120 protein-coding genes, 3 tRNA genes and 1 other RNA gene (2 of these 124 running past the window's edge) are annotated in these 108,675 nt (G+C 71.5%); 49 read left to right on the top strand and 75 right to left on the bottom strand.

What is annotated here, in order from left to right; all coding sequences use genetic code 11:
- Window positions 1-57, top strand: the 3' end of a protein-coding gene (locus tag IE99_RS0103360) for a peptidylprolyl isomerase (RefSeq protein WP_037558687.1). The gene continues 627 nt to the left of window position 1, outside the view; 57 of the gene's 684 nt are visible here — the last part of the coding sequence; its start codon lies off the left edge, out of view; it ends in the stop codon at window positions 55-57.
- Here the strand turns inward: IE99_RS0103360 and IE99_RS0103355 are convergent.
- From IE99_RS0103355 to IE99_RS0103330, 6 genes are all read right to left on the bottom strand, one after another.
- Window positions 54-1,796, bottom strand: a complete 1,743-nt coding sequence (locus IE99_RS0103355) for an SDR family oxidoreductase (protein WP_037558685.1) — start codon at window positions 1,794-1,796, stop codon at window positions 54-56. The two genes, IE99_RS0103360 and IE99_RS0103355, sit on opposite strands and share 4 nt — an antisense overlap.
- A 64-nt stretch (window positions 1,797-1,860) precedes the next feature.
- Window positions 1,861-2,406 (bottom strand): GyrI-like domain-containing protein, encoded by a 546-nt coding sequence (locus tag IE99_RS0103350; protein ID WP_030163545.1) that lies wholly within the window; start codon window positions 2,404-2,406, stop codon window positions 1,861-1,863.
- Window positions 2,403-3,161, bottom strand: a complete 759-nt coding sequence (locus tag IE99_RS0103345) for a MerR family transcriptional regulator (protein WP_030163544.1) — start codon at window positions 3,159-3,161, stop codon at window positions 2,403-2,405. Before IE99_RS0103345 ends, IE99_RS0103350 begins: the two co-directional genes overlap by 4 nt.
- 42 nt (window positions 3,162-3,203) lie before the next feature.
- Entirely contained in the window at window positions 3,204-4,295 is a 1,092-nt protein-coding gene (locus IE99_RS0103340; RefSeq protein ID WP_030163542.1) for a CapA family protein, read from the bottom strand.
- Between the two features lie 58 nt (window positions 4,296-4,353).
- The gene (locus tag IE99_RS0103335; protein WP_030163540.1) at window positions 4,354-5,415 is read right to left on the bottom strand and encodes a CapA family protein; all 1,062 of its coding nucleotides are present in this window, start codon (window positions 5,413-5,415) and stop codon (window positions 4,354-4,356) included.
- A 67-nt stretch (window positions 5,416-5,482) separates the two neighbouring features.
- Window positions 5,483-6,529 (bottom strand): alpha/beta hydrolase, encoded by a 1,047-nt coding sequence (locus IE99_RS0103330; RefSeq protein ID WP_030163537.1) that lies wholly within the window; start codon window positions 6,527-6,529, stop codon window positions 5,483-5,485.
- Window positions 6,530-6,868: 339 nt separating this feature from the next.
- On the opposite strand from IE99_RS0103330, the gene IE99_RS0103325 reads away from it, so the two are divergent.
- Entirely contained in the window at window positions 6,869-9,100 is a 2,232-nt protein-coding gene (locus IE99_RS0103325; protein ID WP_030163535.1) for a molybdopterin-dependent oxidoreductase, read from the top strand.
- 27 nt (window positions 9,101-9,127) lie between these two features.
- On the opposite strand, the gene IE99_RS0103320 is transcribed toward IE99_RS0103325, so the two are convergent.
- Window positions 9,128-9,424, bottom strand: a complete 297-nt coding sequence (locus IE99_RS0103320) for a hypothetical protein (protein WP_030163533.1) — start codon at window positions 9,422-9,424, stop codon at window positions 9,128-9,130.
- Window positions 9,425-9,658: 234 nt separating this feature from the next.
- Here IE99_RS0103320 and IE99_RS0103315 point away from each other — a divergent pair, with 234 nt between their 5' ends.
- The gene (locus IE99_RS0103315) at window positions 9,659-10,582 is read left to right on the top strand and encodes a Rieske (2Fe-2S) protein (protein WP_030163532.1); all 924 of its coding nucleotides are present in this window, start codon (window positions 9,659-9,661) and stop codon (window positions 10,580-10,582) included.
- Between the two features lie 31 nt (window positions 10,583-10,613).
- On the opposite strand, the gene IE99_RS0103310 is transcribed toward IE99_RS0103315, so the two are convergent.
- The 3 genes from IE99_RS0103310 to IE99_RS0103300 all read right to left on the bottom strand — a co-directional run bounded on the left by IE99_RS0103310 (window position 10,614) and on the right by IE99_RS0103300 (window position 12,504).
- Window positions 10,614-10,856, bottom strand: coding sequence for a hypothetical protein (locus IE99_RS0103310; protein ID WP_030163529.1), 243 nt, complete (start codon window positions 10,854-10,856; stop codon window positions 10,614-10,616).
- A gap of 89 nt (window positions 10,857-10,945) precedes the next feature.
- Entirely contained in the window at window positions 10,946-11,716 is a 771-nt protein-coding gene (locus IE99_RS0103305; RefSeq protein WP_030163528.1) for a sulfite exporter TauE/SafE family protein, read from the bottom strand.
- Entirely contained in the window at window positions 11,713-12,504 is a 792-nt protein-coding gene (locus IE99_RS0103300) for an ABC transporter ATP-binding protein (protein ID WP_030163526.1), read from the bottom strand. Before IE99_RS0103300 ends, IE99_RS0103305 begins: the two co-directional genes overlap by 4 nt.
- Window positions 12,505-12,635: 131 nt before the next feature.
- Between IE99_RS0103300 and IE99_RS0103295 the strand changes: the two genes are divergently transcribed.
- Window positions 12,636-13,439 (top strand): hypothetical protein, encoded by an 804-nt coding sequence (locus IE99_RS0103295; protein WP_245623038.1) that lies wholly within the window; start codon window positions 12,636-12,638, stop codon window positions 13,437-13,439.
- Window positions 13,440-13,557: 118 nt separating this feature from the next.
- On the opposite strand, the gene IE99_RS0103290 is transcribed toward IE99_RS0103295, so the two are convergent.
- The 5 genes from IE99_RS0103290 to IE99_RS0103270 all read right to left on the bottom strand — a co-directional run bounded on the left by IE99_RS0103290 (window position 13,558) and on the right by IE99_RS0103270 (window position 17,601).
- On the bottom strand, window positions 13,558-14,256 hold the full coding sequence (locus IE99_RS0103290) for an RDD family protein (RefSeq protein WP_030163521.1): 699 nt from the start codon (window positions 14,254-14,256) through the stop codon (window positions 13,558-13,560).
- 86 nt (window positions 14,257-14,342) lie between these two features.
- Entirely contained in the window at window positions 14,343-14,687 is a 345-nt protein-coding gene (locus IE99_RS28775) for a DUF2752 domain-containing protein (RefSeq protein ID WP_084219282.1), read from the bottom strand.
- Window positions 14,688-14,976: 289 nt separating this feature from the next.
- The gene (locus IE99_RS0103280; RefSeq protein WP_030163517.1) at window positions 14,977-15,759 is read right to left on the bottom strand and encodes a PP2C family protein-serine/threonine phosphatase; all 783 of its coding nucleotides are present in this window, start codon (window positions 15,757-15,759) and stop codon (window positions 14,977-14,979) included.
- A 40-nt stretch (window positions 15,760-15,799) separates the two neighbouring features.
- Entirely contained in the window at window positions 15,800-16,465 is a 666-nt protein-coding gene (locus IE99_RS0103275) for a response regulator (protein WP_037558606.1), read from the bottom strand.
- Window positions 16,462-17,601 (bottom strand): GAF domain-containing sensor histidine kinase, encoded by a 1,140-nt coding sequence (locus IE99_RS0103270; protein WP_051711897.1) that lies wholly within the window; start codon window positions 17,599-17,601, stop codon window positions 16,462-16,464. The genes IE99_RS0103275 and IE99_RS0103270 overlap by 4 nt, the downstream gene beginning before the upstream one ends.
- Window positions 17,602-17,872: 271 nt before the next feature.
- Between IE99_RS0103270 and IE99_RS0103265 the strand changes: the two genes are divergently transcribed.
- The 3 genes from IE99_RS0103265 to serB all read left to right on the top strand — a co-directional run bounded on the left by IE99_RS0103265 (window position 17,873) and on the right by serB (window position 21,526).
- The gene (locus IE99_RS0103265; RefSeq protein WP_084219252.1) at window positions 17,873-19,240 is read left to right on the top strand and encodes an MFS transporter; all 1,368 of its coding nucleotides are present in this window, start codon (window positions 17,873-17,875) and stop codon (window positions 19,238-19,240) included.
- Window positions 19,237-20,262 carry an S-adenosylmethionine:tRNA ribosyltransferase-isomerase gene (locus tag IE99_RS0103260; protein ID WP_030163509.1) on the top strand — a complete coding sequence of 342 codons (1,026 nt, stop codon included), beginning with the start codon at window positions 19,237-19,239 and terminating at the stop codon, window positions 20,260-20,262. Before IE99_RS0103265 ends, IE99_RS0103260 begins: the two co-directional genes overlap by 4 nt.
- Before the next feature lie 64 nt (window positions 20,263-20,326).
- A complete protein-coding gene (gene serB / locus IE99_RS0103255) occupies window positions 20,327-21,526 on the top strand; it encodes a phosphoserine phosphatase SerB (RefSeq protein WP_030163507.1) in 1,200 nt (399 codons plus the stop codon).
- A 9-nt stretch (window positions 21,527-21,535) separates the two neighbouring features.
- On the opposite strand, the gene IE99_RS0103250 is transcribed toward serB, so the two are convergent.
- The 4 genes from IE99_RS0103250 to IE99_RS0103230 form a co-directional block, all read right to left on the bottom strand.
- Window positions 21,536-22,006: a SixA phosphatase family protein gene (locus tag IE99_RS0103250; protein WP_030163505.1), complete on the bottom strand. Its 471-nt coding sequence runs from the start codon at window positions 22,004-22,006 to the stop codon at window positions 21,536-21,538.
- 285 nt (window positions 22,007-22,291) lie between these two features.
- Window positions 22,292-24,751 carry a sodium-translocating pyrophosphatase gene (locus IE99_RS0103240; RefSeq protein WP_084219251.1) on the bottom strand — a complete coding sequence of 820 codons (2,460 nt, stop codon included), beginning with the start codon at window positions 24,749-24,751 and terminating at the stop codon, window positions 22,292-22,294.
- 609 nt (window positions 24,752-25,360) lie between these two features.
- Window positions 25,361-25,804, bottom strand: coding sequence for an ATP-binding protein (locus IE99_RS0103235; protein ID WP_030163501.1), 444 nt, complete (start codon window positions 25,802-25,804; stop codon window positions 25,361-25,363).
- Window positions 25,805-25,820: 16 nt separating this feature from the next.
- On the bottom strand, window positions 25,821-26,174 hold the full coding sequence (locus IE99_RS0103230) for an STAS domain-containing protein (RefSeq protein WP_030163499.1): 354 nt from the start codon (window positions 26,172-26,174) through the stop codon (window positions 25,821-25,823).
- A gap of 239 nt (window positions 26,175-26,413) precedes the next feature.
- Here IE99_RS0103230 and IE99_RS0103225 point away from each other — a divergent pair, with 239 nt between their 5' ends.
- Window positions 26,414-28,744 (top strand): DEAD/DEAH box helicase, encoded by a 2,331-nt coding sequence (locus tag IE99_RS0103225; RefSeq protein ID WP_030163497.1) that lies wholly within the window; start codon window positions 26,414-26,416, stop codon window positions 28,742-28,744.
- On the opposite strand, the gene IE99_RS0103220 is transcribed toward IE99_RS0103225, so the two are convergent.
- The 10 genes from IE99_RS0103220 to IE99_RS0103175 form a co-directional block, all read right to left on the bottom strand.
- Window positions 28,741-29,112 (bottom strand): hypothetical protein, encoded by a 372-nt coding sequence (locus IE99_RS0103220; protein WP_030163495.1) that lies wholly within the window; start codon window positions 29,110-29,112, stop codon window positions 28,741-28,743. The genes IE99_RS0103225 and IE99_RS0103220 overlap by 4 nt on opposite strands.
- A gap of 158 nt (window positions 29,113-29,270) precedes the next feature.
- Complete coding sequence (locus tag IE99_RS0103215; RefSeq protein ID WP_157610011.1) at window positions 29,271-30,593, bottom strand: hypothetical protein; 1,323 nt, start codon at window positions 30,591-30,593, stop codon at window positions 29,271-29,273.
- Between the two features lie 199 nt (window positions 30,594-30,792).
- On the bottom strand, window positions 30,793-31,203 hold the full coding sequence (locus IE99_RS28770; protein ID WP_157610009.1) for an Rv3654c family TadE-like protein: 411 nt from the start codon (window positions 31,201-31,203) through the stop codon (window positions 30,793-30,795).
- Between the two features lie 138 nt (window positions 31,204-31,341).
- Window positions 31,342-31,683, bottom strand: a complete 342-nt coding sequence (locus IE99_RS0103205) for a TadE family type IV pilus minor pilin (protein WP_037558603.1) — start codon at window positions 31,681-31,683, stop codon at window positions 31,342-31,344.
- A 26-nt stretch (window positions 31,684-31,709) separates the two neighbouring features.
- Window positions 31,710-31,904, bottom strand: coding sequence for a DUF4244 domain-containing protein (locus tag IE99_RS0103200; protein ID WP_030163487.1), 195 nt, complete (start codon window positions 31,902-31,904; stop codon window positions 31,710-31,712).
- 230 nt (window positions 31,905-32,134) lie between these two features.
- Window positions 32,135-32,953: a type II secretion system F family protein gene (locus IE99_RS0103195; RefSeq protein ID WP_211258709.1), complete on the bottom strand. Its 819-nt coding sequence runs from the start codon at window positions 32,951-32,953 to the stop codon at window positions 32,135-32,137.
- Between the two features lie 30 nt (window positions 32,954-32,983).
- Complete coding sequence (locus IE99_RS0103190; protein ID WP_030163483.1) at window positions 32,984-33,679, bottom strand: type II secretion system F family protein; 696 nt, start codon at window positions 33,677-33,679, stop codon at window positions 32,984-32,986.
- A 172-nt stretch (window positions 33,680-33,851) separates the two neighbouring features.
- A complete protein-coding gene (locus IE99_RS0103185) occupies window positions 33,852-35,009 on the bottom strand; it encodes a TadA family conjugal transfer-associated ATPase (RefSeq protein WP_037558598.1) in 1,158 nt (385 codons plus the stop codon).
- 37 nt (window positions 35,010-35,046) lie between these two features.
- Window positions 35,047-36,126, bottom strand: a complete 1,080-nt coding sequence (ssd, locus tag IE99_RS0103180) for a septum site-determining protein Ssd (protein WP_051711996.1) — start codon at window positions 36,124-36,126, stop codon at window positions 35,047-35,049.
- A 912-nt stretch (window positions 36,127-37,038) separates the two neighbouring features.
- The gene (locus IE99_RS0103175; protein ID WP_030163477.1) at window positions 37,039-37,830 is read right to left on the bottom strand and encodes a Fic family protein; all 792 of its coding nucleotides are present in this window, start codon (window positions 37,828-37,830) and stop codon (window positions 37,039-37,041) included.
- A 113-nt stretch (window positions 37,831-37,943) separates the two neighbouring features.
- Here IE99_RS0103175 and acs point away from each other — a divergent pair, with 113 nt between their 5' ends.
- The 5 genes from acs (at window position 37,944) to IE99_RS0103150 (ending at window position 43,280) form a co-directional block, all read left to right on the top strand.
- On the top strand, window positions 37,944-39,929 hold the full coding sequence (gene acs, locus IE99_RS0103170) for an acetate--CoA ligase (RefSeq protein ID WP_030163475.1): 1,986 nt from the start codon (window positions 37,944-37,946) through the stop codon (window positions 39,927-39,929).
- 251 nt (window positions 39,930-40,180) lie between these two features.
- Entirely contained in the window at window positions 40,181-41,437 is a 1,257-nt protein-coding gene (gene nhaA, locus IE99_RS0103165) for a Na+/H+ antiporter NhaA (protein WP_037558595.1), read from the top strand.
- Window positions 41,438-41,869 (top strand): phage holin family protein, encoded by a 432-nt coding sequence (locus IE99_RS0103160; RefSeq protein WP_030163471.1) that lies wholly within the window; start codon window positions 41,438-41,440, stop codon window positions 41,867-41,869. It abuts the gene before it with no gap.
- 7 nt (window positions 41,870-41,876) lie between these two features.
- A complete protein-coding gene (locus IE99_RS0103155; protein WP_030163469.1) occupies window positions 41,877-42,794 on the top strand; it encodes an alpha/beta fold hydrolase in 918 nt (305 codons plus the stop codon).
- 126 nt (window positions 42,795-42,920) lie between these two features.
- Window positions 42,921-43,280, top strand: a complete 360-nt coding sequence (locus tag IE99_RS0103150; protein ID WP_245623037.1) for a DUF309 domain-containing protein — start codon at window positions 42,921-42,923, stop codon at window positions 43,278-43,280.
- A 6-nt stretch (window positions 43,281-43,286) separates the two neighbouring features.
- Here the strand turns inward: IE99_RS0103150 and IE99_RS0103145 are convergent, their stop codons facing one another.
- The 3 genes from IE99_RS0103145 to nth form a co-directional block, all read right to left on the bottom strand.
- A complete protein-coding gene (locus IE99_RS0103145; RefSeq protein WP_030163465.1) occupies window positions 43,287-44,483 on the bottom strand; it encodes a MarP family serine protease in 1,197 nt (398 codons plus the stop codon).
- A 177-nt stretch (window positions 44,484-44,660) separates the two neighbouring features.
- Window positions 44,661-45,320 (bottom strand): NUDIX hydrolase, encoded by a 660-nt coding sequence (locus IE99_RS0103140; RefSeq protein ID WP_030163463.1) that lies wholly within the window; start codon window positions 45,318-45,320, stop codon window positions 44,661-44,663.
- Between the two features lie 43 nt (window positions 45,321-45,363).
- Window positions 45,364-46,104 carry an endonuclease III gene (gene nth / locus IE99_RS0103135; protein ID WP_030163462.1) on the bottom strand — a complete coding sequence of 247 codons (741 nt, stop codon included), beginning with the start codon at window positions 46,102-46,104 and terminating at the stop codon, window positions 45,364-45,366.
- 298 nt (window positions 46,105-46,402) lie between these two features.
- On the opposite strand from nth, the gene IE99_RS0103130 reads away from it, so the two are divergent.
- Window positions 46,403-47,089: a Crp/Fnr family transcriptional regulator gene (locus IE99_RS0103130; protein ID WP_030163459.1), complete on the top strand. Its 687-nt coding sequence runs from the start codon at window positions 46,403-46,405 to the stop codon at window positions 47,087-47,089.
- Window positions 47,090-47,092: 3 nt separating this feature from the next.
- Here the strand turns inward: IE99_RS0103130 and IE99_RS0103125 are convergent, their stop codons facing one another.
- From IE99_RS0103125 to IE99_RS33350, 5 genes are all read right to left on the bottom strand, one after another.
- Window positions 47,093-47,878, bottom strand: coding sequence for an MBL fold metallo-hydrolase (locus IE99_RS0103125; protein WP_245623035.1), 786 nt, complete (start codon window positions 47,876-47,878; stop codon window positions 47,093-47,095).
- Between the two features lie 132 nt (window positions 47,879-48,010).
- Window positions 48,011-48,859, bottom strand: a complete 849-nt coding sequence (locus IE99_RS0103120; protein ID WP_030163456.1) for an NUDIX hydrolase — start codon at window positions 48,857-48,859, stop codon at window positions 48,011-48,013.
- Between the two features lie 80 nt (window positions 48,860-48,939).
- Window positions 48,940-49,401 carry a RidA family protein gene (locus IE99_RS0103115; protein ID WP_030163454.1) on the bottom strand — a complete coding sequence of 154 codons (462 nt, stop codon included), beginning with the start codon at window positions 49,399-49,401 and terminating at the stop codon, window positions 48,940-48,942.
- A 10-nt stretch (window positions 49,402-49,411) separates the two neighbouring features.
- Entirely contained in the window at window positions 49,412-49,570 is a 159-nt protein-coding gene (sp36, locus tag IE99_RS31655) for a Sp36 family protein (RefSeq protein ID WP_157610007.1), read from the bottom strand.
- Window positions 49,571-49,580: 10 nt separating this feature from the next.
- A complete protein-coding gene (locus IE99_RS33350) occupies window positions 49,581-50,576 on the bottom strand; it encodes a slipin family protein (RefSeq protein ID WP_051711893.1) in 996 nt (331 codons plus the stop codon).
- 174 nt (window positions 50,577-50,750) lie between these two features.
- On the opposite strand from IE99_RS33350, the gene bagA reads away from it, so the two are divergent.
- Together bagA and bagB are read left to right on the top strand one after the other, a co-directional pair.
- Window positions 50,751-51,746: an ATPase BagA gene (gene bagA / locus IE99_RS0103100; protein WP_037558591.1), complete on the top strand. Its 996-nt coding sequence runs from the start codon at window positions 50,751-50,753 to the stop codon at window positions 51,744-51,746.
- Between the two features lie 40 nt (window positions 51,747-51,786).
- Window positions 51,787-52,935, top strand: coding sequence for an ATPase BagB (gene bagB, locus IE99_RS0103095; protein WP_030163448.1), 1,149 nt, complete (start codon window positions 51,787-51,789; stop codon window positions 52,933-52,935).
- A 166-nt stretch (window positions 52,936-53,101) separates the two neighbouring features.
- On the opposite strand, the gene IE99_RS0103090 is transcribed toward bagB, so the two are convergent.
- Window positions 53,102-53,413, bottom strand: a complete 312-nt coding sequence (locus tag IE99_RS0103090) for a WhiB family transcriptional regulator (RefSeq protein ID WP_030163446.1) — start codon at window positions 53,411-53,413, stop codon at window positions 53,102-53,104.
- A gap of 316 nt (window positions 53,414-53,729) precedes the next feature.
- On the opposite strand from IE99_RS0103090, the gene IE99_RS0103085 reads away from it, so the two are divergent.
- Entirely contained in the window at window positions 53,730-56,039 is a 2,310-nt protein-coding gene (locus tag IE99_RS0103085; RefSeq protein ID WP_169744384.1) for a penicillin-binding protein, read from the top strand.
- 52 nt (window positions 56,040-56,091) lie between these two features.
- On the opposite strand, the gene IE99_RS0103080 is transcribed toward IE99_RS0103085, so the two are convergent.
- Complete coding sequence (locus tag IE99_RS0103080; protein WP_030163443.1) at window positions 56,092-56,544, bottom strand: GatB/YqeY domain-containing protein; 453 nt, start codon at window positions 56,542-56,544, stop codon at window positions 56,092-56,094.
- A gap of 69 nt (window positions 56,545-56,613) precedes the next feature.
- Between IE99_RS0103080 and IE99_RS0103075 the strand changes: the two genes are divergently transcribed.
- From IE99_RS0103075 to IE99_RS0103045, 6 genes are all read left to right on the top strand, one after another.
- Window positions 56,614-57,531, top strand: a complete 918-nt coding sequence (locus IE99_RS0103075; RefSeq protein ID WP_030163441.1) for a metallophosphoesterase — start codon at window positions 56,614-56,616, stop codon at window positions 57,529-57,531.
- A 110-nt stretch (window positions 57,532-57,641) separates the two neighbouring features.
- Window positions 57,642-57,715: transfer RNA gene (locus IE99_RS0103070), tRNA-Pro, on the top strand.
- Window positions 57,716-58,035: 320 nt separating this feature from the next.
- A complete protein-coding gene (locus IE99_RS0103060) occupies window positions 58,036-58,239 on the top strand; it encodes a hypothetical protein (protein ID WP_030163439.1) in 204 nt (67 codons plus the stop codon).
- A gap of 37 nt (window positions 58,240-58,276) precedes the next feature.
- Window positions 58,277-58,855 (top strand): hypothetical protein, encoded by a 579-nt coding sequence (locus IE99_RS0103055; protein ID WP_157610005.1) that lies wholly within the window; start codon window positions 58,277-58,279, stop codon window positions 58,853-58,855.
- A 266-nt stretch (window positions 58,856-59,121) separates the two neighbouring features.
- Complete coding sequence (locus IE99_RS0103050) at window positions 59,122-59,529, top strand: VOC family protein (protein ID WP_030163435.1); 408 nt, start codon at window positions 59,122-59,124, stop codon at window positions 59,527-59,529.
- Between the two features lie 71 nt (window positions 59,530-59,600).
- Entirely contained in the window at window positions 59,601-60,443 is an 843-nt protein-coding gene (locus tag IE99_RS0103045) for a DUF6461 domain-containing protein (protein ID WP_051711889.1), read from the top strand.
- A gap of 139 nt (window positions 60,444-60,582) precedes the next feature.
- Here IE99_RS0103045 and IE99_RS0103040 read toward each other — a convergent pair whose 3' ends face one another.
- Window positions 60,583-60,927: a VOC family protein gene (locus IE99_RS0103040; RefSeq protein ID WP_030163431.1), complete on the bottom strand. Its 345-nt coding sequence runs from the start codon at window positions 60,925-60,927 to the stop codon at window positions 60,583-60,585.
- A gap of 155 nt (window positions 60,928-61,082) precedes the next feature.
- Here IE99_RS0103040 and IE99_RS0103035 point away from each other — a divergent pair, with 155 nt between their 5' ends.
- On the top strand, window positions 61,083-61,559 hold the full coding sequence (locus tag IE99_RS0103035; protein ID WP_030163429.1) for a winged helix-turn-helix transcriptional regulator: 477 nt from the start codon (window positions 61,083-61,085) through the stop codon (window positions 61,557-61,559).
- A 676-nt stretch (window positions 61,560-62,235) separates the two neighbouring features.
- Here the strand turns inward: IE99_RS0103035 and IE99_RS28765 are convergent.
- Entirely contained in the window at window positions 62,236-62,676 is a 441-nt protein-coding gene (locus IE99_RS28765) for an ATP-binding protein (RefSeq protein ID WP_037558589.1), read from the bottom strand.
- A 167-nt stretch (window positions 62,677-62,843) separates the two neighbouring features.
- Window positions 62,844-63,053, bottom strand: a complete 210-nt coding sequence (locus tag IE99_RS0103025; protein ID WP_030163424.1) for a hypothetical protein — start codon at window positions 63,051-63,053, stop codon at window positions 62,844-62,846.
- A 194-nt stretch (window positions 63,054-63,247) separates the two neighbouring features.
- Between IE99_RS0103025 and IE99_RS0103020 the strand changes: the two genes are divergently transcribed.
- Both IE99_RS0103020 and IE99_RS0103015 read left to right on the top strand, forming a co-directional pair.
- Window positions 63,248-64,474, top strand: coding sequence for a helix-turn-helix domain-containing protein (locus IE99_RS0103020; protein WP_030163422.1), 1,227 nt, complete (start codon window positions 63,248-63,250; stop codon window positions 64,472-64,474).
- Window positions 64,475-64,752: 278 nt separating this feature from the next.
- Window positions 64,753-65,811 carry an NHL repeat-containing protein gene (locus IE99_RS0103015; protein ID WP_030163420.1) on the top strand — a complete coding sequence of 353 codons (1,059 nt, stop codon included), beginning with the start codon at window positions 64,753-64,755 and terminating at the stop codon, window positions 65,809-65,811.
- On the opposite strand, the gene IE99_RS0103010 is transcribed toward IE99_RS0103015, so the two are convergent.
- On the bottom strand, window positions 65,798-66,658 hold the full coding sequence (locus IE99_RS0103010; protein WP_157610003.1) for a hypothetical protein: 861 nt from the start codon (window positions 66,656-66,658) through the stop codon (window positions 65,798-65,800). The two genes, IE99_RS0103015 and IE99_RS0103010, sit on opposite strands and share 14 nt — an antisense overlap.
- A gap of 302 nt (window positions 66,659-66,960) precedes the next feature.
- Window positions 66,961-68,142 (bottom strand): glycosyltransferase, encoded by a 1,182-nt coding sequence (locus IE99_RS0103005; RefSeq protein WP_030163418.1) that lies wholly within the window; start codon window positions 68,140-68,142, stop codon window positions 66,961-66,963.
- A gap of 18 nt (window positions 68,143-68,160) precedes the next feature.
- Between IE99_RS0103005 and IE99_RS28760 the strand changes: the two genes are divergently transcribed.
- The gene (locus IE99_RS28760) at window positions 68,161-68,616 is read left to right on the top strand and encodes a MarR family winged helix-turn-helix transcriptional regulator (RefSeq protein ID WP_084219245.1); all 456 of its coding nucleotides are present in this window, start codon (window positions 68,161-68,163) and stop codon (window positions 68,614-68,616) included.
- Window positions 68,617-68,629: 13 nt separating this feature from the next.
- Here IE99_RS28760 and IE99_RS0102995 read toward each other — a convergent pair whose 3' ends face one another.
- The gene (locus IE99_RS0102995; protein WP_157610001.1) at window positions 68,630-68,923 is read right to left on the bottom strand and encodes a hypothetical protein; all 294 of its coding nucleotides are present in this window, start codon (window positions 68,921-68,923) and stop codon (window positions 68,630-68,632) included.
- 79 nt (window positions 68,924-69,002) lie between these two features.
- Window positions 69,003-69,428: an SWIM zinc finger family protein gene (locus IE99_RS0102990; RefSeq protein WP_051711887.1), complete on the bottom strand. Its 426-nt coding sequence runs from the start codon at window positions 69,426-69,428 to the stop codon at window positions 69,003-69,005.
- 144 nt (window positions 69,429-69,572) lie between these two features.
- On the opposite strand from IE99_RS0102990, the gene IE99_RS0102985 reads away from it, so the two are divergent.
- Window positions 69,573-71,231 (top strand): catalase, encoded by a 1,659-nt coding sequence (locus tag IE99_RS0102985; protein ID WP_030163412.1) that lies wholly within the window; start codon window positions 69,573-69,575, stop codon window positions 71,229-71,231.
- Between the two features lie 3 nt (window positions 71,232-71,234).
- On the opposite strand, the gene IE99_RS0102980 is transcribed toward IE99_RS0102985, so the two are convergent.
- The 3 genes from IE99_RS0102980 to IE99_RS0102970 form a co-directional block, all read right to left on the bottom strand.
- Entirely contained in the window at window positions 71,235-71,678 is a 444-nt protein-coding gene (locus tag IE99_RS0102980; protein WP_030163410.1) for a hypothetical protein, read from the bottom strand.
- Window positions 71,675-72,541 (bottom strand): SDR family oxidoreductase, encoded by an 867-nt coding sequence (locus IE99_RS0102975; protein WP_030163408.1) that lies wholly within the window; start codon window positions 72,539-72,541, stop codon window positions 71,675-71,677. Before IE99_RS0102975 ends, IE99_RS0102980 begins: the two co-directional genes overlap by 4 nt.
- 160 nt (window positions 72,542-72,701) lie before the next feature.
- Window positions 72,702-73,790 carry a pyridoxal-phosphate dependent enzyme gene (locus IE99_RS0102970; protein ID WP_030163406.1) on the bottom strand — a complete coding sequence of 363 codons (1,089 nt, stop codon included), beginning with the start codon at window positions 73,788-73,790 and terminating at the stop codon, window positions 72,702-72,704.
- Between the two features lie 87 nt (window positions 73,791-73,877).
- On the opposite strand from IE99_RS0102970, the gene IE99_RS0102965 reads away from it, so the two are divergent.
- The 6 genes from IE99_RS0102965 to IE99_RS0102940 all read left to right on the top strand — a co-directional run bounded on the left by IE99_RS0102965 (window position 73,878) and on the right by IE99_RS0102940 (window position 78,858).
- Window positions 73,878-74,774, top strand: coding sequence for a LysR family transcriptional regulator (locus tag IE99_RS0102965; protein ID WP_030163404.1), 897 nt, complete (start codon window positions 73,878-73,880; stop codon window positions 74,772-74,774).
- 170 nt (window positions 74,775-74,944) lie between these two features.
- Entirely contained in the window at window positions 74,945-75,211 is a 267-nt protein-coding gene (locus tag IE99_RS0102960; protein ID WP_030163403.1) for a hypothetical protein, read from the top strand.
- 27 nt (window positions 75,212-75,238) lie between these two features.
- Complete coding sequence (locus tag IE99_RS31650) at window positions 75,239-75,382, top strand: hypothetical protein (protein ID WP_157609997.1); 144 nt, start codon at window positions 75,239-75,241, stop codon at window positions 75,380-75,382.
- Window positions 75,383-75,421: 39 nt separating this feature from the next.
- A complete protein-coding gene (locus IE99_RS0102950; RefSeq protein ID WP_245623034.1) occupies window positions 75,422-76,189 on the top strand; it encodes a MerR family transcriptional regulator in 768 nt (255 codons plus the stop codon).
- A gap of 55 nt (window positions 76,190-76,244) precedes the next feature.
- Window positions 76,245-77,072, top strand: a complete 828-nt coding sequence (locus IE99_RS0102945; protein WP_245623033.1) for a serine hydrolase — start codon at window positions 76,245-76,247, stop codon at window positions 77,070-77,072.
- Window positions 77,073-77,091: 19 nt separating this feature from the next.
- A complete protein-coding gene (locus tag IE99_RS0102940; RefSeq protein ID WP_030163399.1) occupies window positions 77,092-78,858 on the top strand; it encodes a S9 family peptidase in 1,767 nt (588 codons plus the stop codon).
- Window positions 78,859-78,860: 2 nt separating this feature from the next.
- Here IE99_RS0102940 and IE99_RS0102935 read toward each other — a convergent pair whose 3' ends face one another.
- The 7 genes from IE99_RS0102935 to ffs form a co-directional block, all read right to left on the bottom strand.
- Complete coding sequence (locus tag IE99_RS0102935) at window positions 78,861-79,529, bottom strand: TetR/AcrR family transcriptional regulator (RefSeq protein ID WP_030163398.1); 669 nt, start codon at window positions 79,527-79,529, stop codon at window positions 78,861-78,863.
- Between the two features lie 52 nt (window positions 79,530-79,581).
- Window positions 79,582-80,856, bottom strand: a complete 1,275-nt coding sequence (locus tag IE99_RS0102930) for an aspartate kinase (RefSeq protein WP_030163397.1) — start codon at window positions 80,854-80,856, stop codon at window positions 79,582-79,584.
- A gap of 113 nt (window positions 80,857-80,969) precedes the next feature.
- On the bottom strand, window positions 80,970-81,518 hold the full coding sequence (locus tag IE99_RS0102925; RefSeq protein ID WP_030163396.1) for a DUF5063 domain-containing protein: 549 nt from the start codon (window positions 81,516-81,518) through the stop codon (window positions 80,970-80,972).
- Entirely contained in the window at window positions 81,511-82,110 is a 600-nt protein-coding gene (gene recR, locus IE99_RS0102920) for a recombination mediator RecR (RefSeq protein WP_030163394.1), read from the bottom strand. The genes IE99_RS0102925 and recR overlap by 8 nt, the downstream gene beginning before the upstream one ends.
- Window positions 82,111-82,152: 42 nt before the next feature.
- A complete protein-coding gene (locus IE99_RS0102915; protein ID WP_030163391.1) occupies window positions 82,153-82,536 on the bottom strand; it encodes a YbaB/EbfC family nucleoid-associated protein in 384 nt (127 codons plus the stop codon).
- A 124-nt stretch (window positions 82,537-82,660) separates the two neighbouring features.
- Window positions 82,661-84,979: a DNA polymerase III subunit gamma and tau gene (locus IE99_RS0102910; RefSeq protein ID WP_030163389.1), complete on the bottom strand. Its 2,319-nt coding sequence runs from the start codon at window positions 84,977-84,979 to the stop codon at window positions 82,661-82,663.
- A gap of 54 nt (window positions 84,980-85,033) precedes the next feature.
- Window positions 85,034-85,129: signal recognition particle sRNA small type (ffs, locus tag IE99_RS30925), an RNA gene on the bottom strand.
- A gap of 60 nt (window positions 85,130-85,189) precedes the next feature.
- Here ffs and IE99_RS0102905 point away from each other — a divergent pair.
- From IE99_RS0102905 to IE99_RS0102895, 3 genes are all read left to right on the top strand, one after another.
- Window positions 85,190-85,528, top strand: coding sequence for a DUF952 domain-containing protein (locus IE99_RS0102905; RefSeq protein ID WP_030163387.1), 339 nt, complete (start codon window positions 85,190-85,192; stop codon window positions 85,526-85,528).
- Window positions 85,529-85,538: 10 nt separating this feature from the next.
- Window positions 85,539-85,626: transfer RNA gene (locus IE99_RS0102900), tRNA-Ser, on the top strand.
- A 771-nt stretch (window positions 85,627-86,397) separates the two neighbouring features.
- Entirely contained in the window at window positions 86,398-86,736 is a 339-nt protein-coding gene (locus IE99_RS0102895) for a type II toxin-antitoxin system VapB family antitoxin (protein WP_051711885.1), read from the top strand.
- A gap of 23 nt (window positions 86,737-86,759) precedes the next feature.
- Here the strand turns inward: IE99_RS0102895 and IE99_RS0102890 are convergent, their stop codons facing one another.
- The 7 genes from IE99_RS0102890 to upp form a co-directional block, all read right to left on the bottom strand.
- On the bottom strand, window positions 86,760-88,610 hold the full coding sequence (locus IE99_RS0102890; protein ID WP_245623032.1) for a CynX/NimT family MFS transporter: 1,851 nt from the start codon (window positions 88,608-88,610) through the stop codon (window positions 86,760-86,762).
- A 154-nt stretch (window positions 88,611-88,764) separates the two neighbouring features.
- A complete protein-coding gene (locus IE99_RS0102885) occupies window positions 88,765-89,454 on the bottom strand; it encodes a FadR/GntR family transcriptional regulator (RefSeq protein ID WP_030163381.1) in 690 nt (229 codons plus the stop codon).
- Window positions 89,455-89,540: 86 nt separating this feature from the next.
- On the bottom strand, window positions 89,541-90,959 hold the full coding sequence (locus IE99_RS0102880; RefSeq protein ID WP_030163379.1) for a helix-turn-helix domain-containing protein: 1,419 nt from the start codon (window positions 90,957-90,959) through the stop codon (window positions 89,541-89,543).
- Between the two features lie 252 nt (window positions 90,960-91,211).
- On the bottom strand, window positions 91,212-91,733 hold the full coding sequence (locus IE99_RS0102875; RefSeq protein ID WP_030163377.1) for a PH domain-containing protein: 522 nt from the start codon (window positions 91,731-91,733) through the stop codon (window positions 91,212-91,214).
- A 7-nt stretch (window positions 91,734-91,740) separates the two neighbouring features.
- Complete coding sequence (locus IE99_RS32335) at window positions 91,741-91,899, bottom strand: hypothetical protein (protein ID WP_169744383.1); 159 nt, start codon at window positions 91,897-91,899, stop codon at window positions 91,741-91,743.
- A 76-nt stretch (window positions 91,900-91,975) separates the two neighbouring features.
- Complete coding sequence (locus tag IE99_RS0102865; RefSeq protein ID WP_030163375.1) at window positions 91,976-92,236, bottom strand: hypothetical protein; 261 nt, start codon at window positions 92,234-92,236, stop codon at window positions 91,976-91,978.
- Window positions 92,237-92,382: 146 nt separating this feature from the next.
- Window positions 92,383-93,021 (bottom strand): uracil phosphoribosyltransferase, encoded by a 639-nt coding sequence (gene upp, locus IE99_RS0102860; protein ID WP_030163374.1) that lies wholly within the window; start codon window positions 93,019-93,021, stop codon window positions 92,383-92,385.
- A gap of 151 nt (window positions 93,022-93,172) precedes the next feature.
- On the opposite strand from upp, the gene IE99_RS28755 reads away from it, so the two are divergent.
- The 6 genes from IE99_RS28755 (at window position 93,173) to IE99_RS0102830 (ending at window position 95,627) form a co-directional block, all read left to right on the top strand.
- Entirely contained in the window at window positions 93,173-93,376 is a 204-nt protein-coding gene (locus IE99_RS28755) for a hypothetical protein (RefSeq protein ID WP_051711984.1), read from the top strand.
- Window positions 93,377-93,508: 132 nt separating this feature from the next.
- On the top strand, window positions 93,509-93,994 hold the full coding sequence (locus tag IE99_RS0102850; RefSeq protein ID WP_030163372.1) for a tRNA adenosine deaminase-associated protein: 486 nt from the start codon (window positions 93,509-93,511) through the stop codon (window positions 93,992-93,994).
- Between the two features lie 144 nt (window positions 93,995-94,138).
- Window positions 94,139-94,576, top strand: coding sequence for a tRNA adenosine deaminase-associated protein (locus tag IE99_RS0102845; protein ID WP_030163370.1), 438 nt, complete (start codon window positions 94,139-94,141; stop codon window positions 94,574-94,576).
- A 3-nt stretch (window positions 94,577-94,579) separates the two neighbouring features.
- Window positions 94,580-95,038: a tRNA adenosine(34) deaminase TadA gene (gene tadA, locus IE99_RS0102840; protein WP_030163368.1), complete on the top strand. Its 459-nt coding sequence runs from the start codon at window positions 94,580-94,582 to the stop codon at window positions 95,036-95,038.
- A 10-nt stretch (window positions 95,039-95,048) separates the two neighbouring features.
- A tRNA-Ser gene (locus tag IE99_RS0102835) sits at window positions 95,049-95,136 on the top strand.
- Between the two features lie 131 nt (window positions 95,137-95,267).
- Window positions 95,268-95,627, top strand: a complete 360-nt coding sequence (locus IE99_RS0102830) for a RidA family protein (protein WP_051711983.1) — start codon at window positions 95,268-95,270, stop codon at window positions 95,625-95,627.
- Window positions 95,628-95,687: 60 nt separating this feature from the next.
- On the opposite strand, the gene IE99_RS0102825 is transcribed toward IE99_RS0102830, so the two are convergent.
- Window positions 95,688-96,569, bottom strand: coding sequence for an EamA family transporter (locus tag IE99_RS0102825; RefSeq protein ID WP_030163364.1), 882 nt, complete (start codon window positions 96,567-96,569; stop codon window positions 95,688-95,690).
- Window positions 96,569-97,237: a B3/B4 domain-containing protein gene (locus IE99_RS0102820; protein ID WP_030163363.1), complete on the bottom strand. Its 669-nt coding sequence runs from the start codon at window positions 97,235-97,237 to the stop codon at window positions 96,569-96,571. The genes IE99_RS0102825 and IE99_RS0102820 overlap by 1 nt, the downstream gene beginning before the upstream one ends.
- Window positions 97,238-97,439: 202 nt before the next feature.
- Here IE99_RS0102820 and IE99_RS0102815 point away from each other — a divergent pair, with 202 nt between their 5' ends.
- On the top strand, window positions 97,440-98,003 hold the full coding sequence (locus IE99_RS0102815) for a helix-turn-helix domain-containing protein (RefSeq protein ID WP_030163360.1): 564 nt from the start codon (window positions 97,440-97,442) through the stop codon (window positions 98,001-98,003).
- Window positions 98,004-98,012: 9 nt separating this feature from the next.
- On the opposite strand, the gene dnaN is transcribed toward IE99_RS0102815, so the two are convergent.
- The 3 genes from dnaN to IE99_RS0102800 all read right to left on the bottom strand — a co-directional run bounded on the left by dnaN (window position 98,013) and on the right by IE99_RS0102800 (window position 101,199).
- Window positions 98,013-99,146: a DNA polymerase III subunit beta gene (gene dnaN, locus IE99_RS0102810; protein WP_030163358.1), complete on the bottom strand. Its 1,134-nt coding sequence runs from the start codon at window positions 99,144-99,146 to the stop codon at window positions 98,013-98,015.
- A 63-nt stretch (window positions 99,147-99,209) separates the two neighbouring features.
- The gene (locus IE99_RS0102805; RefSeq protein ID WP_030163356.1) at window positions 99,210-99,716 is read right to left on the bottom strand and encodes a methylated-DNA--[protein]-cysteine S-methyltransferase; all 507 of its coding nucleotides are present in this window, start codon (window positions 99,714-99,716) and stop codon (window positions 99,210-99,212) included.
- A 13-nt stretch (window positions 99,717-99,729) separates the two neighbouring features.
- On the bottom strand, window positions 99,730-101,199 hold the full coding sequence (locus IE99_RS0102800; protein ID WP_030163353.1) for an AlkA N-terminal domain-containing protein: 1,470 nt from the start codon (window positions 101,197-101,199) through the stop codon (window positions 99,730-99,732).
- Window positions 101,200-101,332: 133 nt separating this feature from the next.
- On the opposite strand from IE99_RS0102800, the gene IE99_RS0102795 reads away from it, so the two are divergent.
- Window positions 101,333-101,695, top strand: coding sequence for a nuclear transport factor 2 family protein (locus tag IE99_RS0102795; protein ID WP_030163351.1), 363 nt, complete (start codon window positions 101,333-101,335; stop codon window positions 101,693-101,695).
- Between the two features lie 61 nt (window positions 101,696-101,756).
- Here the strand turns inward: IE99_RS0102795 and IE99_RS0102790 are convergent, their stop codons facing one another.
- Window positions 101,757-102,146: a nuclear transport factor 2 family protein gene (locus IE99_RS0102790; protein WP_169744382.1), complete on the bottom strand. Its 390-nt coding sequence runs from the start codon at window positions 102,144-102,146 to the stop codon at window positions 101,757-101,759.
- A gap of 90 nt (window positions 102,147-102,236) precedes the next feature.
- On the opposite strand from IE99_RS0102790, the gene IE99_RS0102785 reads away from it, so the two are divergent.
- Complete coding sequence (locus IE99_RS0102785) at window positions 102,237-102,683, top strand: MarR family winged helix-turn-helix transcriptional regulator (protein WP_030163347.1); 447 nt, start codon at window positions 102,237-102,239, stop codon at window positions 102,681-102,683.
- A gap of 213 nt (window positions 102,684-102,896) precedes the next feature.
- Here IE99_RS0102785 and dnaB read toward each other — a convergent pair whose 3' ends face one another.
- Complete coding sequence (dnaB, locus tag IE99_RS0102780) at window positions 102,897-104,249, bottom strand: replicative DNA helicase (RefSeq protein WP_030163345.1); 1,353 nt, start codon at window positions 104,247-104,249, stop codon at window positions 102,897-102,899.
- Between the two features lie 315 nt (window positions 104,250-104,564).
- Here dnaB and IE99_RS0102775 point away from each other — a divergent pair, with 315 nt between their 5' ends.
- Window positions 104,565-105,893, top strand: coding sequence for an MATE family efflux transporter (locus IE99_RS0102775; RefSeq protein WP_030163343.1), 1,329 nt, complete (start codon window positions 104,565-104,567; stop codon window positions 105,891-105,893).
- Window positions 105,894-105,934: 41 nt separating this feature from the next.
- Window positions 105,935-106,123, top strand: coding sequence for a hypothetical protein (locus IE99_RS30005; protein ID WP_051711882.1), 189 nt, complete (start codon window positions 105,935-105,937; stop codon window positions 106,121-106,123).
- Window positions 106,124-106,187: 64 nt separating this feature from the next.
- Here IE99_RS30005 and rplI read toward each other — a convergent pair whose 3' ends face one another.
- From rplI to IE99_RS32330, 5 genes are all read right to left on the bottom strand, one after another.
- On the bottom strand, window positions 106,188-106,634 hold the full coding sequence (gene rplI / locus IE99_RS0102765; protein ID WP_030163341.1) for a 50S ribosomal protein L9: 447 nt from the start codon (window positions 106,632-106,634) through the stop codon (window positions 106,188-106,190).
- Window positions 106,635-106,650: 16 nt separating this feature from the next.
- Window positions 106,651-106,887, bottom strand: a complete 237-nt coding sequence (gene rpsR / locus IE99_RS0102760) for a 30S ribosomal protein S18 (protein WP_019631633.1) — start codon at window positions 106,885-106,887, stop codon at window positions 106,651-106,653.
- Window positions 106,888-106,952: 65 nt separating this feature from the next.
- A complete protein-coding gene (locus tag IE99_RS0102755; RefSeq protein ID WP_030163337.1) occupies window positions 106,953-107,516 on the bottom strand; it encodes a single-stranded DNA-binding protein in 564 nt (187 codons plus the stop codon).
- 37 nt (window positions 107,517-107,553) lie between these two features.
- On the bottom strand, window positions 107,554-107,844 hold the full coding sequence (rpsF, locus tag IE99_RS0102750) for a 30S ribosomal protein S6 (protein ID WP_030163334.1): 291 nt from the start codon (window positions 107,842-107,844) through the stop codon (window positions 107,554-107,556).
- A gap of 175 nt (window positions 107,845-108,019) precedes the next feature.
- Window positions 108,020-108,184, bottom strand: coding sequence for a hypothetical protein (locus IE99_RS32330; protein ID WP_169744381.1), 165 nt, complete (start codon window positions 108,182-108,184; stop codon window positions 108,020-108,022).
- A gap of 214 nt (window positions 108,185-108,398) precedes the next feature.
- On the opposite strand from IE99_RS32330, the gene IE99_RS0102740 reads away from it, so the two are divergent.
- Window positions 108,399-108,675 carry the 5' portion of a hypothetical protein gene (locus IE99_RS0102740; RefSeq protein ID WP_051711880.1) on the top strand. It continues 32 nt past the right edge of the window, so 277 of the gene's 309 nt are visible here — the first part of the coding sequence; the start codon lies at window positions 108,399-108,401; its stop codon lies off the right edge, out of view.

The following is a 108,675-nucleotide window of genomic DNA, read 5'->3' as shown; positions in this document are numbered from 1 at the left end:
CCCGGTGACGGCAGGCCCAAGCAGAAGATCACCATCACCGCGCTGCGGACCCGCTAGGAGCCGGATCCCAGCCGCGACCGCCACCGGTCGCCCGCGCGGCGGCCGAGGCGGGCGACCGCCCGGTTCGCGGCCGGCGACACCCGGGACAGCACCCGCCCGACGTGCGCTTCCAGCGCGACGGGGACCACCGCCCTGTCGTCCCGGACGGCCCGCAGGACCGCCCGCGCGACCTTCTCCGGCGGGTAGCCGCGCCGCCGGACGGCCTCGCCCGCCCGCGCCCGCAGATCGTCCGCGACGGACGCGGGCACGCCCACGAAGCGGGTGCGGCCCGCGATCGGCGTGTCGATCACCCCGGGGCAGATCGCGGTGACCCCGATCCCGTGCCGCTCCAGGTCGAGGCGCAGGCTCTCGCTGAGGTTCAGCACCGCCGCCTTCGTCGCCCCGTACGCGGCGAGGTCGGCGCTCGGGGCGAACGCCGCGACCGACGACACGTTCACCAGGTGCCCGCCCTCGCCGCGCTCGGCCATCATCCGGCCGAACAGCCGGCAGCCGCGGTAGACCCCGTCGAGGTTGATGGCGCGGATGCGCGTCCAGTCGTCCTCCGCCATATCCAGGAGGGAACCGGCGAGGGCGATGCCGGCGTTGTTGACGACGACGTCCGGCACGCCGAACGTGTCCCGGACGTATTCGGCGAACCGCTCCATCGCGTCGGCGTCGGCGACGTCGACCTGGTAGACGTGCGCCTCCCCGCCGCGCGCGCCGATCTCGTCGACGGTGCGCTTCGCGCCACCCTCGTCGATGTCGGCGACCACGACCCGCGCGCCCTCCGCGGCGAACGCGGCGGCCGTGGCGCGGCCGATCCCCGACCCCGCCCCGGTGACGACGACGAGGGCGCCGCCGAACTCCCGGCCCGGCTCCCCGGCGGCGCGGGCGCGCGCCAGCTCGGGCGTCTCCGGCCCGCCCTCGACATGCTCGACGAACTCGGACACCCACCGCGCGATCGCCTCCGGATGGGTGCGCGGCGCCCAGTGCCCGGCCATGATCCGCCGAACGTGCAGGCGGGACGCGTGCCCGCGCGCCGACAGCAGCAGCGGAGCCGTCCCGTACCTGTCCAGCAGCGGGACGATCAGCTGGACGGGCACGTCCGTCCGCGCGTCGCCGGGCGGGAGGCCCAGGTTCGCGCGGTACAGCCCGATCCCGTGGACGGCGTCGCGGGCGAGCGTCGGGGCGGGCTCGCCGTCCCCGATCGCGCGCCGGAACGTCATCGGGACGAGCCGCGCCACGACCTGCCCGGCCCTCGGAGCGGCCAGCAGCGGCATGTAGGCGCTGCGCCGCGCCTGCGCCAGGACGTCCCGGACGCCCCGCGGGGACCACAGCGACGCCCTCGCCCAGTCGGCGGCGTGCCGCCAGTCGGGCCCGGAGATCGAGGTGAAGGACGCGACGCGGCCGGCCAGGCGGTCGCCGGTGACGGCCGCCCAGCCCTGCACCGACCCCCAGTCGTGGCCCACGAGGTGGACCGGGGCGTCGGCGCCGATTCCGTCGAGGACGGCGGCCAGGTCGCCGAGCAGCGCGTCCATCCCGTAGTCGTCCGGGTCGTCCGGCTCCGTGGACGCTCCGGCGCCCCGCACGTCGTAGGCGACGACCCGGAACCGCCCGGCGAGCCGCTCCGCGACCTCGTCCCACATCGCGCTCGTGTCGGGGTATCCGTGGACGAGGACGACCGTCGGCCGGTTCTCCTCGCCCCGCACCCGGACGGCCAGCTCGATCCGCCCCGACGTCACCCGCTGGTCCCGCATCGCGTCCACCTCGCCCGCTCGACGGTGCTCCCGAACGAGAACCTACGCCCCTGAGGCCGCGTGTCTAGCCTGCCGCCCGCACAGGATGGCGGAGGATCGTCGCCTTCTTCTCCGGGTCGGTTTCCCTCGGATCCGACAGGTAGACCTCATGGTGCGGCCCGTTCATGGCAAGCCCCTCGGCCTCCATCAGGGCTCCCATCCGCGCGAGGCTCGCGGGCTCGTCCGCGTAGTCCCCGAAGTGCAGCATCTGCACGCAGCGCCCCTCATGGATCGTGACCTGCTGGACGCGCGAGGCCGCCGGAACACCGGCCCGCACCTTCTCCCGCGCCGCGCGGACGGCCTCCGGGGCCGTCCCGTCGGGAAGCGCGAGGAACAGATGCCACCACCATTCGCCGCGCGGCACCTCGAGCGGCGGGCGCTCGTCCTCCGTCCACCAGAAGCCCTCGAGCGGCACCATCGGCGCCTCCAGCGCGCCCATCACCGCGTAGAGCGCGCCGACGCTCGCGCCGTAGGCGGCGCCACCGGGCTCGCCCTGACCGGTCACCGCGAGCCCGGACACCGGGCCGCACTCCACCAGCTCCGGCTGCGCGGAAGCCTCGTACCTGTTCACGTCTCCTCCAGGGGGATCATCACCCGGGTCTCCAGGCGATCGGGTTCGGTGGTGCCGGGATCATCGAGGTAGACCTCCCGGACCGGCCCGGACGGCGTGTGCCCGTGGTCGCCGAACCACGCCAGCAGTCCGTGCACGGTGAGCGGGATCCGGTCGTAGGGCCCGACGTGCAGCGCGGCGGCGAACGCGCCGCCGGGCAGCAGATCGTCACCCGACGGTGTCTCGACGGTCACACGGACGTCGAACTCGTCCGTGATGTCCAGCGGGAACAGCCCGGTCAGCACTCCGGGCGGCGGGCCGCCGGCCAGCAGCCGCGCCACGCACGCCCCGGTCGCCGCCGGAATCGTGGCGGGCGTCGCGGGCTCCCGCGCCGTCGCCACCCGGCGGGCCGGTTCCCGGACGATCGAGACCGGCGTCTCCGGGAGCCCCTCGTCCAGCAGCCGGTCGAGGAGGACGAGGGCGCGGCGGCGCCGGTCCATCTCGGCCTCGGCGCGATCGCGCGCCTCTTTCAGCGCGTCCGTACCGCCGCCGGACGCCAGCACGCGCGCGATGAGCGGCAGCGGCACGTCCACCGACCGGAGCAGCCCGATCGTGAGGGCGTCCCGCGCCTGGCCGGACCGGTAGTACCGGTAGCCGGACGCGGGATCCGTCCACGCCGGGGCGAGAAGGCCCAGGTCGTCGTAGTGCCGCAGCTGCTTGACGCTCAGCCGGCAGAGCCGCGCGAAGCGCCCGATGGGCAGGAGGTCTTCACTCACAGAGCCCAGCCTGGCGTCTCCCACGGGGGGAGAGTCCAGGCGTCACGACGGACGTGCCGCCAGACCGGTGCAGCGGCGCAGGCCGTTGTAGCGCTTCAGCTCCGCGGCCGCGGCGGCGCCCCTCATGAGCTGCGGGATCCCGCCGGAGATGCGGGCGGGCTTCCACTTGTCGGCCGTGACCTTGCCGTTCTCGACGCGCAGGAGGAGGACGCCGGAGTTCGCCGTCTGGCCGCCGGCCGAGTAGAACACGAAGTTGCCCAGGCCGTAGTGGACGTACTTGCCGCCCATGTAGCCGCCGCCCAGGGGGATGTGGGCGTGGCCGCCGACGATGATGTCGGCGCCCGCGTCGGCGAGCTGCCGCGCGAGGGACTTCTGGCGGGGCAGCGGGCAGGGGTTCATCTCCTGGCCCCAGTGGAGGTGGACGATGACGACGTCGGAGTCCTTACGCGCGTCCTTCACCGCCTGGACCATCCGGGGGACGTTCTTCGCCGACGCGAGACCGCCCTGGGCGGCGGTCGCCGTCCACGGCCCGATGAGGTGGTCGTCGAGGACCTGGGTCGCGCCGACGATGGCGAGCCGGTTGCCCTTCACGGTGACGCGGTGCGCGCGGTACGCCTCGTCGGCGTTGCGGCCGATGCCGACGGTCGGGAAGCCGGTGCGCCTGATCGCGGCGAGGGAGTCGCGGAGGCCGCCCTGCATGTAGTCCATGCCGTGGTTGTTGGCCATGGACGTGACGTCGACCCCGGCGGCCTTGAGGGCCCGGAACGCGGACGGCGGCGCGCGGAACGTGAACGCCTTGGCGGGCGCGGGCGTGCCGCCCGTCGTGATCGCGGTCTCCAGGTTGACCATCGCGAGGTCGGCGGCGGTGAGCTGCCGGGCGATGGGGCCGAGCGCCGTCCTCGGGTTCGCGAGGCGGGCGCGCAGCTGGCCCTCGAAGTGCGTGTCGCCGCCGAACGCGATCGTGATCGGCTGCTTGGCGGCCGGCGCCTGCCGCTCACCGCCCTGCGCCGGCGTGGACGCCTTCGGCGGCGGCGTCGAGCCCTCCGCCTTCGCGCCGCCCCCGCCCCCGCACGCGGCGGCGGCGAGCGTCACCGCGCCGGCCATCGCCGTCAGTGCGACCGTACTCCCCCGCATCGGACCTCCCCTGGTCTGCTCGGCCAAGCATGCCATGGGCCTTCCCCCACATGCGGAGTCACACCTTCGCTCGCACATCCGCGCAGGTCCGGAGCCGTTCCCACCGCTCGCGCGCGTCCTGCGCGGCGGCGCCCGCGAGGGGCGTCGCGACACCGTCGGTGATGACGGCGGGAGCCCAGTGCGCCTGGACCACCTTCGACGGCGTCGTCTTCTGCGCCGGGTTGAAGGTGAGGGTCAGCACACCGCTCTGCGCCGTCCGTCCGGAGGAGTTGTAGAAGACGAAGTTCCCGAGGCCGTAGTGGACGTAGCTCTTCTTCAGGTAGCCCCCGGCCTGGAGGACGTGCGCGTGACCGCCGACGATGGCGTCCGCGCCCGCGTCGGCGAGCTGCGCGGCGAGCTGCCTCTGCGCCGGCGTCGCGCACTGGTTCAGCTCCTGGCCCCAGTGCAGGTTCACGATGACGATGTCGGCGTCCTCGCGCGCCCGCTTCACGGCCTGGACGAGCCGGGGCGCGTTCTTCGCGGACGCGAGGCCCGCCCTGGCGTCCGTCGCCGTCCACGCGTCGATCAGGTTGTCGTCCAGGACCTGGGTGGCGCCGATGACCGCGACCTTGTTGCCGTTCACCTCGAACCGGTGCGGCGTGTACGCCTCGGCGGCGTTCCGGCCGATGCCGACCACGGGGAATCCGGCCTGCTTCGCGGCGGCGAGCGAGTCGCGCAGGCCGGGCTCGCCGTAGTCCATGCCGTGGTTGTTGGCCATGGACGCGACGTCCGCGCCGGCGGCCTTCAGCGCCCGGAAGGCGGTCGAGGGGGCCCGGAACGTGAACTGCTTGGGGGCGGGGGTGCCGCCGTCGGTGACCGCGGTCTCCAGATTGACGACCGCGAGGTCGGCGCCCTTCAGCTCCTTGGCGACCGGCGCGAGAACAGTGTCCGGGTTCGCGTCGAGCCTTGCCCGCAGCATCCCCTCGAAGTGGATGTCGCCGCCGAACGCGACCGTGAACGACTCGCCGATCTGATCGTCGATCGCGGGGGCCAGCGGTCCGCAGGCCGCCGTGCCGGCCGCCAGGGCGGGCACTGCCAGCAGCGCGAGCACCCGCGCCGCCCTCGTCCGTGTACCGCCCATGCCGCCGCCTCCCGCGTCCCTGATGACTCTGACCTGCTTGGACGCCGGAGGCCGGCGGGAGGTTCGGTCAGGCGACCCGCTTGGCGCCGATCGCCTTCATCATCAGCGGGTAGGTGGTGTGCATCTCTTCCGTCCAGTAGCCCCACTGGTGCCAGCCGTCGCCGTAGATGTGGGTCGTGACGGGGATCCTCAGCTGCTTGAGGCGGGCGGCCAGCGACGCGTTCGTGGAGCCGGCGACGGCCTCGCTGAGCCCGCCGAGGAGGCGGTTCTTCACGAAGTCCCAGCCGACGTAGGGCGGGTCGAGCCGCCCGGGGTTCCCGGTCGTCCCCGACGACAGGTACAGGCCGGTGCCCCGCAGCCGGGACGCGAGCAGGTACGGGTCGTGCGCCCGCCAGTTCGCCGCGTGCTGGTCGAGGTTCCCCCAGATGAGGAACGGGTTCTGGCTCGGGTCGCTCGCGAAGCCCTGCGCCATCAGGATCGCGGGGATGCCGGGCTTGGTCAGGTGGACGATCCCGCTGAACGACGCGGCGTACTTGAAGAACCCGGGGAACCGGGCGGCGTAGGTGATGGCGCCCTGGCCGCCGGACGAGATCCCCATCGCGGCCCGCTGGTTCCCGGCCCGGTAGTTCCGCTCCATGAGCTGGACGACCTCGCGCAGGTGGAAGGTCTCCCACTTCGGAGTCCCGCCCCGGCCGTCGTTGTACCAGTCGGTGTACGAGCCGTTCGCCCCGCCCTCGGGCATGACGACCATCGCGTTGTAGCGCGCGGCGACCTGCTCGATGTCGGTGCTGCGCGTCCAGGAGACGTAGTTGTCCGCGCCGCCGTGGAACGTGTAGAGGACGGGCCAGCGCTGCTGCGACGTCGGCGACCAGCCCTTCGGGGTGATGACGCGGACCTTCGCGGTCTGGCCCAGCGACGGCGACCGCACCGCGATGTCGAAGGTGTTCGCGTCCAGCCGCTGGTATCCGGTGATCGCGGCCCCGGTGTCGGCCTTGCGCAGCCCGGCGGCGGCCTGCGCGGGCGGGACGGCCAGCGTCCCGGCTGCCAGCGTCGTCGCGGTCAGAATCGCGGTGATCCGGCGCGCGCCGCGCCGGCCACGTGGAACACGCGGCATTGTCACTCTCCGTATGTGCGCCGTGCGGGGGGCCACGGCGTCCTGCCCCGCTCCCACGCGGGGTGTGCGTGACGGTATCGGAGGAGGTGTGGTCTCGGACACTGCGATTTCCGCTATAAAACGGCAGCACGGATTGTTGGTCGGTTGACAAAAGTAGGCGGCGGCGCACTCTGCGTCATGACCGCGGGGGTCGTCCCCTCCACCCCGTCAACGCATGATCACTTCGAGCGATCGATGACGCATCGTAGCGAAACCCGAGACCGGCCATTCCACCCATGGCGCACACCGGACCGGACGGGCCATGATGAGAATCCGGTTCGGTTCACAAGGAGTGCTCACATGGGCGACCGCACGGCGTTTCGTACCTGTCCCCTCTGCGAGGCCCTCTGCGGTCTTGAGCTGACCCTTGACGGCGAGGGGACGGTGACGCGCGTCCGGGGCGACCGGAACGACCCGTTCAGCAAGGGCTTCATCTGCCCCAAGGGCGCCACCCTCGGCGCTCTCGACGGCGACCCCGACCGGCTGACCGGCGCGCTCGCCCGGGACGGCGCCGGGTTCGCCGAGACGTCCTGGGACGAGGCGTTCGCGACCGTCCGGGAACGGCTCGCCGACGTCATCGCGCGGCACGGGAAGGACTCCGTCGCCGTCTACCTCGGCAACCCGACCGCCCACTCGGTCGCGGGGCCGCTCTACATCTCCGCGATCGTCAAGGCGCTCGGCACCCGCAACGTCTACTCGGCCAGCACCGCCGACCAGATGCCGAAGCACGTCAGCTGCGGCGCCGTGTTCGGCGACCCGTTCGCGATCCCCGTCCCGGACCTGGACCGCACCGACCACCTGCTGATGCTCGGCGCGAACCCGCTCGAGTCCAACGGCAGCCTCGCGTCCGCGCCCGACTTCCCCGGACGCCTCAAGGCGATCCAGGCGCGCGGCGGGAAGGTCACCGTCATCGACCCCCGCCGCACCCGCACCGCCGAGCTCGCCGACGAGCACCTGTTCATCCGGCCCGGCGCCGACGCGTACCTGCTGATGGCGCTCGTCCATGTGCTGTTCGCCGAGAACCTCACGTCCGACCGGCTGTTCGACCGGGTCAACGGCCTGGACGAGCTGCGCGCCCTCGTGGCCGGCCACACGCCCGAGCGCGCCGCCGGGATGACGGGGATCCCCGCCGACACGATCCGCCGGACGGCCCGCGAGCTCGCCGCCGCCGAGCGCGCCGCCGTCTACGGCCGCATCGGCACCTGCACGCAGGCGTTCGGGACGCTGAACAGCTGGCTCGTGGACGTCCTGAACGTCCTCACCGGCAACCTCGACCGGCCCGGCGGCGCGATGTTCCCGCTCCGCGCGCACGTGCCCACCTACCGCAAGGGGCGGCCGTACACGACGGGCCGGTGGCGCAGCCGCGTCCGGAACCTGCCCGAGGTCAGCGGCGAGCTGCCGGTCGCGACCCTCGCCGACGAGATCGCGACGCCCGGTGAAGGCCAGATCAAGGCGCTGATCACCATCGGCGGCAACCCGGTGCTGTCCGCCCCGAACGGCGCCCGCCTCGACGAGCTGTTCGGCGGCCTCGAGTTCATGGTGAGCGTCGACCCTTACCTGAACGAGACCACCCGGCACGCGCACGTGATCCTGCCGCCGCCGCGGCCGGTGCAGACGCCGCACTTCGACTTCGCGCTGCTGGGCCTCGCCGTCCGCGACTACGTCCGCTACTCGCCGCCGCTGGTGCCGCTGCCGGACGGCCGCCCGAGCGAGGCGGAGCTGCTCGGCCGGCTCGCCGTCATCGCGTCCGGCATGGACGCCGGCACCGACGCCCTCGACGAGATGATCATCATGTCGACGCTGGCGAAGGCGACCGAGCCGGCGGAGTCCCCGGTGCACGGCCGCGACGCGGCCGAGCTCCGCAAGATGCTCGACGGGGAGACCACCACCGAGCAGCGCCTCGACATGATGCTGCGGCTCGGCCCCTACGGCGACGGCTTCGGCGCCGACCCGGACGGCCTCACCCTCACCCGGCTGCGCACCGAGCACCCCCACGGCCTCGACCTCGGCGCCCTCAAGCCGCGCCTGGACGACGTCCTGTGCACCGCGTCCGGAAGGATCGAGCTGTGCCCGCCGGCGTTCGCCGCCGACGTCGACCGGCTCCTCGCCGCGATGGCGGAGCCCGTCCCCGGCATGGTGCTGATCGGCCGCCGCCAGCTGCGCTCGAACAACAGCTGGCTGCACAACCTGCCCGTCCTGGTCACCGGGTCGAACCGCTGCACCCTCCAGCTCAACCCCGAGGACGCCGCGCGCCTCGGCATCGCGGACGGCGACACCGTCCGCGTCACGTCCCGGGCGGGCGAGATCGAGGCGATCGCGGAGCCCACCGACACCGTCATGGCGGGCGTCGTCAGCCTCCCGCACGGCTGGGGCCACGACCGCCCCGGCACCCGCACGGGCGTCGCCCGCGCCCACGCGGGCGTCAACGCCAACGCCGTCACCGACGAACAGGAGATCGACCCCCTGTCGGGCAACGCCGTCTTCAACGGCGTCCCGGTGACCGTGGCACCCGCCGCCGCGGCCGCCGTATGACCGATCAAGCGCAGGCGGCGTGACCGATCAGGCGTAGGCGGCCTCCGGGCGCACGGCCCGGCGGGCCGCCTCGATCTCGGCGGTGATCGCCGCGCACAGCTCCGCGTGGGTCTCGGCGTGCACCAGGAGGCGGCAGCCCGCGCGGAGCTGCCCGATCGTGAGCGGAGCGGCCGCCGTGCGGTAGGCCCACCAGCGGCGCGTATCGCTGTACCAGGCGCTCCAGCCGGGGAACCGCGACGCGATGTCGACGACGACCGGATCGGCTTCGTGCAAGGGATCGGCGACGACCGGATCGGCGACGGTGGTCTGCGGAGGCTCGTCCATGCTCGCTCCGGGCGCTCGCGGTCGCCCTCACTCTAAGCGCCGCTCCCGTTCCGCAGAAGGCAGGATCACCTTGCTCCGACGGTTGCGGCGACGGTTGCGCCGAGGGGCTCGGCGGGCCTCGCGGACGGGATCGCCGGCGGCGACGGCCCGGCAGTTTCCGTAATCGGGCGGGGGGTACGAACGTGACCCGGGAGGTCATGGTCCAATGACGGAGTAGCCAGTCCGAGGAGGGACATGGACCGCAAGTCGAGCAAAATCTTCCGGCGCGTGTCCCTTCGGCCGCAGGCGTCCCAGCGCCTCGCGGACGTGACCGAGAGCCTGGAGCACGCCCGCGGGCTCGACCGGGTGATCCGGGTGCTGTCCGGCGGGGCGCGGCGGGTCCTGCGCCCGGGGCCGGTCAAGGACATGCTGCACGGCGTGCCGATCGGGCATCCCGCGCACCCGCCGCTGACCGACCTGCCGATGGGCGCCTGGATGTCGGCGGCCGTCCTCGACCTGTTCCCCGGGACGTCCCGCGCCGCGCGGACCCTGGTCCTCACCGGCATCGCCGGGGCGGTCCCGACCGCGCTCACCGGGCTCGCCGACTGGTCGGCGCTGCACCGCGAGCAGCAGCGGGTCGGGCTCGTGCACGCGACCACGACGGCCACCGCCACGGCCCTCTACACCGCGTCGTTCGTGGCGCGGCGGCAGGGCCGCGACGGCCCGGGGCGCGCCCTTGGGTTCGCGGGGCTCGGCGCGCTGCTGATGGGGGGCTACCTCGGCGGGCACCTCGCGTTCCGGCAGGCGGCCGGGGCGAGCCACGCCGACCAGATCGCGCACCTCGTCCCGCTCGGCTGGCACGACCTGTGCGATGTGTCGGAGCTTCCGGACGGCTGGCCCGTGCACCGGCGGCTCGGCTACATCAGCCTGTTCGTGCTGCGCAACGGCGACGACGTGCACGTCCTCGCCGACCGCTGCACCCACCTCGCCGGCCCGCTCCACCAGGGCCGCGTCATCACCAACGACGAGGCCGAGCTCTGCGTCGTCTGCCCGTGGCACGGCAGCACGTTCCGGGTCGAGGACGGCTCGGTCGTCGCCGGCCCCGCCACCGGCCGCCAGCCCGCGTTCGAGTCGCGCATCACGGACGACGGGGTCGTCCAGGTCCGTCCCCTGAGCTGACCCGGCGGCGGGCGGCATCGCCCGGCCGCCGCTACCGCGGGGGCTCCTCCTCCCCGCCGACGGCGTTCGGGTACTCGACGAGCGCGAGCACGCGGCTCGCCATGAACCTGGCCGTCCGGACCGGGGTGCCGGTCCGGGTGACCTCGCTGACCTCCACCACCCCGCGCCGGGTGGCGACCTCGACCCGGCGTCCCGCCCGGGACGCGGTGACCTCGTACGTCCTCGCCGCCTCGCCCCCGGCGTCGATCACGATCTCGACCCTGTCGCCCTTCATCCGGCGCACCTTCCGGTAGTCGAACGTATATTCGACATGTACCCGGCGAAGCGCTCGCCGAACCCTGTTCGGCGACCGGAAGGCGCTGGTCAGACGAGCAGATGGACGATCGCGGCGACGCCCACGCAGACGATCACCGCGCGGAGGGCGACCGGCGGGACACGGCGCCCCACCCGGGCGCCCAGCACCCCGCCGACCGTCGACCCCGCCGCGATCAGCAGCACCGCCCACCAGTCGATCCGCGTGCCGCCGACCAGCCACATCCCGAGGAACACCAGGGTCGCCACGGCGTTCACCAGCGATGCCAGCACGATCTTCGCCGCGTTCACCCGCTGCAGGTCGTCGTCCAGCATGATGCCGAGCAGCGCGATCAGCACGATGCCCTGCGCCGCGCCGAAGTAGCCGCCGTACACGCCGGCGAGCAGCACGCCCGCCCACAGCCACGGGCCGCCGTGCGGGCGGTGCGCGCCCTCCCGCCGCCTCCGCAGCCACGCCTGCAGCCTCGGCTGCACCACCACCAGCACCAGCGCCAGCGCGATCAGCGCCGGGACGATCACCTGGAACGCCTCGGCCGGCAGCTCGAGCAGCAGCAGCGCGCCCGCCACCGCGCCGAGCAGTGACGCGGTGCCGAGCACCAGGAGCCGCGTCCGCTGCCCGCCGAGCTCGCGCCGGTACCCGTACGCGCCCGTCAGCCCGCCCGGCACCAGCCCGATGTTGTTCGACACGTTCGCCGTCACCGGCGGCAGGCCGACCGCCAGGAGCGTCGGGAACGTGATGAGGGAACCGGACCCCACGACCGTGTTGATGCCGCCCGCGGCGATACCGGCCGCGAACACCGCGGCCGCCTCCGCGACGTTCACGCGCGGACGGCTCGCGCGTACCAGCGGCCGTCCTGCCGCTCCACCGCCAGCGGAATGCCGAAGCAGTCCGTCAGGTGCTCGGCGGTGAAGACCTCGTCCACCTTGCCCTGCGCCACGATCCCGCCCTTGCGGAGCAGCAGCGCGTGCGTGAAGCCCTCCGGGACCTCCTCCGGATGGTGCGTCACCATCACCATCGCCGGCGCCGCCGGGTCGTCGGCGAGCGCGCCGAGCCGCGCCACGAGGTCCTCCCGGCCGCCGAGGTCGAGGCCCGCGGCGGGCTCGTCCAGCAGCAGCAGCTCCGGGTCCGGCATGAGCGCCCGCGCGATCTGCACCCGCTTGCGCTCGCCCTCCGACAGCGTGCCGAAGGTGCGGCGGATCAGTTCGGAGCAGCCCATCGCGTCCAGCAGCCGGACGGCCCGCGCGACGTCCGTCGAGTCGTACTCCTCGCGCCAGCGGCCGAGGATCGCGTACGACGCCGTCAGCACCAGGTCGATGACCTTCTCGCCGGGCGGCATCTTCTCCGCCATCGCGGAACTGGCGATGCCGATCCGGGGGCGCAGCTCGAACACGTCGGTGCGGCCGAGCTCCTCCTCCAGGATCTCGACGGACCCCTCCGTCGGATGCAGGAACGACGAGGCGATCTGCAGCAGCGTCGTCTTGCCCGCGCCGTTCGGGCCGACGACGACCCACCGCTCGCCCTCGCCGACCGTCCACGTGACATCGCGCAGGAGGGCGGCCTCGCCGCGCCTCACCCCGACTCCGCGGAGCTGAAGTACCTCGCCGGCCATCGTCCCCAATCCCGTCAAGGCGGTCTCGTCACCTAAGAACCTATGCGATCGGCGGCTGCCGCGGGCGTCCGGCTCCGGGGAAACGGTCGGCGCCACCGCTTATGGTGGTCCGGACGCCATCGGAGGAGCGGATGACCACGGACGGACCAGGCAGCACGCACGGGCCCGGCGGCACGGACGCGACGGGCGCCACCGGCAGGGAGGCGGCGACCGCGCTCGCCGCCTGGGGCAACGCCTGGCTCACCGGCCATATCGGCCTCGACGAGGCCGTGGACGCCGTCGAGCGGGCCGCGGGCCCCCAGGTCCTCGGGGACGCGCCGCTGCGGCGGGGGCTCGGCGACCTCCGCGTCGCGGGCATGTCCGCGCTGCGGCTCGCGCTCCCCGAGCCCGGCGACCCGCTCGGCCTCACCGGCCCGCCGGCCCTCAACCGCGCCGCGATCGAGGCGGGCGCCGCCGTCGTCGCCGTCCTGCCGGACCGCGCGGCCGGGCTCGTCCCCGCGGCCGACCGGCGCGGCTCGTCCTATGTGGGCGTGCGCTGGACGGCCCACGACGCCACCCCCGGGCCGCCGGACGTCCCGCCGCTGGCCGACGCCGACCGGCAGCTGACGCTCGCGATGCGGGACGCGACGGAGGTGCTGCTCGCCGTGACCGACGTGTCCGGTGTCCCGCCCGAGGTCGCGGGCGCGCTCGCCGCGCTGCGCGATCCGGGCCCCGGCGACCATCCGCTCGCCCCCGGCTACCCGCCCCGCGCGCACCGGGTCGCCGCGCTCGCGGGCCGGCTCGCCACGGTCGTCGGCCTCGCCCGGCGAATGGACGCCCGCGGCCTCACCGCCGACCAGATGCGCGACCGCTCCGACGCGCTGCGGCTCCTCGACCGGGCCCTGCGCCGCGCCCTCGTCGCCGCCTGCAACAGCGCGTTCGACCCCGTCCCCTGAGGAACGACGCCGTCCCGAAGGGGAGGCGATCCCGCCCGAAGGGGAAGTGACGCCGTGGGCCCGTAACGGAAACGGGGCGCCCCCCGGAGGGGACGCCCCGTTCCACGGGTGCCGTCGGTCAGGCGCGGACGACGATGGTGCTGCAGATCTTGTCGGCGAAGGTCTGCTTGCGCTCGTCCCACAGCGGCCAGAGGAAGCCGAGGTAGCACACGGCGCTGTCGGCGAAGTGCGCGATCTTGCGGACGAACGCCATGCCGAAGCCGATCGGCTGGCCGGTCTGCGCGCTGACGAGCTTGATGCCCATCTGCCGCTTCCCGATGGACTGGCCGGTCGTGCCCTCCTGGTAGCAGATCCAGAGGCCGCCCGCGAACGAGGCGAGGCCGCCGAGCAGCATCAGCAGCAGGCCGAACAGGGTCGCGCCGCCGCTGCCGGAGCTGCTCAGCATGACGCCGAGCAGGTAGAGCACGAAGACCGGACCCGCGAAGATCAGGTAGTCGATGATGTAGCCGCCGGCCCGCGAGCCCCACTCGGCCAGCTGGCCGGTCGAGCCGTAGTGGTGGTGGTGCACCTGGGCGGGCTGCTGCTGCCCGTACCCGGGCTGGGCGGCCGGCTGGCCGTAGCCCGGCTGCGCCTGGGGCTGACCGTACCCGGGCTGAGCCTGGGGCTGGCCGTAGCCCGGCTGCGCCGGGGGCTGACCGTACCCGGGCTGCGCCGGAGGCTGGCCGTAGCCCGGCTGGGCGGGGGGCTGCTGGCCGTAGCCGGGCTGCTGTTGCCCGTAGCCCGGCTGCTGACCGTAGGGGTCGTAGGGGTTACCCACACTTGCTCCTTATTGATTGACCCTGAGGATGTGACGCCCGCCGGACCCGGAGGGCTCCGCAAGTCTGGCCGACGATGGACTTCGGCTCAAACCCGCAGAACACCGAACCGGACGAGCTGCCACAGCTCCGAGCCCACGAGGGCGATGCCGAGCATCCAGCCGCGCGTGCGCGGCGAGAACGCCCACCACCGGCGGCCGAGCCCCAGGGGTGCGGCCGCGAACGCGAACGCGCCCGCGAGCACCACAGGGTTCGCGAGGACCGCCCGGACCGGACGGCCCGAACCCGCCTCGACGAACACGGTCGTCCCGCCGCACAGGGGGCACGGGACACCGGTGAAAGCCCTCAGGGGGCAGAGCACACCGGGGTCGTGGGAACGGTGGATCCATGCCACGCCGACGGCCGCGACGGCCATCGCCGTGACACGCAGCATCGTGCCCATCGGGCCATGCCGCGCTGCAGTGAGGGTCCGGCTCACGACCCGTCCGGCGACGCCTTCCGGCGCCTCCGCGGCCACCGCCCCGGGCACTCCCCCCAACGAATCCTCCGCTTGGATGACATCTGTCCAGGCCACTCGTATAGAGGGAACCCGCGAGCAGGTCAACCCCAACCGGACATCCGCGATGCGACCGTTACCGGATCGGGTGAAGACACCACCTGCCCCCAGGCTAAGTCAAACCAGGCACCGCTCGGGCGCGATCGGCGCCGGCGCACCCGGATCGTCAGGCGGACGCGGCGGCGCCCACCGTCCGCGGAGGGGTCTCGGGGTAGTGCTCCGGCTCGATGACGTCGGCCACGACCGCCGTGATGTTGTCCGGCCCGCCGTTCTCTCGGGCCATCTCGATCAGCCGGTCGACCGCGCGCTGCGGATCGGCCTCGGCGGACAGCACCTCGTAGATGTTCTGCGCGTCGACGGGACCGCTGAGGCCGTCGGAGCAGAGGAGGTAGCGGTCGCCGAGCCGGGCCTCGCGGAGCCGGAGGTCCGGCTCGCGGTCCTCCCGGCCGTCCAGGACCCGGTACAGGACGTGGGACAGGCGGGACGTCTCGGCGGGGTCGGCCGTCTTGCCGGCCTGCTCCGCCTCCGCCTTCAGCAGCTCGTCCATGGTGTGGTCCTGCGTCATCTGGAACAGCTCGCCGTCGCGGAGCAGGTAGCCGCGGGAGTCGCCGATGTGGGCCAGGGCCACCGACTCGCCGGACCACAGCATCGCGGTCAGGGTCGTGCCCATCCGGCTCAGATCGGGGCGCTCCTCCCGGGCGATGCGCAACTTCTCGTTGGCCTCCGCGACCGCGCGGGCCAGTATCTCGACCAGATCGTCCCGCTCGGCATCGGTGTCCAGCGAGCGCAGCGACCCGATGACGGTCGAGCTCGCGACCTCGCCGCCCGCGTAGCCGCCCATACCGTCCGCGACCGCGATCAACCGTGCGCCGGCGTACCCCGAGTCCTCGTTGTTCTCGCGGTTGCAACCGATGTCACTGCCTGCTGCGTACCTGATTGCTACGTTCATACCAATTTCGATGACGATCCTGTCAGAGGAGTTGTTCCGGTCACCCGGCTGCGCCGGCGGTGCCGACCCCGTGCCGGACGGCGTACAGGGCCGCCTGCGTCCGATCCTGGACTCCCAGTTTCATGAGCAGATTACTGACGTGCGTCTTGACCGTCTTCTCGGACACCACGAGCGCGCGGGCGATCTCCCGGTTGGACCGGCCCTGTGCGATGTGCACGAGCACCTCCCGTTCCCGTTCGGTCAGCGCGGCCAGGCCGCGATCGTCGTCCGCCGTGACCGGCGCGAGCATCGCCTCCGCCGCGTCCGGCGCGAAGAGGACATGCCCATCATTGACCGCCCTGATCGCCTGGACCAGCGCCTGCGGGTCGACGTCCTTGTACAGATACCCGGCCGCCCCCGCCCGCACGGCGGGCAGCACCCGCCCGCGCTCGGTGGCGCTGGTCAGCACCAGGACCCGTGCCCGGACCCCGCGAGCCCGCAGCTCCGACAGCGCGGCGAGACCGTCGGCGCCCGGCATCTTGAGGTCCAGCAGCACGATATCGGGCTCCAGCGATTCGGCCAGTGTCACGGCCGACACGCCGTCCTCCGCCTCGCCCACCACCACGATGTCGTCCTGGATGCCGAGGAAGGTGCGCAGCCCCTGCCGGACGACGGGATGGTCGTCCGCGATCAGCACCCGGATGCGCGCCGCGCCCGCCTCGCTCACAGCGGCACCTCCAGCCGGACGGTCGTGCCCCTGCCGGGCGCGGCGTCGATGGTGAGCGTGCCCCCGATCGAGCACGCCCGGTCGCGCATGGACGCGAGGCCGAGGCCCCCGCCGCCGTCGGCCCCCGGTTCGTCGAACCCGGTGCCGTCGTCGGAGACGTCCAGCACGACATGCTCGCCTCCCTCGGCGAGCGTGACGTGGACCGTACCCGCCCCGGCGTGTCGCAGCGCGTTGTAGAGCGCCTCTTGGGCGATGCGGTACACGGCGGCCTCGTGCTCCTCGGGCAGGACGGCCGCGCCGTCGGCGCTGAACCGCACGGCCGCGTCGTACGCCCGGTCGAGGACCTCGACGTGCTTGCGGAGCGAGGCGGCCAGCCCGTCGTCGGCCAGGTCGGCGGGGCGCAGCTCGAAGATGGCGGCGCGCAGCTCGGCGAGCGCCTCGGCCGCGAGCCGCTCCACCTGCTCGAGCTCCCGGACGGTACGCCCCGGGTCGCGCTCGGCCAGCGCGGCGGCGGCGCGCGCGGTGAGGCGCAGCGAGAACAGCTTCTGCGCGACCGCGTCGTGCAGCTCGCGGGCGAGCCGGTTGCGCTCGGCGACGACCGTCAGCTCGCGGTTGCGCTCGTACAGCCGGGCGTTCGCCATCGCGATGGCGGCGTGCGCGGCGAACAGCGCCAGCAGCTCCTCGTCCCGGTCCGTGAAGCCGCCGGGACGCCGCTTGTTCGCGAGGAAGATGATGCCGAGGACGTCGCCGCCGTCGCGGATCGGCACGCCGAGGAAGTCCTTCAGCACCGGATGCGCGGCCGGCCAGCCCTCGAACTCGGGCTCCCGCCGGATGTCGGCGAGCCGCTTGGGCGCCTCGTCCCGCAGCATCGCCGCGAGCATCCCGTGCTGGCGCGGCATCGGCCCGATGCGCTCCCACTCCTCGTCGCTGACGCCCTCGACGACGAACTCGGCGAACGACCCCGCGTCGCCCGGCACGCCGAGCGCCGCGTACCGGGCGTCCAGCAGCCGCGCCGCCGCGCGGACGATGACCTGCAGCACCTCGCGCACCGACAGGTGCCGTGTCACCGCGAGCACCGCCGAGCTGACGGCGCGCAGGGTCGCGCCCTGGTCGTCGTGCCCGTCCCGCCCGCCCATCCCGGCCTCTCGTCCGCGTCACCGCCCGTTCCTGAAGACCGTACTCTCTGGGCACATCATCCGAATCAGCCCGCGGGCTCATCCCGGCGATCCCGCCCTCCTTCCGGAGGACCTAAGACCATCTGCGGATCATCATCGGACCGGGTGACCGATCCCCCCACGGGGTGCCTGTCCGTAGCGTCGCCGGCATGAGGACACCACCGGACGCCGCCCCCACGCGGCAGGGGCCCCGCCCCCGCAGGACGAACGGCGCGCAGAGGAGGACGGGCCGGTGACCGCCACACTCGACGGGCAGGCAGCCGAGGTGCGGACCGAGCGGGGGGTGCTGAGCGGCGGGTACCGGGGCACGTCGCTCGGGATCATCCTGGTCGTCACCCTGCTGGCGTTCGAGGCCATGGCGGTCGGGACGGTCATGCCCGTGGTCGCGGCCGGGCTGGACGGGCTCGGGCTGTACGCGTGGGGGTTCAGCGCGACGCTCATCACGAGCCTGCTGTCCACGGTGCTCGCGGGCGGGTGGGTGGACCGTTCCGGGCCGGCGCGTCCGCTGGTGGCGGGGCTGGGCGTGTTCGTCGCGGGCCTCGCGATCGCGGGCGCGGCGTCCAGCATGTGGGTGTTCGTCGCCGGACGCGCCGTCCAGGGCCTCGGCACCGGTGCCGCCATGGTCGCGATGTACGTCGTGATCGCCCGCGTCTATCCGGAGGACATGCGTTCGCGGGTGTTCGCGGCCCTGTCCGCGGCGTGGGTGCTGCCGTCCCTCATCGGTCCCGCCGTCGGCGGCGTCATCGCCGAGCACATCGGCTGGCGGTGGGTGTTCCTCGGACTGATCCCCCTGGTCGTCCCGCCGGCGCTGCTGCTGGTGCCCGCGCTGCGCGGCATCCCGCCGTCCGACCGGCCGGACGCCCCCGCGGACCGCGGCCGCCACCTCGCCGCCGTCGCGGTCGCCGCCGGGGCGGGCATGCTGCTCTACGGCCTCGAGGGGCACGGCTGGGCGGCCGTCCCGCTGGTGCTCGCGGGCCTCGCCGGGGTCGGTCTCGGCCTGCCCCGGCTGCTGCCCGCCGGCACGGTCCGGTTCCGGCGCGGCCTGCCCAGCGTCGTCCTCACCCGCGGTCTCCTCTCCGGTGCCTTCTTCGGGACGGACGTCTTCATCCCGCTCGCCCTCACGTCCCTGCACGGGTTCAGCGCGACGGAGGCCGGGGTCGTGCTGACCGTCGCGGCGCTCGGCTGGTCCGCCGCGTCCCAGTTCCAGGGGCGTTCGAAGCGCTCGCGCGAGTTCTTCGCGCTGCTCGGCGCCGTCTGCGTCACCGCCGGGGTCGTCGCCGTCACGCTGGCGCTGCGGCTGTCCGGCTGGGCGGCGGCACCGGCCTGGCTCCTCGGCGGCGCCGGCATGGGCTTCGCGGTCGGCAGCCTCAGCGTCCTGCTGCTCGGCCTCTCACCCGAGGACGAGCAGGGCGTCAACTCGTCCGCGCTGCAGATCGGCGACACCCTCGGCTCCTCCCTCGTGGTGGGCGCCGCGGGCGCGCTGGTCGCCGCGTCCGGCACCGCCCACCTCGGGTCGGGCCTCACCGTCGCAGGCGCGCTGTTCACCGCGATCGCCGCGCTCGGCGTCGTCTCCGCGCTCCGGCTGAAGGCGCCGCGATGACCGGCGCCACCGGCTTCGCGGTACCGCCCGCCCTCGAGGCTCACGAACCCCCCGAGGCCCGTGGCCGCGCCCGCGACGGCGTCCGGCTCCTCGTCGGGCGGCGCGGCACCGGCGAGATCTCGCACCGCGCGTTCCGCGACCTGCCGTCGCTCCTCGACCCGGGCGACCTGCTGGCGGTCAACACGTCCGCGACGCTGCCCGCCGCCGTCCGGCTCGACCGGATCGGGGTGCACTTCTCCACACCCGTACCGGGCGCCGGCGGCCGCGTCTGGCTCGTCGAACTGCGCGACCTCGTCGGCAAGTCCAGCCGCCCCTACGCCGGCGGCACCCCCGGCGAGTGGATCCCGCTCCCCGGCGGCGCCACCCTCACGCTGCTCGGACGGCGCACCGGACGCCTGTGGGAGGCGCGGCTCAGCACCGACGTGGTCCCCTACCTGCGGCGGCACGGGACCCCCATCCGGTACGGGCACGTCCGCCGCGACTGGCCCACCGCCGCCTACCAGACCGCGTTCGCCCGCGACCGCTCCGCCGGCAGCGCCGAGATGCCGAGCGCGGCCCGCCCCTTCACACCCGCGCTCGTGACCCGCCTCGTCGCCCGGGGCGTCCTGTTCGCGCCGCTGACGCTGCACGCGGGGGTCGCGCCCCCGGAGACCCGCGAGCCCCCGCACGCCGAGCGCTACGAGGTGCCCGTACCGACGGCGGCGCTCGTGGACCACGTCCGCTCCCGCGGCGGACGGGTGATCGCCGTCGGCACCACCGTCGTCCGCGCCCTGGAGACCTCCGTGGACGCCTTTGGACGCGTCCGGGCGTCCAAGGGGTGGACGGACCACGTCGTGACTCCCGAGGGCGGCGTCCGAGCCGTCGACGGCCTCCTCACGGGCCTCCACGAGCCCCGCTCGTCCCACCTGATGATTGTGACCGCCATCGCAGGTCGGCCCCTCGCGGAGGCCGCCTACAGGGCCGCCCTGGACGAGGGCTACCTGTGGCATGAATTCGGCGACGCGAACCTGGTGCTTCCCTAGCGCATCCCAGATCGCGGACCTCATGAACGGCCCGACCGGCGCGGCCGGTACCGTGGGAACCAGCATGGACGGCTATGAACAGCGCACGCTCCTCATCACCCTGACCGGACGCGACCGCCCCGGCGTGACGTCCCGGCTCTTCGCCACACTCGCGGAGTTCCCGCTCACCGTCGCCGACGTCGAGCAGGTCGTGATCCGAGGCCGCCTCGTCCTCGGCGTCCTCGTGACCTACTCCGAGGGCGCCGACATCGGCCGGGTGTGGAACGCGGCCGAACGCGTGGCGAACGACCTCGACATGGAGGTCGAGCTCTCCACCGGCCGCGACAAGAAGAGGAAGAAGCGGGGCGGCCGCCTGCACGTCACCGTCCTCGGCGCCCCCCTGAAGCCCGCCGCCATGGCCGGCATCGCGGGCCGTATCGCCGCCGGCGGCGCCAACATCGACCGCATCGAGCGCCTCGCCCGCTACCCCGTCACCTGCATCGAGATGGACGTCTCCGGCGCCGATCCCGACGCGCTCCGCGCCGGGCTCGCCATCGAGGCCGCCGAGCAGCAGGTCGACGTCGCCGTCCAGCAGGGCGGCCTGCACCGGCGCGCGAAGCGGCTCATCGTCATGGACGTCGACTCCACCCTCATCCAGGGCGAGGTCATCGAGCTGCTCGCCGAGCACGCAGGCTGCCTGGCCGAGGTCGCGAAGGTCACCGAGGCCGCCATGCGCGGCGAACTCGACTTCGAGGGCTCCCTGCGCGAGCGTGTCGCGCTGCTGGCCGGCCTGGACGCGTCCGCGATCGACGACGTCCGCAGCCACCTGGAGCTCGCCGCCGGCGCCCGCACCATGGTCCGGACGCTGAAACGCCTCGACTACAAGTTCGCGATCGTCAGCGGCGGCTTCACCCAGGTCACCGACGCCCTCGTGGAGGACCTCGGGATCGACTACTCCGCGGCGAACACCCTGGAGATCAAGAACGGCAGGCTCACCGGCGGCATCGTCGGGCCCGTCATCGACCGGGCCGGCAAGGCGACCGCGCTGGAGCGCTTCGCCCGCGAGGCCCGCGTCCCGCTCAGCCAGACCGTGGCGATCGGCGACGGCGCCAACGACCTCGACATGCTGCAGGCCGCCGGGCTGGGCGTCGCCTACAACGCCAAGCCGGTCGTCCGGCAGGCCGCCGACACCGCCGTCAACGTCCCCTACCTGGACACGATCCTGTTCCTGCTGGGCATCTCCCGCGAGGAGATCGAGGCCGCCGACGCCGCCGACGCGTCCTGACCGTCCCGGCTACTCCTTCGGAGTGCGGACGGTGACCAGCTCGGACCCGCCCGGACGGATGTCCGCCCAGGCACCGGGCACACTGATCACCGCGAGCGCGCAGGTGGGGTAGGCGTCGGGCGCCCGGCCGGTCAGATCGTGGACGAGCTGGTGCACCGACGGGTTGTGCCCGACGAGGAGCAGCCGCTCGACGTCGTCGGCCACTCCGGCGACCAGTGCCAGCAGGTCGTCCGGGTCGTTGCCGTAGATCGCGGGCTCGAAGTCGGCCGGCGCGTCGAGAGCGAGCCCGGCGAGGGTCTCGCGCGTGCGGGCCGCCGTCGAGCACAGGACGCGGTCGGGCACGAGCCCCTGGTCGCGGAGCCAGTCCCCGGCCGCGGCGGCGTCCCGCCCGCCCCGGTCGTTGAGGGTCCGGTCGATGTCGGGCGTCCCGAGGGGGCCCGCGACGGCCTTGGCGTGGCGCAGGACGATCAGCGTCGGCATGGCGGCCACCCTAGCCCGGCTCAGGGCGCGACGAGCGCGCCGAGCCCCCAGAGCAGAGCCATGATCAGGAGCATTCCGCCGAGCACGATGGCGAAGCCCTTGGGCCCCGACACCGTCGGCTTGTCGCCGCTCACCGCGTACCTCCGCGTTCCGTTCCCGGACGGGACGCGCCCGCCGGAATGCCATCGTTCGCTGCCAAGCGTACGACCGCCCCGCCGTGCCCCCGACCCGGCCCATGCGGAAGGGGCCGGCGGGATCGCCCGCCGGCCCCTTGCGCTGATACGGCTACGCCTTGTTGGCGGGCGACTCGCCCTTCGCCTCGGGCTGGCCGCCGTCGTCCGCGTTCGGGCCGGCCTGACGCGGCACCGTGCCCTCCGTGACGCCGCCGGCCGGCGGGCCGACCGGGGCGGTGGCCGGGGCGCCCCCGCCGACCGCGCCGGACGGAACGGCCGGCTCCGCGACCGGGTCGGCGCGCCGCTTCGACACCACGATCGCCACGACCACGATGCCGACCGACAGGACGGTCACCGCGATGCGCAGCGGGACGTTCCCCGCGTACGTGACGACCGCGTCCGCGATCAGCAGCGCGACCAGGTTCATCACCTTGATCAGCGGGTTGATGGCGGGGCCCGCGGTGTCCTTGAACGGGTCGCCGACCGTGTCGCCGATGACCGTGGCCTCGTGCGCCGGGCTGCCCTTGCCGCCGAGGTGCCCCTCCTCGACGAGCTTCTTGGCGTTGTCCCAGGCGCCGCCGGAGTTCGCGAGGAACACCGCCATCAGGACGCCCGCCGCGATCGCGCCGCCCAGGTAGGCGCCGAGCGGCGCGTACCCGAGCGCGAACCCGACCGCGATCGGCGTCATGATCGCCAGCAGTCCGGGGGTGGCGAGCTCGCGCTGCGCGTCCCGGGTGCAGATGTCCACGACCCGGTCGTAGTCGGGCTTCTCGGTGTAGTTCATGATGCCGGGCTTGGTGCGGAACTGCTCCCGGACCTCGACGACGACGCGTCCGGCCGCCCGGCCGACCGCCATGATCGCCAGGCCGGAGAACAGGAACACGACGGACGCTCCGATGATCAGCCCGATCAGCACGTTCGGCTGGTCGATCGACAGGCTGAACACCTGGAAGTCGCCGAGGGCGTCCTTGGCGTCGTCGGACGCCTCGCCCAGCGCCGACACCACCGTCGTCCGGAACGACCCGAACAGCGCCGTCGCCGCCAGCACCGCCGTCGCGATCGCGATGCCCTTGGTGATCGCCTTGGTGGTGTTGCCGACCGCGTCCAGCCGCTCCAGGACGGCCGCGGCCTCGCCCTGCACGTCCCCGGACATCTCCGCGATGCCCTGGGCGTTGTCGGACACGGGACCGAAGGTGTCCATCGACACGATCACGCCGACGGTCGTCAGCAGGCCGGTACCCGCCATCGCGACCGCGAACAGCGCCACGGTCGTGTTGCCGAAACCGAGCAGGAACGCCGCGTAGACGGCGCCGCCGATCACCAGCGCGGTGTAGACGGCCGACTCCAGGCCCAGCGAGATGCCGGACAGGATCACGGTCGCTGGCCCGGTCCTGGCGCTCTCGGTGACCTCCTTGACCGGCTTGCGGTTCGTCTCCGTGAAGTAGCCGGTGAGCAGCTGGATGGCGCTCGCCAGGATGATGCCGATCAGGACGGCCCCGAACGCGACCCACCGCGGATCGGCGTCCAGGGCGAGGATCTCGCGGTCGGTGACGCCCGCCAGCTCGGTGAACGACGACGGCAGGTACGCGAACGCGGCGACCGCCACGAGCACCGCGGAGATGACCGCCGAGATGAAGAACCCGCGGTTGATGGCGGACATGCCGGAGCGGTCGCGGTCCCGGGGCGCCACCGCGAAGATCCCGATCACCGCCGTGATCACACCGATCATCGGCACGATCAGCGGGAACACCAGCCCCTCGGTGCCGAACGCGGCGGTACCGAGGATCAGGGCGGCCACCAGCATGACCGCGTACGACTCGAACAGGTCGGCGGCCATCCCGGCGCAGTCGCCGACGTTGTCGCCCACGTTGTCGGCGATCGTCGCGGCGTTGCGCGGGTCGTCCTCCGGGATGCCCTGCTCGACCTTGCCGACCAGGTCGGCGCCGACGTCCGCGGCCTTGGTGAAGATGCCGCCGCCGACACGCATGAACATCGCGAGCAGCGCGGCGCCGAAACCGAAGCCCTCCAGCACCTTCGGCGCGTCCCCCTTGTAGGCGAGGACGACGACCGCGGCGCCGAACAGGCCGAGGCCCACCGTGAACATGCCGGCGACACCGCCGGTGCGGAACGCGATCCGCATCGCCTTCTTCTCGCCGCCCTCCTCGCGGGCGGCGGCGGCGACCCGGACGTTGCCGCGGACCGCGAGCCACATCCCAGTGAAGCCGGTGACGGCGGAGAACAGCGCGCCGATGACGAAGAAGACCGACCGCCCGACGCGTTCGGAGGTCGAATCGGCGGGCAGGAGCAGCAGCACGAGCGGGATGAGCACCACGAAGACGGCGACCGTGCGGAACTGGCGTTTCAGGTAGGCGCCCGCGCCCACCTGGACCGCCCGCGCGATCTCCTGCATCTTCTCGGTGCCCTGGTCCGCGGCCAGGACCTCGCGAACCAGGACTGCGGCGACGGCCAGCGCGAGCAGCGCGATCACGGCGACGACGACGACCAGGGAAAGGTCGCCGCCGCCGAGATCCACGTCTGCGCCGGCCGGGCTCGCCAGGGAAAGCCCAGACATCCGTCCTCCTCGACAGGGGCGTAGCGATCGAGATCGCCAGAAAGACGATCTTTACCGCGTACCCCGCGAGTGATGATTTCGAACGCCTCGCACGGCAGCGCGGGTTTCGGGAGTCTACGCAGGCAGCAGGCGAATGAGAAGGGCGCCAGGCCCTTCACGGGAATGTCACGCAAAAGCGATCCGAATTACTCCGGAAATTGACCTTTACCTGTCTCTGCCGCGCATTGTCGCAGGTCAGGCAAGGCAACCCTTTTCTCACCCCGCAGCCATCTTGACGCCCCGGGCCCGCACCCCGATACCACCCGGGGCACCCGGTGTTCCCTATTAAAGGTAAGTATTAATCGTCAATATGTCCAGACCGGAATCGGCCGCTTTATGATCAGCAAGCACAAGATCTCACACCCGACGCGACCATCCGATCACCGGTCCCCCGCGATGCGCGGCCGAGAAGGCGGAACGGCGGCGCAAGGCGCCGCGGAGAGGCCGCGGACGGCACCGCGGAGCTGTCGCGCAGGGCACCGCGGAGCAGGCACGGACGGCAGCCCGGCATGCAAGAAGGCCCCGCCGGGGGCGGGGCCTTCACGGGGTACGTCCGATGACCGGGGAGGTTCAGACGGTCGCCTCTGCTTCGGCGGGCCAGCTCATCCTGATCTGGACGCCCTTCGGGGTGGCCTCGATGTCCACGTCGTCGGCGAGCCCGGCGATGACCGCCAGCCCGAGTTCCGCCGCGCCCTCCCCCCACGCGCCGAGCTCGAGATCCGCCGCCGGGGAGGCGGAGGGGAGAGCGTCCATCGGGTCGTCGCCCGGGACGGTGTCGCTCACGATGACCTCGAAGCGCTTGCCGGCGCCCGTCAGCTCCAGCCGGACGGGTTCGTCCGGGCAGTGCCGCAGGTGCGCCTCCACGGCGCGCGAGCACGCCTCACCCACCGCCAGCCTCACCTCGTCCAGCAGCGTCTCGGCCACTCCGGCGCGGCGCGCCACGGCCGTGACGATCAGCCGCGCCGTGCGGACATGGACGGGCAGCGCACTGAAGGACAGTTCAACGGTCGCCATCTCAGCCGCGGGCCGCCTACTTGGCGCCCTTGCGGTTCTCTTCGGCCTCCGCGATCGAGTCGTGGATGCCGAAGACCTTGGTCAACCCGGTGATGCGGAAGATCTTGAGAATCCGCTCCTGGGTGCAGACCAGCTCCAGGGAGCCGTCGTGGGCGCGCACCCGCTTGAGCCCGCCCACCAGGACGCCGAGACCCGTCGAGTCGAGGAACTCGACCTTCTCCATGTCCACCAAGAGGTGGAACTTGCCCTTGTTGACCAGATCGATGAGCTTCTCGCGAAGCTTCGGCGCCGTGTAGACGTCGATCTCACCCTCCACCGTGATGACGGTCAGGCCATCGTCGGTGGTGTAGTCGTTCACCTTCAGGTCCACAGATCCTCCAGCGCCGTGCAGCACAATCCGATCCCGCCTTCCGGACGGGGCCGGTCGACGAGACTTCGCCGTGATTCAACCACGCTCCGGCGTCGAGCACGCACGTTATCGCCCACTCGGGCGAAAGTTCGCGCCATCCCGTCTGACCTGGTGATCCACCGGGCCGGGGCATGGGGGACAGGACCTCGGACGCCGAGGCGTTCCCTTCGTTTTGCCCCGACTGGCACACTGAAAACCTGATGGCCGCCCAAAGATCTTCCGCCCCCCTCGACCGGCTGCTCGCCGACCCCTCCCGGCGCGGCCGCATCACCCACGTGGAGCACGTTCCGGAGCGCGCCGGACGCCGCGTCCCGTGGCCGTCCTGGACGCCTGCGACGCTGGTCGACCGGCTGGCCGCCGCCGGAATCGAGGCGCCCTGGGAGCACCAGGCCGCCGCCGCCGAGCACGCCCGCGCGGGCCGCTCTGTGATCATCGCCACGGGCACCGCGTCCGGCAAGTCGCTCGCCTACCTGCTGCCGTCCGTGGACGCCGTCCACGACGAAGGGCACGAGGGGACGATCCTCTACCTGTCGCCCACGAAGGCCCTCGCCGCCGATCAGCTCCGCGCCGTCCGCGCCCTGCGCCTGACCCGCGTCCGCGCCGCGACCTACGACGGTGACACACCTCACGACGAGCGCGCCTGGGTCCGCCGGCACGCCAACTACGTGCTGACCAACCCGGACATGCTGCACCGGTCGATCCTCCCCGCGCACTCCCGCTGGTCGTCGTTCCTCCGCCGCCTCCGCTACGTGATCGTGGACGAGGCGCACGGCTACCGCGGCGTGTTCGGCTCCCACGTCGCCCAGGTCCTGCGCCGCCTCCGCCGCGTCTGCGCCCGCTACCACGCCGACCCCACCTTCATCCTCGCGTCGGCCACCACCTCCGAGCCCGCGACGACGGCGTCCCGCCTCACCGGCCTCGACGTGGTCGCCGTCGACCGCGACGCGTCCCCCCGCGGCTCCGCCACCTTCGCGCTGTGGGAACCCCCGCTCACCGACCTGCGCGGCGAGCACGGCGCCCCCGTCCGCCGCACCGCCACCGCCGAGGCCGCCGGCCTCCTCGCCGACCTCGTCGTCGAGGGCGTCCAGACCCTCGCCTTCGTCCGCTCCCGCCGCGGCGCCGAATCCGTCGCCCTCGGCGCCCGCCGCGCCCTCGACGAGGCCGCGCCCGAACTCGCCGGCCGGGTCGCCGCCTACCGCGCCGGCTACCTCCCCGAAGAGCGCCGCGCCCTGGAAAGCGCCCTGCGCACCCGCTCCATCATCGGCCTGGCCAGCACGAACGCCCTCGAACTGGGCGTCGACGTCTCGGGGCTGGACGCCGTCCTCATCTGCGGCTGGCCCGGCACCCGCGCGTCCCTGTGGCAGCAGGCCGGACGCGCAGGACGCACCGGCCAGGCGTCCCTCTGCGTCCTCGTCGCCCGGGACGACCCCCTCGACACGTTCCTCGTCCACCACCCGGACGCGATCTTCGGCACCCCCGTGGAGGCGACCGTCCTCGACCCGGACAATCCCTACGTCCTCGGGCCCCACCTGTGCGCCGCGGCGTCCGAACTGCCCCTCACCGAGGCCGACCTGCCCCTCTTCGGGCCGACGGCCTCCGCTCTCCTGCCCGACCTCGTCCGGCGCGGGTTCCTGCGCCACCGCCCGGCGGGCTGGTACTGGACGCGCCGCGACCGGGCCTGCGAGCTGGCCGACATCCGCGGCGCGGGCGGCGCCCCCGTCCAGGTCGTGGAGCTGTCCACCGGACGCCTCCTCGGCACCGTCGACGAGGCGTCCGCCCACACCACCGTCCATGACGGCGCCGTCTACCTCCACCAGGGCGACTCGTTCATCGTCCACACCCTCGACCTCGACGACTCCGTCGCCCTCGTCGAGCCTGCCGACCCCGACTACTCCACCACCGCACGCGACGTCACCGACATCACCATCGTCGAACGCCTCCGCTCCACCTCCTGGGGCGAGGCCACCCTCAGCTTCGGCACCGTCGACGTCACCCGCCAGGTCGTCGCCTACCAGATGCGCCGTCTCCAGACCGGCGAGATGCTCGGCGAGAAGCCCCTCGACCTCCCGCCCCGCACCCTCCGCACCCGCGCCGTCTGGTGGACCCTCTCCGAAGCGCGGACCGCCTCGTTCGGCGATCTCGACCTCGCGGGCGCCGCCCACGCCGCCGAGCACGCCTCGATCGGCCTGCTCCCCCTCTTCGCCACCTGCGACCGCTGGGACATCGGCGGCGTCTCCACCGCCGTCCATCCCGACACCGGGCTGCTCACCGTCTTCGTCTACGACGGCCACGAGGGCGGCGCCGGCTTCGCCGAACGCGGCTACGCCGACGCGGCGGAATGGCTCCACGCGACCCGCGACGCGATCGCGTCCTGCGAATGCGAGTCGGGCTGCCCGTCCTGCATCCAGTCCCCGAAATGCGGCAACGGCAACGACCCCCTGGACAAGCCCGGTGCCCTCACCCTCCTGGACGCCCTCCTGAGCGGAGCCCCCGGCCCCCCGCGACACGGTGAGGGCCCGGCGAATCCCTAGTTCGGCGCGACACGCTGCGCGGGCACGGACGGCTCGTCCACCCCGCCGCGCCGCGCCTGGGCCAGCGCCTGCTGCAGCCTCCGCCGCTCGAGCTCGAGCGTCTGCAGCGACTCCTCATGCTCGTCCCGCAGGTCGCGCAGCTCCCTGCGCATGCCCAGGGTCCGCTTGAACCCGAGCGCCGCGATACCGATCCCGAGCATGAACACGATCGCGACCACGACTCCGGCCGCGAACACGTGCCACTGCGCGGTCACGCCGGGCACGGCGTCCCCGTACAGGACGAGCTGCACCCCGCCCGTGTTCTCCAGGACGACGGCCACCCCCACCACGACGGCCGCGGCCACGACGATCAGACCCAGAAAGATCATGCGGAAGGTCTCCTCTTCTCGGGACGCCCGACTGGCACCGCAGCCTAAGCCCTACCTACCGAGCCGAAAAGATCCAATCCACCACACCCACACCGCACACCCCACCGCTCATGCGATGGGCGTCGCCGAGGTTCGGTGCGCGACGGAGGGCGCCGCGGTCACTTGCGGCGGCGGTCCTTCCTGGTCTTGCCCTTCGGCTTCGGGGCGTCGGCCTCCGGTGTGGTCATCCGGACGTTCACACCACCGGAGCGCTTGCCCAGGGTCGCGGGGCGGCGTCCGGGCTTCGCGGACGGCTTGGGCGCCGTCATGACCGCTGTGTCACCGGAGCGGGCCATGTCCCCTGGACGCGCGGCGGCGGCCTTCTTGGCGGCGGGCCTGCGCTTCGAGGTGGCCGACCGGACCGGAGCCGTCTTGGCCACGGCTTCGGCGCGGGCGATGTGCTCGCGGGACTTGGCGACACGCTTGCGGCCGGTACCGCTCCGCGCGATACGGGCCGCCATGCCGAGGCTGCTCGTCCCGGACTGGGTCACCTTGAGGTGGCGCGTCCATGTGCCGAGGTGCGCGGCGACGATCAGGAGGATCAGCGCGATACCGACGCTCTTGCCCCACTGCAGCCTGTCGGTCGCCGCGATGTTCTGGGCCTTCGGCGCGTCGTTGGTGGCGATCTCAGGAGCCGGGTAGGTGTAGCCGGGCGTGGCGCCGTTCGGCTGGACGCCGGGCAGCGTGACCGGCGACTGGTTGTTGAACGGCGTCAGCGGCGTGGTGCCGGTGGGGGGAGCCGTTCCGGCGGGGAGCGTGGGGGCGGTGACGCCGGGGAGCGTCCCGGGACCGCCGCCGCCCGCCATGGCGGTCGCCGACGACGTGCCCGAGGAGACCGAGCCTCCGGTGCCGCTGGAGCGCTGCGCGCGGACGCCCACCGAGACGGAACCGCTCGATCGGGTCAGCGAGAGGGTGGTGGAGCAACTGGTGCCGGAGCAGAGCGATCCGACGGAACCGGTCTTGGAACCGACGCCGGAGCCGGAGAGCGCGTAGCCGGTGAGATCGTCCTCGAGGCCGAGGTTCCATCGCACGACGACCTTCTTGCCGGACACCTGGGCGGAAACCCCGCTCGGCGCCGCCGGCGGGATCTTCACCGTGAACGTGTTGGTGTCGTAGATCTGCCCGGTCTGCTTGCCCTTGAGAAAGACCTTGTAGCGTCCGTTGAGGCGCAGCGGAATGGACCCGGTGATATCCCCGGAGAGTCCCTTTTCCTTAAGGAACGTCGCACCCGTCCCCGGCGCGTCCACCCAGAGCTGCATGGTGAACGCGAAGTCGAAGTGGGCCTTCGCCGTCACCTCGGTACCGCTGGTGATCACCGTGCCGTCCGCCGGGGAGATGACGGACGTCGAGGCGGCGTGCGCGGGCAGCGCGCCGAATACCGGGAAGGCCATCGCAAGGGGTGCCGCGAGCGCGACCGCACCGATCCTGCGAATGATGGTCACGGCCTCAAATCCCTTCGTCGGACGACCAGCCGACAGTCTCGTCCCGCGAAGTCGGGGGGCAAGTGTGCCAAGTGATAACTGTGGCTCGGGCAGCGTAACGTACCACCGGGTAGCGATAGTCACAGGAAGGTGACGAAGCGATAGCGGACGCCTCGCCGGTCACTCCCGGACCTCCTCCCGCAACCTATTGACACCAGGTTCAACGAGTCGCGTCGGGCCAGCGTACGCCGTCCGGTCCCGCAGGACCAGCCCTGGCCCGGGAATCCAGACGGACCCGTCCGACACCGAGAGGCACGTCGACCACCGAGGTCACGGTCACCTCCACGACCATCCCGCGTACCGAACAGGCCGAAACCCGCACGCCCGAGTCGGCCGCGACGCCCCTCGCGCGGGCGCACGCCGGCCCGGCCCCCTCCAGCGCATGGACGGCCCCGGCCAGCGCCGCGAGATCGGCCGCGGCGTCGCCGCGAGACCGCGCCCCGCGCACGCCGCCGGCGACCACCCCGGTCACTCCGACCAGCCAGATGACCGACATGAACGCGACGACCCAGATCGTCCCGGACCCTCGATCCCCACCCGCACGCATCCGATAGTTACGCCCGGCTTCCATCCTCTCCACCCTCTCGATGCCGTGCCGTTCTCCATTCCGCTCTCCACGGCGCGGCCTCGGCGGTCGAGGCCGCGCCTTGGGAGCCGACGGCCGGAGTCTCACCGTCCGGTGACAACGCGCCGACCGAAGTCACCGCGATCACTCCGTGAGCGATATGCCGGGTTCCGTTGCGGCCGCCACCCGGGCACGGACCTGCAGCGCGGGCAGTCCCGCGGCGGCGGGACCCCGCACGGGCACGGAGACCTCGACGCGTACCACCTCCGTATCCCGGTGCACCTTCACGATGGCTCCTGTGGGAACGGCCTCGGTGATCCGTGCACGGACGGCCTGCAGGGACTCACCTCGCGCGGCGGCCCGAGCACCCGCCCGAGCAGCGTCCGTGCACGTGATGCGAGTGGATACCGCGGCCATGCCCCACAGCGCGATCGCCGTGACCAGCACGAGGCTCGGCAGCGCCACGGCGATCTCCGCCGTCACCATCCCCCGATCGCACCGGCGGCGGTCGGTCAGTTCACCTGCTGGAAGGCGTCCTTGATCACCCCCGTCAGCAGCGTCCGCACCTGCGGGCTGGACACGACCTTGTAGAGCGCCGCCGCGAAGGCCACGGCGGCGATCGTGCCGACCGCGTACTCCGCGGTCGACATCCCGAGGTCCTTCGCCGTACCGCTCCACCGCCGCACCACCACCTGAATCGCCCGCATGGGTCCTCCTCCCTACTCGTGGACGCCCGATCGCGTCCGGTTCAAGCCTGGGCCGCAGCCGCATCACCGACCCTCCGAACAAAGTTCTGTGGATAACCCCAGATCCAGAGCGAGGCGGCCAGCCGCACCCGGCGCAGCCTCACAGAGAGCTCGTGCCGTAGAGCTTCGGCGCCGGGTAGAAGGCCGTCCGCCTGGCTTCGGCGGCTACCGGCACGCCGGAGTGCATCTGGTCAGGGGAGAAGGATCGTGGTGGCGATCCCGGCTATCGCGGGGACGAGGGCCAGCAGGACGAAGGACGGCAGGAAGCACAGCCCCAAGGGGGCGAGCGCGCGCACGCCGACGGCGCGGGCCCGTGCGGCGGCGGCGGTGCGGGCCACTCGTCTTTGATCCCTGGCCAGGCGGCTCAGGGACGGCGCCAGCGCCGCGCCGCTGGAGACGCCTCGTACCGCCGCGCGGGCCAGGGGTGCGAGCGTCGGCTCCTTCGCCAGGGTGAGCCAGGCCGCCGCCGGGTCGGCGCCGAGCCGGATCCGGGCGGCCACGGAGCGGAACTCCTCCCCGAGCGGGCCGCCGACCGCGTCGGCGACGGCTTCGACCGCCTCGTGCCAGGGGGTGCCGCCGCGCAGGCAGGCCGCCAGCAGGTCGACGGCGACCGGGAGGTCGGCGATGAGGCGCGCCCGCCGGCGTTTCCGCTCCGCCCTCTCGGACCGCCCGAACGAGTACCAGACCGCCGCGCCGATCAGGGCGCCCAGCACCAGGCCGACCACGCCGCCTACGGTGACCAGGCACAAGGCGCCGGTCGCGCATGACGCGATCCGCCGCAGCAGAACCTCCCGGTGTTCCTCACCTTGGTCTTCGAGGTGGTCCTGGCGGCCCACGGTCTGGTCGGGGTGGATTCCGCCCCGGAGGGCGAGTGCTGCGCGGAGCCGGCCCGCGTGGCCGGACGACGCCCTCGGGAGTTGTTCCGCCAGTCTCCGGGACGCGTTGCGCCTGTCTCCGATGAGCAGGGATGCGGAGATCGCCGCGCAGAGGACCGCTACCGGCTCCAGCATCTCGTTCCTTTCGTGGTGTGCGCGGAGCCGCTATGCCGAGTGAGCGGACCGGGCCATCCGCCTCGTCCAGTAGAGGCCCGCCAGGTTGAGGGCGACACCGGTGAGCAGGCATGCCAGACCGGGAAGGGTCCCGAAGAGGAAACCCAGCGGACGCGCGCCCATGGCCGCCGCCATGGCGAGACCGACCAGCGGCAGCGCGGCGAGGAGCCGGGCCGTGGCGCGGGGCCCCGCGAGCTGGACGGTGACCTCCTGGCGCTGTGCCTCCTCGTCGCGGAGTGCGGCGGCGAGCCCGTCCAGCACCGCCGCCAGCGTGCCGCCGCGCTCCGATCCCACGCGCCAACATGCGGCGAGCAGCCGCAGGCCCTCCGCGCCCCGCTGTTCGGCGAGCCGCTCCAGCGGTGGTGGGCGGGTCTCCAGTAGCGCGGCGGAGACAGGGGGATCGAGGACGGACGCGGATGTGGTGAAGGCGTCGTCGGGGGTGCGGCCGGCGGCCAGTTCGGCGGCCATCCCGTCGCAGAGTTCGATGACGGACGTGCGCCAGAGGGCCGGCAGGTTCCGCTGCCGCTTCAGCTGTTCGAGACGGGACCTGAGGTCGTGCAGGTGGCCGAGGGACGAAGGCTTCGGGGCCAGCAGCCGGTCGAGCCTGCGGGTCGCGGTCGGTCGGCCGAGCAGCAGCCATACGGCGGCGAAGGAGCAGAGCGCGGCCGAAATGGATGTGGTGCTCATGGGTCACCGACGGCGGTGGGCGATGGCGGCCCGTCGTGTCCGCACGTCCGGACGGCGATGGCTGTCCTGGCGGGACGCGGACCGGCGGACGAGGACACCACCCCTTGTGCCGTACGGCGGGCGCGTTCGCCGGGCGGCCCCTGTCGGCGGCTCGGTTCCCGGGGGCGGCGGGTCATGGCTCCCACCGGCCGTCCAGCCGGTCTGCCAGGATCTCCGCGCCCGGGGCGGTGATCGCTTCGCCGTCCGCGGTGAACCTCAGCGCCGGAATCACGCCGACCAGGCCATCGGGGGCTCGGCGCAGGACGCTGATCTCGGCTATGCGGCGGCGTCCGGCGGGCGGATCCCTGGTCAGGTGGACGACGACGTCGAGGGCGGCCGCCAGCTGGCTGTGGACGGCCTCACGACTCAGGCCCGCGGCGCATGCCAGGGCCTCCAGGCGGGCCGGGACATCCGCCGCCGTGTTGGCATGGAGGGTGCCGCAGCCTCCCTCGTGCCCGGTGTTCAGCGCGGCCAGCAGGACGACCACCTCCGGGCCCCTTACCTCGCCCACGACCAGGCGGTCGGGCCGCATGCGGAGGGCCTGCCGGACGAGGTCGTCGAGGACCACGCCGCCCGCTCCCTCCACGTTCGGGGGACGCGTCTCCAGGCGGACGACATGCGGATGGTCCGGCCTCAGCTCGGCGGAGTCCTCGACGAGGAGAAGGCGTTCCCCAGGGTCGGCCATGGAGAGCAGGGTGCCGAGCAAGGTCGTCTTGCCGGAGCCGGTGCCGCCGGTGATGAGATGGGCGGCCCTCGCCTCGATCAGCGCCTGGAGAACGGGCGCGCCGGCCGGCGGGACGGTTCCGGCGGTGATGAGTTCGTCCAGGGTGAAGGCTCTGCGGCGGGGCAGCCGGAGCGAGAGGCAGGTGCCGGTGGCCGCGATCGGGGGCAGCACCGCATGCAGGCGGACGCCCCCGGGAAGGCGCGCGTCGGCGTAGGGGGCCGCGTCGTCCAGGCGGCGGCCCGCCGCGGCGGTCAGGCGCTGCGCCAGGCGGCGGAGCGCGGACTCGTCAGGGAAGCGGAGCGGGGTGCGGGTCAGGCCCGCGCCCGCGTCGATCCAGACCTCGTCGGGGCCGTTGACGAGGATGTCCGTGACGTCGGGAGAGCGCATCAGCGGTTCCAGGGGACCGGCACCGGCGAACTCGGCGTGCAGCCGGCCGGACAGGGCCAGGACCTCGCTGTCGCCCAGCAGTCTCCCCTCCGCGCGGAGCGCCTCCGCCACGCGTCCGGCGGTCGGTTCCGCGCCGGTGCCCGCCAGGCGGTCGCGGATCGCGTCGCTCAGGCTCGTCATGAGGGCACCTCGCCCGAGGCGGCGCTCGACCTCCCTGTCATGCCGCCTCTTCGCGGTACTCGTAGGGCTGGAGGGCCAGGTCGGCCAGGAGGCGGGCGCAGAAGTCGGTGAGCGGCCCGCGGCGGCACACCCGTTCCAGCTCTCCCTCCTCGATGGCGGCGGGGAGGCGGCGGTCGCGGTCGTAGCCGCCCGCGGTCGGCAGGTTCACCGCCTTGCCGATCATGTCGGACGTGATCCCGCCGGGCGCCGGCCCCTGGACGATGAGGCGGAGGTCCGCGGTGTCGCGGCGGAGCGCGCTCGCCAGTCCGTCGGCGGCGACGGTCGCGCGGACCTCGGCGGGGACGAGCAGGAACGCGGCGGTGGCGGCGCGCAGTGCGGCCCGTCCGATGTCGCCCGGGTAGCGCGGGACGTCCGCGATCACGAGGTCGAAGCCGCGGGCGGCGGCATCGAGCAGGGAGGTCGCGGCGTCCGGGGTGACGGGTACGGGTTCGCCGCGCCGCCACGACAGGGCGGACAGGTCGCCTCGGCAGGGCAGGGACTCGCGAAGCGTCGCGGTGCTGAGCCGGCCCCGGCGGTCGGCGAGGTCGTGCCAGCGGACGCCCTCGTGCCGTTCCAGGCCGAGAAGGAGGTCGAGCCCGCCACCGAGGGGGTCGGCGTCCACGAGGAGGGTCCGCAGCCCGCTCGCGGCGGCGGCGAGGCCGAGGGCCGCCGTGAGGACGCTCGCTCCCGCGCCGCCTCTGGCGCCGACCACGCAGAGGGTCGCGCCCCACCCGCTCTCGGGTTCGCCGGCGGTGGCGAACGCCTCGGTCAGCCATTCCTCGTGGCCGGGGAGCGTCGCGACGTCCTGGGCGCCGATCTCCACGGCGCGCCGGTACGCCTCGGGCCCGGCGTCCGCCGCGGTCACCAGGACGACGCCCTGCCGCCGCTGGAGTCGGGCCGCCGCGACCTCGTCGGCGGCGTCGGCCCCCACCAGGACGAGGGCGGGCCACGTCCAGGCGGCCCTCGCCTCGTCGGCGTCGTGGGCGACCTCGGCGTGGGCGTCCGCAGCGGCGGCCAGCCGGAGCAGGTCGTCGGCGGTCTCGGGATCGCCGGTGACGATCAGCGCCGCGATGTTCATGGAGTCCTCCATCGTCGTTCGGAGGACTCCCACCTTCGCCATCCCGCGGGGGTTCGGGAACCCGGTCCGCCAATTGTGGATAACTTCGATGATCGCCATGAGACGGCGCGGCCGGGGCGGTGGTCGGAGGCCACCGCCCCGGCCGCGTCACGTTGGGGCGACCCCCGCCGGGGGGGAGTGCGGGGGTCGCCGGACGGTCCGGCTCCGGGGGGGCAGAGCCGGCCCGTTTCCCAAGAGAGTCCTTGGGGAGATCAACCGGGTCGCGCGCAACGTGGATCTATTGAAGACGCAAACTCGGAGTCTCCGGTCCCTGTGTATACAACATATGCCTTCCGGGCGCGCCGGGCGGGCGACTCGGCCTGCCAGGTGCGGTTTTCTCGTACGTGCAAGGCGATCCCGGCCCTCGGGACGGTCGCGCGATGCGTCCGCCGCCGTTCGTCGCACGCGAAAACACGCAACGGGACGGGAGTGGGAGCGTACAGGAGATCTAAAGATCTTTCCCACCGCGGGAGAGATCGTGCGGCAAAAAGAAACGATCACGTTGTGTGATCGATTTCCACGATGTTCAAGGTCTTCACTGTAAGTCCGAATAGCCTGTTTCGCCCCTTTATAGGGGGAAGTGCAGGAGAAAGATCGACACCCGGACGCGCACGGCCTTTGCGGAGGGCGTTTTCCCCATGGGGCTTGTCAACTGCGAAAATGAGGCGTAGACAGGTCATACGGACCGAGAGTCCGCGCACGGCAGCCGGGCACCCACGCGCGACCAGCCGCGGGAGGCGCGTCGAGACGGGCTTGACCCGCTCCGACGAATCGAAGTTGCACGCTTGGTAACCCGGTGTGACGTGGTCGGCGACGGCGTCTCCCAGCGGGACGCCGTTCGCTGTGACCGGACCGCGCCAGGCGCGGGCGTCGTCAGCCGCGCATGAGGGCTTCGCAGATCGCCTGCGCGTCCCGCGCGGCGGTCGCCGTCGCCGTGGCGCAGTGCCGGACCCAGGACGCGACCCCCTCGGACGTGCCGGACGCGTAGGCGCGGAGCGCCTCGGCGTACTCGTCCGCGAGCTCGGCGTGCCCGATCTCGGGCGCCACGAGCGACTTGGGGTCGAGGCCGCGCGCCACGAGGGTGATCCGCTGCGCGGCGCGGGCGACGATGCCGTCGCCCCAGCCGAACGGACGCAGGGTCAGCAACTCGCCGTGGACGACCGCCGCGACGACGAGCGCCGGAGCCTTCGTCGGGGCCGTGAGAAGCCCGCTGAGCGTGTCGAGGCGGGCGGCGGCCTCGGCGGGCGGGGGCGGGTCGCCGAGGCCGAGAAGATCCTTCACTGGGGCGTCCTCGGCGCGCGGACGACCGAGGTCGGCGCTGTCGACGGCGTCCGCCGCCGCGAGGACGTGCAGTCGCGCCAGGACCTGCCGGGGCGCCTGCCGCCACGTCTCCGTGAGCGTTCCCATTTCGGCCGAAACGCGCAGCGCGCCCTGCACGACCGGATCGTGCGGGTTCTCCGTGGTGCGGAGCTCGTCCAGCGTGATCGAGGCGCCCTCCAGGACGGCCGAGGCCCGCGCCCCCCGCAGCGCCGACTCCGTGGACACCGCGGCGCTCTTGCGCCGCAGGATCCGGTGGCCGAGCAGGCGGTCGACCGCGGTGCGGGCGTCGTTCACCGCTTCGGACACGCCGGGCAGGTTCGCTACATGGGCAAGGGCATCGGTCACGGCCCGACCTTATGCGGTGCCCCGTACCGTTCGTGCGCCGCCCTTGTGGGAGCGGGACCTTCCTGGTGGAGTGTGGTCACCGGGTGACCGCTTCGGCTAGCAAGGAGTGCGCGTTGAGCCAGAGTCACGAGACGAGCCAGAGCCAGGAGACACTGTCGAACCTCCTCCAGGAGACGCGGCGCTTCGAGCCTCCGGCCGAGCTCGCCGCATCGGCGAACGTGAAGGCCGGCACGTACGAGGAGGCCGCCCGGGACCGGCTCGCCTACTGGGCGGGCCAGGCGGAGCGGCTGTCGTGGTCCAGGCCGTGGGACGAGGTCCTCGACTGGACCGACCCGCCGTTCGCGAAGTGGTTCGTCGGGGGCGAGCTGAACGCCGCCTACAACTGCGTCGACCGGCACGTCGAGGCGGGGCGCGGCGCCAAGGTCGCCTACCACTGGGAGGGCGAGCCGGGCGACACCCGCACCCTCACCTACGCCGACCTCCGGCGCGAGGTGAACAAGGCGGCGAACGCGCTGCTCGAACTGGGCGTCCGGAAGGGCGACCGGGTCGCGATCTACCTGCCGATGATCCCGGAGCTGCCGATCTCGATGCTCGCGTGCGCGCGCATCGGCGCCACCCATTCGGTGGTGTTCGGCGGCTTCTCCGCGGACGCCCTCCGCACCCGCATCGACGACGCGCAGGCCAGGCTCGTCATCACCGCGGACGGCGGATACCGGCGCGGCAAGGCGTCCGCGCTGAAGCCGACGGTGGACGCGGCCGTCGCCGACACCCCGTCCGTCGAGCACGTCCTCGTCGTGCGGCGCACCGGCGAGGAGGTCGCGGAGACGGAGCGGGACGTCTGGTGGCAGGACGTGGTGGAGCGGCAGAGCACCGAGCACACGCCCGAGCCCATGGACGCCGAGCACCCGCTCTACATCCTCTACACGTCGGGGACGACGGGTAAGCCGAAGGGCATCCTGCACACGACGGGCGGGTACCTGACCCAGGTCGCGTCCACGCACCACTCGGTGTTCGACCTGAAGCCGGAGACGGACGTGTACTGGTGCTCCGCCGACATCGGCTGGGTCACCGGGCACTCCTACATCGTCTACGGGCCGCTCGCGAACGGCGCCACCAGCGTCATGTACGAGGGCACACCGGACACCCCGCACAAGGGCCGCTGGTGGGAGCTCATCGAGAAGTACAAGGTGACCATCTTCTACACGGCGCCCACGGCGATCCGCACGTTCATGAAGTGGGGTGACGACATCCCGGCGCAGCACGATCTGTCGTCCCTGCGGGTCCTCGGGTCGGTGGGGGAGCCGATCAACCCGGAGGCGTACGTCTGGTACCGCGAGCACATCGGCGGCGGCAGGTGCCCGGTCGTCGACACGTGGTGGCAGACGGAGACGGGCGCCATCATGGTCAGCCCCCTGCCGGGCGTGACCGCGGGCAAGCCGGGTGCGGCGATGCGCCCGCTTCCGGGGATCGGCGCGGACGTCGTGGACGACGAGGCGAATCCGGTGCCGAACGGGGGCGGCGGGTTCCTCGTCCTCACCGAGCCCTGGCCGAGCATGCTGCGCACCATCTGGGGCGACGACGAGCGCTACGTCAAGACGTACTGGTCCCGGTTCGACGGGCTGTACTTCGCGGGGGACGGCGCGAAGAAGGACGAGGACGGCGACATCTGGCTGCTCGGCCGTGTCGACGACGTGATGCTGGTCTCCGGCCACAACATCTCCACGACGGAGGTCGAGTCGGCCCTCGTCGCGCACCCGAAGGTGGCCGAGGCCGCGGTCGTGGGCGCGACGGACCCGCTGACCACGCAGGCGATCGTGGCGTTCGTCATTCCGCGCGGCGACGCGGGCGGCGACGTCGAGGGCGAGGACTTCCTCCGGGAGCTGCGCGAGCACGTCGCGCGGACGCTCGGGCCGATCGCCAAGCCCCGCCAGATCATGATCGTCCCGGAGCTGCCCAAGACCCGGTCCGGCAAGATCATGCGGCGGCTCCTGCGCGACGTGGCGGAGAACCGCGGCATCGGTGACGTCACGACGCTCGCCGACAGCACCGTGATGGACCTCATCGCGGAGAAGCTCCCCGGCACCAAGTCAGAGGGCTGACGCTCCGGCGGCGCGGAACCGGAGCACGCGGCGCGGAACCGGAGCACAGGGAGGAGACCCGGGCAGGAGTACCGCGACCCGGGTCTCCCCACCGGTGACGCCCGGGGCATGGGAAGTGATCGGCCGGGTAAGGTGCCGGAAGGTGCGCCGGGAAGTCTGGTCGGCAGGTGGCCGGCCCGTACCCCCGCCCGGCGGCGGACGGCACGGGACGAGTCACAGCCCGTATCGCCGACCGACATCCCGGGGGTCCCATGTCGCGCCCGACCGAGCGACGCGCCGGCTGGCCGTTCCGTTCCGACGCCCGGTACCGGCAGCAGGTCGCCGCGGCCCTCCGCACCGAGACCGTCGGCGGCATCATCATGCTGCTGGCGACGGCCGCCGCGCTGGTGTGGGCCAACACCCCCTGGAAGGACGCCTACCAGGACCTGCGCACGTACGAGCTCAGCCCCTCCTGGCTCGGCCTGGAGCACATGGACGTGCAGCACTGGGCGTCCGGCGGCCTCCTCGCGGTGTTCTTCTTCATCGCCGGCCTGGAGCTGCGCGAGGAGCTGACCCACGGCGAGCTCCAGGACCCGCGCGAGGCCGCCCTGCCGGTGATCGCGGCGATGGCGGGCGTGGCGATCCCCGCGCTGATCTTCCTGGCGGTGAGCGCGGGCGAGCCGGGCGCCGCGCGCGGCTGGGCGGTGCCGACCGCGACGGACATCGCGTTCGCGCTCGCCGTGCTGGCGGTCACCTTCTCGACCTGCCCGGCCCCCCTGCGCGCGTTCCTGCTCACCCTCGCCGTGGTGGACGACCTGATCGCCATCACGATCATCGCGCTGTTCTACACCGACGGTCTCCACTGGACGCCCCTCATCATCGGCGTGATCCTGATCACCGCTTACGGGGCGCTCCAGGCGCGGAACGTCAGAAGCCCCTGGCTGTACGTGCCGCTGGCGGTGCTCGCCTGGTACTTCGTCCAGCGAAGCGGGGTCCACGCCACGGTGGCGGGTGTCGCGCTGGGGATGCTCACGAGCCCGAAGGAGACACCGGACGAACGCCCCACGAACGCGGAGAGCTCCGACCATGCGCTGAGGCCGTTCTCGGCCGGTTTCTGCGTGCCGCTGTTCGCGTTCCTGTCGGCGGGGGTGGCGCTGTCCCCGTCCGCCCTGGGTGCGGTGTTCGGCGACCGGGTGGCCCTCGGGGTGATCGCCGGCCTCGTGGTCGGTAAGTTCTTGGGAGTCTTCGGCGGGGCCTGGGCGGCCGTCCGGCTCGGCCTTGCCACGCTCGGGGACGAACTGCACTGGCGCGAGATCGCCGGTGTGGCGCTGCTCGCCGGAGTCGGTTTCACCGTTTCCTTGCTGATCGGCGGTTTGGCCTATACCGACCCGTCACAATTCGAGAGAGTGACGACGGCGGTCCTGATCGCGAGCCTGGTCGCCTCGGCGGCCGCCACCGTCGTCTTCCGGCACAGGGTGCGCGTGCGCGCGCGCCCGGATGGACCGCCGGCCCCTGGAAGGAGTGAGTGAATGACCGAGGCACTACCGGGCGAGCGCGTCGAGGACAGGTCCCTCGGGGAACTCGTCGCGCTGGCGTCGAGCAACGTCTCCGATCTCGTCAGAGCGGAGATGGAGCTGGCCAAGCTCGAGCTGAAGGCGGACGCCAAGAAGGCCGCCTACGGCAGTGTGATGTTCACGATCGCCGCGGTCATGGGCGGCCTGATCGTCATCCTGCTGTCGATATCCGCCGCCTATGGCCTGGTCGCGCTCGGTTTCTGGCACTGGGCCGCGTTCCTGACCGTCGCGACGGTGTACCTGCTCCTCGCCGGCGCGCTGATCTTCGTCGGGGCGCTGCGGATGAAGCGGATCGAGGGGGCCAAGCGGACGCGCCGGACGCTGAAGGACGACCTGACCATGCTCCGCCGTCGCGGCGACACGAGCACCCCCGCGCTTCCGGAATGACCCTTTGATGGCCGGTCACGACTCGTCGCCGATCGAGGTGGACGGTCCCTGGACGCACCGGGCCGTGAGCGCGGGCGGTACCCGGTTCCACGTCGCCGAGGCCGGCGAGGGGCCGCTCGTCCTGCTCCTGCACGGCTTCCCCGAGTTCTGGTGGTCGTGGCACAACCAGCTGGTGTCGCTCGCCGGCGCCGGGTACCGGGCCGTCGCGGTCGACCTGCGCGGCTACGGCGGCAGTGACCGGCCGCCGCGCGGCTACGACCTGGTGACCCTGGCCGGGGACGCGGCGGGGCTCGTCCGGGCGCTGGGCGAGGCGGGGGCGACGGTCGTCGGGCACGACTGGGGCGGGCTGCTGGCGTGGACGATGGGTGTCTACCACCCGAAGATCGTCCAGCGGCTGGCGGTGGTGGGCGTGCCGCATCCGCTGCGGCTGCGGCAGGCCGTCCGGGGTGATCTGCGGGGGCAGGCGTGGGCGACCCGCCACACACTCGGGTTCCAGGTCCCGATGTGGCCCGAGAAGCGGCTGCTGCGGGACGACGCCGAGCTGGTGGGGCAGCTCCTGCACGAGTGGTCCGCGCCCGGGTGGCCGGACGAGCGGACCGAACGGCTCGTCCGGCGCGCGTTCCAGATCCCGGGCACGGCGCACTGCGCGCTGGAGTACTACCGGTGGCTGATCCGTTCGCAGCCGCGCCCGGACGGGATCCGCTACGCGAACCGGATGCGCAAGCCCATCCAGGTGCCGACGCTCCAGCTGCACGGGGCGCTCGACACGTGCGTGCTCCCCGCGAGCGCCCAGGGTTCCGGACGCTACGTCTCCGCGCCGTACCGCTGGCAGCTGATCGAGGGTGCCGGGCACTTCCCGCACCAGGAGCGCCCCAGGGAGTTCGATTCCCATCTTCTGGGCTGGCTGCCCGACCCCGGAGTCTGACCCGCGGAGCGTCCGCGTACCGTGAGGTCCATGCGCGACCGGGACGACGCAGGACGCCCACGCAACGCACGCCCCCGTGACGCCTACGGGCGTCCACTGCCGCACGGCGCCACCGGGATACCCACGATGCCGGACGACCTGGCCCTGCAACCCGGTGAGGCGTTGGCGGAAGCACAGCGGCTCCTGGACGCCGACCGTCCCTTCCACGCGCACGAGGTCCTGGAAGGCGCCTGGAAGGCGGCTCCGGAGGCGGAGCGGGAACTGTGGCGCGGCCTCGCCCAGGTCGCGGTGGGTATCACGCATCTGCGCCGCGGCAACACCCGCGGGGGCCGCGCCCTGCTGAGCCGCGCGGCCGACCGGCTGGAGACCTACGCCGCCGCCCCGCCTCACGGCATCGACGTCGGGGGGGTCGTGCGGCAGGTCCGCGCGGTGCACGACGCCCCACCCGAAGGCCCCGTCCCTCTCCGCCTCAAGGAGCTCTCCTGAGGGCGGTCAGTCGGAGCAGTTCTCGGTGGAGACCGGGGTGGTGCGGGCGGCGCCGGCGCGCGCGTCGGGCGCCACCTCCTCGGCGGTGAGCGCGTACCCGGTGGACGGGGTGTCCAGCGCGGCGGCGAAGATGACGCCGTAGACCGTTCCGTCGGTGGCGAGCAGCGGCCCGCCCGAGTTGCCCTGCTCCACCAGGCCGCGCAGCGCGTAGATCTCCCGGCTGACCTGCCCGGAGTGGTAGATGTCCGGACCCTTGGCCGTCTGGCGGGCGCGGATGCGGGCGGCGCCCGTCCGGAACGGCTGGTTCTTCGGGAAGCCCGCGATCACGGCGTCGTCGCGGACCCGCGCGGGCTTGGCGAACTTCAGCGCGGGCGCGTCCAGGCCGGGCACGTACAGGACGGCGATGTCGCGGTCGGGGTTGTAGAGGACGACCCGCCCGCGGTCGCTGGCCCCGTTGATCTGCTGCACCGTCGACGCCCCCCGCGCGCCGGCGACGACATGCGCGTTCGTCATGACGTGGTCCGGCGCGAACACGAACCCGGTGCCCTCGATGCGGCGCTCGCACTGCGGAGCCAGGCTGGTGATCTTCACGATGCTGCGGCGGGCGGCGCGCAGCGCCGGGGTCGTCAGGATCGAGTCGTCCGGCGGCGGGACCTGCACCACCGACTCCCCGCCGAGCCCGTTGAAGACCTGCGGGAACTCGCTGCCCTTCACGAAGCCCTGGAACGAGGTGAACCAGGTGTGGGCCGGCGCGGGCATCACGTCGTCGATGCCGTTGATGATCGTGGAGCCCGCGACCTGCGTTCGGACGGGCTTGAACTCCGACTGCGCGACGAGGTTGCCGAAGAACCACGCGACGATGAGCAGCGACAGGGCGCTGACGAAGGTGCCGCCGACCGCGTCGGCCGTCCGGGCGTTCATGCCGGTCACCCGGTTGCGCAGGACGGCGCCGAGCGAGGAGGCGACGAGCTGCCCGAGCGTCGCCGACAGGAACGCGATCACGATGGCGAGCAGGGCCTGCTGCGCGGCGCCGTCCACGGCCGCGCCCGCGATCGGCGGGGCGATCAGCACGCCGACCACGCCTCCGCCGACGAAGCCCATGAAGCTCAGCAGGCTGACGATGAAGCCCTGCCGGTAGCCCGACACTCCGAAAAGCACGACGAGCACGAGAAGGATGACGTCGAGAAGGTGGTCGTGCAGCACCGCTTCACCGTATAGTGCCCCGGCCCGGATCGACGTCCCCTGATCGGACGGGATTCCGATTCCGGCCCTCACCGCACAGGATGATGTCCGGCGTCGCGGGAGCAGGATCCGCTGGTCAGCGCCGCCTCATCCGCGACCCGGCACCGTCGGCGCAAGCGCTGAGATTCTCCCGGACGGTCAGCCGCGGGACGCGAGCGTCAGCACGTCGGGCGGCAGGTCCTCGACGCGCTCGGCGTCCCAGGGCCGCTCCCAGCCGCCCGCGATGAGCACCTCGGCGAGCAGCGCGGCCGTGAAGCCCCACACCAGCATGTCCCGCACGGCGAACGCCGGGCCCATCCTCACCCCGGACGGATGCCGGACGGTCATCCGGTTCGCCGGGTCGACGAGTTCGGCGATCGGCACGCGCGCGACCATCGCGACCTCGCCGGGATGACCGGGGGCGATCTCGGACGGCTCGCGCCACCAGCCCGCGACGGGGGTGACCCGGTGCCCGCTCCGCGACAGGTACAGCTCGGGCATGGTGCACAGGACGTCGACGCCGGAGGGTTCGACCCCGGCCTCCTCCCACGCCTCGCGCAGGGCGGCCGCCACCGGCCCGTCGTCCTCCGGGTCGATGCGCCCGCCCGGGAAGGCGGGCTGCCCGGCGTGCGCGTTCAGGGTCGCGGCCCGCTCGGTGAGCAGGACGTCGGGCCCCTCCGGGCCGTCCCCGAAGAGGATCAGGACGGCGGCCTCGCGCGCGGCGGACGCGGGACGGAAATGGGCGGGCACCGGAAGCCGTGGCGCCTTGGTGCGGAATCGGTCGAGCCATGCAGGGGCGGTCGCTGCGAGGTCGGTCACTCCACTCCCAACTTCGGTAGGGCCTGGTTCCTTCCCATCATGCTCATGAGAACGGCCCCGGTTTCACGAGTTTCCGCGCGGTCTCCTCGTCCACGGGTCCCTCGCCGTAGGCCGGGCAGAGGTCCGCCACGGGGCACGCCCCGCAGGCGGGACGCCGCGCGTGGCAGATGCGCCTGCCGTGCCAGATCACCCTGTGGCAGAGCATCGTCCAGTCCTTGCGCGGGATCAGCTCGCCGATCTCCTGCTCCACCTTCACGGGATCGGTCTCCGTCGTCCAGCCGAAACGGCGGGCGAGGCGGCCGAAATGGGTGTCGACCGTGATCCCGGGGACGTCGAAGGCGTTCCCCAGCACGACGTTGGCGGTCTTGCGGCCCACGCCGGGGAGCTTCACGAGGTCTTCGAGGCGTCCGGGGACCTCTCCCCCGAACTCGTCCCGGAGCGCCGCGGACAGGCCCATCACCGAGCGCGTCTTCGCCCGGAAGAACCCCAGCGGCTTGAGGATCGCCTCCACCTCCTCCGGGTCGGCGGCGGCGAGATCCTCCGGGGTGGGGTAGGCGGCGAACAGCTTCGGCGTGTTCTGGTTCACCCGGGCGTCGGTCGTCTGCGCGGACAGGACGGTCGCGACGAGCAGTTGGAACGGGTTGGAGAAGTTCAGCTCGCAGTGGGCGTCCGGATACGTCTGCCCGAGCATGCGATCGATCTTCCGCGCCCGCCGGACCAGTCCGAGACGGGTCTCGCTCCGGAACCGTCGGGCCCTCTGCCGCGGGGTCGCCTGGGTCGCCATAGCGCCAGGGTAGGTCCCGGACGTCCGGCGGCGGGGCGGCACGGCGAGTCTCGCCGGGACCTTCGCAGGCCGTCCGATAGAAGGGGAAGTGCACCGGTGTGATGGCATTCACCCGGCGGTCCGTACACTTGACCCGGACGGGTCCGTGGCGACACGCAGCTCAGCGCGGGTTCGCGTGGCGGGTGCGCGGCGCCGGGCGGGTCATCCGCCGGGTTCCGGTACGCGCCGCGACCCTGCCCTCACGTATGCGGTGGGACGTACGTCACACTGTGCATGTAGGTGTTCAAGGAGGAGAAGCGTGACCGACCGCGACGTGGACGTTCTGAGCAGAGCCCCGCTCTTCGAGGCACTCGACGAGCAGGGCGCCAAGGCGCTGCGCGCCAACGTGACCGAGGTGCGGCTCGCCCGCGGTCAGACGCTGTTCAACGAGGGCGAGGTGGGCGACCGGCTCTATGTCGTACTCGAGGGCAAGATCAAGCTGACCCGGACGGCGCCGGACGGCCGGGAGAACCTTCTGAGCGTCCTCGGCCCGAGTGAGATGTTCGGCGAGCTGTCCCTGTTCGACCCGCGGCCGCGCACCGCGAGCGCGATCGCGGTGACCGAGTGCAGGCTGGCCGGCCTCGGCCACGACGATCTGCGCCCGTGGCTGACCGGGCACCCCGAGGTCGCCGTCCAGCTGCTGCGCGCCCTCGCCCAGCGACTCCGCAAGACCAACGACGTCATGGCCGACCTCGTGTTCACGGACGTGCCCGGACGCGTTGCCAAGGCGCTGCTCGACCTCGCGGAGCGGTTCGGCCAGCCGGGCGACTCCGGGCTGCACGTCCACCACGACCTCACGCAGGAGGAGCTGGCGCAGCTCGTCGGCGCGTCCCGCGAGACGGTCAACAAGGCGCTCGCCGACTTCGCGCAGCGCAACTGGCTGCGGATCGAGGCCCGCGCCGTCGTGATCCTCGACATCGAGCGGCTGCGCAAGCGCTCGAAGTGACGCTCAGCCCCGCTCGTTGAGGTGGTCCAGCTGCGCCTGGACGGACCATTCCGCCGCGGGCCACAAGGACTTGTCGACGTCGGCGTACACGCGTTCGACGACCTCGCGGGCGGTCCGGGCGCCCGCCGCCACGGCCGCCTCGACCTGGGCGAGGCGCTCGCGGCGGTGATCGATGTAGTGGTCGAGGGCGGCCAGCGGGTCGTCCAGCCTGGGGCCGTGCCCCGGGAGGATCACCGCGGCCTCCACATCGGCCGAGAAGGCGCGGAGCCGGTCGAGCGAGCTCATGTAGTCGCCGAGCTTTCCCTCCAGGACGGTCGTCCCGTACCCGAGCACCGTGTCGCCCGTGAGGACGGCACGGTCGGCCGGCAGCCAGAACGTGAGCGAGTCGTCGCTGTGGCCCGGCGTCTCCATGATGCGCAGCTCCAGGCCGCCCGTGGTGACGACGTCGCCTTCTCCGAGCCCCTCGTCCCCGAGCCGGTGCTGCGGATCGAGCGCCCTCACCTTGACGCCGCGTCCGGCCATCCGGGCGAACTTCGCGGCGCCCCCCGAATGGTCGGGGTGGCCGTGCGTGAGCAGCACCAGCCCGACGCGCTGCCCCCGCTCCGCGACGATGTCGAGGACGCGGCGCAGATGCACGCCGTCCTTGGGGCCGGGGTCGACGACCACGACCTCGTCCGCGCCGGGCTCCGCGATGACCCAGGTGTTCGTGCCGTCCAGCGTCATCATGGACGGGTTCGGGGCGAGCACGCAGGTGGCCCGTTCCGTCCCCGTACCGTCGATCTCGCTCATTCGGCCCATCCTGCCCGAGCCCAGATCAGGGTGGCGGACCGGGTTCCAGCCGAGCCGCTCCAGATGCCGCAGGACCGATGAGCCCGCAAGGCGCAGCATGAGGGCTTCCTTGCGGTCGCGGGCCATCCGGGCTCACCCCTTCGGGTAGTACTGCGACACCGTCTCGGGCAGGACGAGATACGCCTCCCCGTCCACGATCTCCGCGATGGGCTCATGGACGACGATCTCGCGCTCCGCCGCGAGGACATCGGCCACCGTCGCGTACCCGGCGAGCTCCGACAGCGTCGCCAGCGTGGGCGGCAGCATGAACCACTCGCCGTTCGAGGCGCGTTCGACCGCCTCCTCCGGGCGGACCCAGGCGACCTGGTCCGCCTCGGTGCTCACGTCCCTCGCCCGCTGCCCCTCCGGCATCGCGGCGACGAAGAACCGGGTGTCGTAGCGCTTGGGCTCGATCGTGGGCGTGATCCAGTGCGTCCAGGGCCGCAGCAGATCCGAGCGCAGGACGAGCCCGCGCTTCTCCAGGAAACCGGCGAACGACCGGGAGCGATCCAGGAGGGCCTGCCGGTCGGCCTCCCAGTCGTCGCCCCGCGTGTCGTCCACGACCGTCTCCCCGGTCGGGCCGGCGAGCAGAACGAGCGTCTCCTCGAACGTCTCCCGGACCGCCGCGCAGACCAGCTCGCGCGCGAGCGGCTCATCGGCCTTGAAGGCCCTGCCCCATTCGGCGGGCGACGGGCCCGCCCACCCCAACGCGGCGTCGGCGTCCCGGGGGTCGACGGAGCCGCCGGGGAACACGTAGGCGCCGGGCGCGAACGCCATCGACCGGACGCGCCGCAGCATGAACGCCTGCAGTCCGTGCCGGTCGTGGTCGCGCAGCACGACGACGGTCGCGGCGTCCCTGGCGGGGACCGGCTCCAGCCGTCCCGCGCGGATGTCCTCGACGCGCTCCCTCAGCTGCGGCGGCAGTTTCAGCCCGTTCACCATCGCGCGCCCCGATCGATCATCCTCATGGCGGCCCATTCGGACATACCGAACGTTATTCCGTCAAGCCCGGCGACCGGCGGTCAGGACACCTCGGCGATCAGCTCGACCTCGACCGCCGCGTCCTTCGGCAGCACCGACACGCCCACGGCGCTGCGGGCGTGCCGGCCCGCGTCGCCGAACACCTCGCCGAGCAGGTCGCTCGCGCCGTTCAGCACGGCCGGCTGGCCATGGAAACCGGGAGCGCTCGCAATGAACCCGACGACCTTGACGATCCGGACGACCCGCGACAGCTCGCCGACCTCGGCCTTCAGCGCCGCGATCGCGTTGAGCGCGCAGATCCGGGCCTGCTCGAACGCCTGCTCCGGGGTGACCTCGGCGCCGACCTTCCCGGTGACGGCGAGCTCGCCCTTCACCATCGGAAGCTGCCCCGCCGTGTAGACGAGCGACCCCGTCCTCGCCGCCGGGACGTACGACGCGAGCGGCGCGACGACCTCCGGCACCTCGAGCCCCAGCTCGCGGATCCGCTCCTCGGGTGTGCTCACGCCGCCACCCCTAGCCCTGGATCGCGCGCTTGAAATAGGCGACCAGGTTCTCCGGGTTCGGCCCGGGGAGGACGGTGACGAGCTCCCACCCGTCCTGGCCCCAGTTGTCGAGGATCTGCTTGGTCGCGTGAATCAGCAGCGGAACGGTCGCGTACTCCCACTTGGTCATGGCCCTCAGCCTAGCGAGGCTCCTCACCGCCGGTGAGCCCGCGCGGCTCTTCCGGCCGCTCCACCGGCTGGCGCGGCTTCCGGTCGTCCAGGCCCACCACCGGAGGGACGTCCTCCACCGGATCCAGGGCCGGCGCCGCCTCCGCCGCCTTCGCGAGCTCCTCCTCCGCCTTCGCCAGGCGCTCCGCCAATCCGGCCTTGGCCCCGCTTTGCGCCGGAGCGCCCCCCGCGACGCGGTCGAAGAACCTCAGGACCTCGACCGGAAGCGGCATGACGAGCGTGCTGTTCTTTTCCGCGGAGACCTCCACGACCGTCTGCAGCAGACGGAGCTGGAGGGCCGCCGGGTCCTGCGACATGATCTCGGCCGCCGCCGCGAGGCGCTTGGACGCCTGGAACTCGCCGTCCGCGGTGATGATCCGGGCGCGGCGCTCCCGCTCCGCCTCCGCCTGCCGCGCCATGGAGCGCTTCATGCCCTCCGGCAGCGACACGTCCTTGATCTCCACCCGCTCGATCAGCACGCCCCACGGGCCCTCGGTGATCTCGTCGATGATCTTCCGGAGCCGGAGGTTGATCTTCTCCCGCTCACCGAGCAGCTCCTGCATGTCCGCCTGGCCGATCACCGAGCGCAGGGACGTCTGCGCCACCTGCGACACCGCGTAGCCGTAGTTCTGGACGTTCACGATCGCCTTCACCGGGTCGATCACCCGGAAGTACACGACCGCGTCGACCCGCACGCTCACGTTGTCCTGGGTGATGCCCTCCTGCGCGGGGACGCCCATCGTGACGGTCTGCCGGCTGACCTTCTGCATCCGGTCCGCGACGGGGAGGATCACCGTCAGGCCGGGGCTCCGGACCGCCCCGGGCCGCAGCTCCGATCCTCTCTGCACCCGGCCGAAGCGGAAAACGATCCCCTGTTCGTACTGCTGGACGACCCGCACCGACGACACCAGGGCGATGAACGCGCCCATCACGAAGACGAGCAGGAAACCGACCACCAACGCTTCCATCTCGGGCCCCTTTCTCACGGAGACGGCCCGCCAGGGTTCGTTTCCCAGCTAACCCCGTGGGCAGGCCCGAAACCAAGGCCCCGCGGAAGTGATCTCCGACCGTGTCAGGGATCACTTTCATCAGTGGGGCCGCCCCCTGAAAGTCCTTGCCGAGCGAACGATATGGTCGATCGAGTGAGCGCGAGAGACACCGACTGGGACGGCGTACGCCTCCATGTGGTCACGGGCAAGGGCGGCACCGGCAAGACGACCATCGCCGCCGCCCTGGCACTGGCCTTGGCGGCCGGGGGCCGCAAGGTGCTGCTCGTCGAGGTCGAGGGGCGGCAGGGCATCGCCCAGCTCTTCGACTGCCCCCCGCTGCCCTACGAGGAGCGCAAGGTCGCCGTCGCCCCCGACGGAGGCGACGTGTACGCGCTCGCCGTCGACACCGAAGAGGCGCTCATCGAGTACCTCGAGATGTTCTACAACCTGAAACGCGCCGGCAAGGCGATGAGCAGGCTCGGCGTCGTCGACTTCGTCACCACGATCGCCCCCGGCCTGCGCGACGTCATCCTCACCGGCAAGACCAGCGAGGCCGTCCGGCGCAAGCGGAAGGACGGCTCCTTCATCTACGACGCCGTCGTCATGGACGCGCCCCCCACCGGCCGCATCACGAAGTTCCTGAACGTCAACGACGAGGTCTCCGGCCTGGCGAAGGTCGGCCCGATCCGCAACCACGCCGACACGGTGATGAAGGTGGTCCGCAGCCCGGAGACGGCCGTCCACTTCGTCACCCTCCTCGAGGAGATGCCCGTCCAGGAGACGATGGACGGCATCCACGAGCTCACCGGCGTCGGCCTGCCCGTCGGCGGCGTCTTCGTGAACATGGAGCACCCGTCCGTCCTCGCGGAGGACGACCTGACCGCGGCCGCCGCCGGCACCCTCGACCTGGACGAGATCGTCCGGGCCGTGAAGTCCGCCGGGCTGGAGCACGACGCCGAGCAGATCGCCGCCGTCCTCGCGTCCGACGCCGCCGACCACGCCCGACGCACCGCCCTCCAGCGCCGCGAGAAGGAGCGCCTGGAGGCGATCGACCGCCCCCGCTACTCCCTCCCCCTCCTCTCGGACGGCATGGACCTGGCGGGCCTCTACGACCTGGCCGCCGCCCTGAGAGCGCAGGGCGCCGCGTGAACCCGGTGATGTGTCCGTTCCGAGCGGGAGAGACGCGCAGATGAGCCCGACCGGCAAGACCCCGCCCGCCCTCGACGTGGACGGGCTGCTGGACGACCCGCGCACGAAGATCATCGTGTGCTGCGGCTCCGGCGGCGTCGGCAAGACCACCACAGCCGCCGCGCTCGGCGTCCGGGCGGCCGAACGCGGACGCGACGTCGTCGTCCTCACCGTCGACCCGGCGCGGCGCCTGGCGCAGTCGATGGGACTGTCGGAACTCGACAACAACCCGCGCAAGATCGAGGTCGAGGGCGACGGCGAGCTGCACGCCATGATGCTCGACATGAAGCGGACGTTCGACGAGATCGTCGAGGCGCACGCCGACCCCGACCGGGCCAAGCAGATCCTCGCGAACCCCTTCTACCAGTCGCTGTCCTCCAGCCTCTCCGGCACGCAGGAGTACATGGCGATGGAGAAGCTCGGGCAGCTGCACCGCTCCGGCGCCTGGGACCTCATCATCGTGGACACGCCGCCGTCCCGGAACGCCCTCGACTTCCTCGACGCCCCCGAGCGCATGGGGCGCTTCCTCGACGGCCGCTTCATGAAGATCCTCGCCGCGCCCGCCAAGACCGGCGGCCGGCTCGGCGTCAAGGTGATCAGCGCCGGGTTCGGCATGTTCACCGGCGTCATCAACAAGGTGCTCGGCGTCCAGTTGCTGCGGGACGTCCAAACGTTCGTCGCGGCGTTCGACACGATGTTCGGCGGGTTCCGCGAGCGCGCCGAGAAGACGTTCAAGCTGCTCCAGACCCCCGGCACCGCGTTCCTCGTGGTCGCCGCCCCCGAGCCGGACGCCCTCCGCGAGGCGTCCTACTTCGTCGAGCGGCTCGCCGAGGAGCGCATGCCGCTCGCCGGGCTGGTCATCAACCGCGTCCACGAGTCGGCGGCCGACGCGCTCTCGGCGGCCCGCAGCCAGGCCGCCGCGGAGACCCTGGAGGAGCGCGGCGAGCACCGGCTCACCGCCGCCCTGCTCCGCCTCCACACCGACCGCATGCTGCTCGCGGCCCGCGAGGAGCGCCTCCGCGACCACTTCGCCTCGGCCCACCCGACCGTCCCGGTGACGGCCGTGCCGGCCCAGGCGGAGGACGTCCACGACCTGGAAGGGCTCCGCCAGGTGGGCCACGACCTGGCCGCCCGCCCCTCGGCCGCCTGACCGAAAGCTCCGCACCCGGCCGCTCAGCGCCGTTTCGCCGAATGCGGGTACGGCTGTGAGCCCGCACCGATCGGGTACGGGCTCACAGCCGCGCTCGTTCAGACCTCGCAGGTCCGTGGACCTTCAGCTGGACGGGCCGTTCCCGGCCCGCGAGATCGCCCTGCGGTCAGCTCGCGACGAGTTCTTCCTCATCGGTCTCGACCGACCGCTCGTACTCGTCCTTGGCGGTCTCCAGCAGCTCGCGCCACGATCGCACATCCGGCCGGCGCCGCAGCAGGGCTCGACGCTCCCGCTCGGTCATCCCGCCCCAGACACCGAATTCGATCCGGTTGTCGAGAGCGTCGGCGAGACACTCCGTTCGCACGGGGCAGCCGCGGCAGATGAGCTTGGCTCGGTTCTGCGCGGCTCCCTGCACGAACAGGGCGTCCGGATCCGCGTTACGGCAGGCGGCGCGGGCGGTCCAATCCGTGATCCACATCTTGGCCCCACTCCCCTAGGGTCTGTGTCGATTTGCGCTCCTTGGCCGGACGGGCGCGGACGTCAGGCCGCCAAACGAAAGCCGTGGGGAAGAACTTACGGAAGCGGGAGACGATTCAACAGTCCCCGATAGGCCCATTCTCGATATAGCCCACCGGGGCCATACCGCCGGAACGGACTAGTTACCTGTCGTTGACGCGTCAGACACGGTGCAGGTTGCCATCAATGGGACAGAACGGGCATGACCTCGTCCCGCGATGCCCGACCCTCGGGGCACCTGTCCCAAATGCACCTTGCTTCCCGCGTACCCTGGTCGGGTGCGTGATGCGAAGACCGACCGGGCCAGAGCCCTCTCGACCCTGTTTCGGCTACTCGGAGCGGCCGTCGCGGCCGGCGTGCTGCTCGCGTTCATCGCGCTGCCCGGCGTCGGCAGCGCCGGGCTGACCGCCCGGGACGCGGCGAACAACTTCGAGGACATGGACAGCACGTTCAGGACGACGCCCCCGTCCGAGAAGACGGTGGTGCAGGACTCGAACGGCAAGCAGATCGCCACGTTCTTCGACAAGTACCGCGAGTCGATCCGCCTCGACCAGGTCGCGCCGATCATGAAGCAGGCGATCATCGACATCGAGGACTCGCGCTTCTACGAGCACGGCGCCCTCGACCTCAAGGGCACGCTCCGCGCCATGGCGTCCAACGTCGAGTCCGAGACGACCCAGGGCGGCTCCACGCTCACGCAGCAGTACGTCAAGAACCTCCTGGTCGACAGCGCCAAGACGGACGAGGAGTACCGCGAGGCGACCGCTCCCACGGTCGGCCGCAAGCTCCGCGAGCTGCGCTACGCCCTCGACATCGAGCAGCGCATGACGAAGGACCAGATCCTCGAGGGCTACCTGAACATCGCCTACTTCGGCGCCGGCGCCTACGGCGTCCAGGCGGCGTCCAAGCGCTACTTCAGCAAGCCCGCGAACAAGCTGAACCTGGAGCAGGCCGCCCTCCTCGCGGGCATCACGCAGAACCCCGCCGCGTTCGACCCGATCCGGAACCCCCGCGACGCGCGCAAGCGGCGCGACGTCGTCCTGTACCGGATGGCGGAGCTCGGGCACATCACGCAGGCCCAGGCGGACGAGGCGGCGGCCAAGGCGATCGAGCTGAACCGCACGGACCCCGTCGGCGGCTGCGAGACGAGCAAGGCGCCGTACTTCTGCGAGTACGTCAAGTACGACATGCTCAACATCCTCGCGAAGGGCAAGTACTGGCAGCTGAAACCGAAGCAGCAGCAGGACGTCGTCGCCAAGCTCAACCGCGGCGGTTACACGATCCGCACCACGCTCGACAGCAAGGCGCAGAAGGCCGTCGACAAGGCGCTGCGCAGCAACGTCGCCCCCGGCGGCCACCGTGTCGGCGCGGAGGCGATGGTCGAGCCGGGCACCGGCAACGTCCGCGCCATCGGCCTCAGCAAGCGGTTCGGCCCCGGCAAGGGCCGCACCACCATCAACCTTCCCGCGGACTCGGCCCACGGCGGCGGCACCGGCGTCTCCGCGGGCTCCACGTTCAAGATCTTCACCCTCGCCGAGGCGCTCGACCAGGGCATCCCGGTCAGCACGAACATCAACTCACCCGAGACGATGAGCGTCTCCGGCTTCCAGCCGTGCCGGTTCACCGGAACGTGGAGCGGCAAGAAGTACAAGGACGAGCTGGCAGGCGGCGGCAACTGGCCGTCCGTCTCGAACGCCGGCGACAGCGAGTCCGGCAACTTCAACCTGAAGACCGGCACCTGGCACTCCGTCAACACCTTCTACGCGCAGCTCCAGAAGCGCGTCGGCCTCTGCAACGCCATCAAGATGGCGGAAAAGTTCGGGATGAAGCGCGGGGACGGCGGTCAGCTCCTCCCCGTCCCGTCCCAGGTCCTCGGCGTCAACGATGTCGACATGGTGCACCTCGCCGCCGCCTACGCCGGGTTCGCCGCGCGCGGCAAGTACTGCACGCCGGTCTCCATCACCGAGGTCATCGACTCCGCGGGCAAGAAGCTGAAGCTGCCGAAGCGCGACTGCGACCAGGTCATCGACGAGGCCGTCGCCGACAAGGTCAACTCGATCCTCATGGGTGTCATGACCAACGGCACCGCCCGCGGCCGCGGCATCGGACGCCCGTCCGCCGGCAAGACCGGAACGTGTGAGGCGCACACCTGCGCCGTGTTCGCCGGATACACGCCGAACATGGCCGCCGCGACGGCCTACTGGGACTTCCGCGGCCCCTGGAAGTACAAGGTCTACGGCGTCTACGGCGCCGACACCCCCGGCGCGATCTGGCAGCAGAGCATGCAGAACGCCCTGTCCGGCAAGCCCGCGCCGAGCTTCAGCACCCCGTCCCGCGATTTCGGCGACACCACCAACGTCCCGTCGCTGAAGGGCGACACGGCGGGCGCCGCGTCCGCGAAGCTCCGCGCCGCCGACCTCGTCCCGCGCATCGCCACCAAGAGGGTCGACTCCGACCAGCCGAAGGGGACCGTCGTCTACACGACACCGGACGCCGGAAGCGAGGTCCCGCCCGGCACCGTCGTGATGATCTACCTGAGCAGCGGCAAGAAGCCCGGCGAGGGCACGCCGCCCTGGGAACGGGACTGACGGAGAAGAAGCCCGGCGAGACAACTCGCCGGGCTTCTCCCTTTCTCCGCGCCTACTGGGCGAGCTGCCGCTTCACCTCCGCCGCGACGCGTCCGCCCTCGGCCCGCCCGGCGACCTTCGGGTTCACGACCTTCATCACCTGCCCCATCGCCCGCGGGCCGGCCGCGCCCGTCGCCGCGATGGCGTCCGCGACCAGCGCCGCGAGCTCGGCGTCGCCGAGCTGCGCGGGCAGGTAGTCCTCCAGCACCACGCCCTCGTCGCGCTCCGCCTGCGCCTGCGCGTCCCGTCCGGCGTCGTCGAACGCGGTCGCGGCCTCGCGGCGCTTCTTCGCCTCCCGCGCAAGCACCGCGATGACGTCGTCGTCCGACAGCTCCCGCGCCTGCTTGCCGGCGACCTCCTCGTTCTTCACCGCCGTCAGCGCCATGCGCAGGGTGCGGGTCCGCACCTCGTCACGCGCCTTCATCGCGACGTTGAGGTCGGCCTCCAGCTTTTCCTTCAGACTCATGCACCCATCATGCCCGGACCACCCCGGACGCCTCATCACGATTACCGAGTGGCGCCCGTGTCTGGAAGCATGGGGGAATCGGAAGGGAGAACCGTGCGAAAGATCCACGCCGCCGCCGGGCTTCTCGGCGCGGGCGCAGCGACCTTCGGCTACGCCTCGGTCATCGAGCGGAACTGGTTCCGCCTCCGCCGCTTCGACGTGCCCGTCCTCGCGCCGGGCCGTCCCTCGGTGAAGATCCTCCACATCTCCGACGCGCACCTCACCCCGGGCCGCTCCCGCCTCATCCACTGGGTCCGATCCCTGGACGCCCTGGAGCCCGACCTCGTCGTCAACACCGGCGACTCCCTCTCCCACCGCGACGCCATCGGCCCCTTCCTGGACGCTCTAGGGCCGCTCCTGGACCGTCCGGGCGTGTTCGTGTACGGCTCCAACGACCTGTACTCACCGGTCCTGAAGAACCCCCTCCGCTACATCTGGCGGACGTCCCGCTCCGACTACGAGAAGCGCCGCCGCGAACCGGACCTGCCCTACCGCGAGCTCGGCTCGTCCCTCAAGGCCGCCGGCTGGCTCGACCTCAACAACGGCATCGGCCGCCTCAAGGTCGGCGACCTCGACGTCGAGTTCGGCGGCATCGACGACTCCCACATCAACCGCGACCGCTACGACCGCATCGCGGGCCCCGTCGATCCCACGGCCGACGTCCATCTGGGCGTCATGCACTCCCCGGAGCCCCGCAACCTCGACCGCTTCGCCGCCGACGGCTACGACCTCCTCCTCGCGGGCCACACCCACGGCGGCCAGGTCTGCGTGCCCTTCTACGGCGCCCTGGCAACGAACTGCGGCATCGACCGCCCCCGGGTCAAGGGCCTGCACCGCCACAACGGCAGCTGGCTCCACGTCTCCGCGGGCCTCGGCACGTCCCCGATGGCCCCCATGCGCTTCTGCTGCCCCCCGGAGGCGACCCTCCTGACCCTCGTCCCCCGGTGACCGGCGTCACACCCCGGGAGCCCGCCGGATATTGGGACGCACCACCCCCGGGCATCCGCTAAAGTGGTCGAGGCGCCGGGAACCCGTACGACTCCCGGGCAGCCGCCAACCGGGGTGTAGCGCAGCTTGGCAGCGCGCTTCGTTCGGGACGAAGAGGTCGTGGGTTCAAATCCCGCCACCCCGACAGTAATCGCCAGATCTTGAGGCCGGTTCTCCGTCTAGGAGAACCGGCCTCAAGATTTTTGCCGGCGTTCGTCGCGAGTACCCCTCCCCTTAGGACGCCGTCTGTCGGCACAGGCTCCGAACATGATTCGGTCAGCCTCAGGTATCGTGAACAACCTAGACAAACACCCTCATACCTCTGGCCGGATGAGGTCACCGTGCGGTGACTACGGGTAATACCCGGACGATCACACAATGTGACGCCTAGAGTTGCGAACCTCAGGGAACATTTTGAAAGACGCCGACGACCCGTGTACGAGCGCGACAGGCAAGGAGGACCCCGTGCCCGGAACACGCCACCACGCCAAGGTCGAAGTCGACGAGGTCTCACGGACCGAGGGCGCTGACATGCTGCACAACGCCGCCCGCAGACGGCTGAACATCTCCGGGGAAGAGTTCCTCGACCGCTGGGACCGCGGCTACTACGACGACACCGACGACCCCGCCGTCGCCGACGTCGCCATGCTGATCCCCTTTGCCCGGTAGGACCCCCCGCGAGGCCGTCGAAGCCTTCCTCACCCCCTTGCAGGACACGCTGTCCTGCGTCGCCAAAGCCAAGATCACACTCTCTGAGGGCGGATACACCACCGTCGGCCGCGTCCACGGCCTGACCCTGAACCGCAACGAAGCCGTGAAGCCGAAGGGCGCTCATCACCTGCTGTTGCGCGTCCAGATGCAGTACGAGATCGTTCCGGTGGACGAGCCCGGCCGTGACCCATGGCGGGTCACCACCCGCGCCTACAACCATGAGGTGCAGAACAGCAGCGGCGAAGGCGTCGTGTCATACCACTGGCATCCGCAGAGCAGGGTCAAGGACCCGCACGTCCATCTGGGTCATACGCAACTGGCAAAAGACGTGGTGTTGCACAACAAACTCCACATCCCCACTGCGCGGCTGTCCCTCGAAGGTGTGATCCGGCACTGCATCGAGGAGCTGCAGGTGAAGCCGCTCCGTGATGACTGGGACCCGGTACTGGCGACCAGGAAGGCCGACTTTGAGGCATTCCGAAAGTGGAACCAGTCGCCGCCGGCACCGACGGTCGCACCGAAGCCGGACGCGAAGAACAAGCCTAGGCGCCCAGGAAAGCGGCGGAGTCTCTGATTCGCAGCCCGCGCCCGAGATGCGTCGCCAGGAGTACCGGGAGCCTGTTGCTGGTGCCAATCGTTCCCGGCGACCGTGACGGCCTGGTCTCCTCATAGATCTGCGTGATCATCGCGAGGTACGCCCGTCGCCAGCGGCGGCCCTTCCGCGTCCACAGCGACAGCGCGAAACCGATGAGTTGTGCGGCGTTGCCGAGTCCCAACTTCATAAGTGGCCGGAACAGCACACGGCAGCCCCAACGACCTAGCGCTACGAGAGGCTTCACCATGCCCGACGCACCTGTCATCGTCAGCCTGCCGATCGCCGATCGTCAGGTCTCCTTCCGCTTCTACCGCGACGGACTGGGCTTGGAGACCGTCGGCGAGCCGGCCGAGGACGGCGTCCCCGAGCCGCTGCAACTCGCCCTCAATGACGGGCTGCGCATCATGCTGATTCCGACGGGCGGGTTCGGCTGGGTCATCGGGGGTCGGCAGGTAGCGCCGCGCGGGCATAACGAGTGCATCATCAGCTTGAGCGCGGATACCGAGGCCGAGGTTGACGAAATGGTCCAGCGCGCGCACCGGGCGGGCGCCGAGGTGGTCACTGAGCCCGGTCAGCAACCCTGGGGCTACACCGGTACGTTCGCCGATCCCGACGGCCACCTCTGGATGGTGACGTCGGAGACCGTGTTCTGACCGTCCACCCGCCAGGGCGTCGCGGACTGGTTGCATGCCGCTCTGTCGGTGGCGGTTGACAGGATGCGGGCATGATTGCCGCTGACTACGCCTGGTTCCGCAACTACCGCCGGGGCTCCCTCCACGAGATGTATTGCCTGACCCTGGTTCAGGGCCTCTCCCCGAGTGAGTTCCTGGAGCAGGTCGGCGCCACTTCACAAGGCGAGTCCAACGGATTCGACGCCTTCGAGCAGCGCGACATGGAGTTCCAGGAGGCCCAGGACGACTATGGCGATTTCATGTTCGTCGGCGCGACTCCCACCACGGGGCACGACGGATCGTGGACGCTGGTCGTAGAGCTCAACGGCATCGTGGGGACGAACAACCGGCTGATGGCACCGGTGTCGAACGGAAGACAGGTCGTCTCCCACTACCGCAACATCAACGCGCTGGCGTACTTCTCCTGGTGGGAGAATGGCGAGCTGCGCACCCAGTTCGAGAACCCGTCCCAAAGATCTGGCAGCACCCCCGACGCGCTCCTGGACCTCATCTCGGGCCTCGGGATGACGGAGGAGACCAGTGACCCGGCGGCCGGGTTCCTCGCCTTGGCCGAGGAACTCACGGGAGTCCGCATCACCCCGGAGTTGTTGGAGAGTGCGGTCTACAGCACCGGCATCGTGGAGGTGCCCACCACGGAGTGGAGCGAATTCGTCATCGACCTCAGGGACGACAACGGAGAAGGTCTCTACAAGGTGGTGACCAGGGAGGATGTCGAGACGGGTCAAGCCCGCCAGGCTTCCGCGTCCTCGTCCCAGCAGCGGACGAGGGACATTAGCGCCTGGGCGGAGAAGAACGGCATCAAGATCAACGAGCGCCGCCGCATCCCCGCGAGCGTGATCGCCCTTTACGAGGACGCAGAGCGGCGCGAGCCGTAGCCGCACTCTGTGCGGACAACGGTTGCCGCGTCGAAACCGACGGCGGCCGTCACCAGGGAGATGACGGCCGCCTCGTGCACATCACCCCAGGCCCCCGTTCTGGGATCACCCCAGGCCCCCGTTCTGGGACGGGCGCTTCCTACGTGAACTGGATGATCTGAAGGTAGTTGCCGTCCAGGTCCGCGAACGTCCCGAAGCGGCCGTTGGGCCGATCCGCGACGGGAACGAGCCACTCCACGCCGGCCGCCCGCAGCTGCGCCTCGACGACATCGAAGTCGTCGACGTGGAAGTTGAGGATCGTCCGGCCCGGCTCGTTGTTCTTCACGTCGACGTCGTCGCGCTGATCGATGACCAGCAGGAAGCCGCCGAAGTCGATCGGCCCTTCGCCTTCGTGTCCCGGTGCGAGCGCTTTGCGGTACCAGTCCCGCAATTCCGCGGGCCGGGTGGTGCCGAGAAGGATGCTGCCGGCTTTCGGGGTGATCATTTTGATCTCCTCATCGTCGCGTGCGGATGACCATGGCGGCTTGCCTGGCCTTTAGCGCGGTCGTCCTGTACCCCCCAAGCAGTGGACTTGCGTCATGCAAGTAACCCTAGACCGAGCAGCTTGTATGACGCAAGCACCTCGGTAGACTGGTCGCTGTGCTGGGAAAGACCTACGACTCGCAGGTGTGCTCGATCGCCCGCGCCCTGGAAGTGATCGGCGAGCGCTGGAGCCTGCTGATCGTGCGTGACGCCCTGTTCGCGGACGCCACCCGCTACAGCGACTTCCAGCGCAGGCTCGGCATCGCGACCAACGTCCTCAAGGCGCGCCTCGACGGCTTCGTCGAGGCGGGGATCATGCGCCGCCACAGATATTCCGAGCAGCCCGAGCTGTACGAATACCTGCTGACCGACAAGGGGCGTGCACTCGCACCCGCCCTGGTGGCGCTCACCGAGTGGGGCGACCAGTGGGCGACCGCCGGAGAACCTCCGATCCTCTACACCCACTCGGTGTGCGGCGCCGGGATCACTCAGGAGGTGGTCTGCGCCCACTGCGGCCGCGTGGACGACCCCACTGAAATTCAGGTCGTGGTCGGTCCCGGCATGCCTCCCGAACGCATACGCCAGAAGGATTGACCTGCAGCGCGATTCGTCCGCGATTCCGATGTCCTCGAACGAACGCGACGCATCCGCCGGCGTGATCCCGCGCTATGAGGTCTCAGGCCACACCGATTCCCCGACAGCATCGGCAGGCGGTCAGGAGCCGGCCGAGGAGTGCGTCCGCTCGACGGCGTCGGGTTCCTTCGCCGCTGGAACGCGGCCGCCGCGTTCTGCTCGCCACCTCTCTTGTCGGCGCGCCCCAACTGCCGTCGGACGTCCGGGCGATCGCATCGCCGCGTTGGGCTTGGCGCTGCATCCCGTCCAGGCGAGCAAAGTGGGTGAGCACCGTGTCGACGCGTTGAGCGAGGTCGTAGGCGCTTTTCGCCTCGACCAGTTCGCCTGGGAGCAGGGCCCACAGCGAGCCGGTGTACTCGCCCCACCAGATGCACAAACCGGGGTATCGGCGCCGAAGCGCAGCCACGGCCTGGTCTAGATCGGCGTCCCGCATCAAGCCCGGCCGACGCTGAAGGGTCGGCGTTCCGCTGGGCTGGGTGAGGGCTTCTTGGGAAGTCACGACGTCACCTCCGACACGAACGCGGGCACGCGCTCGTCAGGCGATGGATGGCCGAAGCGGCCAAGGGGGTATGCGGTCGGCGCCGCAGACGACGGCACCGACCGCACGAAGGACAGGTCGGCGAAGGGAGCGTCCGCCTCAGTGGTTGATCAGGGCCCAGGCGGCGTGGCCATCGGCGGTGTCGTCCTGGCCGGTGACATCGGCATAGGCGTCCGCCAAGACCAGCCCGCGCCCATGCTCGGCCGGGTCGATCTCCGTCCCGGCGTACGCCGAAGGCGGCCCGTCATCCTGCACCGTGAGACGCGTCTGCCGGACGCCGGTCGTGAGCTCGACCCGGATCCGGCCACCGGACGCACCACTGGCCGTATGCGACAACGCGTTCGTCCCGTACTCACTGACGATCAACTCGAACGCCTCGGCCAACTCCGCGTCCTCGGCCAGGAGAAGCCGCACCCAGCGGCGCAGCAGCGGCACCGCCTCCGCCACCCCCGGCACCTCGACCCGCCAGACGTGACCGGCGCCGTTCTCGACCTCGCCGCTCTCTAAAGGCGCAGAGGTGCCGCCGACCGTGATGGTCATGGCGTCCTTCCATGGCGCACAGGGATGGTGCCGTGGCCCGGGGCGCGCGCCTTCTCCCCCGGGCCACGGGTCTCAGCGAGGTGGTTCGCGGCGTCCACCTGCGCGCCCGCAGGACGGGTTCGGCATGGCGTGCTTCACCGGGTCGGCCGTCCGGTCGTGGAACACGGTCACGCCTCCGCCGCGCGCAGCAGGACGGCGAGGGCCTCGACGTTCGGTGCGCGCAGCACCCTGTCCTCGGGTCCGTTCACGGGCTCGGCCAGCCAGTCGCCGTGCCGACCGTCCGGCAGCGTCTGCCGCCAGATGTTCCACGTGTGTCCGTACTCGGCGTGCAGCGCTTCGGCGGGCGAGGGGTGGGGCATGTCCACGATGACGCTCATCTCGGGCTCCCTCACAGTTGGGTCACCGAGACACTACGTACGGTCATGAATGCAGAACAGCGACGGGACGTAGCCGTCTCCATCTCTTTATCCCCGAAGGGATATGGAGCGTAGTCGTTTGACTGCAGACCCTGACGGGCCCGGCACGGCGACCTACGCTGGGGTTGTCGAGACGCTCACGAAAGGCGGAGTCGATGCAGGACGTCAGCATCTCCGACCGCGTCCGGGAACTGCGCCGCCGTCGTGGCATGACGCAGGAGGAACTCGCCGAACGCGCGGGCCTTTCCCTGGCGGTCATCAAGAAGCTGGAGCAGGGCGGCACCTGCCGGATGGAGACCTACCACCAGCTCGCCCGCGCTCTCGGCGTGACCACCGTGTGGTTCACATCGCCCGGATCGCCCGAACCGGTTGAAGCGACGCTGGACGACATCGTCCTGGCCGACATGCGCTCGGCCATCAATCCACCGGTCGGGCTCGGCGGCCGTCCCCTGTACGGCACCGCCGACGGCGACCACCCCGACCTCGGACGGCTCGGCGACGCGGTCGCGACGGCCGCGGCGAAGTATCACGCGGACGAGTACGACGACCTCGCCGCGCTGATGCCCGCGCTCGTCCGGTCCGCGCACCACCACGTCGACGCCTACGACACCGGTGACCGGCGGCGTCAAGCCCTCCGCCTCCGCGCCGACATCACCGGCCTGGCGGGCCGCTACCTGATCCAGATTCGTGCGCACGACCTCGCGCTCATCGCGTTGCACGCCTCCCTGCGGGACGCGTTGCAGATCGAGGACGTTCCGCTCGCCGCCGCGTCCATCAGCTCCCAGGCATGGGCGATGCTGCGCCAAGGGCGCCTGACCGAGGTGGAGCGGCTCTGCGCCGACACCGCCGACCAGATCGAACCGCGCATGTCCAAGGCCACCCCCGACCAGTTGGCCGGCTGGGGCTACCTGCTGCTGCGCGCCGCGTCCGCCGCGTCCCGCAACAACCGCGCCGCCGAGGCCCGCGAATACGCCCGGACGGCGGCGACCGCCGGAGCCCAACTAGGCCGCCAGCACGAAGACCTCGCCGGACACATCTCGTTCGGCCCGGTGACCACGGCGCTGCATCTCGCGGAGATAGAGGTGCTGGACAACCAGCCTGAGAAGGCGATCGCAGAGGCGGCGGCCGTGCCGAAGGGCGCGGGACGGGTCAACACCTCCACCTGGGACCGGCACCGGCTCGACATGGCACGCGCCCGACTCCGCCTCGGCGACGCCGACAAGGCCACCGACATCATGACGCAGCTGAGACTGACGCATCCTCAGTGGCTGCGGTACCAGCAGTACGGACGAGACATCACCCGAGAACTCCTGGAAGCGCGCAAAAGAATGCCGTCCCGCGACGTCCTCGACCTCGCCGACTTCATGAACGTGGAACCCTGATCTAAGGGCAAACCGCTCTTGTGGTCATAGTCCGGGAGGCCGGCAAGAAACGCGGCGTTGTCTCCGAAGTTCGGTCGGCGCTCGCTCGCTCGCCTCAGGACAGCGACGTGTGCCGGACGGCGCATCGTTCACTTCGTAGACGGTCCACGACATGTTCAACAGCACGCCCGCAAATACGCTGTGCCACCTTGGCGACGGCCGTCATCGGACGCGCGATCGCCGCCGATGGGTCCAGTGGACACTGGCATCTTCATCCGGTCGGCCAGATGATGTCCGGCATGAGACCCTTTCCCGCCCACCTGGCCGTCGCGGCCGTCGTGTTCGTCGCCTTGGCCCCCGTGCCCGCCGTACACGCCGAGCCCCCGCCCGCCGCGCTGAAGGACGTCCCGCTGCCGTTCCTGTGGCCCAGTGCCGGGATATACAGCGTCGCCGCCGTCACCGATACGGAGGCATGGGTCGCCGGACGCCAAGGACAGTTCGGTGACAACCACGGCAACCCGGTGGTGCGTCGACGGATGGGCTCGCAATGGAAGGAGTATCCCCTCAACGGCTGGTCCGGGACCGGCAGCATCGCGCAGGTCGTCGCGCACGGCGGCGAAATCTGGGCATGGGGCGTCCAGGACGGGGAGCGCCTCTATCTGGCCCGGTTCGACGGCAGCGCGTTCCAGCCCGTCGCCGCACCGCCCGATGTCGCCTACGCCTACGGCACCCGCCTGTGGGCCGGCCCGGCCGGGGTGTGGGTCCAGATCGACGGGCCAGGGCCGGGCAACCAGCTCTTGCCTGTGCTGTTCCGCCGCGTCGGCAACACATGGGTGGCCGATCCCGTTGCCCGCCCGTTGCAGTACGGGCTGGCCGACCTCCAGGCGCGCAACGCCAACGAGGCATGGACCGGAAGCTGCCGCTACAACACCATCACCGAACGCCAAGAATCGGTCGTCCTGCGCTGGAACGGCTCCATTTGGACGACGCTGCCCCCGCTTCCCACGGAGCGGTGCGTCACCAGCGTCGCACCTGCCGCCGATGGGTCGGTCTGGGCGCTCACCTGGGACACCCTGTACCGCTGGAACCGGACGACATGGACCGCGCCCCCCGCAGGCGCCTTCGACAGCCACGGCTCGAAGGTGCGGCTGGACAAGGACGGCAATCCGCTCGTGGTTCTCAGCCGCGCGTTCCTGTACGGCACCGCGCCGCTACTGCGGTACGCCGGCGGCACCTGGCAGACGTTCGCCACCCCGGTCGAGGCGTGGGCGCACGACGTCTCTGTGGCACCGAGCGGACGGATCTGGGTCACCGGAAACACCCGGAACAATTCGCCCCTGCTGCTCACCTCTCCCTGAGACGTCCCGGCGATTCAGTTCGGCATTGCCGATGGCCGCTGTCATGGAGATCCGAGCCGGCGGTCTCGTTCTGCGCCGTCGGGTGGGGGATCGACCGAAAGATGAAGGGGAAGAGGAGCAGAGCCGGGAGCAGAGTCAGAACTCCACACAGGTAGACGAGAGGCTTCGTCGGCGTGGACCAGTGAGTCGCTTCAGTGGCGGCGACCAAGTCGAAGCCCACGAAGGACAGCACCAGATAGGTGATGGCCGCCCTTGAGCATGCCGTGATGCGGGTTTCCCAGGCGTGCGGGCGTTGAGTCCTGGACGCGAGCATGAGTGTCGGACATACGGCGAGGACGGTGGCGATCCAGGTAGCCGCGTGAAAGGCGACATGACTGCCTGGGAGGAGGTCGGAGACGTAGCTGTTGGCGGAGAGCAGGGCGCCGACGAGCCTGCCGAAGAGGACGAAGTAGGCGGCCCCGATCAGTAGGCGCAGCACCTCGGGGGAAGTCCAGTAATAGGCGACCAGTAGCCAGATGAGGGAGATGCTCATCAGGGTCACGGCCGTCCACAGCATGCCCGCGGACAGCACCCATTCCGTTCGGGCCCGCAGACACACCTTCTCACCCGCGATGTTGATGTTGGAGCTGGCCGCCACCACTGCGGTCATAAGCGCAATGACCTGGAGGCGGAGGGCGAAGAACGCCTCGGTCCGGCCGGTGCCGGTCGGCCGGTTCACGGTGATGAGGACGACGATCGCCGAAAACATGAAGCCGGCGAGGACGCCGGTCAGCGGCACCATGACCTTTGCCGCCTCGGTGGGGTCCCATAGGTTCTGGCAGGCACCGGACAAAGTCGGAACGCGCATGGAGAGCACTTTAAGTCACTGCTGACTGCCGAGAGTGATGTTCGTTGGCTATCGGCGACCGGCCTTCGGTGGTTCGGGGGAGATCGTTGTGCACCGCGCCGTCGGTGGCCGTTGGCAGGATGCGGGCATTACCAGCACTGACCACGCCTGGTTCCGCGACTACCGCCGGGGCTCCTGTACGAGACGTAACTGCCTGACCCTGGTGCAGGGCCTTACCCGAGCGAGTTCCTGGAGCAGGTCGGTGCCGCTCCTCAGGGCGAGGTTGCCGGATTCGACGCCTTATTCAGGGTCTCGGGGCGAGGTCAGCTGTTCGCTTCCAAGAGTTCGTGGATGCACTCGGCTGCGCGGCCGGGCCCGTCGGTGGTGCGGTACAGGTCGCGGATGCGGACGGCTGCTTGCCGGTAGCTGTCGGTGGCGAGCATCTCCTTCGCCAGGGCCGGCAACTCTGAAACGGCGTCCGGGGCCAGGGCGCGGGCGGCGCCCAGCTTTTCGGCCACGCTGACGTTGAGCGCCTGCTCGGGCTGGAGCGGAATGGCGATCAGCGGCGTCCCGGAGGCAAGAGCCGTCTGGACGCTGCCCTGACCGCCCGCCGTCACCGCAAGGGCGATGCGCGGCATGATCTTGTGGCTGGGGAGGACGTCGGCGACGAAGACTCGGTCGGAGTTCAGGTCGGTGAGGTCGTGGACGGTCGCCGCGACCAGGATGCGAAGGCCGTCGACGGTCAGCAGCGCCTCAACGACCACGCGGACGAGGTCGGGGCCGGTACTGGTCAGCGCGACGTACGCGACCGGGCCCGGCGCGTCCAGGAAGTCATCTATCCCGGGCGGGGTGGGGACGTCGAGATGGGCGAAAAGCGGGCCGGTGTAGCGCAGTCGGGCGCCGGGCCGGTAGCGGGGGTCAGCGCCCGGCGACCACGCCTCCATGTCCGCGACCGGGACGCCCGTCACCTCGGGGAGTTCTGGCACCAGCGTCAGGTCCCCCATGAGCAGCGCGGCCAGGCTCGGGACCGGCTCGACGCCCAGGGAGGCAGCGACCCGGTTGAAGCCGTCGCAGTGGATCCGCAGGTCGGCCGGGTACTCGCCGGTGACGGGCGGGACGAAGATGCCCGCGTGCTCGGTGACGAGGCGAACCCCCGCCAGCCGCGTCGAGAGCAGCGCCGTCAGGGTGAACCCGGTGACGGCCACCCTCACCCCGTGCGTTTGGAAGTACTCGGCCTCGGCCAGGACGTGCGCGCGCATCTCCTCGTCGGAGTACATCGACTGGTCCCAGGCGCCGATCCCGACGCCGTCCTGGACGAACCGGGCGCATCGCGCGGCGTCCATGCGCGGCGGGATGATGTCGTACGGGACGTCGAGGAGGTTCTCGTGGGTGCCGCCATGGGTGGCGAGCCGGACGGGAGATCCGCGGGCGGCCAGCGCGCGGTGGATCTCCAGCATGCGCGAGGTCTCGGAGAGGTACGCGACGTTCGGCAGCAGTGAGATCATGTAGGTAATATATTACTTATGTCCGATGATCAGAAGACCCGAGACGCGGTGGAGGCGTTCCGGGCCCTGCTCGGCCTCGCGCTCCGGCTGCGCAACCAGATGGACGAACGGCTCCGCCCGGACGGTCTGACCACCCAGCAGGCCGCGCTCCTCACGGCGGTCGAACGCCTTGACGGCCCCTCGGTCACCCAGGCCGCCGCGTTCCTCGGCACCTCGCACCAGAACGTCGCGCAGCTCGTCACCTCACTCGAACGCAAGGGCATGCTCGCCGTCCACCCGGACCCGGCGGACGGCCGGCGTCGCGTCCTCCGCGCCACCACCGTCAACGCCGACTACTGGCAGGCCCGCAATCCCGCCGACCACGCCGCGGTCGCGGAGTGGTTCTCCGCCCTGTCCGACGACGAGCTGCGCGCCTTCCGCGATATGACCGTCCGGCTCCTCAAGGCCCAGATCACCCGGGGTGAGGGGCCTTGAGCGCGGACGTGCGTCAGAACCAGCAGGGGCTCGTCCCGAAGAGCCATGCCCACTCTCGCGGGTTCAAGATGTGGATGCGGCAGGTCATGTTGCCCTGGAGAACGATGTAGGGCCCCTTCTCGTCCCAGCCGATGTCACCGAACTTGTCCTGCGCCGCCGTCCTGACAGGCTCGGGCAGCTGCTTAAGGATGCTCTCCGGGATCCGATGCTCGGTCTCCGGCTTCGGCTCGGCCTGGACGGGAGCCGCCACGCAGGTCAGCGCTCCGGACAGGGCCAGAACACCTACCACCTTGCTCAGTTTCCTCATGGGCGCAGTCTGACGTTGACGAGCACCGAAATCTTGTCACTTCACCAACGAATACTGGCAAGGTCGCGGCCCGTCCTGGCTACCGCAGTCCCCGAGCCTCTCGTCCACGCCGCTCCAGTGCTTTCCGGAGCGTACGGTCGCCCTCCGCGGCTTCCGCCAGAAGGCCGACGAGAGTCTCGTGGTCGAGTGACCGCAGGTAGGCGCGCACGTCGAACCGTTCATCCACCTTGTTCCCGTGTTCCTGTTCGTACAGGTAGACGAGGGCTACCGCCACGCAGTGCTTGCAGAAGTTGCCCTCTTCACCCCACGGGCAGTCGCACTCACCGTGAAGGCCGCGCGAGCGGAGGTGGATGCGAACCTCATACAACTCCGAGCCGCGGACGGCGGCGTCCACGTATTTGTCGTCGGCGGACAGTTCCTCGATCGCGTCGATGTACGCGATGCCTCGGTCGTACGACTTGCCGCCGGCCTGCCGGAGGATGTCGTCCTTGGTATAGAGCGCCACAACGGATATTCAAGCGCTTGCATGCTCAGCGTCGCTGCCGAACGGAATTTCGGTGCCTCCGTGTCTGCTCTGTCCGCCTTCGGGTAGGGGCGCGTTGGTGAGTCGGAGACCCGGTCTCGGGCCGGGACGAGAGGAGGCGTCGTCATGACGGACGTGTCGAGCAAGGGACCGGGAGCCGGGGACGAGCGGCCGGTGCTGACGAACCGGCAGGGGCACCCGGTCCACGACAACCAGAACCAGCGGACGATCGGGGCCCGCGGGCCCGCGACGCTGGAGAACTACCAGTTCCTGGAGAAGATCAGCCACTTCGACCGGGAGCGGATTCCGGAGCGGGTCGTCCACGCTCGGGGCGTGACCTCGTACGGGTTCTTCGAGGCGTACGGGAAGTGGGGCGACGAGCCGATCGCCGCGTTCACGAGGGCGAAGCTCTTTCAGGAGCAGGGCAAGAAGACGCCGATCGCGCTGCGGTTCTCCACCGTCATCGGCGGACGCGACTCGTCGGAGTGCGCGCGCGACCCGCGCGGGTTCGCCATCAAGTTCTACACCGAGGACGGGAACTGGGACCTCGTCGGGAACAACCTGGCGGTCTTCTTCATTCGGGACGCCATCAAGTTCCCGGACGTCATCCACGCGCTGAAGCCGGACCCGGTGACGTTCCGGCAGGAGCCGAATCGCATCTTCGACTTCATGTCGCAGACGCCGGAATCGATGCACATGCTCGTGAACCTGTTCTCGCCGCGCGGGATCCCGGCGGATTACCGGCATCAGCAGGGCTTCGGCGTGAACACTTACAAGTGGGTGAACGAGGCCGGCGAGACGAAGCTGGTGAAGTACCACTGGATGCCGAAGCAGGGCGTCCGGAGCATGACCGAGGCGGACGCGGCGGCCGTGCAGGCGCATGACGTCGGGCACGCCACGCGTGATCTGCACGAGGCGATCGACCGGGGCGACCATCCCGAATGGGAGCTCCTCGTCCAGATGATGGACGACCACGACCATCCGGAGCTGGACTTCGACCCGCTCGACGACACGAAGGTTTGGCCGGAGGATCAGTTCCCGGCGAAGCCGGTGGGCCGGATCGTCCTCGACAGGAACGTGGACAACAACTTCGCCGAGAACGAGCAGATCGCCTTCGGGACGGGCGTCCTGGTGGACGGCCTCGACTTCTCCGACGACAAGATGCTGATCGGGCGGACCTTCTCCTACAGCGACACGCAGCGCTACCGGGTGGGGCCGAACTACCTGCAGCTGCCGGTCAACCACGCGAAGAACGCCGATGTCCGGACCAATCAGCGCGACGGGCAGATGACCTACTTCGTCGACGGGGCCGGCGAGAATCCGCACGTCAATTACGAGCCGTCCATCACCGGCGGGCTTCGGGAGGCGCAGGATCCGGCACATGACGAGCAGGGGCCGGAGATCACCGGCCGGCTCACGCGGAAGCGGATCCCGCGGACCAACGACTACAAGCAGGCCGGGCAGCGCTTCCGGCTGATGGAGCAGTGGGAGCGGGACGACCTCGTGAACAACTTCATCAAACTGCTGTCGCAGTGCGACCGGCCGATCCAGGAGCGCATGGTCTGGCATTTCCTCCTCGTCGAGGACGAACTGGGCCTGCGAGTCGGAGAGGGTCTCGAAATCGGCCCCGCCGACGTCTCGCATCTGGAGCCCCTGCCGGGCCAGACCCTCACGGACGAGGACCGGGAGCGGCTCTCGAAACTCGGCAAGAACGGGCCTCGGAACGTGGACGGGCTGAAGATGACGCACTGCGTCCCGAACGAGCGGGCCGAGCACGCGATGTGACCGCTACGAGCCCGTCCCGTGCAGGTAGGTGAAAAGGCGCTGCGCGGCGGCGAGGCGGTGGGCGTCGATCGCGGCGCGCACGAATTCGCTCTCGCCGGTGAAGGCGTCCTCCATGACGGTGATGAATTCACCTGTCGGCGGGTAGAGCGTCGCGGCGGCGTTGGCGAGCCGGCGGACGAGCACTCGTCCGCCGGCTCGCAGCGCCGCTTCGACCACGTGGGCGTCCTGCCCGGCGCGGGCCGCCTGGGCGCCGAGATCGCGGAACGCGGCCAGGGCGGCCGCCTTGCCGTCGGTGTTCGTGCAGACGGCGAGGGCGTCCAGGACGGGGGTGCGCAGGTCGAGGTCGCGGAGGAAGCCGCACGCGGCGCCCCGCGCGGTGATCTCACCGGCCACCTCCGCGGCGATCTCGTCGAGATGGCCGGTCAGGTAGCGGGTGACGGCGCTCATGGCCGCCTGGAGGGGTCGTTGGCGGCGCCGCCCGCGCCGACGAGGCGGTTGGACCCTCCGGCGGCGAGCCAGCGGGACTCGAACTCGGCGAGGGTGCGGCGGGCGTGCCGGGTGATGGTGGCGGGGATGATGGCGCGGCCCGCCTGCAGGAACGGCAGCCACGGCTGGCCGTACACGTGGGCGCGGCGCCGCTCGATGCCGCGGATGAGGCGGTCGACGGTGGGTTCGAGGGGGTAGGTGCGGTTCGCCGGGAACGGGAGGCTCGCCCGCATATCGCGGAGGGCGGCGTCCTCGTCGGCGCCTCGGACCATGTCCGTGTCCGTCCAGCTGAGATAGCCGATCCCGACGTCGACACCATGGTGGGCGACCTCGGCACGGAGCGAGTGGGCGAACGCCTCCACTCCGGACTTGCTCGCGCAGTAGGCGGCCATCATGGGGGCGGCGCAGAGGGCGGCCAGCGACGCGACCTGGAAGTAGTACCCCTTGCTCTCGCGCAGGGCGGGGAGGAACGCGCGGGCCGTCGCGACGCTGCCCAGAAGGTTGACCTCGATGACGCGGTTGAACGTGCGCGGGTCGGAGTGCTCCACGGGGCCGCCGGTGGCGATGCCGGCGTTCGCGATGACGATGTCGACGCGTCCGTAGTGCTCCTTGATCTTGGACGCGACGCGGGCGAGCTCCTCATCGGAGGTGACGTCGACCTCCCAGTGGGTGGCCTCGGGTCCGCAGTCGGCCGCGTTCTTGGCGAGCTCTTCCGGCTCGAGGCCCAGCAGGGCGACGCGCATGCCGCGTTCGGACAGCCGCTTGGCGAAGAGGGCGCCGAGTCCTCGGGCCGCGCCCGTCACCACCGCCACCCGGCCGTTCATCGCGCCCACCCTCAGACCTCCTGCTTTCGCGCCATTACCGGCGGCGACCGGGACCGTCTGCGCGAGAGTAGACCAATCCCGCGCGATCTGAAAGGGGTAAGTTACCGATGCGTAGGCAGGGGTCGATCGATGCCCCTGCTCAGGTGGCGGGTCCCTCGCGTCAGCCGACCGGGTTGGCGGCGGTGCCCTCGGTGAGGAGCAGGACGACCGTCCGTACCGGGGCGAGTTCGGCGCGGTGGTCCGTGGTCAGGGCAGCGCGGGCGCCGGCCAGCGAGGCCGCGCCGCAGGGGCCGGAAGGGACCCCCAGGGCGGCCAGGTCCGCGGCCGCCCGGACGACATCGGCATCGGTGACCGTGACCGCCGCGTCCAGCCCTGCGCTCAGGTAGGGCCATGCCAGGCTGGACGGAGTGGCGCAGTTCAGCCCCGCCATGACCGTCGAGCCCGTCGCGACGGTGTTCGGGTGGCCGTTCTCCAATCCCGCCAGGACGCATGGTGCCGCGTCCGGTTCCACGGAGAGGATCGTGGGGGTGCGGGATGCGGACCGGTAGTGGGTCACCGCCGCCTGGGCCAGGGACCCGACCCCCACCGGGACGGCGATGAGATCCACGGAGCCCGGCAGCTGTGCGTCGATCTCACCGAAGAGCGTCGAGTAGCCCTCGACGATCCAGCCGGGCACACGCTCGTAGCCGGGCCAGCCGGTGTCCTGGACGAGGAGCATCCCCGGTTCGGACGCGAACGCCTCCGCCCGCCGGACCGCCTCGTCGTACGGCCCCGCCACGCGCGCGACCTGCGCGCCCTCCGCTTCGATCGCGGCGACGGCCGCCGGCTGGACGCCGTCCGGGACGAACACGTCGGCGGTGAGCCCGAGCAGGCGCGCCATGTGCGCGACCGCACGCCCATGGTTGCCGTCCGTGGCCGTGACGAGCCGCACGTCCGCTCCGCTGAGGTCTGACAGAGGTACGTCCGGAGCGAGCCCAAGGTGGTCGCAGAGCGTCCGGTACACCCCCCAGGAGGCGCCCAGGATCTTGAAGGCGGGCAGGCCGAGACGGGTCGATTCGTCCTTCGCGAAGAGGCGCTCCACCCCCAGCTCCGCGGCCAGCGCGGGCAGTTCGTTCAGCGGTGTGGGGGCGTAGCCGGGCAGGGCTTCGTGGAAGGCCGCGACGGCGTGGCGGGGAGCCGGCGGGCATGTCCAGGAACGGGCGGCGGGGCGGGCGAACCAGGAGGCGATGGCGGGAGCGATGGCGACCATGCCACTACGCTTCCGCACCGCTTCCCTTCGGTCCAGCAAAGGTTTCCGAGCGATAATCATCAGTGGATCCGATGAATCGAGGGTGACGTGCTGGATCTCCACCGCCTCCGGCTCCTGCGTGAGCTGAAACACCGGGGGACGCTCGCCGCCGTGGCGTCCGCGCTGTCCTACAGCCCGTCCTCCATCTCGCAGCAGCTGTCCGTCCTCGAACGCGAGGTCGGTGTGCCGTTGCTGGAGCCGGTGGGCCGGCGGGTGCGGCTGACCCCGCAGGCGGAGATCCTCGTCGCGCACACCGAGGCCGTGCTGGAGCGGCTCGAACGCGCTGAGGCCGAACTGGCGGCGTCCCTGCGGGGGATCACGGGGGTGCTGAGGGTCGCCGCGTTCCAGACCGCCGCGCTCGCCCTGGTGCCGGACGCCCTGTCCCTCCTCAGGGACGCCCATCCCCGGCTCCGTGTGGAGGTCGTCCAGTGCGAGCCGGAGAGCGCCCTGCCGGCGCTCCTCGCTCGTGACTTCGACCTGGTCATCACCGAGGAGTACCCGGGCGACCCCATGCCGCGTCCAGCCGGCATCGAGTACGCGGAGCTGGGCGAGGACGAGATCCGCCTCGCACTGCCCGGCTCCGGGTCCACCACGGATCTCCGTGACCTGGCGGGGCATCCCTGGGTGCTGGAGCCCGCGGGCACGGCGGCGCGCCGCTGGGCGACCCGCCTCTGCCGGGACGCCGGATTCGAGCCGGACGTCCGGTTCGAGTCCAGTGACCTCCTCCTCCACCTGCGGCTCGTCGAGCACGGTCACGCGGCGGCCTTCCTGCCCGGCCTGCTGTGGTCGGACCGCCCGCCCACCGTCACCGTCCTGCCCCTGCCCGAGGGACGGCGGACACGAAGGCTCTACACGGCCACCCGCCGTGGAGGAGGCGACCATCCCGCGGTGCAGGCGTGCCGTTCGGCACTCTCCGGTGATCGGTTCTTTGCACAGCGTGACTAGCCTCGAATACGGGGCATCCGAACCTGAGGCGGGCGACGCCCCCGGGTCCCGTAAGGGTGGCCCCACCGAGGATGGGGGTTTTCCCCGATGGCGATGAGTCCGCCCGAGAGTCAGAGTCGTATTGAACAGAAGGGGAAGAGGAGGAACCCCTTACGGGAAGAAGGCGCACGATGTCGAACATGTTGATGAACCCGGTGACCCCGACCATCTCCGACCTCGCCCAGATCCTGTTCAGCTCCGAGTTGCAGGCGTCCGAGCACCCGTCCTCGGAAGAGGTCCGGACGGCCATCGTCGACCGCCTGTGCGCGTGCGGCGGCGACCACGCGGCCTGCACCGCCGTGGTCGCGCAGGAGGCCGGCGACCACCCGGAGACCTACACCGCCAGGATGCGCTGGGCGCTCCTCGCCGTGTCCAAGGCATACACCACCGCCGCCTGAGGCGCGGCGACCGAAGGGGAGACTCCGATGCGTTCACCGTTCGCCGACAACGTTCCGCGCACGCTGCGGGAGCTGATCGCGGCCGAGGCCGCGGACGCCCCCGCGCGGGCGCACGAGGACGCGCCGCGGCGGCGGCGACCCAGGGTCATGACCGTCCGGCGCGTCACCTAGCGCGGGGCGGCCCGGCGGACGCGAACTATGCTGGCCGCCGTGAGCGATGAGCCGGCCGTGGAGCGGCCCGAAGGCGGCGACCGCCCCGCGGAGGGCCGCGAGTACCGCATCGGGGAACTCGCGGCGGCCGCCGGGGTCCCCGTCCGGACCCTCCGGTACTACCAGGAGCGCAAGCTCCTTCCGCCCCCCCGCCGCGCCGGACGCGTCGGCCTGTACTCCGAGGAGCACCTCGCCAGGCTGCGGATGATCGGCAATCTGCTGGAGCGCGGCCACACCCTGGAGGGGATCAGGGAGCTGCTCTCCGCCTGGGAGCAGGGGCGGGACATCGAGACCGTCCTCGGCATCGAGAAGGCCGTGACGGCACCGTGGTCGACCGAGGTGCCGGTGACGATGACGCTGGACGAGCTCGCGGAGCTCTTCCCGGACGAGATCGACCCGGAGTCGGTGGAGCGGGCCGTCGCCCTGGGCCTCATCGAGGTGGACGGCGATCGCGTCACGCACTGGAGCCGCCGCCAGCTGGAGGCCACGGCCACCCTCGTGCGCGCGGGGGTGCCGCTGAGTGCGATCCTGGCGACGGGCCGTGAGCTGCAGCGCGGCATGGACGAGATCGCCGCGACGTTCGTCCGGCTGATCACCACGCACGTCGTCGGCGAGATCGGCGACCACGACCTGGCCGAGCTGACCGACACCCTCGCGCGACTCCGCCCCGGCGCCCAGGTGACCGTGGAGGCGGGTTTCGCCCGCGCGATGGACCGACAGGTGCGCGCCGCGATCGATCAAGTCCTGGGGCGCCTCACGGGCTCCTGACGCCCCGCGCGCGGCGCGGCGGCGCACCGGCACCCCCCGTCACTACGGTTACCCGGTGTCACGAATCTTGTTCGCACTGCTCGCCGCTGCTTCGATGGTGCTCATGCCGGAGGCCGTCCACGCGTCCGTGAAGGATCCGTGCCGTTCGCCGTCGCATCCGGGCGTCGCGCACCGGCTGGGCAAGGGCATCGCCACCGCCCTGTCCGGACGGACCGGGGTCACGTCCGTCGCCGTGTACGACCGGCGAGAGGACCTCGTGTGCGGGGTCGCGGCGGACGTCTCCTACGACTCGGCGAGCGTCGTCAAGGCCACGATCCTCGGAGCCCTCCTGCGGCAGGCGCAGGACGAGGGGCGCACGCCCACCTCGTCCGAGGCCTCGCTCGCCCACGCGATGATCACCCGGTCGGACAACGCGGCGGCGTCCGCGCTCTGGGAGTCGGTCGGCCGGACGCGGCTGGACCGGTTCCTCGGGCGGGCCGGGATGAAGCACACACGGCTGGGGCCGGGACGCTTCTGGGGCCTCACCCAGATCACCGCCTGGGACGAGATCCGCCTCCTCCAGGCGTTGACCCTGCCCGGCGACGTGCTGACAAGGACGTCCCAGACCTACGCGCTCAAGCTGATGCGCGGCGTCGTCCCCTCCCAGCGCTGGGGGACCCCAGCGGGCGCGCCCTCCGGAGTGACCACGCACGTGAAGAACGGCTGGCTGAAGCGGCAGGACCTGTACTGGCGCGTCCACAGCATCGGTGCGTTCACGGACCCCACCGACACGTACCTCATCGTCGTCCTGACCCGGGACACCTCGTCCATGGGCTACGGCGTGGCGACGATCGAGGGGATCTCGCGCGCCGTTCACCACGTCCTCCGCCCCCGGACCTTTTGATCACGCGATACTGGGCGGCATGGTGGACGACGAGCGTTGGAAGGCGCGGTTCCGCGCGGCACGGATCAGCCTGCCCCACTGGGCGCGGGACGCCCCGCAGCACAGCGTGTACAGATCCAATGTCACCGGGACGTGGGAGATCTACACCTGGGACCGGGAGACCGGCGAGCAGCGGCAGGTCACCGACCGGCCCAACGGCACGTGGATGGGCGGCGTCGACCCGACCGGCACCTGGGTGTGGTGGTTCGCCGACACGGACGGCGACGAGTTCGGCATCTGGCGGCGCGTCCCGTTCGCGGGCGGCGACAGCGTCCCGGCCGTGCCCGGCCTGGAGCCGTCCTACCCGTCCGGGCTCGCGCTCGGCGCCAGCGGCCTCGCCGTGGTGGGCCGGACGACCGACGCCGGGAACACGATCCACCTCTGCCGCCCCGGCTCCGACCCGGAGGTGCTCTACCACCACGCGGAGGACGCCCACGTCGCCGCCTCCTCCCGCGACGAGTCGCTCATCGCGATCGGGCACAGCGAGCACGGGGACAGCCGTCACATGGCCCTGCGCGTCCTCCGCCCCGACGGTTCCGCCGTCGCCGACCTCTGGGACGGGCCGGGGAAGGGCGTCTACGGATCCGGGTTCGCCCCCGTCCCCGGTGACTCGCGCCTGCTGGTCGGCCACGAACGGCGCGGCCGCGACGAGCTCCTGATCTGGGACCCCGTGGCGCGAACGGAACGCGAGATCGTCCTGGACCTGCCCGGCGAGATCGGCGCCGACTGGTTCCCCGACGGGGCCGCCCTGCTCATCTCCCACTCCCACGAGGCCCGGGACGAGCTGTACCGGTACGACCTCGGCACCCGGAACCTCATCCCGATCGAGACACCCCGCGGTGTCATCGGCGGAGCGTCCGTCCGGCCCGACATGACGGTCGAGTTCTCCTGGTCGTCCGCCGCCGACCCGCCCGTGATCCGCTCGACCTCCGGTGAGGTGGTCCTGACCCCGCCCGGCCCGCCCGCGCCACCGTCCGTCCCGATGCAGGACGTGTGGGTGGACGGCCCCGGGGGCCGCATCCACGCCCTGGTGTCCAAGCCCACCGGCGGCGACCGTCCCTACCCCGTCGTCTTCGACGTCCATGGCGGTCCCACCGCGCAGGACGACGACTCCTTCGCCCCGACCACCGCCGCCTGGGTCGACCACGGGTTCGCCGTCGTCCAGGTGAACTACCGCGGCTCCACCGGCTACGGCTCCCGCTGGCGCGACGCCATCGAAGGACGCGTCGGGCTCACCGAACTGGAGGACATCAAGGCCGTCCGGGACTGGGCCGTCACCTCCGGGCTGGCCGACCCCGAAAAGCTCGTCCTGACCGGGGGGTCCTGGGGCGGTTTCCTCACCCTCCTCGGCGCCGGCACCCAACCGGACGACTGGAGCGTCGCCATCGCGGGCGTCCCCGTGGCCGACTACGTCGCCGCCTACGAGGACGAGATGGAGGGCCTCCAGGCGTTCGACCGGTCCCTGTTCGGCGGATCCCCGGACGAGGTCCCCGACAAGTACCGGCAATCGTCCCCCATCACCTACGTGGAGCGGGTGAAGGCACCCGTCCTGATCCTCGCCGGAGAGAACGACCCCCGCTGCCCCATCCGGCAGATCGACAACTACCTGGCGAGGCTCGCCGACCTCGGCCTTCCGCACGAGGTGTACCGGTACGACGCCGGCCACGGCTCCCTCGTCGTGGAGGAGCGCATCAAGCAGATGGAGGCCGAGATCGGTTTCGCGCGCAAGCACCTCGGCCTGCCGTAGGGCTAGGCGCGGACCTCACGGATGATCCCGACGAGCTCCCGGGTGACGGACTTGAAACCCGGGAGCCGGGACATCGACACCATCCGGTTCACCAGCGGGACCGTCCGCTCCACGAGCAGGTACGTCTTGCGGCACCCCGGAGAGCTGTCGTGGACCCAGTACAGGACGATGCCCATCGAGTAGATCCACAGCAGCTCCGGCAGTTCGGCCCGGAACTCCCCGTCGATCCGCAGGTCGGAACCCTCCACGACCTCCCGGTAGATCGCGACGGCCGACTCCCGCGCCGGCCCCGACTCCGCGCTGAACGGGTTGAGCGGGCTCGTGGGCTCCGCCGCGAACTTGAAGAACTTCCCGGCGAACGCGTGGTACGGGACCATCGTGTCCACCCGCGCCTTCAGCACCCCCAGCAGACGGGCCGCGAACTCCGTCTCCGCGTCCAGCACGGCCCGGCAGGCGGCGACGTGCTCGTCCTGGAGCTCGTCGTAGTACGCCTGGATCAGCTCCTCCTTGGAGCCGAAGTAGTAGTAGGCGTTCCCGACCGAGACCCCCGCCTCCTTGGCGATGGCCCGCATCGTGGTCGCCTCGTACCCGCGCTCACGGAACAGCCGCAGAGCGGTCTCGACGATCAGCGCCCGCGTCTGCTCGGACTTCACGGCCCTCGGCTCCGTCACGCATGCCACCCTAGAGCCCGCCGGACGCGCGGATCCGGCGGGCGGGCGGAGGTCAGCGGCCGGTACCCCCGTAGACGACGGCCTCGACCTGGTCGGCGTCCAGGTCGAACGCGCGGTGGGCGGCGGCGACCGCGGTGTCGATGTCGTCCTGGGCGACGACGACCGAGATCCGGATCTCCGACGTGGAGATCATCTCGATGTTCACCCCGGCGTCCGCGATCGCGGCGAAGAACTTGGCGGTGACCCCCGGGTGCGAGCGCATCCCCGCGCCGATCAGCGAGACCTTGCCGATCCGGTCGTCGTAGCGCAGCGACTCGAAGCCGATCCGCTCCTTCATCTTGTTCAGCGCCGTCAGCGCGGTCTGCCCGTCGGTCGCCGGCAGCGTGAACGAGATGTCGGTGCGCCCGGTGGAGGCGGCCGACACGTTCTGCACGATCATGTCGATGTTGATCTCGGCCTCGGACAGCGCCGTGAAGATCGCCGCGGCCTCGCCGACCTTGTCCGGCACCCCCACCACGGTGATCTTGGCCTCGCTCCGGTCATGCGCGACTCCGGAGATGATCGCCTGCTCCATGTCGGTTCCTTCGATCTCGCTGCTGTCGACGACCCAGGTCCCCTCCTTCTGACTGAAGGAGGACCGCACATGGATCGGGAGGTTGTACCGGCGCGCGTACTCCACGCAGCGCAGATGCAGGATCTTCGCCCCGGACGCGGCCATCTCCAGCATCTCCTCGTAGGAGATCCGCGGGATCTTCCGCGCCGCCGGGACGATCCGGGGGTCGGCGGTGAACACGCCGTCCACGTCCGAGTAGATCTCGCACACGTCCGCGTCGAGCGCCGCCGCCAGCGCGACCGCCGTGGTGTCGGAGCCACCGCGCCCCAGGGTCGTGATGTCCTTCGTCCCCTGCGAGACGCCCTGGAACCCGGCGACGATGCAGATGGAGCCCTCGTCCAGCGCCGTCCGGATCCGGCCCGGCGTCACATCGATGATCTTCGCTTTCCCGTGCGTGCCGTCGGTGATGACGCCGGCCTGGGAACCGGTGAACGAACGGGCCTCATGGCCCAGGTTCGCGATGGCCATGGCGAGCAGCGCCATCGAGATCCGCTCGCCGGCGGTGAGCAGCATGTCCAGTTCGCGGGCGGGCGGCAGGGGGCTGACCTGCTCGGCCATATCGATGAGATCATCCGTCGTGTCGCCCATCGCGGACACCACGACGACCACGTCGTTGCCCGCCTTCTTCGTCGCGACGATGCGCTGGGCGACCCGCTTGACGCCATCGGCGTCGGCGACGGAGGAGCCACCGTACTTCTGCACGACAAGGGCCACGGGTGGGCGCTCCTCGGATCGGGGTCAGGCGTACCAACCCGTGAGTCTACCGAGCCCGGTCCGATGCGTTACGGGCGCTACCGCACGGTCCGCGCCTACCGCACGGTCCGCGCCTACTGCAGGACGGGCGTCTCCTGTGCCACGTCCAGGCGCGCGTTGGCGACGACCGCGTGCAGCGCGCGCAGAGCCGCGCCCGCGTGGTTGCCCCAGTGGTTGAAGTACGAGTACTGCCACCACCACAGGGCTTCGAGGGGACGCTCCTGCTGGTAGTGCCGCAGACCGTGGACGAGGTCGCTGGCCACGTCCACCAGGTCGTCCGACAGGCGGTAGGCCGTGGGCTCGGTGTCCTTGTACGGGTCGAAGACCTCGACGTACTCGTCCAGTTCCTCGAGGCGCTCCGCCAGGCCCTGGCGGACCGCGTCCAGGTCGGGGTCGTCGCCGACCTCCGGCTCCCAGTTGTCCGGCAGGATCACGTCCGCGCTCGCGCCGAGCTGGGCCCCCGCCAGGATGACCTGGGAGACCTCCAGCAGGAGCAGCGGGATCGTGTGCGTGCCGCCGTCCCCCCTGGCCACCGCTTCCAGGCCGTTGAGGTAGTTGTCCACGTGGCACGCCACGCGCTCGGCCAGGGTGTTCCAGTCCTGCGGGCTGTTGGTGTCAGACATCGAGCAGCCTCCGTCCTTCGAATGCGCGGCCCAAGGTCACCTCGTCGGCGTACTCGAGGTCGCCGCCCACCGGCAGGCCGCTCGCCAGGCGGGTGACCGTGAGGCCCATCGGCTTCACGAGGCGGGCGAGGTACGTCGCGGTCGCCTCGCCCTCCAGGTTCGGGTCGGTGGCCAGGATCAGCTCCGTGATGGTGCCGTCCGCGAGACGCTGCATCAGCTCACGGATGCGCAGATCCTCCGGACCGACCCCCTCGATCGGACTGATCGCGCCGCCAAGCACGTGGTAGCGGCCGCGGAACTCCCGGGTCTTCTCGATCGCGACGACGTCCTTCGACTCCTCCACGACGCAGATCACGGACGGGTCGCGCCGGGCGTCGCGGCAGATACGGCACTCCTCCTCCTCCGCGACGTTCCCGCACGTCCTGCAGAAGCGGACCTTGTCCTTGACCTCCTTGAGCGCCTTGGTGAGGCGCTCGACATCGGCCGGGTCGGCGGCGAGGAGGTGGAAGGCGATCCGCTGCGCGCTCTTGGGGCCGACGCCGGGCAGCCTGCCCAGCTCGTCGATGAGGTTCTGAACCACCCCTTCGTACAACGGACCCTCCCTTTCGTCCTGGAAACCGTCTCGGAGCCGGCGTCAGCCGCCGAGGCCGGGGAAGCCGCCCGGGAGACCCCCGGCGCCGCCCATGCCGGGCATCCCGCCGCCGAGCCCCTCCGCGAGGGGCCCCATCTTCTCCTGCTGGAGCTGCTGGGCCTCGCGCGCGGCGTCCCGGATCGCGGCCAGGACGAGGTCGGCGATGGTCTCCGCCGTGTCCGCCACGTCGCCTGGGTCGATGGCCTTGGGATCGATCGTGAGGCCCGTGACCTCGCCCTGCCCGTTGACCGTGGCGGTGACGAGCCCGCCGCCCGCGGTCCCCTTCACCTCGGTCTCGGCCAGCTCGCGCTGCGCGGTGAAGAGCTGCTCCTGCATGCGCTGTGCCTGCTGGAGCAGTTCCTGGATGTTCAACCCACCGGGTTCCACGGTGCACTCCGTTTCTTCCGGCCCCCTGCCGGGCCTTCTCTCAGCGACCTGCCGGCCACTGCACGTCCGTCCCACGAGACTACGGCTTCCGGGCGGGATCCGGTACGCGCGGTCCGTCCCGGCCTCAGGAGTTGTCGATCTCGCGGATGATCTGCCCGCCCAGTTCCCGCTGGATGAGCGCCATACCGGTCATCTCCGCCTCGCTGCCGTCGGCGTCCGCGTCCCCTTCCGGGTCGACCTCTTCGCTCTCGTCCACCGGGTCGGGCTCCGGGGGCGGCGGAGGCTCGTCCGGCGGTGGCACCGGATCCGCGGGCGGGCGCGGCATGGGCGCGGGGTCGGGCCGCACGTCCTGGACGGTCGCGGTGGCCGCGCCCCCGAAGCCGCCGGACGGACCGGCCCCGGAACCGAACCCGCCGGAGGAGCCGGAGCCGAGGCCGCCGGACGACCCGAAACCGCCGGACGGCGCGGATCCGCCCGCACCACGGCCGCCAGGGTTGGCCCTGGAGCCGCCCCCGGCCCGGCCACCGGCGCCGGAGCCGCCTCCGGAGACGGTCTCGATCCGCCAGTCGACGCCCATCCCCTCCTTGAGCACCTCGCAGAGGATGACGTCGCGGTTGCCGTTGACGAACCCGAGCCGGGACCCTTCGGAATCGAACTGGAGGGTCAGCACCCGGCCTTCCAGCGAGAGCGGCCGCACCCCGGACATGATCACCATCCAGGTGGCGCGGCTCTTCTGCTTGACGGCCTCGACGATGTCCGGCCAGGCCCGCTGGACCGCGCCGACGTCGTGGCCGCCGGCCTGCGGCGCCGACCGGGCGGCGCCGTTATCCACAGAACCACGTTCCGCTTCCGGGCGCTCGGCGGGCCGGTCGACACTGGGCACTCCCCGCTGCGAGGAGGACGCATGACCACCCTGACCCGACTGCCCCGGCCGACCGCCGGGATCGCCGCCCTGGCCGCTCGCGCGACCTGGCGTGTTCGCCGGGCTCTCGCCATCCGCACCCGAGCCGGCCTCACCGGGCCGGCCCGCGCGTGCGTCACCGCGGGCGCCTCCGGCGGCGTCCCGGTCCCGGCCGGTGCCCTGCCCGTCCGGCCGGCCGGCCCCCTCACCGGCGCCCTGAGCGGCGTGAGCTGGATCGCCCGCCTGTACGGGGCGATCCGCCGCCTGCGGAGCCCGCCGAGCGGGCTCGGAGGGCTGACGCGGAGAAGCCATGGCCGGAGCCGGGTCACCGGCCACCGGAACGATCGCGCCCGCCAGGCCCTGCCCGCCACCGAATCCGCCCTGGGACGCCTGGCGTTCGAGCCGGTCGAGCCGCGCGAACAGCGACGCCTCGTCCTCGTACGCGGCGGGCAGCAGGATCCGGGCGCAGATCAGCTCCAGGAGCAGCCGCGGGGACGTGGCGCCGCGCATCTCCGTGAGGCCCGTGTGCAGCAGGTCGGCGGCGCGGGTCAGCTCGCCCGGCCCCATCGAGCCGGCCTGCCGGCGCATCCGCTCCAACTCGTCCGGCGCAACGTTGAACAGCCCGGACCCGCCCGCCTCCGGAACGTTCGACAGGATCACCAGATCCCGGACGCGTTCCAGCAGGTCGGCGGTGAAGCGGCGCGGGTCCTGCCCGCTCTCGATCACGCGGTCGACGGCCGTGAACACGGCGGCGCCGTCCCGCGCCGCGAACGCCGCCACGACCTCGTCCAGCAGCGCCGAATCGGTGTAGCCGAGCAGCGCGACGGCCCGCGCGTAGGTGATGCCCCGTTCGTCCGACCCGGCGAGCAGCTGGTCGAGGATCGACAGGGTGTCCCGCGCGGACCCGGCCCCGGCCCGGACGGCCAGCGGCAGCGCGGCCTCCTCGTAGGGCACGTTCTCCGAGTCGAGGATCTCCTCCACGAGTTCCTGCAGCACACCGGGCGGGATCAGCCGGAACGGGTAGTGGTGGGTGCGCGACCGGATCGTCCCGATGACCTTCTCGGGCTCGGTGGTCGCGAACACGAACTTCAGGTGGGGCGGCGGTTCCTCGACGAGCTTCAGCAGCGCGTTGAAGCCCCCCTGGGTGACCATGTGCGCCTCGTCGATGATGTAGACCTTGAAGCGCGCGGACACCGGCGTGAAGAACGCGCGTTCGCGCAGATCGCGGGCGTCGTCCACACCGCCGTGCGACGCGGCGTCGATCTCGATCACATCGATGTGCCCGGTGCCGCCGGGGCCGAGCGCGACACACGAGTCGCATTCGCCGCACGGGTCGGGGGTCGGCCCCTGCTCGCAGATCAGCGAGCGGGCCAGGATGCGGGCGCTGGAGGTCTTGCCGCAGCCGCGCGGGCCGCTGAACAGGTACGCGTGATTGATCCGGCCGTTGCGCAACGCCTGCCGCAGGGGCTCGGCGACGTGTTCCTGCCCCTTGAGCTCGGCGAACGTCGCTGGCCGGTACTTGCGGTACAGAGCCAGACTCATCGGGGCCCGCCCTCCTCGAGAAGCAGAGCGTCACAAGCGCAGCATCGCCATAAACCAAGGGACCCCCCGCACACCCGCCAGAGCCTGCTTATCCTTGCTGCCTTCCGGCCCTGGGGAGGTTCACAGGGTGACGCCGTGCGAGGGGTCTGCCGAGAGTCTATGTCATCCGCGTCCCCGGTTGGGCACGGATTCCCGCGTACGCTCGCCTCCATGTCCGCGTCGAAGACCCTGCTGCACATCGCCGAGCGCCACCACTGGGAGTCGGCACGCGATACGGGAGCTGCGTACTCGATGTCGACGCTGGGCCGGACGCTCGCGGAGGAGGGCTTCATCCACTGCTCGTCCGACCTGGCACAGGTCGAAGGCGTCCTCGACCGCTACTACGCGGACGTCGACCGGCGTGACCTCCTCCTTCTGGTCATCGACGCCTCCGCCCTCGACGCCCCCGTCCGCCACGAGCCGGCGGGCGACGAGGTCTTCCCGCACGTCTACGGCGCGGTCCCGATCTCCGCGGTAATCGATGTCCGGCCAGTGCCGGGGAACCTGTAGGATCTCCGGTGGAGGATTCGCCTAGTGGCCTAGGGCGCACGCTTGGAAAGCGTGTTGGGGGCAACCCCTCAGGAGTTCGAATCTCCTATCCTCCGCCATCTCTGATCTGCAGGGAGTCACAGCCGGTACCGATCGCGGTGCCGGCTGTTGTCATGTTCCGGCCCTTGTCTTGTGCCTGTTGCGGTCTCGGTTGCCTTTCCCGCCGACCCGCGACCAGCGAGGCGCACGCCGCCTGGTTCATGGGCTGATCGAGGACTGCCTGAGACCGGTCATCCGCCGGGAGAAAGGCGGAAGGCCGTTCTCGCTCAGTCCGCTCGCACCTCCCGAACGAGCGCAGCACTCCGACGGAGGCGGTGGAGTCGATGATCTCGACGCCGATCTGATCGGGTTTGGTGGCGATTTTCCGGGATGCCGGTTATCAAAGCCGTCCGTCCCGAGGTTCCCCATTCCATCTTGCCGACTTCGGGGGGGCATCGAGGTCGACTCCAGGTTCGGCGTGCGCATCGTCTCGCGCAACGCGTCCATCTCGTCCGACCGCAGCCTGACCTGCACCGGCCCGCCCCGCCTCGAGTCGGCGACCGCCTGTGCCGACGAGCGGCCGGCTGCGGACCCGCCTCCGCGCCCGGCATCACCTCCACTGTCATCCAAGGGGCGTACAGCCGGCGTGCGTCCTGGCCGCGAGAACGTTGACCTGGCCGGACCGGGGTGCTGACCGGGCTTTCGATCGGCAAATGGACTCAAATGATGCCGGTCATCCACTCACGATCATTTCAGACTTTTCGTCAACAGTTTACCAAGCGTTGTGGATCTGGTGACGTGCGGAGTTGCGGTGCCTTCTCCGCCCCCATCGGACGCCGTAGACTCGGGCCGTGATCTTCAAGGCGGTGGGCGAGGGAAGGCCGTATCCCGACCACGGGCTCTCGTCCCGGGACTGGGCCAAGATCCCGCCACGCCAGATCCGGCTCGACCAGCTCATCAGCACCAAGCGGGAGCTCGACCTCCAGTCGCTGCTGGCCAAGGACTCCACGTTCTACGGCGACCTCTTTCCCCACGTCGTCCAGTGGCGGGGCGAGCTCTACCTGGAGGACGGCCTGCACCGAGCCCTCCGGGCGGCATTGCACCAGCGTGTCGTCCTGCACGCCCGCGTTCTCGACCTGGACGCCGTCGACGTCCAGCGGTCGGCGGGAACGGCACCCGATCCGATCTGAGCCGGGTTCCCGACACTGGTGCGTCAGCTGGGCATGGGCTGGGTGAACGGAACCTCGCGCTTCTCGACGGGGCGGGTCTGGACATGGCCCGGCCGGGCGGCCAGAAAGCCGAACGTCAGCTTCGGAATGAGAAGAACGAGCAACAGAACGAGTGGAACGTTCCATCCACCGGTGGCGTCATGGAGCACACCGATGGCCAGAGGACCGAAACCGGCGAGGAGATACCCGGCCGTCTGCGCCATGCCGGAGAGGCGCGCGGCGACCGACGGGCTCGGCGAGCGCAGGTTCAGCAGCGTGTAGGCCAGCGGGAACGCGCTACCCGTCCCGATGCCGAGTGCCACCACCCAGACCCACCCGGCGGACGGGGCCACGGCCATCCCGCCGATGCCGATCACCATGGTCGCGCCGATCCCCGCGACGAGCGGGCGCTGATCGCGCAGGCGCGCCGCGAGGACGGGCACGGCATATCCCAGCGGCAGGCCGACGACCAGCATCGACGAGACCATCATCCCGGCGGCCGCGGGGCTGTGGCCGCCGTCCCGCATGATCTCCGGGAACCACGACATCAGGACGTAGAACATCAGCGACGCCAGGCCCATGAAGGCGGCGATGTACCAGGCCAATGGCGAGCGCAGCAGCGAACCCTCCGCACCGGCCGGCGGTGTCCGCACGGCGCGGTCCGGGGCCGTCCGTGCCCGGAGGGCGAGCGGCCCCCACACCAGCGCCGCGACCAGGGACGGGACGGCCCACACGGCGAGCGCGAGCCGCCAGCCGCCCGCCTGGTCGAGCGGAACGGCGATGCCCGCGGCGAGCGCGCCGCTGGCGGCCATGACCGTCATCGTGAGACCGGTCAGCGACCCCACGCGGCTGGGGAAGACGCGCTTGATGATCGAGGGCATGAGGACGTTCCCCAGCGCGATCCCCGCGCCCGCCACGACCGTTCCGAGGAACAGCGCGATCGGCTCCGCGACGACCCGCAGCACGATCCCGACGGTGATCATCATCAGGGCCCCGGCGATGACGGCCTCGGCTCCGAAGCGACGCGCCAGGACGGGCGCCAGCGACGCGAACACCCCCAGGCACAGAACCGGAAGCGTGGTGAGCAGGCCCACCTGCACCCCGGTCAGCCCGAACACGTCCCTCAATTCGGCGAGCAGCGGCGGGATCCCGGTGATCGCGGCCCTGAGGTTGATCGTCAGCAGCACCAGGCCGACCAGCGCCCATGCGGTCGCCGGCCCCGCGGAACGCGGCCGAGCCACGTGTTCACCGGCGCCGGCCGGCCGGCGCATCGCCGCCTCCGCCGTCCCGCGCCGCACGGCATGCTCTGCAACGCTCTCGGCCGGGCGGTCGCACCGCCTGGCCGAGGGCTCTGCGGAGACGTCCAAGGCCGGCGATCCAGCCACGCGGCGGTCCGGCGAGACGATCGCGGTCGCGCCACCCTCGGTTTCGGTGGACGGGCGGGCCGGCCCGGCGGTGCCACGCCGAACCGCCGAGACGGTCGCCTGCACCGCAGGCACGTCACCCGAAAGCAACGCGGAGGCCGGGCGGACGACGTCACCCTCACGCAACGAAGAGGCCACCTGCACGGCAGGCACGTCGCCCGGGACCAGCGCGGGGGCCAGCCGGAGGGCGTCACCCTCACGCAACGGCGAGGCCGCCTGCACGACAGGCGCATCACCCGGGAGCTGCACGGAGGCCGGGCGGACGGCGTCACGCTCACGCAGCGACGAGGTCAGCGGCGCGGTAGGCGCATCGCTCGACAGCTGTGCGGGGGCGGGGCGGACGGCGGCACGCTTGCGTGGTGACGAGGTCGCTGGCGCGGCTCCCTCTTCGCCTGGGGGCGGAGAGGGTGCGGGGCGGGCGGGGGTGTGCATGTCACTCCTGCTGGAAGGCACGGTGAGACGGGTCAAGGTGTGCCGAGGTGGTCTGGAGCCGGGCCTGCTTGGGCGCGCGCAGGGGGCGGCGCGTCGGGAGCGTCCGGTGGGTGTGCGCCGCGGGGCGGCGTGAAGGGGATTGCCGTGCCGGGTGTTACGACTCGGGGCGGGGGACGCTTCGCGTCGAGTCGAGGATCTGGTCCAGACAGGCGTGGGTCGCGCGGGCGGCGGCCGCCGCGTCGCCGGCCTTGATGGCGTCGGCGATGGGCTCGTGCGGGACGTCGGCGTGCCGGAGCAGGACACCGGCGGTGCCGATGCTGGCGCGGAGGGCGTCGCTGAAGTCGCGGTACAGCTCGATCAGGACGCGGTTGTGGGTGGCCTCGACGACCGCCATGTGGAAGGCGAGGTCGGCCTCGATGAAACCGGCGTGGTCGAGGGCGGCGAAGGCTCTGGCGCGCTCGGCCTGGGCGGCGGCGATGGCGGTGAGGTCGGCCTCGGTGCGGCGGGCGGCGGCGAGGCGGGCGGCCTCGACCTCCATGCCGCGGCGCACCTCGAGGATCTCGATCAGTTCGGCGGTCTCGAGGCGGCGGCGGACGGCGCCGGACAGTTCGCTCGTGGCGCGAACGTAGGTGCCGTCGCCCTGGCGGCAGTCGAGGAGGCCGGAGTGGGTGAGGGCACGGACCGCCTCGCGGACGGTGTTGCGACCGACGCCGAGGCTCTCCGCGAGGGCGGGCTCGGGCGGGATCTTGGCGCCGAGCGGCCAGACACCCGCGGCGATCTCGCCGCGAAGCTGGTCGATCACCTGGTCGACCAGGGACGAACGCCGGGTGGTCTGCAGGGTCACCGGGTCCTCCTCCCAGACCTCCAGTCAGCCAATCATCCTACGTCTCCATGGTACGGCTGGTGAGGGAGTGCTGCCAGGGAAATCGGTCAGACGCGTCCCAGATCACAGCTGGCCTCCAGGGGCCGGGACGCGCGCAGCCCCGCGGCCTCCAGCGCGCGCCGGTAGGCGATCGTGGCCTTCTCCCTGTCATGGACGAGTTCGAACAGACCTCCCAGCTCCCGCAGGAGCTGCGCGGCGGGACGTCCGGGGGGCAGGGTCTCCAGCTGCGCCGCGGCGGCGCCGAGCACGACGGCCGCGGCGGCGGGGTCGTCCTGGCCCACGCGGGCGCGGGCGAGGACGAGGCGGGCGAGGACGCTCTTCTGCGTGCGGGCCACCAGGTCCGTGCCGGGCTGCGGACGCGCGGCGCTCGCCGGGGCGGTGAGCGCCATGCCGGTGTCGATGAACTCCTCGAGGGCGCCGACCGCTTCGTTCAGTTCGCCGGTGAGCACGAGGGCGCGGGCACGCGCGATCGTGCTCTCGGTCGCCTCGTCCCCGTCGAGGACGGACGTCTCCCGCAGCAGGCCGAGCGCCTCCCGCGCGGCCTCCGCCGTGCCCTCCGTCCGGCCGGGCGTCTCGAACCCGGCCGGCGCGGAGAAGGGCGGGACGCCTCTCAGCAGCGCCTTGGCCGCGGCCAGGCGAAGCCGGGCCCGCGCCCGCTCCGCGGGGGCGTCGGGCCGCGCCGCGAGGGCCTGGTCCGCGAAGTACAGCGCGTCCCCGATCACGCCCTCGTCCAAGGCCCTGTGGCTGGCACGCTGATAGTGGACGCTCTCCGGCTCGTCCCGCGCGGGACGCTCGGTGTGGAGCAGCCGCCTGCCGAGCTCGTGGGCGCGCACCGGATCGGACCGATCCACATAGGCGAGCAGGAGGACCCGCCCGACTTCGATGTACTCGCGGCCCACGGTGAGGCCGATGCCCCGCAGCCTCTCCAGGGCGCGCTCGCCCAGCGCGATCGCCTGGCCGAGGTCGCCGACGGCGTGGTAGCAGCGGGACAGGGCGATGACGGGCGGCAGCCAGCAGGTCCGGCCGGGGTCGCGCTCGGCCTGCTCGCGCAGCTCCTCGAAGAGGCCGATCGCGGACTCCGTCCGGCCGAGCTCCTCGAGGGCGCGGGCGCGGCCCCAGCGGGCGCGGGCGGTCAGCTCGGGGTCGTCGCTGCGGGCGAGCACCTCGTCGAACCCCGCCTCGGCGGTCGCGGGATCGCCGCCCAGGAGGGCGAGGTGCGCGTGGCGTTCGCGCACTTCGAGATGGGTGCGCTGCTCCGGCTCGACGCCCTCCGCGAGGTACTCCGGGGTGCAGCCGAGACGCTCGGCCAGCATGCGGAGGACGGTCGGGGTCGGCGTCCGCTTACCGGACTCGATGAGGGAGATGTAGCTGTCGGAGAGGTCGTGACCGGCGAGCTGTGCCTGCGACAAGCGTCTGGTCAGCCGCAGGTTGCGGACACGTTCGCCGACATTGCCTGGACCCGGCATGTGGACTCACTTAGCGGAAGTAATCAGGCGGCTGGGGTGCCGACATGATTGCACATTGCGGGTTATCGCACATCGAGAGTAACGAAACGGAAGAGAACGGATCGCCCTGCTCCCCCCGAGTGCGGCCGCGCGACGCCGGACACCACGGGACGCCGCCGCTGACCGGCGCCTGCGAGCCGCACATGGGACGCCCCGTCCCGTCCGACGGTATCCGAACCTTCACCGCAAGATCGGATATTCCGCCGATCGGCGTCAGTCGTCCGCCGTGGCGTTCTTGTTCGGGAAGATCATTTCGCAGACCTCGAGGTACAGCTGCTCGGGATAGGGGAGGTAGTCGACGGTCGACAGGGCCTGGTCCTGGCCGGCGGACTCCAGCACGAACTCCCCGTAGCCCAGCATGCGGCCCGCGATCGACCGCTTGAAGCTCATGTCCGTGACCTTGGCGAGCGGCATCATCGCGACCTTGCGCGTGATCAGGCCCGTGGTCAGCAGCATCCGCTGGTTCGTGATCACGAAGTAGTCGACGGACCACTCCGCGACCTGCCAGACGAACCAGGCGAGCAGGATCAGCCAGCCCCACCAGATCCAGTTGATCGCGTCGCTGGCGAGGGTGTTGCTCAGCACGCCCGCGATGATCAGCCCGCCGAGGACGAGGCCGACCGGCAGCATGAGGATGGCCGGGTGCCGCCGCACGGTGATGACCTGGTTCTCGTGCGGCAGCAGGTACTTGTTCACGGAGGCGGGCGCGGAGTCGCCGGGGGTCACGAGCCTCATGCGGGCCTCAGGAAAGGGTCTCGACGAAGGTGGCCAGGGAACCGGCGGCGGAGGCGAGGCCGCTCGCGGCGTTCTCGACCGACCGGGCCGCCCCGTCCGGCTGCTGGATGACATAGAACGCGACGAAGGCCAGTGCGGCCCACGTCAGGTACTTCTTTGCGGGCACGACAGCCTCCCGGAGCGTTGACCCACCGGACCCCGGGTTCAGTCTCGCACAGCGTGCAGGACCCGCAAAGCAAGGGTCACGGCGCGTTGTCGAGAGAGGACCGGCGCGCCCTGCGCCGCTTCTCGGCGGCGACGGTGGCGAGCACCTCCAGGTGCCGGCGGGCGATCCGCTCGACCAGGTCGTCCGGTGCGCCGCCCGTGACCTCCTCGGCGCCGTGCCGCGCCGCGTCCACGCATCGCACGACCGTGTCCGCGCCGTGCACCCCGTCGAACTCCTCGATGAGCCGCTCCCCGATGCCGGTGGTGCGCGGCCGGTCGCCATCCCCTTGGTGAGCCATCACGATTCCTCGTTGCTCGCTCGCACCGCCCGGTCCGTAAGGGTCCCCTGTGCCGGGGCGGCGGAGGGGAACGCGCGCTGACGTTCCGTGGCGGGTTACTACCCTGAGCGATCGCGAACGAACATCGGCGGCACCATAGCCGCAGGTCAGACGACCCCGTAGAGGCGGTCCCCCGCGTCGCCCAGGCCCGGGACGATGAACCCGTGCTCGTTGAGGTGCGAGTCGATCGCGGCGGTCACGACCCGGACGGGAGCGGACGTGCCCGCGAACTCCTGCTCCAGGTACTTCAGCCCCTCCGGCGCGGCCAGCAGGCAGATGGCCGTGACGTCCTCGGCGCCCCGCTCGAAGAGCAGCTTGATGGCGGCGGCGAGGGTCCCCCCGGTGGCGAGCATCGGGTCCAGGACGTACACCTGCCTGCCGGACAGGTCGTCCGGCAGGCGCGTCGCGTACGTCTGCGCCTGCAGCGACCCCTCGTCCCGGATCATGCCGAGGAAGCCGACCTCGGCGGTGGGCAGCAGGCGGGTCATCCCGTCCAGCATGCCGAGCCCTGCGCGCAGGATCGGGACGACGAGCGGCTTCGGGCTCGCCAGCTGGACGCCCCGCGCCGGCTGCAGCGGCGTCGAGACGGTCGCCTCCGCGACCCGGACGTCGCGGGTCGCCTCGTACGCCAGCAGCGTGACCAGTTCGTCGGCCAGCCGGCGGAACGTGGGCGAATCGGTGCGCTCGTCCCGCAGCGTCGTGAGCTTGTGGGCGACGAGCGGGTGGTCGACGGCGAGGGTCTGCATGCGCTCACGGTAGCGCGGCGGACCGGCTCGACGAAGCCGGATAGGACGCCGCTGAGCTGGGCAGTACAGCGATATGAACAGCGAGAGGGATCACCGGCCCGGTGCCGCCGAGTGCGCGTCCGACCCCCCGCGGGCCACCGGCGAGGAGGCGGTGACCGATGTCACAGCCGGGGAGGACGCCGAGCCGCGGGACGCCATCTCCCCCGAGCAGATCCGCGACCACCTGCGCCGCCGCGCGGTCTTCCTGCGGGAGCTCGCCGAGGCCCGTGAGCTGCGCCGTCGGGTGACACCGCACCGGTCGCGGCGCGCCCGGATCCACGCGGCGCTGCGGCGCCGCACCTTCCGCATCAACTGAGGATCACGTCGGCAGGGCCCGCTGACTCCCGCGCTCACCGCGGGGCGCGGCGGCCAGTTTGCCCGTGGGGCACGCGTGGGGCCGCCGCATCTGCGACCATGCCCTGGCAGGAACCGCGCCGGTGGGGTGGAAATGACGGATGTGGACGCGACGGACTTCGCCGTCGTGGTGTACCGGGAAGACGACCGCTGGGAGGCCGAGATCCTCCCGGTGGCGCTGACCGAGGACCTCTCTGGGCTGATCCATGCCCTGCGCCAGCAGCCGAGCCTCGGCGGCACGATCGGCCTGGTCTCGGTCGGCGACGACTTCTTCGTCGCGATCCGTCTGCTGGGCGACGAGGAGATGGTGTTCCTGTCGGACGTGACGGCGTCCGTCGACTGGCCCCTGGCCGGGCAGGTCCTGGAGTTCCTCGACATCCCCATCCCCGACGACGAGGAGCTCGACCAGGTCCTGCCCGTCGGCGACATGTCCATCTTCTCGGACCTGGGCCTCGACGAGATGGAGATCGGCGCGATCTCCGGCGACCTGGAGCTGTACCCGGACGAGATGCTCCTCAGCATCGCCGGCCGCCTCGGCTTCGCCCCCGCCTTCGAACGCGCCCTGGACGCGCTCGGCTGACACCCGGCCCGCCGGGGCGCCACCCCGCCTTCCCGCCGGAGGCGCGCCCGTCAGTGACGGATTCGCCCTTCGCTCGTCCACGGGAACGGGTTCCTGGCGTGGCGGGGTTGTGGCCGGGGCGATCGCGTGGGTCACAATGAGGCGGTGTCCTCTTTCGCAGCCGTCTTCGCGCGGACCCCGCAAGGGTGGGTCGGCACCGAGGCCGTGCTCGCCGAGGCCCAGGGCGTCGACGACATCGCCGATCTGATGCGCGAGGCCGCCGTCGAGTCGTACGGCGACCCGGTGGTCCTGCTGGTCGAGGAGGGCGACGACTGGTTCGCGGTCCTGCGCCTGGACGGGCAGGACGAGCCGCGCGCCTACGTCTCCACGGTGCGTGAGGACGGCCTGGGCTCCCTCATCAACCAGCTCGTCGGCGAGGTCCCTGACGGTGACGCGGGCGGTGATCCGGCGCTTCTCGAAGACCTCGGTCTCGACGCGGCGCGCCTCGCCGATCTGGGCGACCGCGCCCTCCCCGGCGACGCCCTCCTGACGGTCGCCGAGGAGGCGGGCTTCGGCGCGGAGTTCGACCGCCTCCGCGACTGACGCATGGACGGGTTCGACGCGCCGATGCGGCTGGCGCTCCTCGAGGCGCGCAAGGCGTTCGAGGCCGGTGACGTCCCCGTGGGGGCCGTCGTGCTGGACGAGTCCGGCGAGGTCATCGGCGCGGGGCACAACGACCGCGAACGCAGCGCCGACCCTTCGGGCCACGCCGAGATCATCGCCATGCGCGCCGCCGCCCTGGCTAGGGGGGCATGGCGCCTGTCCGGCTGCACCCTGGTCGTGACGCTGGAGCCCTGCACGATGTGCGCGGGCGCGTCCGTCCAGGCCCGCGTGGATCGCATCGTCTACGGAGCCATCGACCCCAAGGCCGGCGCCGTCGGCTCCCTCTGGGACGTCGTCCGCGACCGCCGTCTCAACCACCGGCCCGAGGTGATCGCCGGCGTCCTCCCGGACGAGTGCGCCGCACCGCTTATCGAGTTCTTCACCGACCGAAGAGTCCGGTAGGCTCTTCCGCGGTGGTGTCGCCTAGTGGACGAGGGCGCACGCCTCGAAAGCGTGTGAAGGGCAACCTTCCGTGGGTTCGAATCCCACCACCACCGCCATGTGATGTCCCGCGGCATCGGAACCCTTCGAACCTCCGGGTTCGGAGGGTTTTTCGTTGGGGCGGCGGTCGCGTTGCGGAAATGTGTCGCCCCGGGCGTCGGGGCGGCCTATCGTGCCTGCCGTGGAGATCATGACGCTCGATCCTCAGCCGCGGTCCTACGGTCAGGGCGCCATGGTCAGCGGAGCCTCGAGGCTGCTGTTCGTCAGCGGCCAGGTCCCGGAGGACGAGGACGGTCACATCCCCGGCGACTTCGACGGGCAGTGCCGGCTCGCCTGGCGCAATGTGGTGTCCGTACTGGAAGCGGCGGACATGACCGTGCGCGATCTGGTGAAGGTCACCGTCTTGCTGTCCGACCGGCGCTACCGGGAGGCCAACGCGCGGATCAGGCACGAGGTCCTCGGGGGCCACGGTCCCGCTCTCACTGTGATCATCACGGGCATCTACGACGAGTCATGGCTGCTGGAGATCGAGGCCGTCGCGGCGGCCTGAGCATCGGCGTCCGGATTCGGGCCCGGTATCGCCCTCCATCCGGACTCGTCGGTGGCGGCATCAGCCCGCCGTCACGAGGGCCACTCCGGCCACGGCCACCGCCATGCCCACCTGCTGGACGACTCTCAACCGTTCGCCGTAGGTGAGCCTGGCCAGCAGGACGGTGATCGCGGGGTAGAGGGACGTGAGGACGGCGGCGAGGCTCAGCATGCCGCTGTGAACGGCCAGGAAGTAGAGCACGTTCGCGCCCGCGTCCAGGGTTCCGGACAGCAGTGCCAGGGCGATCAGGGCGCGGCCCTTGACGCGGGGGCCGCCCTGGTCGGTGCCCGGACGGGCAACGAGCGCCAGGGCCACCAGGACGACCGCCAGGTTTCCGGCGCGGGCGGCGACCAGTGGCCAGAGGCCGTTGCCGTCGCCGGCCTCCTTCAGGAGGATGAAGAAGACGCCGAAGCAGGCGCCGGAGACGCCCGCCATGACGGGGCCGGAGTCGAGCAGGCGGCGCCGGCCGGTGGGGGCGGGGGCCGTGCCGTCCGGCGCGCCTTCCTCCATGCTGACCAGGCCGATCGCGACCAGGCACAGCAGGACACCGACCATGACGAGTGCGTCCAGGCGTTCGCCGCGCATCGTGCCGACCGCGATCGGCAGGATCGCCGCCGCCAGCGCGGACACGGGGGCGACCACGCTCATCGGGCCGCGGGCCAGGGCCCGGTAGAAGGTGATCAGGCCCGTGCCGCCGGTGACGCCCGCGGCGAAACCCCAGGCCGAGCCGGCGGCGCCGGGAGTGCCGCCGATGAGCAGCGCGGCGGCCAGCACGAGGACGAGGCCGGTGGGCACGCACCAGGTCAGGGCCTTCAGCGCGGTGGAGCGCCGGGCCACCGCTCCGCCGAGGAAGTCGGCGACGCCGTAGGACAGGGCTGCGGCCAGTGCGAGGACGGTGACCATCACCGTTCGCCGATCAGCCGGCTCTGGATCCGGGCGTCCGGCGTGATCGCGCGGAGCCGGGAGGCGAGGTCGTCGCCCGCTCGGTGGAGGCGGTCGAGCGGGTACGGGGCGAGGGTCTCCATGAGGAACAGGACGTTCTCCGTCGTCTCCGTCACGCGCGTCCGGACGCACTGCCTCCAGTTCCACCGCCTGCACGTCACGCCCGTGTCGTCGCGCCAGACGACCTCGCCCGCGACGGGGTGCTCGATGGCGGGTTCGCCTCCGGCGATCACGTCGAAGGGCTCCTCGCCCGTCGCGCGGACGAGCCTCGCCGGGCCGACATAGGCGTCCAGGTCCTCGCCGCCGATGGGGAGCGCGTACTGGACGCTGACCGCGTTGTAGGCGTCCACGACCTTGTTGATGGACGGCAGCGCGTCGGCCCGGCGCAGCAGAGCCTCCACGGAGGGGCGGGTGCGCTGCGGCTTCGCGCCGAACGCCCGGTACGCCTCGCGCCATGCCTCCACGTGGGGGTCGTCGGCGTTCGCGTGGTGGCGGGCCGCCTCCGCCAGCCAGCCGGCCGAGTCGTCATCGCTCGGGCCGTTGCGGAGCCCCTCGGCGGTCATGACGAGCACGACGAAATCGGGCCGCAGCTCCCGTACGGCGTCGTCCACGGCGATCCGGTCCAGCATCCTCGCACCTCCCGATATCGGTCACTTTAATGAACCGTGCATATCATTGTACCGACCGCCGCCACTTCTTCTCGTGCCCGGCTGCTCCATCGTGGAGGTCGGTGCCGTGGGGCGCCGAGGAACCCGGGAGTTGTGGATAACTCGGGGGGCCGGCGCGGCGGCCGGTCTCGCGTGGTGGAATCGTCCGGGAGCGGGAGGTGCGGTGAGCGACCAGGATGCGATCGGGGAAGCCGTCGCGCGGACGGTCCGGGCCTTGCGCGCCGGGCACGGGTGGAGCCTGGACGAGCTGGCGGGGCGGGCCGGGGTGAGCAAGGGGGTCCTCGTCGGCCTGGAGCAAGGCCGGGGCAACCCCAACCTGGGCACGCTCATCCGGATCTCGGATGCGCTCGGCGTACCGCTCACCCGGCTGGTCCAGGTCGAGGAAGAGCCGGCGATACGCGTCTTCTCCCCCGAACGGCACGTCGTCCTGTGGCGCGGTGAGAGCGGCGGTACGGGGACACTGCTCGCGGGGAGCGACCCCCGGCCCTCACTGGAGTTGTGGGACTGGGAACTGGCTCCCGGGGAGACGCGGGAGAGCGACGCGCACGTGCCCGGGACCAAGGAGATCGTGTACGTCCAGGAGGGCACGCTGACCCTCGTCGTGGACGGAAGGACCGATGCCGTCCCCCAGGGGACCGCGGCCGTCTTCGTCGGAGACCGGCCGCACTCCTACGGCAACACGAGCGACCGGACGGTCCGGTTCGTGCTGGCCGTCCTCGACCTGTGACCGGCCGCCTCAGGACGTCAGGCGGACGGGCATGACCAGGTAGCGGAAACCGGTGTCGTCCATGGGGGAGTCTTCATCGTCCGGGACCGCGGTGAGGAGCGCGGCCTTGGTCGGGCCCGCGCATTCCAGGCGGGCGTACTCGGTGTCGACGCCGGCGAGGCCGTCCAGGAGGTACTGCGGACCGAACGCGATGTCGATGTCCTCGCCGGTGAGGTCGGCCGCGAGGCTCTCGTCGGCCCGCGCCGAGTCGCCGGACGCGGCGCGGAGGCGGACCTCACCGGCGGTGAACGAGAGCCGGATGGGCGTCCCGCGGTCGGTGACGAGCGCCGCCCGCTTGATCGCCTCGACGAACGGCGCCGTGCGGACGCGCGCGGTGGACGTCCAGGTGCCGGTCAGGCGGGACCGGTAGTTGATGTACTGCTCGTCGAGCAGGCGGCTGGTCATGCTGCGGCCGCCGCCGGACACGCCGATGAGCGTGTCGCCCGTCCCGGTGAGGTCGATCGCGACGTCGGCGTCCGGCCTGATGGCCTTGGCGGTGTCCGCCAGGGTGCGGGCGGGGACGACGACACCGGCGGTGAAGGACGCGTCGGCGGGCGTCCAGGTGAGTTCGCGGGCGGCGATGCGGTACCGGTCGGTGCAGGCGAGCCACATCGTGTCGCCCTCGATGTCGATGCGGACGCCGGTGAGCATGGGCAGCGTGTCGTCGCGGCCCGCGGCCGGCACCACCTGGGCCACGGCGGCGGCGAACACGTCGCCCGGGACCGTACCGGCGCGGGAGGGCGGCTCGGGGAGGGTGGGGTAGTCCTCCACCGGGAGGGTCAGGAGGCCGAACTCCGCGGGACCGCAGCGGACGACGACCTCGGAGCCCTTGGTGAAGACGTCCACAGGCTGTGGAGGAAGGTTCCGGACGATCTCCGCGAGGAGCCGTCCGGGCACGAGGACCCGGCCGGGGTCGGCCACCTGGGCGTCGGTGCGGGCGCGCGCGGACACCTCGTAGTCGAACCCGGCGAGGGTCAGCCCGCCGTCATCGGTCGCCTCGATGAGCATCCCGGCGAGAACGGGGAGGGCCGGACGGGCGGGCAGCGTGCGGGCCGCCCACGCCACGGCCTCGGCGAGCGGCTGCCGGTCGACGCGGAACTCCACCTTGACCTTCCTTCCATCGGTGGCGTACTCCACGCACGTTAACCCGCGCGTCCGACACTCGCGTCAGAACAGCGCCCGCTCGGTGTTCCCGCGCTCGAAGTCGAGCAGGTAGCGCTTGCGCTCCAGTCCGCCCCCGTAGCCGGTGAGGCCGCCGCCGGAGCCGACGACGCGATGGCACGGCACGACGATTCCGACCGGATTGCGCCCGTTGGCGAGGCCGACGGCGCGGGAGGCACCCGGGCTTCCCAGCTCCTTCGCCAGCTCTCCGTAGCTGACCGTCTCGCCATAGGGGATGCTCCGCAGCGCCTCCCAGACGCGACGCTGGAAGGGCGTCCCGTTCAGCTTCAGGGGAAGGTCGAACGTGGTGAGCTCCCCTGCGAAGTACGCCTTGAGCTGGGCCGCGATCGCGGCGAAGGGTTCCGCGTCCGGGTTGTCCACACGAACCCCGAACCTCTCCTCCAGCGGACGGTGCCGTTGCATCTCCATGTAGAGCCCGCTCAGGGCGCCGTCTGTGACGACCACCGTGAGGGGGCCGACGGGGCTTTCCAGGACGACATGGGTCGTCTCCATGACAGTTCCTCTCTTAGGCGGGAAGAAGGTTGATGGGGTGGTCGCCCGTGGCCCACAGGTACTGGACGGCGTAAGCCCGCCACGGCCGCCAGGCCATGGCGCGCCGGGTGAGAGCGGCCGGCGTGGACGGGAGTTCCAGCAGAGTGGCGGCGGCCCGGATGCCGAGGTCGCCGGGGATGAACGCGTCGGGGTCCCCCAGGGCACGCATCGCGATGGACTCGATCGTCCACGGGCCGAATCCGGGGAGCCGCGCCAGGCGTGCACGGGCCTCCTCCCAGTCGCTTCCCACACCGAGGTCGATCTCGCCCTCGGCCAGCGCGGCCGCGAGCGCGGTCAGGGTCGTCCGGCGGGATTTCGGGAACGCGAGCGTTTCCGGGTCGAGCCCCGCCAGGGCGGCCGGAGTCGGGAACAGGTGCGTGAGCCCGCCGGACGGATCCGAGATCGGCTCCCCGTAGGACGCGACCAGCCGCCCGGCGTGCGTGCGGGCCGCCGCGGTGGAGACCTGCTGACCGAGGACGGCACGGACGGCGAACTCCTCCGCGTCGACCGTGCGCGGGACGCGGCGTCCCGGAGCCTTGTCGACGAGCGGGGCGAGCACCGGGTCGGTGCGGAGGAGGTCGTCCACCGCCACGGGATCGGCGTCCAGATCCAGCATCCAGCGGCAGCGACTGATCGCGATGGCGAGGTCGCGGAGGTCCTTGAGGCTGAGCGTGCAGGCGACGTGGTCGGGGCCGGGGCGCAGGGTCGCGATGCCGTGCCCGTGGGGGAGCCGCAGGGTGCGGCGGAACGCGCCGTCCCTCCACTCCTCCACACCCGGCACCGCGGTGGCCGCCAGATGGCCGAACAGGTTGTCCGGACACAGAGGGGCGCGGAACGGCAGCCTCAGTGACAACACCCCGGGGACGCAGGTCGGCTGCCCCTTGGACAGGCGCTCACGCAGCCCTGTCGGCGTCATGGCGAACACTTCCCGGACGGTCTCGTTGAAGGCCCGGATGCTCGCGAATCCCGCCGCGAACGCGACGTCCCCCATGGGCAGGGTCGTCGTCTCGATGAGCAGACGCGCCGTCTGCGCGCGCTGGGCACGCGCAAGGGCGAGCGGACCGGCGCCCAGCTCCGCCTTCAACTGCCGTTCGATCTGGCGGGTGCTGTACCCGAGCCTCCGGGCGAGGCCCGGAACGCCCTCCCTGTCGACGACCCCGTCCGCCATCAGGCGCATGGCCCGCGCCACGACATCGGCCCTGTGGTTCCACTCGGGCGAGCCGGGGCTCGTGTCCGGCCGGCACCGCTTGCAGGCGCGGAAACCCGCCTGCTGCGCCGCGGCGGAGCTCGGGTAGAAGCGCATGTTGGCCGGTTTCGGCGGGACGGCCGGGCAACTGGGGCGGCAGTAGATCCCCGTGGTCACGACCCCGGTGAAGAACCAGCCGTCGAAGCGGGCGTCCTTCGACCGGACCGCCCGCACACACCGTTCGACGTCTTCATGCATGCGTCCAGCATCACCGACGCCACCACCGTTCACTAGCGGAAATCCGACATCACCCTCGCCATGACCTGCCGGCTAATCGCCCTCCCGTCCCGTCCGCCGCGAGAGTGGAGGTACCGCACGAAGGGAGAACGATATGAGCGACGTCCAGCAGAGGGTGGAGCGCTACCTCGCCATCTGGAACGAGACGGACCCGGCCGCACGCCGCGCCGCGATCGACGAGATGTGGACGCTGACCCCGGTCTACGTCGACCCCCTCGGCGTCGCCGAGGGACGGGACGCGATCGACGCGTTCGTCGGCGCCGCCCAGCAGCAGTTCCCCGGCATGGTGTTCCGCCCGTCCGGCACCGTGGACGCCCACCACAACGTGGCCCGGTTCGGGTGGGAGCTCGGACCGGAGGGCGGCGAGGCCATCGTGGTCGGATTCGACGTCGCGGTCTTCGCCGACGACGGCCGCTTCGACCGCGTCCACGGATTCCTCGACAAGGTCCCCGGCTGAGATCCCTCCCGCCGCGGACCGTCCGGACGACCTCGCCGCCCCGGCCCGCGACTCCGGCGGCCTAGGCCGCTTGGAGGCCGTCCCAAATGGGGCGGACGCCCACGCGGGACAGGCGCCAGCCCGCGGCGGTGCGCCTGGCGCGCAGGTCGTAGCGCTCGCCGAGGACGCGGCGCTCGCCCTCGCCCGCGAAGACGACGAGGAGGTTGGCCCTGATCGTCGCCTCCTCGCCGTCGATCTCGATCAGCGGGTTGGTGATGAAGTGCTGCGTCGGCACGCCGTGGTTGCGGCTCGCCTGGCGGACCAGGGCGTCGAGGCCGCGGGCCGTGCCGCCGGGGGTGCGGGCCTCGGCGTCCTCGGTGAACACGGTGCGGGCCTCGTCGAAGCGGTGCTCGTCGAGCCACAGCCCGAGGCGGGTGACGAGGTCGGTCAGTTCATGGCGGTCATCCCGCACGAGGACTCCTTTTATTGGTACGGCCAATGTTGGGATGACCAACATAACAATCATTGGCCGTCCCAACAAGTGGGTAGGCTGCCGGATGTGATGAACGCCGATGCCGCACCGCCGGCCCGCCTCGCGCGCACCCCGAGCTGGCTGATCAGCACCGCCGCCGCGCACGGGCACCGGCTGGTCACCGACGGATTCGCGGCGGCCGGCGCCCGCGGTTACCACTACCGCCTGCTCGCCGCCCTGGACGAGTACGGCCCGTCCAGCCAGGCCGACCTCGGCCGCCGCACGGGCATCGACCGCAGTGACGTCGTGGCGGCCCTGAACGAACTCGCCGCCAAGGACCTGATCGACCGCTCCCCCGACCCGGCCGACCGTCGCCGCAACGTCATCACCCTCACCCCCGCCGGAGCCCGCCACCTCAACGAGTTGGAAAACGTCCTGGCGGGCATCCAGGACGAACTCCTGGCCCCGCTCGCCCCCGCAGAGCGCGATCAGCTCATAGCCCTGCTCGCCCGCCTGGTCGACCACCACGCACGCTGACCCCGCCGCACGCGCGGTGCGCGCCCACGGCTCCAGCGCGGCATCGCTGCGGGCCTGCGCCCGGGTGGCCGTGCTCTGAGAGCGGCCCGTCGGCGAAGCCCCGATGGACGGTTCTCTCATGCGCACGCGGTTCTCCTTCGCTGGGACACCCCATACACGCGAGAGAACCGCCGCTGCTACCGCGGCCGCGTGTGAATCGCGAAGACGTTCCGCCTACTGCGCCATGTCGACGAAGCGGCTGTAGTGGCCCTGGAACGCGACCGTGACCGTCGCGGTGGGGCCGTTGCGGTGCTTCGCCACGATCAGGTCGGCCTCGCCCGCGCGCGGCGACTCCTTCTCGTAGGCGTCTTCACGGTGCAGCAGGATCACCATGTCCGCGTCCTGCTCGATAGATCCCGATTCGCGGAGATCGGACACCATGGGCTTCTTGTCCGTTCGCTGCTCCGGACCTCGGTTCAGCTGCGACAGCGCGATGACCGGGACGCCCAGCTCCTTCGCCAGGAGCTTCAGCGACCGGGAGAACTCCGACACCTCGACCTGGCGGCTCTCGACCCGCTTGCCGGAGCTCATCAGCTGCAAGTAGTCGATGATGACCAGGCGCAGATCATGCTGCTGCTTGAGCCGCCGGCACTTCGCCCGGATCTCCATCATCGACATGTTCGGCGAGTCGTCGATGAACAGCGGCGCCTCGGCGACCTCGCTCATCCTCCGGGCGAGGCGCGTCCAGTCCTCGTCCTGCATGGTGCCCGACCGCATCGCGTGCAGCGCCACCCGCGCCTCCGCCGACAGCAGCCGCATCGTGATCTCGTTGCGCCCCATCTCCAGGCTGAAGAACGCCGACGTCAACCCGTGCTTGATGGACGCCGCCCGCGCCAAGTCGAGGGCCAGCGTACTCTTCCCCATTGCCGGTCTTGCGGCAATTACCACCATTTGCCCGGGATGGAGGCCGTTGGTGAGGGCGTCCAGGTCGGCGAAGCCGGTGGGGACGCCGACCATCTGGCCGCCGCGGCTGCCGATCGCCTCGATCTCGTCCAGGGCGCCCGGCATGATCTCGCTGAGGGCGATGTAGTCCTCGCCGGAGCGCTTCTCGGCGATCGCGAAGACCTCGGCCTGGGCGCGGTCGAGGACCTCGTCGGCGTCCGCGCCGTCGGCGGCGTAGCCCATCTGGACGATGCGGGTGCCCGTCTCGACCAGTCGGCGCAGCACCGACCGCTCGCGGACGATCTTGGCGTAGTAGCCCGCGTTCGCGGCGGTGGGCACCGAGGAGATCAGCGTGTGCAGGTAGGGGGCACCGCCGATGCGGCCGATCTCGCCGTTCTTGGTGAGCTCGCCCGCGATCGTGACGGCGTCGGCGGGGTCGCCGCGGCCGTAGAGGTCGAGGATCGTGTCGTAGATGACCTGGTGCGCGGGGCGGTAGAAGTCCTGGGTGCGGAGGACCTCGACGACCTCGGCGATCGCGTCCGCGGACAGGAGCATGCCACCGAGGACGCCCTGTTCGGCGGCGATGTCGTTCGGGGGCGTGCGCTCGAACTCGTGCTCGGATGACCCGAGATCGCTCACGCTCACGTCCGCACCCCCTTCTGCTCGGCCGCCCCGTCCATCCCACGTTTACCCGAGGCGTCCGACATTCTCGCCAGGCCACGCGGGCCCCGGCAAAGTCACCTGTGGAAAACCTGTGGACAGCCTGTGCAAACACGCCGATGAGGCTGTGCATGACCTGTGGACGCCCCTGTGGATATCTCGCGGAGAGATCACCTGCCAACGACCTGACCAGCGACGACCTCATCCACCGGGTGTGCGGAAAAGAAAAACGGCCGACCGGCGACCGGTAAGGAACCAAGTGGAATTAAGGAACTTACATACTGGTACCGTGGACGCGCCATGATCGGTTCTCCCCGGAGGCGCGCGTCCGGCCACGACCGCGAGATCCTCCGCCTCGCGATCCCCGCCTTCGGCGCGCTCGTCGCGGAGCCACTGTTCCTGCTGTCCGACTCGGCGATCATCGGGCATCTCGGCACCGCGCAGCTCGGCGGCCTCGGCGTCGCCGGCCAGGCCCTCGCCACCCTGGTCTACCTGTGCGTCTTCCTCGCCTACGGGACGACGGCGGGAGTCGCGCGGCAGGTCGGCGCCGGCGATCTGCCCGCCGCGATCCGGCAGGGCATCGACGGGATGTGGCTCGCCCTCGTCATCGGCCTGGTGCTCATCGCCGCCGGATGGCCGTTCGTCTCCGGCATCGTGGACCTGTTCGGCGCGTCCGCGTCGGTGGCGCCGTTCGCCGAGACCTACCTGCGGGTGAGCCTGCTGGGCATCCCGTCCATGCTGATCGTCCTGGCCGGGACGGGCGTCCTGCGCGGCCTCCAGGACACCCGCACGCCGCTCTACGTCTCGATCGGCGGGTTCACGCTGAACCTGGTGCTCAACGTGCTGTTCGTGATCGTTCTGGACTGGGGGATCGCGGGGTCGGCATGGGGCACCGTCATCGCCCAGACGGGCAGCGCCGCCGTCTATGTCGCGGTCGTCCTGCGGGCGGCGCGGCGGCACGGGGCGCCGGTGCGGCCGGACGCCGCGGGCCTGCGCACGTCCGCGACCGCCGGGCTCGGGCTGCTGCTCCGGACGGCGGCGCTCCGCGTCGTCCTCATCGTCGGGACGTCCATCGCCGCGCGGATGGGCGACCCCGAGATCGCCGCGTACCAGGTCGGCTTCCAGATCTGGACGCTCCTCGCGTTCGCCCTGGACGCCATCGCGATCGCGGGGCAGGCCATCACCGGACGCCATCTGGGCGCGTCCGACGTCGCGGGCACGCGCGCGGTGACCCGCCGGATGGTGGTGTGGGGCATCGCCTGCGGGGTCGTGTTCGGGCTGGCGATCCTCGCGGTCCGGCCCTGGCTGCCCGCGCTGTTCACCTCGGACGAAGACGTCCGGGACCTGCTCCTCGGCTCGCTGCTGCTGATCGCGCTCCTGCAACCGGTCGCGGGTGTGGTGTTCGTCCTGGACGGAATCCTCATTGGCGCGGGGGATGGCGCCTATCTCGCGGTTACGACGCTGCTCGCGACTCTGGTCTTCCTGCCCGCGGCCCTCGCCGCCCACTGGACGGACGCCGGGCTCCTCTGGCTGTGGGCGGCGATCGGCCTGTGGATGGTGACCCGCCTGCTCACCCTCGGGCTGCGCGCGCGAGGAGATCGCTGGATGGTCACCGGCGCCGTCCGCTGAATCCCACCCGCACCCCCCGCCCCACTCGCTACTATTCGAACATGTGTTCCACGCACGGCGAGCGGATGGCCCGGCTGACGCAGGCGATCGACGACCTGGCCGCGGAGGGCCTGGCCGGACTGCCTCCGGAGATCCTCGTCGAGCGGGTGGCCGGCATCTGGTCGCTGGTGGAGGGCATCGATCCGGAGATCGCGCGCAGCCGGACGCGCTACACCACCCCGGACACATGAACCCTGGACGCACACGACCGCCGCCCCGGAATCCCGGGACGGCGGTCGTGGTGGTGCGGAGCCGTCAGGCCTCGACGACGTTGACGTCGATCGTGGCGTCGACGTCGGCGTGCAGGCGCACGCTGACCCGGTGGGTGCCGACGGTCTTGATCGGGTTCCCGATCACGATGCGGCGGCGGTCCAGGTCGGGGCCGTCGGAGGCCTTGACGGCCTCGGCGATGTCGGCGGCGGTCACCGCGCCGAAGAGGCGGCCGTTGGCGCCGGTGCGCGAGCGCAGCGTCACCTTCAGCGCCTTCAGCCGGCCGGCGACCTCCTTGGCGTGCTCGGCGGTCGCGATCTCGCGGGCCGAACGCGCCTTCTTGATGGAGTCGATCTCCTTCTCGGCGCCGCGGGTCCACTTGATCGCGAATCCGCGCGGGACGAGGTAGTTGCGGCCGTAGCCGTCGCGGACCTCGATGACGTCACCGGGCTCGCCGAGCCCGGTCACCTGCTGGGTCAGGATGAGCTTCATGATCTTTCCTCCTGCCTCAGCGCGCGGTGCTGGTGTACGGCAGCAGCGCCATCTCGCGGGCGTTCTTGATCGCCGTGGCGACGTCCCGCTGGTGCTGGGTGCAGTTGCCGGTCACGCGACGGGCACGGATCTTGCCGCGGTCGGAGATGAACTTCCGCAGCAGGCCCGTGTCCTTGTAGTCGACGTAGGAGATCTTCTCCTGGCAGAAAACGCAAACCTTCTTCTTCGGCTTGCGAGGAGGTGGCTTCGCCATCGTGGTGCTCCTTTGGGAGAGCCCCGCTGTCGCGGGAATGGACGTGATGAGTGTTGGTCTCGCGGTCAGAACGGCGGTTCGTCGGAGAACCCGCCGCCACCGCCACCGCCGCCGGTGGCCCAGGGGTCGTCGGCCGGGCCGGACTGCTGGGCGCCGCCGAAGCCGCCGCCCTGCTGACCGCCACCGCCGCCGCCACCGAAGCCGCCGCCGCCCTGCTGGGCGCCGCCCTGCTGGCCGCCGCCGAAGCCACCGCCGCCGCCCTGACGCTGCGTCTTGTTGACCTTGGCGGTCGCGCTGCGCAGGGACGGGCCGACCTCGTCGACCTCGATCTCGAAGACGGTGCGCTTCTCACCCTCGCGGGTGTCGTACGACCGCTGCTTGAGGCGTCCCTGCACGATCACCCGCATGCCGCGCTGCAGGCTCTCGGCCACGTTCTCGGCGGCCTGCCGCCAGACGTTGCAGGTCAGGAACAGCGCCTCGCCGTCCTTCCAGTCGCCGGACTGGCGGTCGAAGAACCGCGGGGTCGAGGCGATGCGGAAGGACGCGACGGCCTGGCCGCTCGGGGTGAAACGCAGATTCGGGTCCTCGACGAGGTTCCCGACGATCGTGATTACGGTGTCGCCTGCCATGGGGCTCGCTCCGGCTGCTGTGAGGGCTGAGCCTGGCTCAGTGGACCTCGGGGCGGATGACCTTGGTGCGGAGGATCGACTCGCTCAGGTTGAGCTGACGGTCCATCTCCTTGACCGTGGCGGGCTCAGCCGACAGGTCGACCACCGCGTAGATGCCTTCGGACTTCTTCTGGATGTCGTACGCCAGGCGCCGGCGGCCCCAGACGTCGACCTTCTCCACGCTGCCGCCATCGTCCTTCACGACCTTCAGGAACGGGTCGAGGGCCGCACCCGCGGTGCGCTCGTCGATGGCGGGGTCGAGGATCGCCATGAGTTCGTAACGACGCATGCTGTGTCCCTACCTCCTCTGGACTCATGCGGTCACGGTCTTTCCGTGACAGGAGGGCTTCGTGCGTCTCCCGCGGCGGCGCCGGATCCGGTTACGCCGGGGCACCGCGCCGCGAGACCGGTACAGGCTACCAAGAGTCGGCAGCGTGCACGCCGTTTCCGCGGACCGGGAGCGTTCAGCGCACCGGCCCCGGCTGGGCTCTCCGGGAGCAGCGACGCCGCTCCAGCTCGGCCATGATGTCGGCCATGCGCGCCCGCATCCGGGCGGTCTGCGTGGTCAGTATGGACAGCTCCTCGACGAGTTCCGCATCGCCGATCACCGTCAGCTCGCTGTGCCGCATTCGCCTCGCCTCCCGTACCGGCCGGGCCGACCTCGAAACCGCACCTTCTTCGAAACCGTGTTCGACTCTAGCCGGTGCCGCCGACATTTCCGCGCGTCCCCCCAGGTTGATCTCCGATCGGGACGGGAATCCCTACCGCGTGGTCCGGTCCGCGCGGACCGGCGCCCGTCCAGTTCTTCGTCGCGCGGGAGCGTGACCTCGAGGAGGAGGCTCGATGCCACAGGAGGCAGCCCGGAGCGAGCACGCGGCCGTCGGGGCGAAGGGTCAGCACACCGAGCGCCATCCGGTGGAGGACGCGCTGGCGGTGTGCGCGATCACGATCGGCGCGGCCGCCCTGGTCCTCGGCGCCATCCCGGCGACGCACTTCTTCGGCGCGATCGCGGCGGTGGCCGGCCTGCCGCTGGCGCTCTACTCGCAGATGGTGTCCGCGACGACCAACGAGCGGTGGCTGAACGTGATCGCGATGGTCGCCTCCTTCATCGGCGGCGCGT

Origin of the sequence: Spirillospora albida, from assembly GCF_000718255.1 — a bacterium.
Taxonomy (GTDB): Bacteria; Actinomycetota; Actinomycetes; order Streptosporangiales; family Streptosporangiaceae; genus Spirillospora; species Spirillospora albida.
Note: the sequence above shows the minus strand (reverse complement) of the source record. Positions and strands in the feature narration are given on the sequence as shown.

What these genes read in the sequence shown, in the direction of transcription:
- IE99_RS0103355 (WP_037558685.1), bottom strand. Translation starts at nt 1,796, where the DNA reads ATGCGGGACCAGCGGGTGACGTCGGGGCGGATCGAGCTGGCCGTCCGG.
- IE99_RS0103340 (WP_030163542.1), bottom strand. Translation starts at nt 4,295, where the DNA reads ATGCGGGGGAGTACGGTCGCACTGACGGCGATGGCCGGCGCGGTGACG.
- IE99_RS0103335 (WP_030163540.1), bottom strand. Translation starts at nt 5,415, where the DNA reads ATGGGCGGTACACGGACGAGGGCGGCGCGGGTGCTCGCGCTGCTGGCA.
- IE99_RS0103330 (WP_030163537.1), bottom strand. Translation starts at nt 6,529, where the DNA reads ATGCCGCGTGTTCCACGTGGCCGGCGCGGCGCGCGCCGGATCACCGCG.
- IE99_RS0103325 (WP_030163535.1), top strand. Translation starts at nt 6,869, where the DNA reads ATGGGCGACCGCACGGCGTTTCGTACCTGTCCCCTCTGCGAGGCCCTC.
- IE99_RS0103320 (WP_030163533.1), bottom strand. Translation starts at nt 9,424, where the DNA reads ATGGACGAGCCTCCGCAGACCACCGTCGCCGATCCGGTCGTCGCCGAT.
- IE99_RS0103315 (WP_030163532.1), top strand. Translation starts at nt 9,659, where the DNA reads ATGGACCGCAAGTCGAGCAAAATCTTCCGGCGCGTGTCCCTTCGGCCG.
- IE99_RS0103310 (WP_030163529.1), bottom strand. Translation starts at nt 10,856, where the DNA reads ATGAAGGGCGACAGGGTCGAGATCGTGATCGACGCCGGGGGCGAGGCG.
- IE99_RS0103300 (WP_030163526.1), bottom strand. Translation starts at nt 12,504, where the DNA reads ATGGCCGGCGAGGTACTTCAGCTCCGCGGAGTCGGGGTGAGGCGCGGC.
- IE99_RS0103295 (WP_245623038.1), top strand. Translation starts at nt 12,636, where the DNA reads ATGACCACGGACGGACCAGGCAGCACGCACGGGCCCGGCGGCACGGAC.
- IE99_RS28775 (WP_084219282.1), bottom strand. Translation starts at nt 14,687, where the DNA reads ATGCTGCGTGTCACGGCGATGGCCGTCGCGGCCGTCGGCGTGGCATGG.
- IE99_RS0103280 (WP_030163517.1), bottom strand. Translation starts at nt 15,759, where the DNA reads ATGAACGTAGCAATCAGGTACGCAGCAGGCAGTGACATCGGTTGCAAC.
- IE99_RS0103270 (WP_051711897.1), bottom strand. Translation starts at nt 17,601, where the DNA reads ATGGGCGGGCGGGACGGGCACGACGACCAGGGCGCGACCCTGCGCGCC.
- IE99_RS0103260 (WP_030163509.1), top strand. Translation starts at nt 19,237, where the DNA reads ATGACCGGCGCCACCGGCTTCGCGGTACCGCCCGCCCTCGAGGCTCAC.
- serB (WP_030163507.1), top strand. Translation starts at nt 20,327, where the DNA reads ATGGACGGCTATGAACAGCGCACGCTCCTCATCACCCTGACCGGACGC.
- IE99_RS0103250 (WP_030163505.1), bottom strand. Translation starts at nt 22,006, where the DNA reads ATGCCGACGCTGATCGTCCTGCGCCACGCCAAGGCCGTCGCGGGCCCC.
- IE99_RS0103240 (WP_084219251.1), bottom strand. Translation starts at nt 24,751, where the DNA reads ATGTCTGGGCTTTCCCTGGCGAGCCCGGCCGGCGCAGACGTGGATCTC.
- IE99_RS0103235 (WP_030163501.1), bottom strand. Translation starts at nt 25,804, where the DNA reads ATGGCGACCGTTGAACTGTCCTTCAGTGCGCTGCCCGTCCATGTCCGC.
- IE99_RS0103225 (WP_030163497.1), top strand. Translation starts at nt 26,414, where the DNA reads ATGGCCGCCCAAAGATCTTCCGCCCCCCTCGACCGGCTGCTCGCCGAC.
- IE99_RS0103220 (WP_030163495.1), bottom strand. Translation starts at nt 29,112, where the DNA reads ATGATCTTTCTGGGTCTGATCGTCGTGGCCGCGGCCGTCGTGGTGGGG.
- IE99_RS28770 (WP_157610009.1), bottom strand. Translation starts at nt 31,203, where the DNA reads ATGGAAGCCGGGCGTAACTATCGGATGCGTGCGGGTGGGGATCGAGGG.
- IE99_RS0103205 (WP_037558603.1), bottom strand. Translation starts at nt 31,683, where the DNA reads ATGGTGACGGCGGAGATCGCCGTGGCGCTGCCGAGCCTCGTGCTGGTC.
- IE99_RS0103200 (WP_030163487.1), bottom strand. Translation starts at nt 31,904, where the DNA reads ATGCGGGCGATTCAGGTGGTGGTGCGGCGGTGGAGCGGTACGGCGAAG.
- IE99_RS0103195 (WP_211258709.1), bottom strand. Translation starts at nt 32,953, where the DNA reads ATGCTGGAGCCGGTAGCGGTCCTCTGCGCGGCGATCTCCGCATCCCTG.
- IE99_RS0103190 (WP_030163483.1), bottom strand. Translation starts at nt 33,679, where the DNA reads ATGAGCACCACATCCATTTCGGCCGCGCTCTGCTCCTTCGCCGCCGTA.
- IE99_RS0103185 (WP_037558598.1), bottom strand. Translation starts at nt 35,009, where the DNA reads ATGACGAGCCTGAGCGACGCGATCCGCGACCGCCTGGCGGGCACCGGC.
- ssd (WP_051711996.1), bottom strand. Translation starts at nt 36,126, where the DNA reads ATGAACATCGCGGCGCTGATCGTCACCGGCGATCCCGAGACCGCCGAC.
- nhaA (WP_037558595.1), top strand. Translation starts at nt 40,181, where the DNA reads ATGTCGCGCCCGACCGAGCGACGCGCCGGCTGGCCGTTCCGTTCCGAC.
- IE99_RS0103160 (WP_030163471.1), top strand. Translation starts at nt 41,438, where the DNA reads ATGACCGAGGCACTACCGGGCGAGCGCGTCGAGGACAGGTCCCTCGGG.
- IE99_RS0103155 (WP_030163469.1), top strand. Translation starts at nt 41,877, where the DNA reads ATGGCCGGTCACGACTCGTCGCCGATCGAGGTGGACGGTCCCTGGACG.
- IE99_RS0103150 (WP_245623037.1), top strand. Translation starts at nt 42,921, where the DNA reads ATGCCGGACGACCTGGCCCTGCAACCCGGTGAGGCGTTGGCGGAAGCA.
- nth (WP_030163462.1), bottom strand. Translation starts at nt 46,104, where the DNA reads ATGGCGACCCAGGCGACCCCGCGGCAGAGGGCCCGACGGTTCCGGAGC.
- IE99_RS0103125 (WP_245623035.1), bottom strand. Translation starts at nt 47,878, where the DNA reads ATGAGCGAGATCGACGGTACGGGGACGGAACGGGCCACCTGCGTGCTC.
- IE99_RS0103120 (WP_030163456.1), bottom strand. Translation starts at nt 48,859, where the DNA reads ATGGTGAACGGGCTGAAACTGCCGCCGCAGCTGAGGGAGCGCGTCGAG.
- sp36 (WP_157610007.1), bottom strand. Translation starts at nt 49,570, where the DNA reads ATGACCAAGTGGGAGTACGCGACCGTTCCGCTGCTGATTCACGCGACC.
- IE99_RS33350 (WP_051711893.1), bottom strand. Translation starts at nt 50,576, where the DNA reads ATGGAAGCGTTGGTGGTCGGTTTCCTGCTCGTCTTCGTGATGGGCGCG.
- bagB (WP_030163448.1), top strand. Translation starts at nt 51,787, where the DNA reads ATGAGCCCGACCGGCAAGACCCCGCCCGCCCTCGACGTGGACGGGCTG.
- IE99_RS0103090 (WP_030163446.1), bottom strand. Translation starts at nt 53,413, where the DNA reads ATGTGGATCACGGATTGGACCGCCCGCGCCGCCTGCCGTAACGCGGAT.
- IE99_RS0103080 (WP_030163443.1), bottom strand. Translation starts at nt 56,544, where the DNA reads ATGAGTCTGAAGGAAAAGCTGGAGGCCGACCTCAACGTCGCGATGAAG.
- IE99_RS0103075 (WP_030163441.1), top strand. Translation starts at nt 56,614, where the DNA reads ATGGGGGAATCGGAAGGGAGAACCGTGCGAAAGATCCACGCCGCCGCC.
- IE99_RS0103050 (WP_030163435.1), top strand. Translation starts at nt 59,122, where the DNA reads ATGCCCGACGCACCTGTCATCGTCAGCCTGCCGATCGCCGATCGTCAG.
- IE99_RS0103045 (WP_051711889.1), top strand. Translation starts at nt 59,601, where the DNA reads ATGATTGCCGCTGACTACGCCTGGTTCCGCAACTACCGCCGGGGCTCC.
- IE99_RS0103040 (WP_030163431.1), bottom strand. Translation starts at nt 60,927, where the DNA reads ATGATCACCCCGAAAGCCGGCAGCATCCTTCTCGGCACCACCCGGCCC.
- IE99_RS28765 (WP_037558589.1), bottom strand. Translation starts at nt 62,676, where the DNA reads ATGACCATCACGGTCGGCGGCACCTCTGCGCCTTTAGAGAGCGGCGAG.
- IE99_RS0103025 (WP_030163424.1), bottom strand. Translation starts at nt 63,053, where the DNA reads ATGAGCGTCATCGTGGACATGCCCCACCCCTCGCCCGCCGAAGCGCTG.
- IE99_RS0103020 (WP_030163422.1), top strand. Translation starts at nt 63,248, where the DNA reads ATGCAGGACGTCAGCATCTCCGACCGCGTCCGGGAACTGCGCCGCCGT.
- IE99_RS0103015 (WP_030163420.1), top strand. Translation starts at nt 64,753, where the DNA reads ATGAGACCCTTTCCCGCCCACCTGGCCGTCGCGGCCGTCGTGTTCGTC.
- IE99_RS0103010 (WP_157610003.1), bottom strand. Translation starts at nt 66,658, where the DNA reads ATGCGCGTTCCGACTTTGTCCGGTGCCTGCCAGAACCTATGGGACCCC.
- IE99_RS0103005 (WP_030163418.1), bottom strand. Translation starts at nt 68,142, where the DNA reads ATGATCTCACTGCTGCCGAACGTCGCGTACCTCTCCGAGACCTCGCGC.
- IE99_RS28760 (WP_084219245.1), top strand. Translation starts at nt 68,161, where the DNA reads ATGTCCGATGATCAGAAGACCCGAGACGCGGTGGAGGCGTTCCGGGCC.
- IE99_RS0102995 (WP_157610001.1), bottom strand. Translation starts at nt 68,923, where the DNA reads ATGAGGAAACTGAGCAAGGTGGTAGGTGTTCTGGCCCTGTCCGGAGCG.
- IE99_RS0102985 (WP_030163412.1), top strand. Translation starts at nt 69,573, where the DNA reads ATGACGGACGTGTCGAGCAAGGGACCGGGAGCCGGGGACGAGCGGCCG.
- IE99_RS0102980 (WP_030163410.1), bottom strand. Translation starts at nt 71,678, where the DNA reads ATGAGCGCCGTCACCCGCTACCTGACCGGCCATCTCGACGAGATCGCC.
- IE99_RS0102975 (WP_030163408.1), bottom strand. Translation starts at nt 72,541, where the DNA reads ATGAACGGCCGGGTGGCGGTGGTGACGGGCGCGGCCCGAGGACTCGGC.
- IE99_RS0102970 (WP_030163406.1), bottom strand. Translation starts at nt 73,790, where the DNA reads ATGGTCGCCATCGCTCCCGCCATCGCCTCCTGGTTCGCCCGCCCCGCC.
- IE99_RS0102960 (WP_030163403.1), top strand. Translation starts at nt 74,945, where the DNA reads ATGTCGAACATGTTGATGAACCCGGTGACCCCGACCATCTCCGACCTC.
- IE99_RS31650 (WP_157609997.1), top strand. Translation starts at nt 75,239, where the DNA reads ATGCGTTCACCGTTCGCCGACAACGTTCCGCGCACGCTGCGGGAGCTG.
- IE99_RS0102940 (WP_030163399.1), top strand. Translation starts at nt 77,092, where the DNA reads ATGGTGGACGACGAGCGTTGGAAGGCGCGGTTCCGCGCGGCACGGATC.
- IE99_RS0102925 (WP_030163396.1), bottom strand. Translation starts at nt 81,518, where the DNA reads ATGTCTGACACCAACAGCCCGCAGGACTGGAACACCCTGGCCGAGCGC.
- IE99_RS0102910 (WP_030163389.1), bottom strand. Translation starts at nt 84,979, where the DNA reads ATGAGTCTGGCTCTGTACCGCAAGTACCGGCCAGCGACGTTCGCCGAG.
- IE99_RS0102905 (WP_030163387.1), top strand. Translation starts at nt 85,190, where the DNA reads ATGTCCGCGTCGAAGACCCTGCTGCACATCGCCGAGCGCCACCACTGG.
- IE99_RS0102890 (WP_245623032.1), bottom strand. Translation starts at nt 88,610, where the DNA reads ATGCACACCCCCGCCCGCCCCGCACCCTCTCCGCCCCCAGGCGAAGAG.
- IE99_RS0102880 (WP_030163379.1), bottom strand. Translation starts at nt 90,959, where the DNA reads ATGCCGGGTCCAGGCAATGTCGGCGAACGTGTCCGCAACCTGCGGCTG.
- IE99_RS0102875 (WP_030163377.1), bottom strand. Translation starts at nt 91,733, where the DNA reads ATGAGGCTCGTGACCCCCGGCGACTCCGCGCCCGCCTCCGTGAACAAG.
- IE99_RS0102865 (WP_030163375.1), bottom strand. Translation starts at nt 92,236, where the DNA reads ATGGCTCACCAAGGGGATGGCGACCGGCCGCGCACCACCGGCATCGGG.
- upp (WP_030163374.1), bottom strand. Translation starts at nt 93,021, where the DNA reads ATGCAGACCCTCGCCGTCGACCACCCGCTCGTCGCCCACAAGCTCACG.
- IE99_RS0102850 (WP_030163372.1), top strand. Translation starts at nt 93,509, where the DNA reads ATGACGGATGTGGACGCGACGGACTTCGCCGTCGTGGTGTACCGGGAA.
- tadA (WP_030163368.1), top strand. Translation starts at nt 94,580, where the DNA reads ATGGACGGGTTCGACGCGCCGATGCGGCTGGCGCTCCTCGAGGCGCGC.
- IE99_RS0102830 (WP_051711983.1), top strand. Translation starts at nt 95,268, where the DNA reads ATGACGCTCGATCCTCAGCCGCGGTCCTACGGTCAGGGCGCCATGGTC.
- IE99_RS0102825 (WP_030163364.1), bottom strand. Translation starts at nt 96,569, where the DNA reads ATGGTCACCGTCCTCGCACTGGCCGCAGCCCTGTCCTACGGCGTCGCC.
- IE99_RS0102820 (WP_030163363.1), bottom strand. Translation starts at nt 97,237, where the DNA reads ATGCTGGACCGGATCGCCGTGGACGACGCCGTACGGGAGCTGCGGCCC.
- IE99_RS0102805 (WP_030163356.1), bottom strand. Translation starts at nt 99,716, where the DNA reads ATGGAGACGACCCATGTCGTCCTGGAAAGCCCCGTCGGCCCCCTCACG.
- IE99_RS0102800 (WP_030163353.1), bottom strand. Translation starts at nt 101,199, where the DNA reads ATGCATGAAGACGTCGAACGGTGTGTGCGGGCGGTCCGGTCGAAGGAC.
- IE99_RS0102795 (WP_030163351.1), top strand. Translation starts at nt 101,333, where the DNA reads ATGAGCGACGTCCAGCAGAGGGTGGAGCGCTACCTCGCCATCTGGAAC.
- IE99_RS0102785 (WP_030163347.1), top strand. Translation starts at nt 102,237, where the DNA reads ATGAACGCCGATGCCGCACCGCCGGCCCGCCTCGCGCGCACCCCGAGC.
- IE99_RS0102775 (WP_030163343.1), top strand. Translation starts at nt 104,565, where the DNA reads ATGATCGGTTCTCCCCGGAGGCGCGCGTCCGGCCACGACCGCGAGATC.
- IE99_RS30005 (WP_051711882.1), top strand. Translation starts at nt 105,935, where the DNA reads ATGTGTTCCACGCACGGCGAGCGGATGGCCCGGCTGACGCAGGCGATC.
- rplI (WP_030163341.1), bottom strand. Translation starts at nt 106,634, where the DNA reads ATGAAGCTCATCCTGACCCAGCAGGTGACCGGGCTCGGCGAGCCCGGT.
- rpsR (WP_019631633.1), bottom strand. Translation starts at nt 106,887, where the DNA reads ATGGCGAAGCCACCTCCTCGCAAGCCGAAGAAGAAGGTTTGCGTTTTC.
- IE99_RS0102755 (WP_030163337.1), bottom strand. Translation starts at nt 107,516, where the DNA reads ATGGCAGGCGACACCGTAATCACGATCGTCGGGAACCTCGTCGAGGAC.
- rpsF (WP_030163334.1), bottom strand. Translation starts at nt 107,844, where the DNA reads ATGCGTCGTTACGAACTCATGGCGATCCTCGACCCCGCCATCGACGAG.
- IE99_RS32330 (WP_169744381.1), bottom strand. Translation starts at nt 108,184, where the DNA reads ATGCGGCACAGCGAGCTGACGGTGATCGGCGATGCGGAACTCGTCGAG.